A 113,827-nucleotide genomic window follows, 5' to 3' on the forward strand; every position below is an offset into this window, starting at 1 on the left:
GACTACCTGACGATGACGGAGATCGCCGCGGTGCTCTCCCGCGTCCTCGGCACACCCCTGTCCGCGCCCGACATGACGGAGGAGGAGGCCGTCGCCGCCGGGATGCCGCCGATGGGGGCCGCCCTCACGTGGCTGGACGCCGCCGGCCAGCTGGCCCGCCCGCGGTTCGCGACGGACCTCGGCATCCAGGTCACCGGCTTCGAGGCGTGGGCGAGGAGGCACCTGCGCCACGACGCCTGACCGGTGTCAGGGCCGTGTCAGGGGGGTGTCAGCGCGGCCCGCGACCGTAACGGACATGAACAGTTCGGCGATCGCGGTCTCGGGACTGCGAAAGGCATACGGGGACAAGGCCGTGCTCGACGGCGTCGACTTCGACGTCCCCGCGGGAACGGTCTTCTCCCTGCTCGGCCCCAACGGCGCGGGCAAGACGACCACCGTCAACATCCTCACGACTCTGCTGAGGGCCGACGCGGGGACGGCGCACGTCGCCGGGCACGACGTGGTGACGCAGACCCGGCAGGTCCGCGCCGCCATCGGCGTCACCGGCCAGTTCGCGGCGGTGGACGACCTGCTCACCGGCCGCGAGAACCTGCGGATGATGGCGGACCTCAAGCGGGTGCCGTCCGGCGACAAGCTCGTCTCCGGCCTGCTGGAGCGCTTCGAACTCGCCGACTCCGCCGACAAGATGGCCGCCACCTACTCCGGCGGCATGCGCAGGAAGCTCGACCTGGCGATGACGCTGGTCGGCGCCCCGAGCATCATCTTCCTCGACGAGCCGACGACCGGCCTCGACCCGCGCAGCCGCCGCACGATGTGGGGCATCGTCCGCGAACTGCTCGCCGAGGGCACCACCATCTTCCTCACCACGCAGTACCTGGACGAGGCCGACCAGCTCGCCGACCGCATCGCGGTGCTCGACCAGGGCCGCCTCGTCGCCCAGGGCACCGCCGAGGAGCTGAAGCGCCAGGTCCCCGGCACCCACGTCCGGCTCCGCTTCGCCGAACCCGCCCACCTCGACCTCGCCGCCCGCGTCCTCGACGGCGCCACCCGCGACGAGCAGGACCTCACGCTCCGCGTGCCCAGCGACGGCGAGTCCCGCTCGCTGCGCGCCCTGCTCGACCGGCTGGACGAACACCAGCTCAACGCCCAGGAGTTCTCCGTGCACACCCCCGACCTCGACGACGTCTTCCTCGCCCTCACCGGCCGCCCGAGCACCCAGGCGGTGGCGAAGTGAGCACCCTGCGCACGGCGTTCGGCGACTCGGCGATCATGCTGCGCCGCAACTTCCGCCACACGGTCCGCAATCCCGTGACGGTCTTCAACGCCATCCTCTTCCCCGTCGTGATGATGCTGATGTTCGTCTACGTGTTCGGCGGCGCCTTCGCCGTCGAAGGCGACTACGTGGACTACGCGGTGCCGGGGCTGATGGTGATGGCGATCAGCTACGGCCTCGGCGCCACCGCGACCTCCGTCAGCGACGACATGTCGAAGGGCATCATCAACCGCTTCCGCACCATGGACGTCTCCCGCGGCGCCGTCCTCACCGGCCATGTCGTCGCCACGACGGTCCGCTGCCTCGCCGCCGACGCGGTGATCGTCGGCGTCGGCCTCGCGATGGGCTTCCGCCCGGACGCCGGGTTCACCGACTGGCTCGCCGCCGCCGGACTCGTGTTCCTGCTCGCCTTCGGCGCCAGCTGGCTCACGGTGGCCATCGGCCTGGCCGCGAAGACCGTCGAGTCGGCGGGCATGGCCACCGTGCCGCTGATCATGCTGCCCTTCCTGAGCAGCGCGTTCGTCCCCGCCGACACGATGGGCACCGGCGTGCGGCAGTTCGCCGAGTACCAGCCCTTCACCCCCATCATCGAGACGCTCCGCGGCCTGCTCACGGGCGACCCGTCGGGAGGCGACGCGATCGCGGCCGTCGCCTGGTGCGCGGGGCTCGCCGTCCTCGGCTACCTGTGGGCCGTCTCGACGTTCAGGAAGCGAGCGTGACCCCGGCCAGGTGAGACCACCCGGCCTCCGCGCCCTCACGAGCCGCCTCGGCGTACCGCGCGTCGCCGAGGCGGCCGCGCGCCTCCCGCTCGATCCGGTCCGCGTCCACGTGCGAACGGTCCCGCAGCCCCCGTACGGCCGCGCTCGCCCCCAGCAGCCGCGCGGCCTGCTCCGCGTCGCCGCGGCGCAGCGCCAGGTCCGCGATCCCGACCAGCGCCAGCGCGATCAGCGGCGGGTGCCCGGCCTCCGCCGCCGCCTGGAAGGCCGCCGCCCGGTGCGCCCCCGACTCCCCGAGGTCGTCGGCGAGATAGCCGAGCATGTCGTGCGTCACCCCCCGGATGTGCGCCAGTTCCGCGTCGTCGCCCAGCGCGGCCGTCGCCACGGCCAGCTGCCGCCGCGCCTCGGCCGCGTCCCCGCGCCCCCGGGCGAGGCCCGCGCGGGCGAACGCCAGCTCGGCCAGCGCGTCGGGCCAGGTGACGCGCTCGGCGCACCGCCGCGCGTCGTCGAGCGCCGCCGCGCTCGCCGCCGCGTCGCCCAGCAGCCAGTACAACTGCGCCTGGCGCGAACGCATCCTGATCATGTCCTCGGTGGCCCCGACCTCCGTGACGGCCGCGATGGCCTCCTCGTAACGGGCGCACGCGGCGGCGAAATCCCCGCGCTCGGCGAGCCGGTCGGCCAGCTCGGTCAGGGCGAACGACATCCCGAACCGCTCGCCCAGCGCGCGGAACTCCGCGAGCGCCGTCTCCAGTTGCGCGTACGCCTCCGGGCCGCCCCGGCCGAGCATGAACGGCATCTTCCCCGTGTGCAGCCTGGCCAGCGCCCGCACCCACGGGTCCGGGTCGTCCAGCAGGGGCGCGAACGCGGGCAGGTGCGCGTCCGGTTCGCGGAGCAGCCGTTCCAGGACGGCGATGAAGCCGATCGCCGGGTGCGCGCCCTCGGGGGCGCGGCGGCTGAGGCGGTGCGCCTCGTGTATCCAGTCGGCGGCCTGGCGCTCGTCGCCGAGACCCGAGCTGACGAACATCACGATCAGCGCGTACACCGTCGCCCGCGCCCCGTCGTCCGCCTCGCCCGGCGCCCGCGCGGCGGCGGTGAGCAGGTCGAGCCCCTCGGTCCGGTGCCCGCCCAGCCACCAGTACCAGCCCGCGGCCGCCGCCAGCCGTACGGCCGCGCGGGTCTCACCCGCGGCGAGCGCGCCGCGCAGGGCGGCGCCGATGTTGTCGTGCTCGGCGCCGAGCACGGCCAGCCACTCGACCTGGTCGGCGCGGCGCAGGCGCGGTTCGGCGGTCTCGGCCAGCCCGGTGACGTACGCGAGGTGCGCGTGGCGCGCCGACCCGGCCTCCCCGGCCTCCGCGAGGCGGTGCGCGGCGTACTCCCTGACGGTGCCGAGCAGGCGGTAGCGCGGGGCGCCCTCGCCCGCGGCGACGACCAGCGACTTGTCGGCGAGCGCGGTGAGCAGGTCGAGCACCTCGTCCGGCTCCACGCCGCCGCCCGCGCAGACCCGTTCGGCCGCGTCGAGGCCCGCGCCGCCCGCGAACACGGCGAGTCTGCGCAGGACCGCGCGCTCGGCGTCGCCGAGCAGTTCCCAGCTCCAGTCGACCATCGCGCGCAGCGTCCTGTGCCGGGGCAGCGCGGCGCGGCTGCCGCCCGTCAGCAGGCGGAAGCGGTCGTCGAGGCGGTGGGCGAGGTGGTCGATGGACATCGTGCGCAGGCGGGCGGCGGCCAGTTCGATCGCCAGGGGCATGCCGTCCAGCGCGCGGCAGACACGGGCCATCGTCGCCAGCGTCGCGGGGTCGGTCGCCAGGTCGCGGCGTACGGCGTCCGCCCGGTCGCGCAGCAGCCGCACGGCGGGGGAGCGGGCGATCCGGTCGGGGGCCGCGTCGGCGTCCGGCAGGGCCAGCGGCTCGACGGGCCACAGCGCCTCGCCCGTGATGCCGAGCGGTTCGCGGCTCGTCGCGAGGACGCGCAGGCGGCGGCACTCGCCGAGCAGGCGGTGCGCGAGGACGGCGGCGGCCTCGACCACGTGCTCGCAGTTGTCCAGGACCAGCAGCGCCTCGCGGTCGCGGAGTGCGGCGACGAGCCGGTCCGCCGGCTCCGCGTTCTGGACGCCGCCGAGCAGCGTGTCCCGGAGGCCGAGGCCGGCGAGGGCGGCCTGCGCCACGTCGCCTCCGGGGCCGACGGGGGCCAGCTCCACCAGCCAGGCGCCGTCCGGCAGTTCACCGAGCAGCGTGCGCGCCGTCTCCGTGGCGAGCCGGGTCTTGCCCGCGCCGCCTGGGCCGATGACGGTCGTCAGCCGGTGCCCGGCCAGCAGGCCGCGGACGGCGGCGACATCGCCCTCCCGCCCCACGAACGTGGTCAGCTCGGCGCGGAGGTTGGTCCTCGGGCTCTCCTCCCGCGCCTCGTCCCGCGCCTGATCCCGGCCCAACTCGCCGCGCAGCAGCGCGACATGCAGGGCGGCCAGGTCGGGCGACGGGTCGGTGCCCAGGGTCTCGGCCAGGGCTTCGCGCGTGCGCTGGTACACGAGCAGCGCCTCGCTGTCCCGGCCCGCCGCGGCGAGGGCGCGTATCAGGGCGGCGGCGAGGCGTTCGCGTACGGGGTGGGCGGCCGCCAGGTCGGTCAGCTCGGCGAGCATCGCGGCGCCGTTCCCCCGGGCGATCTCGGCCTCGGCGCGTTCCTCGGTGGCGGTGAGGCGGAGCCCTTCGAGGCGGGCGAGGGCGGCGTCGAACGCGGCGCTGTCCTGGAGGCCGACGTCCTGCAGCGCGTCGCCGCGCCACAGCTCCAGCGCCTCGCGCAGCAGCCGTACGCGGTGGGCGCCGTCGTCGTCGGGGCGGGCGCGGCTCGCGGCGAGGAGGCGTTCGAACCGCACGGCGTCCACGGCGTCGGGGTCCACCGCGAGCCGGTAGCCGTCCGGCTGGCCTTCGACCGTCCCCTCCGGCAGCAGTTTCCGCAGGCGGGAGACGAGGCGCTGGAGGGCGTTCGTCGCGTCGGCGGGCGGGCGTTCGCCCCAGATCCAGTCGATCAGGGACGCCTTGGGGACGACGTGGCCCGGCCTGAGCGCGAGGGCGACCAGCAGGCCGCGCAGCCGCGCCCCCGGCACCTCGGCCTCGTCCCCGCCGGTGCGCACGACCAGCGGGCCCAGCATCCCGATCCACACGCGGGCGATTGTGCCACGGGCCTCCGGGCGGGCCTCAGGCCGTCGCGGTCGCCGGTGCGACCAGCGGCGCGTCCCGTGTGAACTTGCGAAAGCCCACGCCGTAGTACAGCGCGCGTGCCTTCGGATGGCCGGGCGCGCCGAGGCAGGCGACTGTCGCGTGCGTGGCCCCTGCCTCCCGGGCGAGGCGCATGCCATGCAGCAGCATCGCCCTGGCCAACCCCCGCTGCCGATAGGCGGGATGGGTCCCCACCGGCTCGAACTCGACGGTGGCGTTGGCGGTGTCCAGCCACAGGATGGCCGAGGCCGCCATCGTCCCGTCCGGGGCCTCCACGAGGACGTGCAGGTCGGGCCGGTAACCCGGCGCACGCCGCACGCCGGTGTAGCTGTCGGCGGTGTACGTCGTGGAGGCCCACGCGTCCACGTGCGCCCGTACCGCCGCCTCGGGACCGGCCTCGTCGGCGGTGCGGAAGCGGAACCCGCTCGGCAGCAGGGGCCGTTCGACGTCGGCGAGGTCCCGTTCGTTGAGCTGCGTCCAGGACCCCGTGTCGCCGAGCGAGGCCGGGTCGGTCACGTAGCCGTGGGCGGCCCAGCGTTCCAGGCCGAACGTGTCGGCGGCGCTCGGGATCACCGTCCGCTCGGCACCGGGCGCGGTGGCGCCGTACCAGCCGATCACCTCGTCCACCAGCCCGGCGTGGGCGGGGTGCACCTGATAGACGAGATACGCGGCGGCGGCCTCACGGCGCGGCAACTGCGCCCAGGCCCACGCCACCAGCTCACCCCCGGAAAACCACAACCGCCGCCGCCAGCTCTCCCCGGCGGCGGCAAGCCCCTTGCCCCAGTTCCACGCCAACTCCCCGTACGACGCGTCACTATTGACAAGATCAGGCCGGACAGCGACGACACGCTGCGCCAACCCCTGCATGAGCCGCAGATCCTCGACGGCGACACCCGCGTTATCCACCATGCCGCGCCACTGTGCCAGCACCCCCGTGGCCACGTCGAAGCGTTTTCCGGCACGCCGCGAAGCTCTGGCACCGCTCGAAAGGCACACAGCGTGCGGTACCGGTGCGCCAGAATGCGCTATTCACCGGCAGCGACGGCTTTTCGCGGAATTCGGTGGCAGAGCCTCCCGGCCGGTGGCGCTGCCGCCTCCGGTAGCCGGCTGCTGACTGTCTGGTGCGCGCAGGGCCGCCCCGCTAGCCTCGGTCCTCGGCGATCCTTCGGTACGGGGAGAGTGCGGCATGCAGGAATGCCCGAAGTGCGGGCGGCTCAAGGACTCCGAACAATGCGGATACTGCTGGGGATTGGCGGCGGGCGCGGCCTTTCACCGGGGAGGCATCGAGGAGGTCGAGAGAATGAGCGGCAGGAACTCGTCCGAGAACACTCCCAAAGGCGCCTGCCTTCTCGTCCTCCTCTCCGGCGCGGCGTTACCGGTCGCGTGGGAAGTGGTGCAGAGACTGGCGTAGGTCTGGCCCGCCGCAGGGAAACGCGGTGGCGGTGGCGTCCGGAAAGCCCGGCTCCGCCCGGCGTGGCTAGGATCGGCGGCATGGCGCTGCGACCTGTGCAGGTGAACATCAAGGCTGTTGCCGCACCGGCGGTCGGCCGGTTCTGGGCGGAGGCGCTGGGCTGGCAGGCGTACGGTTCCGGCGCGACCACGTACGTCGGCCCGCGCGGCGGCCTCGTGTGGCCGGACCCGGCGCTCCTGGGTGTGGGCGTCGTGCCCGTTCCCGACCGCAAGACGGCGACGAAGAACCGCACGCACATCGACCTCGCCACGACTTCCGCCGCCCACCAGCGCGAGCTGGTCGCCCGCCTGCTCGCGCTGGGCGCGACACCCGCCGACGTGGGGCAGGGCGACGTGCCGTGGACGGTCCTCGCCGATCCCGAGGGCAACGAGCTGTGTGTCCTGGAGCCCCGGGACGTCTACCGGGACACCGGCCCGATCGCGGCCGTGGTCGTGGACTGCGCGGACCCCCGGGACATGGCCCGCTTCTGGGGCGAGGCGACGGACTGGACCGTGCACGAGGCGACCGACGACCTGGCGAGGCTGCGTTCCGCCAAGGGGACGGGCCCGTACCTGGAATTCCTCCGCACACCCGGCACGAAGACCACGCCGGACCGCGTGCACCTCGATCTGCTCCCCTGCCCCGGCGACGACCGGACGGCAGAGGTGTCCCGGCTGCGAAGCCTCGGCGCGACCGACCTCGACGTGGGCCAGGGCGACACCCCATGGACCTGCCTGACAGACCCGGACGCCCACGAGTTCTGCGTCCTGTCCCTGCCCTGATGCGACCGCAGGTGACCTGACTGCGAACGGCCTGGGAACCGCGACCGCCGCAGCACTCGCCGTCCGGCCGGATGTCCTCAACGGCCGGGAGCGTTCATCTGATCGGTGTCGTCTGCGCCAGGGAGATGCGCCAGTCGTCGCCCTGGCGGGTCATCACGTAGGTCATGGCGCCGGCCAGAGGCAGCGTGGACGCGTCCCCGGTCTCGGACCGCTCGTCGTGGATGGTCTTGGTGAGGCTGACGATGGCGACATCGGGGGTGGCGAAGCGGATGTCATCGACCTCCAGCGTGGTCCGGACGTCCTTGAGCGGGGAGGAGAGCGCCTCGGCCATGGCCGAGGCGAAGGTCTCGCGCCCGAAGAGGCGCCGCCCGGCGAAGTTGATGAGCACCAGGTCGGAGGCGTGCAGCGCGGGCAGCACCTCCGGGTCGAGCTGGGCCTCCTGGGTCCGTGCGACGAGCGCGCGGATCCGCTGCTTGTCGGCGTCATGGTCGGGATGAGTCGGGTCCTTGGTGTCCATGGCGACAACCTAAAACCTCAACTGAGGTTGAGGTCAACGCCTCCCGTCCACTCAGACGGACTTGACGAAGCCGCCATGCTCGCCCGTTCAGGACTCTGCTGCTCGCGCGGAGATCTCACCCCCGTTCGCCGGAGCACGCCGCACCCTCCAGCGAGGTCCGTCTCCTCAGGTCGGCTCGGGTGGCCGGGCCCTTCTTCCCGTCCGGGCGTGCTCCCTCCGCCCGATCTGCAGACGTCGCGACAAGCTCGCGTCCGTCGGCAAGCGACCGTCCTACTCGCCCTCATGGACTGCCCGGCAGGGAGAAAGTCGGATAGAATTAATAGAGACGCGTCGACCCGCTTGCTGGGTTCGACGCTTTTTTCATGACCGTGAACCCTCCCGTCAGCCTCGCTCACGGATTCCTCTTCCATATGCGGGTCACAGAGCCACGCGGCGACCAGTTGCTGCCGCTGGCGATGCTGCGAGAGCGCTACCCAGACCTTTACGAACGCCACGTCGCCAAGTACGCCGACCGTGAGCACCGCCTACGTGAACGAGTGATCCCGCTCGACTGCGAGTGGTCCGACGTGGTCTTCCTTTCACCGTTCGATTCCACAGTGTTGTTCGACGCGGCGCGGAGCGCAGGCCGACAAGTCCCGCACGGCACTGTCTCGACCCTCGATGCCGCGAAGCTTGACCCAGCACGATGCTGCATACGACTCATGCGCGTCACACCGGGAGCTGGAAGCGCCGATCCAGGTACCGAGGACGACTACCTCCCCCTGACCACCGCCACATTGCGAGCCGTCGGTGAGGTGACCCACCGCGCCCTTGAACGGCTCCGGAACCTCGGCCCTCACGAGCCGCTGCTGCCCTGGGGAGACGTACCGCACGTCCTGCACCGCGGACCAGTGCCGTTTCACCTGTTCCAAGGATTGCCGCCTCGTCTGTCACCTTCCTGACGCGACCGGGCGCCAGGCCACACGCCGCTCCGTTCGGCATCTCGTCCCCGAAACGCACTGGTTGATGGTTTTCCTGGGTGGTTGGCGGCGGTGGAGAGTGTGAGGAGGTGGTTCGGTGTTCCGGAGGTCGGGGAGACGAGGGGCGGCCTCGCCGGAGTCGGTTGCTTGCGGGCAAAACACTGTGACCAGTCGCGGTAAATCGCCGTTCTATGCTGGAAAGTGACTCGCTGACCAGTAGCGGACGGGGACCGTCATGCATGGCGATACCGACAGCCCGCCGGGGAACCGGTTGCGTGGCATCCGGCTCGGTCTCGGCTTCACCCAGCAGCAGCTCGCCGAGCGGGCGGGACTCAGCCTCGGCGTCGTGAAGAAGATCGAACGCGGTGGTACGGCGCGCCTGGAGACGTATCACGCTCTCGCGCGAGCCCTCGGCGTCCGTACCTCCCAGCTCCTTGACACCTCCGCTCCGCACCGCGACCAGCGGGACGACGACGGGGACAACCACGCGCTCCTCGCCCTGCGCCAGGTCATCGCCCCACCCGTGACGGCGACGGGGGCTCTCGACCCGGCGGACACCGTGGAGACCGGCGACCCCGATCTGGGCGCGATGTGGCAGGCCGTGGACCTGCTCGCGGAGACGTACTACCGGGACGACTACGGCACGGTCGCCGAGCGGCTGCCCTCGCTCGTCCGGTCGGCCCACCTTGCCGTCCGCCACTTCGACAGCGGTGAGCAGGAGGCCGACGCGCTGCGGTTGCGGGCGTGCGTGCTCCAGATGGCGGGCCGGTACCTCGTGCAGGTCCGCGCCTACGACCTGGCGCAGATGGCGCTGCGGGACGCCGTGCAGGACGCGGTGCGTGCGGGTGACCAGGGCGGGGTGGCGGCGGCGGTCTACCAGCAGGGGTGGTCGCTGATCCGGCAGGGACGGCTGGACGAGGCCGAGGCCGTGTCGGTCACGACGGCCGACGCCACCGAACCCCGGCTGTCGCGCGCCTCGCGTGCGTCGCTCGGCGCGTGGGGCAAGCTGCTGGTCCACGGTTCGTCGGCGGCGGCCCGCAACAACAGGCCGCAGGAGGCGAGGGAGATGCTGCGGCTGGCCCGTGCGGCGGGGATCGCGCTGGGTGGCAAGCAGGCGGTCAGCCAGGCGGCTTGGGGCCGGTTCGACTGGCGCACGGTCGCGTACCAGGCGATCGAGAACCACATGACAACCGACAACCCAGGGATGGCCCTCGCGCTCGCCGCCAAGATGCCCTCGCCACCCGCGAACGCGCCCTTCGGACGGCGGCACATGCTGACGGTCGCGCAGGCGCACGCGGCCCTGCGGTCCGGCGACAAGGCGCTGACGATCCTGCTCGGGCTGTCGCGCACGTCACCGGAGTGGCTCCGGCACCAGCGGCTCGCAGCCGACGTCTTCCGCGAGGTGCGCGACAAACGCGCACGGGCCATGTCCCATGACCACCGCGAACTGGCCTTGCTACTCGGCGTCTTCTGAAGGGCTACGCAACGTGCCCCCGACGCCGCCACCCCGTCCCGGACGGCCACCCCGCATGCCTGTCACCACTCGACGACCGTAAGTAGCGTCACTGGTCTCCCCTCCACCCAAGGAGCAGACCATGACCTTCACCACGCCAACCCTGCGCTTGCCGCCCCCCGGCCAGGTGCGTATTCGGCCGTTGGGGAAGGTGTTCGATGCGGTGCGGGTGCCGTCTTTTCAGGGGTTGTACGCGTTTCACCGTCTGCGGTTGGCTGGGGTTACGGGGCCGGTGATTGAGGATCCGGCGCATGGGGTCTTGTACTGGCTGGTGCCGCCGGGTTCGGCGAACGGTCGTGGGTGGCCGCCTGGTGCGTTGGCGTTGGGGCGGGGGTATTGCCTCGCTGTTCCGGCCGCCGATCGGGTCGGGGGTCCGTGGGTTGGGGACGGTGAGGTGCGGTGGCTGGTGGTGCCGCCCGCCGGGGACTGCCTGACCGATCCGGAGGTGCTGTATCTGGCGTTGGGGCGGGTGTTCGGGGGGCGTTGTGGATGAGATGCCGCGTCCTCTCCCGCGTTACCTGACGGTGGCGCCGGTGCGGGAGGAGAACCCCAAGATCACCATCATCACCGGCCTGGAAGGGCCCGTTCTGCCGCGCCCGGAACCCGACAGCGACGAGCCGGAGGGTGGTGAGGGGGAGTGAGTCTGTTGCCGCGTTGTATGTACTGCGAAGCGACGGCCGGTGAGTTGGTGGCGGTTGCTCTGGTGGCGGCTGGTTCGGGGCCGGGGTGGACGTATCAGGCGTGTCGCACGTGCCGGGTCTCGGAGCGGCTGGTGCCGTTGGTTGCGCATCCGTCGGACTCGTGGGGTGGGATGCACTACTGGCCCGAGGTCGTGCCTCATGAGTTGGTGGTGCGGTTGGCTGGGTTGGGGAGTGCGTCGGAGTTGCGGCCGGTCGTGGACCGGTTGTTTCCGGCGGTGGCTGCGGTGTTCCGGCGGGAGGTGGCCCAGTCGGCCGTGGAGGATGCCGTCGCCGATCTGTGGGCCGTCGTACCGGTGGAGGAGTCGTGACGGCGTTCGTCTCGCGGCTCTTCACCGGTGGTGAGACCGGCGAGGCCAGGGTGTGGGCCCGCGAAGTTCTGGCCGCCTGGGGGTGGTCGGGTGCGGTGCCGGTGGTGGATGTGTTGATCGCGGTGGCGCGTTCGCGGCGGCCGTGGTGGCTGAGTCTGCGTGATCACGGGGATGCGTTGAACGTTCAGGTGTTGCGGGCGCGGACTGCTCGGACCATCCGGTTGCCGGGGCGGATTGCCGGTGCAGACGGCCTCGTGTGGACGTTCGGGACCGTCCCCACTCCGGACGGCCTCTGCATATGGACCACCATCACCCCCCACCCGAAGCGCCAGCCGCTCAGCCGGTGAGCCCTTCCCCCGGGAGGGACGTACGGCGTCGTCAGGGGCGGTTCGGGTCGGGGTGGACCACGAGGAAGAGCGACCATGCGGGCGCGGTCGGGTCGTCCGGGCGGTCGGCGAACTCTCCCAGCAGATCCTTGAGCCGGGTGCGGAACTCCTCCATCTGCGGCGGCGGCAGGCGCAGCGCCATCCTGGTGCCCTCGGACTCGGTCGCGGGGACGAGGGCGAGTTCCTCCAGGAACGCGTCGAGCATCGACCGTTCCAGCGCGGGGGATTCGAGGTTCCAGCTCTTGTGCGTCGCCAGGTACGGGATCTCCCGTGCGCCGCGCGCGCCGCGCCGTTCTTCCTGCGCCTCCAGGAATCCGGTGCGGACCAGCGTTCTGGTGTGGTGCAGCACGCTGGCCGGGTCCCGGCCGAGGATCGCCGCGATCTCCTTGTTCGTGTGCGGCTTCCGCACACAGATACGCAGGATGCGCAGGCGGAGGGCGGAGGCGAGTGCCCTCGCCTCCGCGTCGGTCGCCGTCCGGCGTTCGGTCATGACCAGCAGCCTACTGAAGGGCGGACGGCCCGGCGACGGGTCCGACAGCAAGTGATTGACAAAACCCAATCACTCGGTCAGGGTGACGCTGTGCCCTTCCCAGCCGCGGGACGACCGCGGCCCGAGCGAACGAGGTCGACCATGCCGAACCGTCCCGGAACGACCGGCGGGACCGCCGCTCCCGAGAGCCCCGCCGAGCGGGCGGCGCACCGGGCCAGTCCTGTCGACGCTCCCCCGGAACCCGGGGAGAAGGCGAACGACTACGACAGCTTCGCCGAGGCGTACGAGGCCGAGAACGAGAGCAGCCTCCTCAACGCCCACTACACGCGCCCCGCGATCGTGGACCTGGCCGGTGACGTGGCGGGCCGCCGCATCCTCGACGCCGGGTGCGGCGCCGGCCCCATAGCCGCGGACCTGCGCGAGCGGGGCGCCGTCGTCGCCGGTTTCGACTCCTCCGCCGGGATGCTGGAACTCGCCAGGCGGCGGCTCGGCGACGACGTGGTGCTGGAGCACGCCGAACTGGGCGGCACGCTGCCGTTCGCCGACGCCGAGTTCGACGACGTTGTCGCCGCCCTGGTGCTGCACTACCTGGAGGACTGGACGACAGCCCTGGCCGAACTGCGCCGCGTGCTGAAGCCCGGCGGCCGTCTCATCGGGGCCGTCCACCACCCCTTCGTCCAGCATCTGACGGCGCCGCCCGGCACCGACTACTTCGCGATCCGCCCCACCTCCCAGTGGTGGGAATTCGGCGACACCAAGAACCTGATGACCTTCTGGGACCGGCCGCTGCACGCGATCACCGACGCGTTCACCGCGGCAGGCTTCCGGATCGACGTCCTCAGCGAACCGGCCCCGGGACCCGGCGCCCGCGAACGCTTCCCCGAGCTCTTCGAGGAGCATCCGTCCGGCAAGTTCGTGTGCTTCCTGTTCTTCGTCCTCACGAAGGCGTGACCTCCGCACCGGGAGCGGCGCCCGGTCAGCTTGTCGGGTGACCCGATAAAGCGCCATGCGATGCGGCGGGTCTGCGGTGCGGAACTGCTTCGCCCTGTGTGATCGATCGGTCACAATGGCCTCCGGAGGCCCGCCCCGAGCGATGGAGGACGCGATGCCCAGGACCGAGAGGGAACGCCGCCGCCGGATCGCCGACGCCGCGACCGACCTGCGCCTGCACCCGGCCGCCGTCCTCTACCTCTGCGCCCCCGAGGTCGCGCCCGAGTCGCTGGTCGAACGGCTGGCCGCGCACGCGGGCGCGCGCCGCCTCCCCGTCGCCGACACCGTCGTGGACCTGATGGACCCCGCCTCGCCGATGGACGACCGGCCGGGGTGGCAGCACGTACGGGAGCTGGTCCTCGCCCGCGAGGTCACCGCCGTCGTCACGGCGGCCGACGACATGTGCGGCGGGACGAGCAAGGAGCGGGAGGCCGTCCGGGCCTGGCTCGCCGACCACGCCTCCGAGCTGACGGCGGCGCCGGTGCCCGTCGCGGGAGTGTGACGCGACGGGCACCGGCGGTCCTGCGGGGGAGGGTCACGGATAGGCCGTCAGGTAGCGCACCTGGTTGGCCTGGTTCACCGGTCCTCCGGTGTTGTTGATGATGTTGGCGATGGTGCCGTAGCCGCCGCCCAGGGAGACGGCCACCATGTTGTCGAACCGCACGCCCGGCGCGTTCGGCACCTGGAAGGCGCGCTCGGCGACGACGCTGCGGTTGACGTTGAAGAAGCAGTAGCTGCCGAGGCCGTACGCCTCGTGACTCGTCACCGAGTTCGCCACCTGGTAGGCGGCGTAGCCCCGTGTCGAACCATTCATCCAGGCGGCCTGGTTGGGCGGGTCGTACGGCATCTCGTTCTGGTAGAAGTACGTGCGCCCGCCGTTGCCGTTCCAGATGGTCTGCGTCTTCTGGTAGTGCTCGACGAACAGGCCGTACATCGTGACGCTGTCGCCGTTCACGACGAGCCCGGTGTCGGCCGTGTTGGTGTTCCAGCCGATGCCCGAGCCGTGGTCGCCGCGCCACAGCCACAGGTGGTCGCCGATGACGTCGTCGCTGTTGATGACCAGGCTGGTCGTGGCCCGCCCGGCGTGCGCGCCGCCGATGCGGAAGAACACGTCGTGCAGCGACGTCGGGTTGGCGCCGTGGTCCGCCGACGAGCCGGCCGGGCCGACCTCCATCAGCAGCGACGAGTTCGTGGTGCCCGCGTCGATCAGCAGGCCCGCGATCTTCACGCCGCCGACATCGGCGACCGTCATGGCCGTGACGCCGTTGTCCGGGATGAACGTGGCCAGGCCGAGGCCGAGGACCACGGTGTCCGGATCGGTCACGCGCAGCGTCTGGTTCAGGTGGTAGATGCCCGGGGTGACGAGCAGGTGCTTGCCCTGGGCCAGCGCCGCGTTCATCCCGGCGGCGGTCTCACCCGGGCGGACGATGTGGAAGTCGTCCGCCAGCGAGAGGGAGGTGCCCGCCTGGGTGGTGTTGTGCCAGCTGGTGCCCAGCGAGTTGGAGCGCAGTGCCGGGACGAAGACGCGGTAGTCGCCCGCGCCGTCGATGTAGAGGAACGGCTTCTCGCGGTTCACCGGCGTGCGGTCCACGACGGTGTACGGCGGGCTGGGGAACGTACCCGCCGGCGGGTTCTGCGCGCCGACGAACACCATGTTCCAGTTCGAGCCGGTCCACTGCGACCACTCCGTGTTCCGCGACAGCCACTGCTGCTGCGAGCCGGAGATGACCCGCCCCGACACGACCGTGTCCGCCATGAAGCCGCCGGAGGACCAACCGCCGTCGTCCAGCTGGATGTTGCCGTTGACGTGCATGCGGCGGTACGGGGCGGCCTGCGAGACGGCCCAGCGTTCCGTTCCCGAGTCGGGCGTCACCGACAGGTTCTCGGCGGCGCGCCAGAAGTTGTGCGTGGCGTTGCCCTGGAACCAGTCGGCCTCGGTGTGCACCGACCCGGCGATGTGCGTGTCGTCGGGGGACAGGCCGAGGCCCGAGACCTGCGTGTAGTAGCCGACGTTGACGTCCACGTCGTACTCGCCCGGCTTGAAGAGGAACGCGGCCCGGCCGTTGCCGAACTGCGCGGTCTCCTGCTGGGTGAAGACGCCGTCGACCGTGGACTGGATGGCGGAGTCCGGCATCGACGGGTCGAAGACGTGGACGTTGGGGCCCAGGTCGGGGGTGCCGGGCGGATTCTGGATGTCGGCGGGGTTCACGTGGAACGATTGTGCCGCCGACCCGTTGCACGCGTACTGCTGGAGCTGCACGCTGTCGGCCGCCGAGGCGGCGGGGACGTCCAGGCACTTGCCGCTGTTGCGGTTCACGAAGCGGTAGGTGCCGTTCGCCTGCTCGACGGGCTGCCACTGCTGGTTGTTGCCGCCGCTGTAGGTCCACAGCTGGACGGTGCCGCCGTCCGCCGTGGACACGTTGGTGACGTCCCAGACCTGCGCCGCCGCGTTGCGGCTGCCGATCTGGTAGTAGCCGCCGCTGGTCGCGGTGAGGCGCCACTGCTGGGCGGTCGAGCCGTTGCACGCGTACTGCTGGACGGCGGTGCCGTTGCCGGTCGCGGCGGCGCGGGCGTCCACGCACTTGCCGCTGCCCGCGTTCACCACCGTCGCCCAGCCGCTCGGCAGGGCGGCCGGGGCCACCGGCGCGGCCTGGGCGGCCGTCGCCGGGACGGCGGTCAGCAGGCCGGTGAGCAGCGCGCCGAGCGCCAGGCCGAGCCGCAGCGGGGCGCGGCGTTGTCGAAGGAGTCTCACGGTTGCTGTGGCCTCTCGGGTCAGCCCGCGTACTGGGCGAAGACGCTGGTGAACTGCCAGTTGGACTGCCCGACGCCCGAGCACGAGTCGGCCGGGCCGCCGGTGCAGGGCCGGTCGCGGTTGACCGACCAGAAGGTGAGGCGGGCGAGCTGGTGCTGCTGCGCGTAGTCCCGCATCGTCTGGAAGTCGGCCACGGTGATGACCTCGCCGACGTCGGTGACGCCGTTCATGGACGAGATGCCCATGCGGCTGTACGCCTGGGCGTCGGTGTAGCCGTACGCGTTGCGCAGGGACGTCTTCAGGCCCTCGGCGGCGCGGACGGAGAGCTGGCCCATGTTCTGGCCGTTGCCGCCGAAGTTGAACGGCATGATGGTCCAGGCGTCGACGGTCAGGCCCGCGGCGGCGGCGCGGTTGATGAGGCTGGTGTCCGGGCCGTTCTGGCCGGTGCCGAAGGTGACGTAGACGCGCAGGCCCGGGTTGTTGGCCTTGACGGTGCGCAGCGCCTCGACGGTCCGCTGCTGGACGGCGGGGGAGTCGTACGCGGCGGCCTCGATGTCGATGTCGATGGCGCGCAGGCCGTACGCGGAGATGACGCGCTGGTACGCGGCGGCCAGCTCGGCGGCCGAACCGCAGGAGCTCTCCAGCTTGTTGCCGCTCCATCCGCCGAACGACGGGACGACGTCGCCGCCCGCGGCGCGGATGGTGTTGATGGTCTGCTGGTCGACGCCGCCGGTGAGCGGGCGGCCGCCGTCCCACTGCGGGTTGCAGTAGCCGTTGCTGAGGACGAAGGCGAGGGTGAACCAGCGCACGCCCGTCGCGTTCATGACGGTCTGCGGGTTCGGCGGGCTGCCCCAGCCGTTGTAGAGGTAGGGCGCGACGGCCATCGCGCCGGGGCCGGGGCCGGGGCCCGGGTCGCCGCCGCCGGTGGGGACGGTCCACTTCTGGTTGGCGGTGCCGGTGCACGTCCACAGCTGGAGGCGCGTGCCGTTGGCGGAGGACTGGCCGGTGGCGTCGACGCACTTGTTGGCCTGGGGGTTCACGATGTCGCGGGCCGCGCTGACGGACCAGCGCTGGTTGGCGGCGCCGGTGCACGTCCAGAGCTGGAGCTGCGCGCCGTTGGCGGTGCTGCTGCCGGTGACGTCGAGACACTTGCCGAGGGCGCGGATGGTGCCGTCGTCGGCGACGGTCCAGCTCTGCGCGGCGGTGCCGTTGCAGTCGTAGAGCTGGACGGCCGTGCCGTTGGCCGTGCTCGCGCCCGCGACGTCGACGCACTTGCCGGCGATGCCGGTGATCTGGCCGGTCGCGGCGGCGGAGGCGGGGGCGGCGCTCACGGCCAGCAGGCCGAAGAGCAGGGAGAGGACGGCGAGCGCGCCGGCCCAGGGGCGGGGGCGCAGGGGGGATCGCATGACGCATCACATCCAGACGGTGGGGGGTGAAATGTGGCGTGGCTATGACAATCGAGCTGTCCCGGCGGGCCCGCCGTGTTCCGTCAGGGCTTGATTTAAGAAGTGGCCACGGGGGGCGTCAAGGCTTTGGACTGGACCAATCCGGTTCCGGTCGTCGGCGGGCACGCGCGGCGGCCCGGTCGCAATCCGCGCGGGTAATGCGCCCCGCCGCCCGGCCTCCCGCACGCAGGTCGCCGGACGGACCGCGCCGTTCCCGCAGTTCAGCGGCGTGCGGCCTGCCGTGCCGGTGGCGCGCGGGCAACTCGCGTGCGGCCGCGGACACGCGTACGGCAGCATGATCCCCATGTCCTCACTGACCCGCGTCGAAGCGGAAGCCCGCGCCCAGCTCCTCGACGTCCACAGCTACGCGATCGATCTCGACTTCACGCGCGGCGACGACACGTTCGCCTCCGACACCGTCATCCGCTTCACCGCGCGCACGGCGGGGGACACCTTCGTCGAGGCCGTCCCGGCGGCCCTGCACGGCGTCACCCTCGACGGCCGCGCGCTGGACCCGGCGGCGCTCGCGGACGGCCGCTACCCGCTGACCGGGCTGGCCGAGGGGGAGCACGAGCTGCGGATCACCGCGGACATGCGCTACTCCACGACCGGCGAGGGCATGCACCGGTTCACCGACCCGGCCGACGGGCTCACGTACCTCTACTCGATGTGCTGCATGACCGAGGGGCCGAAGGTCTTCCCCTCCTTCGACCAGCCCGATCTCAAGGCCGTGTTCGACGTGTCGGTGACCGCTCCCGCCGGGTGGACCGTGCTCGGCAACGGGATCGCCACCCCCGTCGACGGCGAGCCGGGCCGCTGGCGCTGCGCCACCACGCCGCGCATCAGCACGTACCTGATGGCCGTCGCCGCCGGTCCATACCACTCGGTCCGCACCGAGCACGCCGGGCTGCCGTTCGGCATCCACGCGCGCCGCTCGCTGGCGCCCTACCTCGACAAGGACGCCGACGAGATCCTCGACATCACGCGGCGCTGCTTCGACCGGTACCACGAACTCTTCGACGAGCCCTACCCGTTCGACTCCTACGACCAGGCCTTCGTGCCGGAGTTCAACGCGGGCGCGATGGAGAACCCCGGACTCGTCACCTTCCGCGACGAGTACGTCTTCCGCTCCGCCGTCACCGACACCGAGCGTGAGGTGCGCGGCGTCACCATCGCGCACGAGATGGCGCACATGTGGTTCGGCGACATCGTGACGCTCCGCTGGTGGGACGACGTCTGGCTGAACGAGTCCTTCGCCGAGTACATGGGCTACCAGGTCCTCGCCGACGCCACCGCCCACCAGCCGTGGACCGAGTTCGCCGCCTCCCGCAAACCGTGGGGGTACGAGGCCGACCAGCGGCCCTCCACCCACCCCGTCGCGCCCCGCGCCGAGGACGTGCCGGACACCGCGTCCGCGTGGAACAACTTCGACGGCATCTCCTACGCCAAGGGCGCCTCCGCGCTGCGCCAGCTCGTCACCTGGCTCGGCGAGGACCGCTTCCTCGCGGGCGTCAACGCCCACATCACCGGCCACCGCTTCGCCAACGCCACGCTCGCCGACTTCATCGACGCCATGGCCCGCGCCTCCGGCCGTCCCGTCGCCGACTGGGCCGACGCGTGGCTGCGCACCAGCGGCCCCGACACCCTCGCCCCCGAGATCACCGCCGAGCCCGACACCTGGCACATCGACGTCACCCACACCGGCGGACGCCCGCACCGCCTGCGGGTGGGCCTGTACGACGCGGACCCGGGGCAGCCGGACCGCATCCGCGCCCGCGGCTCCGCCGACATCGAGCTGACCGCCGACGACGGCGTCACCCGGCACAGCTTCACCGGCCCGCGCCCCGACCTCGTGGTCCTCAACGAGGGCGACCTCACGTACGCCAAGGTCCGCCTCGACCCGGAGTCGTGGGACACCGCGCAGCGCGCCCTGTCCACCCTCGACGACCCGCTGACCCGCGGCGTCGTGTGGAACGCGGCGCGCGAGATGGTCCGCGACGGGCTCCTGCCGCCGTTCGCCTTCCTCGCCGCCGCGCGCCGCAACCTCCCCGCCGAGCCGTCCAGCACCATGATCGGCAAGGTGCTGCGCTTCGCACACGCGCAACTGGTGGAGCGCTACGTGCCGCTCGCCGACCGGCCCAAGGCCCTCGGCGTCCTCGAAGCCGTCGCCGACGATCTCCTCGACGCCACGGCGGACGGCTCCGACCCGGCCCGCCGCCTCGTCGCCGTCCGCGCCGCCATCGACGCCGCCACCTCCCCGGAACGGCTCCGCGCCTGGTGGGACGCGGGCACCGTGCCGGACGGGCCCGCGCTCGACCCCGAACTGCGCTGGCAGCTGCTGCTCAGGCTCGCCGTGCTCGGCGCCACCGACGCCGCCGAGATCGACGCCGAGGCCGCCCGCGACCCCGGGGCGACCGGGCAGGAGGGCGCCGCGCGCTGCCGCGCCGCCCTGCCCGACGCGGACGCCAAGGCCGCCGCCTGGGACGCCCTGTTCGGCCCCGACGACCGGCTGTCGAACTACCTCTTCAACGCGACCGCCGAGGGCTTCTGGCAGCCGGAGCAGCACGCGCTCCTCGCGCCCTGGGTCGAGCGGTACTTCCCGGCCGCCGTCGCCGTCGCCGGACGGCGCGGCCACTCGCTGGCCACCTCCGCCGCCCGCCTCGCCTTCCCGCGCGGCTTCACCGACGAGCGGACGGTCGGGCTGGCCGAGGCGTGCCTCGCGGGCGAGGACCTGCACCCCGGTTTCCGGCGCGCCCTCGCCGACCAGCTGGACGACACACGGCGGGCGCTGCGGGTCCTCAGCCGGTGACGGCCAGGTGCGTCCGCCGGTGCCGCGGCTCCTCCGCCTCGTCCAGCAGGGCGACGGCGAAGTCCTGGTAGGAGATCCGGTCCGCGGGATCGCCGTGCGCGGCGGTCCCGTACCGGCCGGTGCGCCCACCGGTGTGGTCGAAGTCGCCGGCGGGACTGGCGTACAGCCAGTCCACGCCGGCGCCCTCGCGCCGCAGGACCTCCAGACCGGCCCGGTGCCCGTGCACGAACGGCAGGAACTCCGCGGGCAGCCGCGTCACCTCCAGCAGGGGCGTGCCCGCCGCGTCGGTCAGCAACGTGGCCAGGCCGACGACGAGCAGCCGCCGCACCCCGCCGTCCCGCGCGGCCGCCAGCAGCGCCCGCGACGACCCGGTGAAGAACGCCTCCGGATCGGTCCCCGGACCGTACGCGGCGGCGGCACTGACCACCACGTCCTGCCCGGCGGCCAGTTCGGCCACCCGTGCCGCGTCGGCGGCGTCGCCCGCCACGAGCCGTACGCGCCCGTCCTGCCCGGCGAACGCGTCGGCGTGCGCGGCGGTGTCCCGCACCACCGCCGTCACCTCGTGCCCCCGCGCACACGCCTCCGCCACCAGCCGCCGCCCGGCCCTGCCCCCGGCGCCCAGCACCACGATCCCGCTCATCGATGACCTCCCAAAGTCGTCACTGCCGCCGGACCGTAGCCCGAGCCCCGGTATCCCCCGGGGAACCGGGACCCGAGCTACCGTGGCCGCATGAGCGAACCGCTGCGCCCCGACATGTTCGAGGAGCTGTGCCCGTCAGGACTGCTGCCGCTGCGGTTCGCCGACAAGTGGGCGCCCCTCGTCCTGCGGTGCCTCGCGGACGGCCCGCGCCGCTTCTCCGAGCTGCGCGTGCCGCTGCACCGCACGACGGCGAAAGTCCTCACCCACACCCTGCGCGCCCTCCAGCGCGACGGGCTGATCACCAGGACCGAACACCCCGGCCGCACGCCGCACGTCGAGTACGCGCTCACCGCTCTGGGCCGCGGCCTCCTCGGACCCCTGGAGGCCGTCTGCGCCTGGACCGAGCAGCACTGGGAGGAACTGCTCGCCGCCCGCGAGGCGTACACGGACGCCACGACCCGTCCCGCCGCCTGACACCGGGCACCGACTCCCGAACTCCCCACCTCCTTATCCGTACTTGCGTTCGTCAGTACCTCCTTCGGGGGAACGGCCGCGCAACGGGCGCCGTTCTCCCGCCCGCGCGGATTACGTTGTGCGCGCCCTCAGCCGTTCGGCCCAGGCCCGGTCTGCCCCGCCACACCCCGGAAGGTGCCCCAGCATGTCCGCGCCAGCCCCGCCCGACCCCGCCGCGCTCGCGGGCGGGACCGCCGGGTCCCGTGCCCTCCGCCCGCTCCTGCACACCGTGCTCACCGCCCTCGCCGACGGCGCCGCCACCCGCTGCGGACCCCTCCCGGCAGGCGACCCCCTCACCGTGGCGGACCGTCTCGCCGAACGCTGCGGCCCCTTCCTGCCCGAACACGGCCTCGGCGCGGACGAGGCCCTGCGCACCCTCGTCCTGGCCCTCGCCGAAGGCGCCGCGGACCCGGCCGACCCGCACTGCGCCGCCCACCTCCACTGCCCGCCCCTGGCGGTCGCCACGGCGGCCGACCTGGCGGCCGCCGCGCTCAACCCCTCCCTCGACTCCTGGGACCAGGCCCCCGCGGCCTCCGCACTCGAAACCCAGGTCACCGCCGAACTGGCCCGCCTCGTCCACCCGGCGGGCGAAGCCCCCGACGCCCTCGTCACCACCGGCGGCACCGAATCGAACCTCCTCGCCGTCCTCCTCGCCCGCGAACGCTTCGCCCACCACCCCCCGCTCACCGTCCTGTGCGGCGCCAACGCCCACCACAGCGTCCACCGCGCCACCTGGATCCTCGGCCTCCCCGCCCCGCGCGTCCTGCCGACGCCGCGCGGTGTCCTCGACCCGGTCACCGTCCACCGGGCACTCGACGACCTCGACACCCTGCGCTGCGACCCCGGCCCACCCACCCCGGCACTGGTCGTGGGCACCGCCGGGACCACCGACGCCGGCATCATCGACCCGCTGCCCGCACTCGCCGACACCGTCGCCGCCCACCGCGACCGCCGCCCGGCCCTCCTCCACATCGACGCCGCGTACGGCGGCCCGCTCCTCCTCAGCCCCGCGCACGCCGCCCTCGTCGCCGGGCTCGAACGGGCCGACAGCGTCACCCTCGACCTGCACAAACTCGGCTGGCAACCCGTCGCCGCCGGACTGCTGACCGTCCCCGACACCGCTCTCCTCGCCCCCCTCGGCCACCGCGCCGACTACCTCAACGCGGACGACGACACCGCCGCCGGACTCCCCGACCTCCTCGGCCGCTCCCTGCGCACCACCCGCCGCCCCGACATCCTCAAGATCGCCGTCACCCTCCGGGCCCTCGGCCGCACGGGGATCGCCTGCCTGATCGACGCGGTCTGCGCCGCCGCCCGCGACCTCGCCGCCCTCGTCGACGCCGACCCCGCCCTCGTCCTCCAGGCGGAACCCACCATCAGCACCGTCCTCTTCCGCCCGGCGGGCGCGACCGACGAACAGGTCGCCGCCATCCGCCGCGGCCTCCTGGCCGACGGCCGGGCCGTCCTCGGCCGGGCACAGGCACCCGGCCCGGACGGGCGGCCTGCCCTGTGGCTCAAGGCGACCCTGCTCAACCCCCACGTCCAGGGCGGCGACCTCGCCGCCCTCCTGAAGCTCGTCCTCGACCGGCACGCCGACCTCACCCACCGCCCAGGCACCCACCACCCAGACCCCGCGCCCACCGCCGGGCACCTCCAAGGACCCGTCTCCCGATGACCCCTTCCGGCACCGACCCCACCCGCCCCCTCGACCTCGCCGGCATCGGCATCGGCCCGGCCAACCTCGCCCTCGCCGCACTCGCGCACCCCCTCGCCGGGCTGCGCGCCGCCTGGTACGAGCAGGAGCCCGCCTTCCGCTGGCACCCCGGCCTGCTGATCGAGGACGCCACGCTCCAGGTCCCGTTCCTCGCGGACCTCGTGACGCTCGCCGACCCCACCAGCCGCTGGAGCTTCCTCAACTACCTGCGGCATACCCAGCGCCTCTACCCCTTCTACTTCTCCGAGCGCTTCCACAGCCCGCGCGCCGAGTACGACGCCTACTGCCGCTGGGTCGCGGACGGCGTACCCGGCCTCCGCTTCGGGCACCGTGTGGACAGCGTCCACTGGGACGCCCGGCACGCCGTCTTCGCACTGGCCGTCACCCGCCTCACCGACCGGGGGGAGACCTCCCTCGTCACCCACGCGCGGCACCTCGCCATCGGCATCGGCACCGCCCCCCACATCCCGGGGCCGCTGCGGCATCTCACCGGACCAGGCGACGGCCGCGTCCTCCACTCCGCCGACTACCTGAGCCACCGCGACGCGCTGGTCACCGCCGGGCACGTCACCGTAATCGGCTCCGGACAGTCGGGCGCCGAGATCTTCCTCGACCTGCTGCGCCGCAGGCCCGATGGCAGGGAGGCCCTGCACTGGCTCAGCCGCAGCCGCGCGTTCGCGCCCATGGAGTACAGCAAGCTGGGCCTCGAACACTTCACCCCCGACTACACGCGCTACTTCCACGGGCTGCCCGAGCCCGTCCGCGACCGGCTGGTGGCGGAGCAGTGGCAGCTGCACAAGGCCGTCGACCACGACACCCTGGCCGCCGTCCACGACGAGCTGTACCGCCGCACCCTGGGCGGGGGCTGGCCCGACGCCGTGCTCATCCCGGGCGTCACCGTGACCGGCGGCGCCAGGACGGCGGGACGGCTCCACCTCGACCTCGCCCACCGGGAACAGGACGAACGCTCCCACCTCGCCACCGACGCCGTCGTCCTCGCCACCGGCTATCGCGAACGGCCGCTCGAACCGCTGCTCGGCGACCTGGCGGGCGCCGTCCTGCGCGACTCGGCGGGACGCGCGGCGGTCGACGACCGCTACCGGCTGACACTCGGTACCGCCGCGCCGGGCACGGGCACGGGCACGGGCACGGTCTTCGTGCTCGGCTCCGAGCGGCACACCCACGGCGTCGGCACCCCCGACCTCGGCCTCGTCGCCCACCGCGCCGCCGTGATCCTCAACACACTCACCGGCCACGCGCACTACCCGCTGCCCGAGAGGACCGCTTTCACCGCTTTCGGTCTGCGCGGGACGCACGCCCCCGGCGCGCGGCGGCACGAGGCGGAGTTTGCCGTTCCGGCCGAAGGGCAGGCTCTCCCTCGGTAATCCAGGACCACCGGATTTATCACCCCCGCGGGAAAAGCTCAAAAGAGCGGGGTGCCGCTCATATTGCGAATTTGTCGGCCTCTTGTGAAAAGGGGGCCATCTCGTGGTCACTTCCGGATAGCTCTCTACTGGCAGGTAACTCCTACAGTTGGCCGTATGCGCCGAGCAAAGATCGTCTGTACGCTGGGGCCGGCCACCGACTCGTACGAGCGCATCGCCGCGCTGGTCGAGGCCGGTATGGACGTGGCCCGGCTCAACCTGAGCCATGGTGCCCACCGCGAGCACGAACTGCGGTACCAGCGGGTCCGCCGCGCCGCCGGGGAAAAGGGCCGCAGTGTCGGAATTCTCGCGGACCTCCAGGGACCGAAGATCCGGCTCGGCAGCTTCCGCGAAGGCCCGGTGCTTCTGGAAACCGGCGACGAATTCACCATCACGACGGACGACGTTCCCGGCGACCACACCCGCTGCGGCACCACTTACGCCGGACTGCCGCACGACGTCCTGCCCGGCGAGCGCATTCTCGTGGACGACGGCCGCGTGGCCCTCGAAGTGACGGCGGTCGACGGGGCGGACGTCCGCACCCGCGTGGCCGAGGGCGGCCTGGTGTCCGACCACAAGGGGCTCAACCTGCCGGGGGTCGCCGTCTCGGTGCCCGCCCTGTCCGGGAAGGACATCGACGACCTCCGCTGGGCGCTGCGCACCGGTGTCGACGTCATCGCCCTGTCCTTCGTCCGCAGCGGGGACGACATCAAGGACGTGCACCGCGTCATGGCGGAGGAGGGGCGCTTCCTCCCCGTGATCGCGAAGATCGAGAAGCCCCAGGCCGTCGAGAACCTCGCCGACATCGTCGGCGCCTTCGACGGCATCATGGTCGCGCGGGGCGACCTGGGCGTCGAGGTGCCGCTGGAGCAGGTGCCCCTGGTGCAGAAGCGCGCCGTGGCGCTGGCCCGGCGCAACGCGAAGCCGGTCATCGTCGCCACGCAGATGCTGGAGTCGATGATCGAGTCCTCCCGGCCGACCCGCGCCGAGGCGTCCGACGTCGCCAACGCGGTGATGGACGGCACCGACGCGGTGATGCTCTCCGGCGAGACCAGCGTCGGGCGGCACCCGGTCGAGACGGTCGCCACGATGTCCCGGATCGTCACGGCCGCCGAGGACGTCCTGCTCGCGGGCGGCCTCGCCCCGCTGACCGACGAGAACAAACCGCGCACCCAGGGCGGCGCCGTCGCACGGGCGGCGGCCGAGATCGGCGACTTCCTCGACGCCGCGCTCCTCGTGGCGTTCACGCAGAGCGGCGACACCGCGCGCAGGCTCTCGCGCTACCGTTCCCCGATCCCCGTGGTCGCCTTCACCCCCGATCCGGCCACCCACGCGCAGCTCACGCTGACTTGGGGCGTCGAGACCTACCTCGTCCCCACCGTCACGACGACCGACGAGATGGTGGCGCAGATGGACGAGCAGCTCCTGCGGCTCGGCCGCTGCGCACAGGGGGAGATCGTCGTGATGACCGCCGGGTCGCCGCCCGCGACCCCCGGTACGACCAACCTCGTGCGGGTCCACCACGTCGGCGAGGACGACGCCCCGCGCTGACCCGCCCGGACGCCCCCCGTCGCGCAAAGGGCCCGCCAACTCCCCGGCGCGCACCGGGCGTTCACCTTCCTGTGCCGCGCCGTGCCCACGACGCTTGGCGATCGCGAAGACCCCCTTCGCGCGGGCGGCCCCCGGCGGGGCCGTGGGCGCCCGGCCGCGACGGCGCGGGCGGTCCCGTGCCCCCTCGCGCGGGGGCGGAGGAGAAAACGTCGGTGGAAGGGGGAGGCCGCGCGTCGAGCCCGTCCTCACTGATCCGGGAAGCCTGTCGTCAGCCATGCACTCAACGTAATCGGCGAATACGGAGCGTGACAAGGAGTGGCCGGATATTCACCCGCACGAGTGAGGGGAGAGGCGCTCGACGGTGCCGGGTGCGGGATTCGAACCCGCAAGCCCTCACGGGCAGAGGTGTTTGAGACCTCCGTGTATGCCATTCCACCAACCCGGCCGGACAAGTGGTCCACGGAGTCTATCGGCTCAGCCCGAACGGCGGCGAGTGGGTACTCTCGTGGGTGCCCCATCTGGCAGGAAACGAGGAGCACCGTGAGCACCCCCGACGTCCCCGACGAGCCCACCACCGCCCCCGATGCCGCCGCCCCCGCCGGAGCGGGCGCCCCGGCCGGGCAGGCCGACTCCCCGCACGTCCCGCCGCTGACCACCCGTGTCGTCATCGCCGAGGACGAGGCCCTGATCCGGCTCGACCTGAAGGAGATGCTGGAGGAGGAGGGCTACACCGTCGTCGGCGAGGCGGGAGACGGCGAGCGCGCGGTCGAGCTGGCGCGCGAACTCACCCCCGACCTCGTCATCCTCGACGTGAAGATGCCCGTCATGGACGGCATCTCCGCCGCTGAGAAGATCGCCGGCGAGGGCATCGCCCCCGTCCTGATGCTCACCGCCTTCTCCCAGCGCGACCTGGTGGAACGCGCCCGCGACGCGGGCGCGATGGCCTACCTCGTCAAGCCCTTCAGCAAGAGCGACGTCGTCCCGGCCATCGAGATCGCGGTCTCGCGCTTCACCGAGCTGAAGTCGCTCACCGCCGAGGTCGCCGACCTCGCCCAGCGCCTGGAGACCCGCAAGCTGGTGGACCGCGCCAAGAGCGTGCTCCAGACCCAGTACGGCCTCAGCGAACCGGCGGCGTTCCGCTGGATCCAGAAGACCTCCATGGACCGCAGGCTGTCCATGCGTCAGGTCGCCGAGGCCGTCATCCAGGACGCCGAGGAGAAGCGCCAGAAGCAGCAGAAGTGACCCCGCGGCGGACCGCCGCGGCCGTCGCTCTCCGTCACGATCTCCGGCCGGACGCCCCGTCACGCGCCGGAGCCGTCCGCCCCGTTCCACCGGTCCATTTCTCCCCGGAATGTCGTCCGCTGACCGCCTATGTCATTCCATGTCTCACCACAGCTGTCCTTATCGTTTCTCGAACGGCCGAAACGCGCCCGGGTATCGCGACCCGGGCGCGTTTTCCGTTTGCATACCGTCCCTGGTCCGGGATGAGTCGATCTTGGCCGGAACGTCCGTTGACCGGTCAGTCGTGTTCTGTTTCCGGCGTGTGCCACAGGTCACGAGGCGATCACATCTGTCCCTTCGGAGTGTTCGCGCCGCGTGAAGGGCAATAGATTCCGCTGCACGCCGCACCGGTGTGCCTGCAGGCATGGGAGCTGTGCGGTGACGACACGTCTGGCTCGCTCCAGGGGGTTTTCGAAGTGCTCAACAAAACCATCGTGAGGCTCGCGATACCTGTCGCGGCCGGCGCGCTCGTTCTCACCGGGTGCAGCAGCGACGACGACGGCGGTGGTGGGGGCGGCGGCACGTCGTACAAGATCGCCTATCAGGGGCCGCTCTCCGGGCAAAACGTCGGCCTCGGCGAAAACATGCAGAACGGTATTCAGCTCGCCATCAACGAGGCGAACGAGTCGGGTGATTACGACTTCGAGCTGGAGTACCTCGCCGCCGACGACCAGGGCAGCGAGACGCAGGCCACCGCCGCCGCGCAGAGCGCCATCGACGACTCCGACGTCGTCGCCGTCATCGGCCCCGCGTTCTCCGGCCCCGCCAACGTCTCAGGACCCCTCTACGGGCAGGCCGGCCTCGCCGCGGTCTCCACGTCCGCCACCAACCCGACGCTCACCGAGCAGGGCTTCGGCACCTTCCTGCGCGCCGTCCCCAACGACAACGCCCAGGGCGCCGGGATGGCCGAGTTCCTCGCCGGCCAGGACGGCGTCGAGTCCGTCGTCGTGGTGGACGACGTGACGCCGTACGGCGAGGGCCTGGCCGACGTCGCCGAGGCCGGTCTGTCCGATGCCGGTGTCGAGGTGGAGCGCCAGAGCATCCCCGCCGACACCGTCGACTACAGCAGCGCCGCGCGCAACATCGTGGAGTCCGGCGCCGACGCCCTGATCTACGCGGGTTACTACGAGGCGCTCGCGCCGTTCGCCGTCCGGCTGTCCGAGGCCGGTTTCGACGGCATCGGCATCTCGGGCGACGGCTCGAACGACGACGAGCTGATCAACCTCGCCGGTGACGCGGTGGAGGGCTGGTACCTCACCTGCCCGTGCACCGACGCCACGCAGGAGGAGAGCACCCAGGACTTCGCCGAGCGCTACGAGGCCGAGTTCGGCATCCCCCCGGGCACCTACTCCGCCGAGTCCTACGACGCGGCCAACATGATCATCGAGCAGATCGCCGGCCTGGGCGGCGACGTCGACCGCCAGGGGCTGTACGAGGCCCTCGCCGGTGCCGAGTACCAGGGCCTGACGAAGACCTTCTCCTTCGACGAGAACGGCGAGTTCACGCAGCAGGCGATCTTCATGTACCAGATCGAGGGCGGCGCCATCGGCTACGTGGGCGCCATCGAGGAGCTGGTCGGCGGCTGACGGGCCGTCCAAGGACCCGGCCCGCGGGGCGGCGGCGCGCGACCGCCGCCGCCCCGCCACGGCCCGTCTCCCCGGCAGCCGCTCGTTCCCACAAGGAAGTCAGCCCATGTCCCTTTCCGACATCTGGGACGTCCTCGTCCTCGGGGTGGTGCTCGGCTCGCTCTACGCCGTCATCGCCATCGGTTACACGCTCGTCTACGGCGTTCTCCAGCTCCTGAACTTCGCGCACAGCGAGGTTTTCATGGCCGGTGGATTCGGCGGCGTCATCGCCCTCACGCTCGTCGAACCGGTCGCCGACCCGTCCGGAATGCAATCCGTCCTCTACATTCTGCTCGGCATCTGCGCCGGCGCGGCATTGGGCGGGCTCGTCGCCTTCGGACTGGAAAAGGCCGCGTATCTTCCCCTGCGGCGCCGCAACGCGCCCCGCCTCGTCTTCCTCATCACGGCCATCGGCGCCTCGTTCTTCCTCTACAACCTCGCCGGGAAACTCTTCGGCCGTTATCCGATGCCGATGCCGTCGATGTACGAGAACCGGCGCCTGTTCACCGTCTTCGGCGCACCGGTCAGCGTGACGCAGCTGCTGATCGTGCTCGTCGGCGTCCTGATGCTGGTCACGGTCGACTTCATCGTGAACCGCACCAAGCTCGGCTCCGGCATCCGCGCCGTCGCGCAGGACCCGGAGGTCGCGTCGCTGATGGGCGTGAACATCGACCGCGTCATCTCCAGGACCTTCGTCCTCGGCGGCCTCATGGGCGGCGCGGCCGGATTCCTCTTCGGCACGAACCTCCAGGTCGACTACACGATGGGCTTCCTCCCCGGCATCACCGCCTTCGCCGCCGCCGTCCTCGGCGGCATCGGCAACGTGCGCGGCGCCATGCTGGGCGGGCTCACCCTCGGCGTCGTCGAGTCGTTCACCGTCGAGATCTGGGGCGACGCCTGGCGGTACGTCGGCGGGTTCGCCGCCCTCGTGCTGGTCCTGATGTTCCGCCCCACCGGCATCCTCGGCGAGCGGGTCGGGAGGGCCGCATGACCACCGAAGCACCCGTCCACGCGCCCCTGAGCGCGGCGGCGCGCCTCCGCCGCCGCAAGTGGTACCAGGAACCGCGCTGGAAGCGGCTGTCCGCCCTCCTCGTCCTGGCCGTCGTCATCGCCCAGGCGACGGGCGTCCAGGGCGTCCGCGGCGACCTCTTCTTCGCGCTCCAGGAGAACTTCAAGGGCGCCCGCATCTGGATCTGCGTCGGCATCGCCCTCGCCGTCTGGGCCGTCAGGGAGTTCGGCCGCGACGGCGTCGACCGCTACACCTCCGCCGTCCGCGAGGAGTCCGGCCGCCCCGTCGGACGGCCCGCCGACGTACGCCCCGCCCAGGGCTTCTCCCCCCGCACCGCGCACGTCTGGCTGCCCGCCACCGTCGCCCGTGCCGTACGGCTCGTCACCGGCCTGTTCCGGGATCACGCCGTCTACCGCTGGACCGCCCTCGGCGCGCTGCTGGTCTTCCTCGTCTTCCTGCCGATGATGGTCGCCACCTTCTGGCAGCAGGTCATGGTGGACCAGATCGGCATGTACGTCCTGGTCGCCATCGGCCTGAACGTGGTCATCGGCTGGGCCGGCATGCTCGACCTCGGCTTCATCGCGTTCTTCGCCATCGGCGCCTACAGCTCGGCCTTCTGGACCGGCGGCCTGCCCGTCGAGCCGCCCGTCGAGCTGAACAACTTCCTCGTGATCCCGGTCGCCGTCGTCACCTGCCTCATCGCGGGCCTGCTGCTCGGCGCGCCCACGCTCCGGCTGCGCGGCGACTACCTGGCCATCGTGACGCTCGGCTTCCACGAGATCGTCTACCTGATCGCCAGGAACTGGTCCGACTTCACCGGCGGTACGCGCGGCGCCCCCGGCCTCGACCGCTTCTCCGTGGACCTCGGCTTCTGGTCGTACGAGTGGCAGCTCGACCCGGCGCCGTACTACTGGCTCCAGCTCGCGTTCGTCGTCGCGATCATCGCCCTGTTCCTCCGGCTTGAGCACTCGCGCGTCGGCCGCGCCTGGACGGCGATCCGCGAGGACGAGGTCGCCGCGGCGGCCACCGGCGTCAACACCGTCCGCTTCAAGCTGCTCGCGTTCGCCATCGGCGCGTCCACCTCGGGCGTCGCGGGCGTCGTGTACGCGAGCAAGCAGGGCTTCATCAACCCCGAGCAGTTCGTGGTGCTGATGTCCGTGCTGGCGCTGTCGTACGTCGTGTTCGGCGGCATGGGTTCGATCCCCGGCGTGGTCCTCGGCACCGTGATCCTCGTCTGGCTGCCGGAGTACCTGCGCGACACCGTCGACCCGCAGGACCGCTTCATGTACCTCGGCGGCCTGCTGGTCGTCATGATGATCTACCGCCCGCAGGGCCTGCTGCCCTCCCGCCGCCGCCAGCGTGAGCTGCGGATGGCGGAGGAGGGCCAGGGCGGCGCGGACGCGCTGGGCGCGCAGCCGGGAGGTGCGCAGGGATGACCACCGAGATGAAGGACGCCGCACGGGCGCCCGAACCCGCCGGGGCGGACAACGTCCTCGACGCCAGCGGGGTCACCCTGCGGTTCGGCGGCCTGACCAGCCTCGACGGGGTCGAGCTGCGGATGAGGCGCGGCGAGATCCTCGCCGTCATCGGGCCGAACGGCGCGGGCAAGACGTCGCTGTTCAACTCGCTGACCGGCGCGTACGTGCCGCAGGAAGGCGCGATCACCTACCGGCCCAAGGCGGGCGGCAGCCACGAGCTGCGCGGCCAGAAGCCGCACCGGGTGAGCCGCCTCGGGGTGGCCAGGACGTTCCAGAACATCCGGCTGTTCGGCGCGCTGACCGTGCTGGAGAACGTCAAGATCGCCGTCGAGACGCGGCAGCGCACCGACGCCATCTCCATCATGCTCGGCCTGCCGAACGCCCGCCGCGACGAGCGCGAGAGCGACCGCAAGGCGCACGAGGTCCTCTCGTACGTCGGCCTGGAGAACCGGATCAACGAGCTGGCCTCCTCGCTCAGCTACGGCGAGCAGCGGCGTCTTGAGATCGCCCGCGCCCTCGCCACCGCGCCCGAGGTGCTGCTGCTCGACGAACCGGCGGCGGGCACCAACCCCACCGAGAAGCGTGACCTGGAAGTCCTGATCCGGCGCATCAACACCGACCTGGCCGTCAGCGTCCTGCTGATCGAGCACGACATGCGGCTGGTCATGTCGGTGGCCGACCGCGTCGTGGTGCTCAACTTCGGCAAGAAGATCGCCGAGGGCACCCCGGCCGAGGTCCAGCGGGATCCGGCCGTCGTCGAGGCGTACCTCGGCGCGTCCGCCGAGGAGGACTCCGCCGCGGTCGCCGACATGCTCGCCGCGCAGGCGGCGGCCGACGTCCCCGCGCCGCGCGGACCGGCCGACGACGGCACGGGCGGCGGCACGGACGGTACGGCGGACGGCAGCGAGGAGGACCGGTCATGAGCACCGAGCTGGAGAAGGAGCCCCGGCCGTCGCCCGGCACCGACGCGGGACCGCCCCTGCTCGAACTGCGGGACCTGCACGTCTACTACGGCGCCATCGAGGCGCTGAAGGGCGTCAGCCTCACCGTCGGCCGGGGCGAGGTCGTCGCGCTGCTCGGCGCCAACGGCGCGGGCAAGTCCACCACTCTGAAGACCGCCTCCGGCATGCACGCGCCCCGCACGGGCCAGGTCCTGCTGCACGGCGAACGCGTGGACGGCATCGCCTCGCACGAGCTGGTCCGCTTCGGCATCGGCCATGTCCCGGAGGGCCGCCGCGTCTTCCCGCGCATGACCGTGCTGGAGAACCTGCGGATGGGCGCGTACCGGCTGCGCCGCCCCGACCCGGCCGACCTCGACCGGGTGTTCACGCTCTTCCCGCGCCTCGCCAACCGCCGCAAGCAGGTCGGCGGCACCCTGTCGGGCGGCGAGCAGCAGATGCTGGCCATCGGCCGCGCCCTCATGGGCAAGCCCGAACTGCTGCTGCTCGACGAGCCGTCCATGGGCCTCGCCCCGCTGATCGTCCAGCAGATCTTCGAGATCCTCGGGGAGATCAACGCCCAGGGCACGACCCTGCTCCTCGTGGAGCAGAACGCGTCGCAGGCGCTCCAGCTCGCCGACCGCGGCTACGTGCTGGAGACCGGCAGCGTCGTCATGGCCGACACCGCCGGGGCTCTCCTGTCCGACCCGCGTGTACGCGCCGCCTACCTCGGTGAAGCCATCGAGTGACGCGGCGGCACGTCAGGCGACGGGCGGGGCACCGGTTTCCGGGGCCCCGCCCTCCCGCGTCTGCTGGGTCGCGGGACGCAGCGCGCACGTCAGCCGGGCCGTGCACACGCGCTTGCCCCGCTCGTCGGTGAGGACGATCTCGTACGTCGCCGACGTCCGCCCCGTGTGCGCGGGCGTCGCCACGCCCGTCACGAGGCCGGAGCGCACCGGGCGGTGATGCGTGCAGTTCAGGTCCACGCCCACCGCGATCTTGTTCGGCCCCGCGTGCAGCATCGCGCCCACCGAGCCGAGGGTCTCGGCCAAGACGGCGGACGCCCCGCCGTGCAGCAGCCCGTACGGCTGCGTGTTGCCCTCCACCGGGATCGTGCCGACGACGCGCTCGGGCGACGCCTCCGTCACCCGCACGCCCATGCGCTCGCCGAGCGCCCCCGCCGAGAAGAGTGCGGGCAGGTCGATGCCGAGGACGGCCCACTGGTCGAGGGTCTCCGGGGGGAACTGTGTACCACTGCGCTCAGCCATGCCAGCGTTCTACCAGGTCCCCTCAGCGCTCCGCCGCCCGGGTGAGGCGGATGACGACGGACTTGCTGGCCGGGGTGTTGCTGACGTCCGCCGTGGAGTCGAGCGGCACCAGCACGTTCGTCTCCGGGTAGTACGCGGCGGCGCAGCCCGGCGTCGTCGGGTAGTGGACGACGCGGAAGCCGCGCGCGGTGCGCTCGCTGCCGTCGGTCCACTCGCTGGTCAGATCGGCGTAGTCGCCGTCGGCGAGCCCGCGTTCGGCCGCGTCCCGCGGGTGCACCATGACGACGCGCCGCCCGCCCGTGATGCCGCGGTAGCGGTCGTCCAGGCCGTAGACCGTGGTGTTGTACTGGTCGTGCGACCGCAGGGTCTGGAGCAGCAGGCGCCCCTCGGGAACGCGCGGGTACTCGACGGGGGACGCCGTGAAGTTCGCCTTCCCGGTGGCGGTGGGGAACGTGCGGCTGTCGCGCGGGCCGTGCGGCAGCGTGAACCCGCCGGGCGCCGCGACCCGTTCCTCGAAGTCCTCGAAACCGGGCACCACCCGCGCGATCCGCTCCCGCACGCGCCGGTAGTCCGCCTCGAACTCCTCCCACGGCGTCGCGCTGCCCGCCCCCAGCACCCGCCGCGCCAGCCGGGCGACGATGGCGGGCTCGGACAGCAGCGCGGGGCCCGCGGGCCGCAGCCGCCCCCGCGAGGCGTGCACCTTGCCCATGGAGTCCTCGACCGTCACGAACTGGTCGCCCGACGCCTGCGTGTCCCGCTCGGTGCGGCCCAGCGTGGGCAGGATCAGCGCACGGGTGCCGGTGACGCAGTGGGAACGGTTCAGCTTCGTCGACACGTGCACCGTCAGGCGCGCGCGGCGCATCGCGTCCTCGGTCACGTCCGTGTCCGGGCTGGCCGCGACGAAGTTCCCGCCCATCGCGAAGAACACCTTCACCCGCCCGTCCCGCATCGCGCGGATCGAGTCCACGACGTCGAGCCCGTGCCTCCTCGGGGGCGCGAAGCCGAACTCGCGCCCCAGCGCGTCGAGGAACGCGCCGGCCGGCTTCTCGTAGATTCCCATCGTCCGGTCGCCCTGCACGTTGCTGTGCCCGCGCACCGGGCAGACGCCCGCGCCGGGGCGGCCGATGTTGCCGCGCAGCAGGAGGAAGTTCACGACCTCCTTGATCGTCGGCACCGAGTGCTTGTGCTGCGTCAGGCCCATCGCCCAGCAGACCACCACGCTCCGGGACGCGAGCACCATCTCCAGCGCCCGTTCGATCTCCGCGCGGGACAGCCCCGTCGCGGCCAGCGTCTCGTCCCAGCCGGCCGCCCGCGCCGCCGCCGCGAACTCCTCGAAGCCGTGGCAGTGCTCCGCGACGAACTGCGTGTCCACCGCGCCCTCGCGCTCCAGCAGCAGCCGGTTCAGCAGCCGGAAGAGCGCCTGGTCGCCGCCGATCCTGATCTGGAGGAAGAGGTCCGTCAGCGGCGTGCCGCGCCCGGTGAGGCCGCGCGGGGTCTGCGGGTTCCTGAACCGTTCGAGCCCGGCCTCGGGCAGGGGGTTCACCGAGATGACGCGGGCGCCGTTCTCCTTGGCCTTCTCCAGCGCCGACAGCATGCGCGGGTGGTTCGTGCCCGGGTTCTGGCCCGCGACGATGATGAGATCGGCCCGGTACAGGTCTTCGAGCTGCACGCTGCCCTTGCCGATCCCGATCGTCTCCACCAGCGCGGAGCCCGACGACTCGTGGCACATGTTGGAGCAGTCGGGCAGGTTGTTCGTGCCGAACTCGCGGGCGAACAGCTGGTAGAGGAACGCCGCCTCGTTGCTCGTGCGGCCCGACGTGTAGAAGACCGCCTCGTCCGGCGAGCCGAGGGCCCGCAGCTCCTCGGCGATCAGGCCGAACGCCTCGTCCCACCCCACCGGCTCGTACCGGTCCGCGCCCTCCGGCAGGTACATCGGCGTCGTCAGGCGGCCCTGCTGCCCCAGCCAGTAACCCGAGCGGTCCGCGAGGTCACCCACCGTGTGCTCCGCGAAGAACGCGGGCGTCACCCGCCGCAGCGTCGCCTCCTCTGCGACGGCCTTCGCGCCGTTCTCGCAGAACTCCGCCGCGTGCGGCTTCCCCGGCTCGGGCCAGGCGCAGCCGGGGCAGTCGAACCCGTCCCGCTGGTTCACGCGCAGCAGCGTGAGCGCCGTGCGCCGCACGCCCATCTGCCGCTGCGCCGCCCGCATCGCGTGCCCGACCGCCGGGAGCCCGGCCGCCGAGTGCCGGGGCTCACCGACCTCGGGGGAGTCCTGGACCGGGTCCTGCGCCGGGGGCTTGGCGGGCATCGCTGATCACCTCGCGTGGGGGACGTCGCATGGAGGGAATCCTCCGATCCTCCCACGGCCGGGACGGGAGTGTCAGTGGCGCGTGGGAGGATCGGGAACGTGGCTGAGAACGCATCGCAGACGACCGCCCCGCCCCGCCTGCTCCTGCTCGACGGGCACTCGCTGGCGTACCGCGCCTTCTTCGCGCTGCCCGCCGAGAACTTCACGACCGCGGTGGGCCAGCCGACGAACGCGATCTACGGCTTCGCCTCCATGCTCGCGAACACCCTGCGTGACGAGGCGCCCACGCACCTCGCGGTCGCCTTCGACGTCTCCCGCAAGACCTGGCGCTCGGAGCGCTACACCGAGTACAAGGCCACCAGGTCCGCCACACCCGACGACTTCAAGGGCCAGGTCGAGCTGATCGGCGAGCTGCTCGACGCGATGCGCGTGCCCCGCTTCGCCGTCGACGGGTACGAGGCGGACGACGTCATCGCCACCCTCGCCACGAAGGCCGCCTCCGAGGGCTTCCACGTCTCGATCGTCACCGGCGACCGGGACGCGTTCCAGCTGGTCGGCGACAGCGTCACCGTGCTCTACCCGACCAAGGGCGTCTCCGAGCTGACCCGCTTCACACCCGACAAGGTCCTGGAGAAGTACGGCCTGCCGCCCGCCCGCTACCCGGACTTCGCCGCCCTGCGCGGCGACCCCTCCGACAACCTGCCCGGCATCCCCGGCGTCGGCGAGAAGACCGCAGCCAAGTGGATCAACCAGTTCGGCTCCCTCGACGACCTGCTGGAGCGCGCCGACGAGGTGAAGGGCAAGGCCGGGCAGAACCTGCGCGACCACCTCGACGCCGTCCGCCTCAACCGCGTCCTCACCGAGCTGGTCCGCGACATCGACCTCGGCTGCGGCCCGGCCGACCTGGCGCGCGAGCCGTACGACCGGGACGCCCTCGTCGTCCTGCTCGACGCCCTGGAGTTCCGCAACGCCAGCCTCCGCGACCGCCTCTTCGCCGTCGACCCGGGCGCCGAGGAGGACGAGCCCGAGGTCGGCGAGGGCGTCGAGGTGGAGGGCGCGGTCCTCACGGCGGGCGGCCTCGCCCCCTGGCTCGCCGAGCACGCCGCCGAACCGCTCGGCATGGCCACCACGGACGCCTGGAAGCTCGGCACCGGCAGCGTGCACGCCGTCGCGCTCGCCACCGCCACGGGCCCCGCCGCCTGGTTCGACCCCGCGCAGCTCGACGAGGCGGACGAACGCGCCTTCGCCGCCTGGGCGGCCGACGGCGAGCGCCCCAAGGTCCTGCACAACGCCAAGGCCGTCCAGCGGGTCTTCGCCGAGCACGGCTGGCACGTCGCCGGCATCACCATGGACACCGCGCTCGCCGCCTACCTCGTTCAGCCGGGCCGCCGCGCCTTCGCCCTCGACGCGCTGAGTGTCGAGTTCCTCGGCCGCGAGCTGGCCAGGCCGGCCGACGAGAGCGGCCAGCTCGCCCTCGGCGCCGACGACGCGGCCGAGGCGGACACCCTCATGCGGCACGCCCGTACCGTCCTCGACCTCGGCGAGACGTTCCGCGGCCGGCTGACCGAGGTCGGCGCCGCCGGACTGCTCACCGAGCTGGAACTGCCCACCTCCGACCTCCTCGCCCGCATGGAACGGGCCGGCATCGCCGCCGACCGCGCCTGGCTTGAGCGCCTTGAGCAGCAGTTCGCCACCGCCGTCCAGCAGGCCGTCACCGAGGCGCACGCCTCGGTCGGCCACGAGTTCAACCTCGGCTCGCCCAAGCAGCTGCAGGAGGTCCTCTTCGGCGAACTGGGCCTGCCGAAGACCAAGAAGACGAAGACCGGCTACACGACCGACGCCGACGCCCTCGCCTGGCTCGCCGCCCAGACCGAGCACGAACTGCCGGTCATCATGCTCAGGCACCGCGAGCAGGCCAGGCTGCGCAGCACCGTCGAGGGCCTGATCAAGACGATCGCCTCGGACGGCCGCATCCACACCACGTTCCAGCAGACCGTGGCCGCCACCGGCCGCCTCTCCTCCACGGACCCCAACCTCCAGAACATCCCGGTCCGCACCGACGAGGGCCGCGCCATCCGCCGCGGCTTCACCGTGGGCGAGGGCTACGAGTGCCTGCTCACGGCCGACTACAGCCAGATCGAACTGCGCGTCATGGCCCACCTGTCGGAGGACGCCGGGCTCATCGAGGCGTTCACCTCCGGCGAGGACCTCCACACCACCGTCGGCTCGCAGGTGTTCTCCGTCCCCAAGGACCAGGTGGACGCCGAGATGCGCCGCCGCATCAAGGCGATGAGCTACGGCCTCGCCTACGGCCTGTCCGCCTTCGGCCTGTCGCAGCAGCTGTCGATCTCCCCCGACGAGGCGCGCGGCCTGATGGACACCTACTTCGAACGGTTCGGCGGCGTCCGCGACTACCTCCAGCACGTCGTGGTCGAGGCCACGGCCACCGGCTACACCGAGACCGTCCTCGGCCGCCGCCGCTACCTCCCCGACCTCACCAGCTCCAACCGGCAGCGCCGCGAGATGGCGGAGCGCATGGCGCTCAACGCCCCCATCCAGGGCACCGCGGCCGACATCGTCAAGATCGCCATGCTGCGCGTGGACGGCGCGCTGCGCCGCGAAGGGCTCGCCACCCGGATGCTGCTCCAGGTCCACGACGAGATCGTCCTCGAAGTGGCCCCCGGCGAACGGGAGCAGGTCACGGCGCTGGTGCGGCGCGAGATGGCGGGCGCGGCGCACCTGCGGGCCCCGCTGGACGTCTCGATCGGCGCCGGGGAGACCTGGGAGGCGGCCGCGCACTGACGGCCCCGGTTTCCCCAGCCGCCACTCCGGATACGCCCGGGGGTTCTGGCAGCGGGAGCGCGACCTGTCGTACTGTCATCCGTCAACGGGCAAGAGCCGCACGTGAGTCGCAGACAGCAGCAGACGAAGGGGACGGCGAGTGGGGTTGCGCATCGGCAGGGTCCGCCGGGGGATTTCCGGGTCCGCGGTCGCCGCGGCGGCGATGGCCGCGCTGACCGCCTCACAGGCATCCGACGTACTGAGCACTGATTCCTCGCCACCGCAGGACCCGCCGTCCGGCACGGTCGCCGCCGACGACACACCGGGCGACGCGGACCCCGGCGGCGAGGCCGCCGGAGACCTGCCCTACCACACGGACCTGCCGCCGCTCGACACGGTCGAGCCGGGCACCCCGGACGGCGGCCAGGAGGCGGGCGGGCCGCTCGGCGGCGGGGAGTCCGGCATACCCGCCACGGTCCTGGACGCCTACCGCTCGGCAGCCACGACCGTCGCGGGCACGACCCCCGGGTGCGGACTCACCTGGGAACTGCTCGCCGCCATCGGCAAGGTGGAGTCGGGACACGCGCGCGGCGGCGACGTCACCGCGGACGGCACGACCACCACGCCCATCCTCGGCCCCGTCCTCAACGGGCAGGGCTTCGCGCAGATCAACGACACCGACGACGGCCGCTGGGACAGCGACACCGTCTACGACCGCGCGGTCGGCCCGATGCAGTTCATCCCCTCCACCTGGGCGAGCTGGGGGGCCGACGGCAACGGCGACGGCGTGTCGAACCCCAACAACGTGTACGACGCGGCCCTCGCCGCGGGCGACTACCTCTGCGCCTCCGGCCGCACCCTCGCCCTCTCGGCGAACCTCGACCGCGCCATCCTCAGCTACAACCACTCCTGGGACTACGTCCGCACCGTGCGCTCCTGGCTGGAGTACTACCAGCGCGGGGTCCACGAGGTGCCGGACGGCGAGGGCGGCCTGCCGCACAGCCCCGGCCCCGGCAACCCGGACGCCGGTCGCCGTCCCGCCGGTCCGCAGCGCCCCGCGGGCCCGCCGCCCGCCACCGGCGGGAACGGCGCCGAGCGCCCGGACAGGCCGGGCACCCCCGCCGAGCCGGAAGAACCGGCGGAGCCCGGGGAGCCGCAGGAACCGGGCGGCCCCGGCAAGCCGGAGGACCCGGGCCCCGAGGACCCGGGCCCCGGGAACGAGAACCCGGGACCGGGCGACCCGACCGACCCGACAGATCCCACCGACCCGACGGACCCGACGGACCCGACGGACCCGACCGATCCGACGGACCCCACCGATCCGACGGACCCGGGCGATCCCGAGTGCCCCACCGACCCGGAGGACCCGACCGACCCGGGCGAGCCGACCGATCCGGGCGAGCCGACCGATCCCGGCGAGCCCACCGAGCCAGGTGAACCGACGGACCCGGGCGAGCCCACGGACCCCACCGACCCCACCGACCCGACGGACCCGGGTGACCCCACTGATCCCGGCGACCCGACCGACCCGGGCGAGGACGACGGCTGCGGCGACCCGGAGGACCCGACCGACCCGACCGACCCCGGTGAGGAGACACCCGGCGAGGAGACCCCGGGCGAAGGCGGCGAGGAGGACGAGGACGGCAGCGGCGGCGAAGCCGGGACCGTGACGGCCCTCGGCGTGCTGTCCCGGCGCGCCGTCTGAGGCCGGGCGCCAGACGCCGGACACCGCCCCCGGGACCAGGCGTCCCGGGGGCCCGGGCCCGCCCGCCGACGGCGCCGTCCCGCCGCCCGGGGGACGACACTCGCCGGATTTGGCCCGATAGCGCCCCTCGTGGGGCGAACCGCGCATTGACCCCGCTCCGATGCGCCCGTATGCTATAAGGCGCGCTGCGGGCCTGCGCGCCTCAGACGGAGCAGGACGCGCTCGCAATTGCTGTAGTCCCCTCGGTTGTCGAGGCGCTACCGGCTCCTGGACCCTTCGCGGTCCCGGTACGGAAGCTCCTTCCCCATCCGGTCGGCCTCAGTGCTGCGACATGGGCTTTCGGCGTAGCTGTGCCTACGAAACATGTCCGTACCGGAGCCCTTTACCACATGACGAGCAGCACCGAGACCACCGCGACCACGCCGCAGGTTGCGGTAAACGACATCGGTTCCGAGGAAGCCTTCCTCGCCGCGATCGACGAGACGATCAAGTATTTCAACGACGGCGACATCGTCGACGGCGTCATCGTGAAGGTCGATCGGGACGAGGTCCTGCTCGACATCGGCTACAAGACCGAGGGCGTCATCCCCTCGCGCGAGCTGTCGATCAAGCACGACGTCGACCCCAACGAGGTCGTCGCCGTCGGTGACGAGATCGAGGCCCTCGTCCTCCAGAAGGAGGACAAGGAGGGGCGCCTGATCCTCTCGAAGAAGCGCGCCCAGTACGAGCGTGCCTGGGGCACCATCGAGAAGATCAAGGACGAGGACGGCATCGTCACCGGCACGGTGATCGAGGTCGTCAAGGGCGGCCTGATCCTCGACATCGGCCTGCGCGGCTTCCTGCCCGCCTCGCTGGTCGAGATGCGCCGCGTCCGCGACCTCCAGCCGTACGTCGGCAAGGAGCTCGAGGCCAAGATCATCGAGCTGGACAAGAACCGCAACAACGTGGTCCTCTCCCGCCGCGCCTGGCTGGAGCAGACCCAGAGCGAGGTCCGCCAGACCTTCCTCACCACCCTCCAGAAGGGCCAGGTGCGCTCCGGCGTCGTCTCCTCCATCGTCAACTTCGGTGCCTTCGTGGACCTGGGTGGCGTGGACGGCCTGGTGCACGTGTCCGAGCTGTCCTGGAAGCACATCGACCACCCCTCCGAGGTCGTCGAGGTCGGCCAGGAGGTCACGGTCGAGGTCCTGGACGTGGACATGGACCGCGAGCGCGTGTCGCTGTCCCTCAAGGCCACGCAGGAAGACCCGTGGCAGCAGTTCGCCAGGACGCACCAGATCGGGCAGGTCGTGCCCGGCAAGGTCACCAAGCTGGTGCCCTTCGGCGCGTTCGTCCGGGTGGACGAGGGCATCGAGGGCCTGGTCCACATCTCCGAGCTGGCCGAGCGCCACGTGGAGATCCCGGAGCAGGTCGTCCAGGTCAACGACGAGATCTTCGTCAAGGTCATCGACATCGACCTGGAGCGCCGCCGGATCAGCCTCTCGCTGAAGCAGGCGAACGAGAACTTCGGCCCCGACCCGATGGCCGTCGAGTTCGACCCGACCCTGTACGGCATGGCCGCCTCCTACGACGACCAGGGCAACTACATCTACCCCGAGGGCTTCGACCCGGAGGCGAACGACTGGCTGCCCGGGTACGACAAGCAGCGCGAGGAGTGGGAGCGCCAGTACGCCGAGGCGCAGCAGCGCTTCGAGCAGCACCAGGCTCAGGTCATCAAGTCCCGCGAGGCCGACGCGCAGGCCGAGGCCGAGGCGGCGGGCTCCGGCGGCGGCCAGGCGGCCGGCGGCTCGGGCGGCGGCGGTGGCTCGTACTCCTCGCCGCAGACCGAGGACGCGGGCGCCCTGGCGTCCGACGAGGCGCTTGCGGCCCTCCGCGAGAAGCTCGCGGGCGGCCAGAGCTGACCCGAGGACCGGGCGGTCGCTGACCGCGCCGATCACCGCACGAAGGCCGTGGCCCGTCTCCCTCACCGGAGGCGGGCCACGGCCCTTTGCGTCGGGGGAGCGGGCGCGGGGAGGGAGCAGGCCCGGACGCAACACGGAGGGAATGTGCGGGCGGTACGGTGCGTTGACCGGTCCGTACGCGAGCGACGGGAAGGAAGCGGTGGCGGTGCGTGATCCGCAGGAGTTGTACGCGTGGGAGCCGCGGGGCCTGGCCCTGGCCGACGAGGCGACCGGCGGCCCGGACAGCGCGGGCCCGGTCCTGATCTATCACTTCGAGGGCTTCATGGACGCCGGCGAGACCGGCGCCCAGCTGATCGAGCAGCTGGTCGAGGGGCGGGATTCCGTCACGGTCGCGCGCTTCGACCACGACCGCCTGGTGGACTACCGCGCCCGCCGCCCTCTGATGACCTTCCGGCGCGACCGGTGGACGGCGTACGAGGCGCCCGCCCTGGAGCTGCGGCTCGTGCGGGACGCGACCCACCAGCCGTTCCTGGTCCTGTCGGGCCCCGAGCCCGACGTCGAGTGGGAGAGCTTCGCCGCCGCCGTCCGGCAGATCGTGGAACGCCTCGACGTGCGGCTCTCCGTGACGTCCCACGGCATCCCGATGGGCGTCCCGCACACCCGCCCGGTGGGCCTGACGCCGCACGGCAACAGGTCGGAGCTGGTCCCCGGGCACCACGGCATGTTCGACGAGGCGCAGGTCCCGGGCAGCGCGGCGGCGCTGGTGGAGCTGCGGCTGAGCGAGGCGGGCCACGACGTGCTCGGCGTCGCGGCGCACGTGCCGCACTACATCGCGCGGTCTCGGTACCCGGACGCGACGCTCGTCGTGCTGGAGGCGCTGACGGCGGCGACGGGTCTGGTGCTGCCCGACGAGGCGCACGCCCTGCGCAGCCGCGCGCTGAAGACGCAGGACGAGATCGAGCGCGAGCTGGCCGAGGGCGACTCGGAGCTGGTCGCGGTCGTGCGCGGTCTGGAACAGCAGTACGACGCGATCGCCGGTGTCGCCACGCGCGGCAGCCTGGTGGCCGAGCCGGCGGAGCTGCCGTCGGCGGACGAGCTGGGCGAGGTCTTCGAGCGGTTCCTGGCCGAGCGCGAGGACGGCGACGGGGACAGGTAGCCTGCGGGCATGCTCAGTGTGGGACTGACCGGCGGTATCGGCGCGGGCAAGAGCGAGGCGGTGCGGCTCCTCGCCGAGCGCGGCGCGGTGGTGGTGGACTCCGACCGGATCGCCCGCGAGGTGGTCGAGCCGGGGACGCCAGGACTCGCCGCGGTGGTCGCCGAGTTCGGCTCCGGGGTGCTGGCTCCGAACGGGAGCCTGGACCGGGCGCGCCTGGGCGGGATCGTCTTCGCCGACGAGGAACGGCTCCGCGCGCTCAACGCGCTCGTGCATCCGCTGGTGGCCCGCCGTTCCGCCGAGCTGCAGGCGGCCGCGCCGCCCGGCGCGGTGGTGGTGCACGACGTGCCGCTGCTGACGGAGAACGGGCTGGCCGACCGGTACGACGCCGTCGTCGTGGTGGACGCCTCGGAGCGTACGCGGCGCGAGCGGCTCGTCGGTGCGCGCGGGATGGCCGGGGAGGACGCGGACGCGCGGATGGCCGCCCAGGCGAGCCGCGCGGAACGGCTGGCGATCGCCGATTTCGTGCTCGACAACGACGGGTCTCTTGCCGATCTGGAGCGTCAAGTGAACGCGCTCTGGGGGAAATTGATCGATATGTGCGCGGCTGGGAAAGCTTCCGATCAGGGCTGACGAGTGGCCCGACGCCACGGGCTGGCGTCCCCGCGCGCGGGGGATCTACCGTGACGGTATGGACATCGACGCCGCGCTCACTCTCGTCTCGGCGGCCGCGGGCAGCGCCGCGACGGCCGCGGGGCAGCACGCCTGGGATTCCCTGCTGTCCCTCGTCCGGCGCGTGGCCGGGCGTGGTCCGCAACCGCTGGACGACGGGCCGGTGGACCCCGCCGACGAGACGCGGGTGCGGGTCCTCACCGGCCGGATCGCCGACCTCGCGCGGACGGACGAGGCGTTCGCCGAGGCGTTCCTCGGCTGGGCGGCCGACCACCGGCGGTCGCTGACCGCCGTGACGGGCGACACGCAGAACAGCGTGTCGGGCGGCGCCGTCGTGCACGGCTCGGTCGTCCAGCTGCGGGACGTGCACGGCAATGTCACCTTCGGGCGAGAGCCGTGAGCTTGTGCAGCCTGGGGTGCTTCTCGCGGCTCTCGGCCGCGACCTGGTCGAGCTGCTCGGCGAGGTGCATGGAGCGCTTCTCGATGTCCAGCTCGTTGAGCATCCGGTCCACCTCGGCGAGCAGCGCGCCGTGCAGCTGCCACTGCCGCGGGTGCTGCTGAATCCGCGCCAGCAGCAGCTTGGCCACGTGCTCGCGGCTGACGCGCGCCGCGTCCAGCTCGATGGCGAGGAACGACTCGGCCTCGTCCGCCGCCGTGCTGACCTGGCTGGTGATCAGCGTCGCGTAGCTGTCCACGGCGCCCGCGAGGTTGGTGAGCAGCTCCCGCAGGGCGGGCGCGACGTCCGGGGGGAAGAGCGGCTCGTCCTGGCGCCGGTTCGCCAGGTCGAGGAACGTGCGGGACATCGTGCGCAGGATGACCACGCAGATCTCCAGGGTGTCGAGACCGGTGCGCAGCACGATGCGGGTCAGGACCGGTTCCTTGACGCGCGGGTTGAGGCGGACGCTCTCCTCGGCCTGGGTGATGGACGCGTCCACCTGGGCGACGTCCTGGTCGAGCTGCCGGGCGCGGGCCAGTTCGTCGGCGAGCGCGGGGACGGGGGCGCGTTCCTGGCAGATCTCCTCGCTCAGCCGGACGAGGAGGTCGCGCATGCGGTGGGCCTGCTCCTCGATGTCCTCGCTCGCCGAGCTGACCCACACCGGTGGGGCGATGATCAGGTTGAACAACAGGCCGACCACGGCGCCGATGACCGTCTCCACGACGCGGTCGAGCGCGGTGTCGGTGTGCTGGGTCACGCCGAGCACGAGCATCGCGCTGATCGCCACCTCGGGCACGAACTCGTCCACCCGCGCGAAATGTCCCACCGTCAGCGCCGTGACGAGCAGCAGGCCGAGGCTCCACCAGCTGAGGCCGACGAGGGCGCTGAAGCCCGTGGCCACCAGGACGCCGACCACGACGGCGTTGACGCGGCGCACGCCCGTCGTGAGCGTGGCGAACAGGGTCACCTGGACGACGAGCAGCGCGGTCAGCGGCGCGAGCAGCGGGGCGGGGACGTCGGTCAGCCAGACGGCGGCCAGGTAGGCGAGGGTCGCGGCGGCCGACGAGCGGAGCAGCTGGACGACGAGGGGTTCCGTGCCCCGTTTGGCGAGATCGGCGATTTGCTCCTGTACATCACGCATGCTCAGCCCCATTCACTTCGTATGCTCCCGTCCACGTTGAAAGATGCCATTCCCGTGGCTGATCGCGAACGAAGCTGACCGACCGGCGTCGCGTCGGGGCGCGTCGCCGACCGGTACGGGTCAGAGCGGGCCGGTCTCCCTCTCGCCCGGCAGCGCGGCCGTCAGCGGCGGCGGCGGTCCGGCGCCGGGGCCCGGCGGGCGGGTGAGCCGCATCAGCGCGAGCATCTCGGCCTGTATCTCGGGCGTACGGAGCGCGCCCGCGTCCGGCGGGAGCGCGGGGGAGTGCGGCGCGGCGCGCCAGGCGTGGAACGCGCGCATCAGGGCGATGAACTCGTCCGCGGGCATCCGGGCGCGCAGCGCCTCCACGTAGAGGTCGAGCCGGCACCGCCCGTTCTCGTCGTCCATGGGACCATCGTGCGGGCGCGGGAGCGCCCGCGGAAGAACGCCTCGGCACCCCGTCCGTGCCCCCTTCGCCGCCCTGCGGAACGGGTGGGGAGGATGGTGCGCATGCGACTGGAACCCATCAGCGGGGAGCGGCTCACCGAGGCGCTCGCCGGACATGTCGTCACCCTCCCGGGCGAGGACGGGAGTCCGTGGATGCGCGTGCTGATCGACGGGGCGCCCGCCGCCGGGCCCGGCGCGCTGGCGGAAGGGCTGGCGCACGCCCTGCGGGAGCGCGGGCGGCCCGCGCTCGTGGTCGGGACCGGGGGCTTCCTGCGGGCGGCCTCGGTCCGGCTGGAGTACGGCAGGGAGGACGCCGACGCGTACCTCGACCTGTGGCTCGACACCGGCGCGCTGTGGCGTGAGGTGCTCACGCCGCTCGACGCGGGCGGCAGCGGGCGGGTGCTGCCCGACCTGTGGGACCCGGAGCGCGACCGGGCGACGCGCAGCGCGTACGTCACCCTGCCGCCCGGCGGTGTGCTGCTGCTGCACGGCGCGTTCCTGCTGGGCAAGTGGTTCCCCGCCGACCTGGCCGTGCACCTGAGCCTGTCGCCCGGCGCCCTCGCGCGCAGGACGCCGGAGGCGGAGCGGTGGACGCTGCCCGCCTTCGAACGGTACGCGGCCGAGACCGGACCGCTGGACGCGGCCGACATCGTGGTCCGGCTCGACGACCCGCGGCACCCCGCGTGGAGCGGCCTCCCGGCGCCACCGCGTCAGCCGTGAACCGGCCGTCACCCGTACGGGCGCGGTCGTCCGCGATCCGGCCGCGCGGGGACGGGCCGCTGCGACACTGGGGGCGGCTGCGAGCGGCGAGAGCGAGAGGGAAGGGGGCCGGTCCGTATGGGTGGCGACGGGGTCGGGCCGTACACCGACGACGAGGTGCTGCACGCGGTGGCGCTGATCAAGGCGTACCTGGCCGACGACATGGAGGCCGTGCGGGCGCTGCAGGACGAGTCGGCCGAGAGCGCGCGGCAGTGTGCGCGCGCCATGTTCGCCCTCGCGCACCTGGTGCTCTTCGGGCAGGTCATCCCCGACATGTGGGTGATCAGGGAGAACCTCGAATTCGGTCACACCGCGCGCGTTCCCGAACTGAACCTGGCCATCCATGTGCTTAAACGGATGGAGGAACGCGTCGCCCTCGCGCACGTCCACCCCGTCGTCGGCGCGCTGTCGGCGGGGGACGTGATGGACCTGATCGTCCAGTGCACCGGCACCACGATGGAGGAGGTCCCCGCGTTCCTCGACGTGGTGCGGGAACGGGTGCTGCTGGCGCGGCGCTGATCAGGCGGCGGCGGGCGGCAGGGTGAGCACCGCGGCGCCGTCCACCCGGTCGGCCGCCAGGTCGTCCAGGGCGCGGTCGGCCTCCTCGAACGGATAGGGCGTCACCGTCGTGCGGATGCGGTGGGCCTCCGCCTGCGCCAGGAACTCGCGGCCGTCCTCGCGGGTGTTGGCCGTGACACTGCGGACGGTGCGTTCGCGGAAGAGGTGCCGCTCGTAGTCGAGCGGCGGGATCTCGGACAGGTAGATGCCGGCGATGCTGAGCGTGCCGCCGCTGTCCAGGGCCTCCAGCGCGACGGGCACCAGGCCTCCGGCGGGGGCGAACAGGATGGCGGCGTCCAGGGGTTCGGGCGGGGTCCCGCCGGAGCCCGTGGCGGACGCGGCGCCCAGCTCCCTGGCCAGCTCCTGCGCGGCGGGGGAGCGCGTGACGACGTGGACGGTCGCGCCCTGGCCGGTGGCCACCTGCGCCGTGAGGTGGGCCGAGCCGCCGAAGCCGTAGATGCCGAGGCGCCCGCCCCGCGGCAGGTCGGCGCGGCGCAGCGCGCGGTAGCCGATGATCCCGGCGCAGAGCAGCGGCGCGAGTTCGGTGTCGCTGTAGCCGGAGGGCAGGGAGTACGCGTAGGCGGCGGGGACGGTGACGTACTCGGCGTACCCGCCGTCGGCGTCCCAGCCGGTGTACTGCGAGTGGGGGCACAGGTTCTCCTGGTGCCTGGCGCAGTACCGGCAGGTGCCGCAGGTCCGGCGCAGCCAGGGGACGCCGACGCGCGCCCCGGCCGGGTGGCCCGCCGCCCGGGGGCCGGTGGCGACGACGTCGCCGACCACCTCGTGGCCCGGCACCACCGGCGACTTGTGGGGCGGCAGGTCGCCGTCCCTGACGTGCAGGTCGGTGCGGCAGACGCCGCAGGTGCGGACGCGGACGAGCAGTTCGTCGGGTCCCGGCTCCGGGACGGGCAGTTCGGCCGGCTCCAGGCGGCCGGGCGCACGGACCACCCAGGCGCGCATCGTGTCCGGGATGACCTGCGGAGTCGGTTCTGCGTCCATGGCGGCAACGGTACGTCCGCGTGCTCGTGGAGGGCGGTGTCCCGCGGCTCGGCACCGATCAATAGGATCCGCAGATGATCTTAAGGAAATGGACGGCGGTTGGCCTGTCGGGGCTGCTCGCTGCCCTGGTGGCCGGTCTGGCGGCGACGCAAGCCGCCGCGGACCAGCCGGAACAGGACGCGCCACCGCCGAGAGTGGACATGGTGCTCGACGTCAGCGGTTCCATGGCGGAGCGCGACATGCGGGACGGCCGGTCCCGCATGGCCGCCGCCCAGCAGGCGTTCAACGAGGTGATCGACGCCGTGCCGGAGGAGGTGCACCTGGGGATCAGGACCCTGGGCGCCACCTACCCGGGCGACGACGTCGAGGTCGGCTGCCAGGACAGCGAGCAGCTGTACCCGGTCGGCCCCGTGGACCGCACCGAGGCCAAGACCGCGGTGGCGACGCTGCGGCCGACCGGCTGGACGCCCATCGGCCTCGCCCTGCGCGGCGCCGACGAGGACCTCGGCGACGGGCCCGGCACGCGCAGGATCGTGCTCATCACCGACGGCGAGGACTCCTGCGGGCAGCCCGACCCGTGCGACGTCGCCCGTGAACTCGCGGCCAACGGCACCCACCTGGTGGTGGACACCCTGGGCCTGACGCTGGACGACGCGGTGCGGGAGCAGCTCAGCTGCATCGCCGAGGCGACGGGCGGCACGTACACGGCCGTGCAGGACACCGACGAGCTCTCCGACCGGCTGACCCAGCTGGTGCGGCGCGCCGACCTGCCGGTCGAGAACCCGACCGCGGTGGAGGGCGCGCCCGAGTGCCAGGACGCGCCGCGCCTCGGCGTCGGCGTGTACACGGACCGTCAGGAGTTCACCCAGCACCGCTGGTACCGCGTCCCCGTCGCTCCCGGTCAGGAGCTGCGGGCCTCGGTCAGCGTCGCGGCCGACCGGGCGGTCAACCCCGACTACGGCGTGCTGCTGCGGGCCGTGGACGAGGACGGGCAGGAACTGGTCCGCGGCACCGGCGCGGGCACGGGCCGCACCGACGTCGTCTCGACGGGGCTGCGCCTGCCGGTGGCCGAGGTGGAAGAGGAGGAGCGGGAAGAGGAACAGGAGAACGGCGGGAACGACGGGAACGACGGGAACGGCAACACCGGGGAGGTGCGCGTCATCTGCCTCGACGTCGCCAACTCCTACTCCGCGCCCGACGCCGTGCAGCGGACCCCCGGTCTGCCGATCGAGCTGACGGTGGACGTGGTCGCCGCCCCCGACGCGCCGTCCGACGTCGCCGCGTTCGGTCTGGCGAGGGGCTGGGTCCCCTTGCTGCTGCTGACCGGCGCCGGCCTGGTGGCCGGTCTGCTGTTCGGTCTGGCCGTCCGTCTCGGCATCGTCCTGGGGAGGTCGTGATGAAGCACGGCACCACCGTCCGCCCGTTCACCGCGGTCCTGCTCGCCGCCGGAGCCCTGCTCGCGGGCGCCGCGCCCGCGGTGGCGGACGAGGCGGACGAGGGACCGACCGAGGCGGGCACCACGTTCCGCACCGCCGCGGTGATCGGGCAGGACATGCCCGCCACGGCGACCGCCTCCACCGGTGACTACCTGTACTGGGTGTTCCCGGCGGGGGCGGGGCAGACGGCGACCGCCGAGGCGACCGTCACCCTGCCCGATGCCCGCACCGGCCCGGCGACCTGGCAGCTGGACGTCTACGACGGCCTGCGCCGCCGCCAGCCGTGCACGGAGGGGCCGCAGACGGTCAGGGCCGACGAGGAGACCGCCTCGGTCAGCCTCGCCTGCACCCTCCGCACGGTCCGGCCCTGGGCCGAACCGTGGTCGGACGAGCCGCTGCCGGGGGCGTACTACCTCCGGCTCACCGTGACCGAGCTGCCCGAACGCGACCTCGGGCTGCCGGTCACCGTCGAGGCCCGTGCCACCGCCGAGGACGCGGGCGGCTCGGACGCGCACGGCGGCGAACTGTCCGATCCCCTGCTGCCGGTCGGCGCGGCCGGGGCGCTCGCCGAGGACGGCGGGTCCGCGGTGGACCCGGAGGACGACGGGGACACCGGCGACGAGGACGGCACGGAGGACGGCTCCGGCACCACCGGCCCGTACCTCGCCGCGCTGCCCGAGCCGGACAGCGGCTGGAACGGCGGCTGGTGGAGCGACCGCTGGCTGTGGACCACCGGCGGCGGCGTCCTCGGCGCGCTCGCCGGACTCGGCGGCTACCGCCTCGTGCGCGGCCCGCGCGCCCGGCGCGAGGCCTGAGCGGACGGGGAGGTCCGGCGCCGTCACACCAGGCGCCGGATCTCCCCCCGCACCCGGTAGAAGCCACCCGAGGCCGGATGCACGGCATCGACCACGTACCGCGCCCCGGCCTGGCGTATGTGCCGGGGGAACTGGACGTTCCACCCCTGGTCGTAGCCCTCGGTCAGCACACGCATCCGCATCCGTCCCCCCTCCTGGACACACTCGACAAGCACGCCGCCGCCCGTCACCACCGCGCCGCGCACGGGCGCCGCGACCGTCGCCACCTCCGTCGCCGGGGTGTACGTCGGCAGGGCCGCCGAGAGCTTCACGTCCACCGCCGCGGGCACCGAGCCCGACCGCGCCGCCGCCACCGCGGCGTCACTCGCGTCGATGCACGCGAGCGAACCGTCCGTCGTCACGATGTACAGCTTCTCGTCCAGATACTGCATGGACAGCGCCGATCCGCCCCCCGTGCCCAGCTTCCACAGCCGCGTCCCCTCCTCGTCGAAGCAGTACACCGACGACTGCGCGTCCCCCGCGAACACGTACCGGCCGCCCGGCGCGGTCGCGCACGAGTAGACCGCCGCGTCGCACGTGTACGTCGCCTTGATGCGGCCCGACTTCTTCGACAGCCGCTGCACGACCCGCCGCCCCGTCCCGGCGTACACCGCGTCCCGCTCCTGCCAGCCGAAGAGGACGGCGCCCATCGTCGGCTGGTGCCACAACTCGCCGCTGCCGTCGGGCGCGTACGCCGTCACACCGCCGCCGTGGCCGTGGTAGACGGCCCGGTCGTCGCGCCGCACCATCCACGCGTGGTCCCCGCTGCTCGACCGCGACCACTGGAACTGGTCCTCGTGGTCGATGACCGTCAGCCCGCCGCTGCGGTCCGAGACGTTCAGCACGCCCTCGTGGATGTCCAGCCAGAAGATGTCCACGTCGTCGGATATCTCGTAGGCCGCGAACGGCAGCTTCGCCGACAGGTCGTACACCGTCCCGTCGTCGCAGCCCGCGTAGATCCAGAAGTCGTCCGCCACGAGGCACTTGACGCCGTCCGGCAGCCGGAAGTGCGAGAGCACCTCGCCGCCGTGCGACACCGTGTAGACATCGCCGTTCTGGTTGCCCACCCAGCAGCGGTCCGCGTCGATGTGGATGCCGAACGCGGACGCGCCGGTGCGGAAGCGCCACAGCACGGGCGCGACCGACCGTGCCGTGGACGGCGCCGACGTGACCTGGCGCCGCGTCACCGCCCGCGCCGCACGCCCGCCGCGCACCGCGGGCGCGTACCCCTTGCGCACCTTCTCGGCTATCTTCCGGTCGGCCGCCGCCCGCGCCTTGTCCGCCGTGGCGAACGCCGACGTCTTCACCTGGCCGTCCGTCCCGATCCGGCCGTACCGCACCGTCACGGACGTCCCCGCGACGGTCACTTCGTAGAACTTGTGGGCGCCGCCGCCGTCCTCGGACAGCTCCAGGTACGTCTCGCCTGCGGACACGTCTGACTCCTTCCCCCGGCCCCGCACCCGGGACCCCGGACCGTGTGGAAGATCCACTGGGGAGGACGCTAGACGCCACCACTGACAATCCGTCCGGACACACGGGGATAGCGTGGGCGCATGGACCACACCCAGGACATCGAGATCCAGGACATACCCGGGCGCCTCGGCCCCACGGCGACCACCGAGGCGGACCCCCGGGCCGTCGGACGGGTGAGGACCGAGTACGCCCCGGAGCCCGACGGCGACCCCGACCCCGGCGAGATCGTCTGGACCTGGGTGCCCTACGAGGAGAACGACGGCCGCGGCAAGGACCGGCCCGTCCTCGTCGTCGCCCGCGAACCGGGACGCGGCACCCTCCTGGCCGTCCAGCTCACCAGCCGCGACCGCGACCACGACAGCGAATGGCTGCCGCTCGGCTCCGGCCCGTGGGACAGGTCGGGCCGCGACTCCTGGGTCCACCTGGACCGCGTCCTCCGCGTGCACCCGGAGGGCATGCGGCGCGAGGCGTGCGCCCTGGACCGCGCCCGCTTCAACCGCGTCGTGCACAACCTGCAACTGCGCCACGGCTGGCGCTGACCCGCCCGGCCACCGCCCCCTGGAGGACAGCCGACCATGACGGACACCGACGCGACGGACACCGCCGACCTCACGCCCATGCCCACCGACTGGCAGCGCGCCCTCGCCGTCGTCGCCCACCCGGACGACCTGGAGTACGGCGCCGCCGGGGCCGTCGCCGAATGGACCGCCGCCGGGCGCGAGGTCGTCTACGTCCTCGCCACCCGGGGCGAGGCGGGCATCGACGACCTGCCGCCCGCCGAGTCCGCGCGGATCAGGGAGGCGGAGCAGCGGGCGAGCGCGGCCGTCGTCGGCGTGGAGACGGTGGAGTTCCTCGACCACCAGGACGGGGTGATCGCGGAGGGCCCGGCACTGCGCCGGGACATCGCCGCGGCGATCCGCCGCCACCGGCCCGAGCTGCTGATCACCCTCAACCACCACGACACCTGGGGCGGCCGGGGCTGGAACACCCCCGACCACCGCGTCGTCGGCCGCGCCGTCCTCGACGCGGCCGGCGACGCCGGGAACCGCTGGATCTTCCCCGAGCAGCTCGCCGACGGAGCGCTCACCCCGTGGGGCGGCACCCGCTGGGTCGCCGTGTCGGGTTCCCCGGCCGCGACCCACGCCCAGGAGATCGGCGACGCGTCCCTGGAGCTGGCCATCGCCTCGCTCGCCGAGCACAAGGCGTACATCGCCGCGCTCGACGGCCGCCCGCCCGCCGACTACGCGCGGGAGCTCCACACCGCCTTCGCCGAGGCCGGGGCGGCGCGCTTCGGCGGCCGCAGGTGCGTCACGTTCGAGGTGTTCCCGCGCTGAACGGGCCGCCGGGGCGTGGTCATGGTCACACCCCGCGCGGCGTCTACGAGGCCGCTTAGGAGAGCGGAGCGACCGACGGCCGGGACGGAGGTCCCGGCCACCCCGGGCACTACGCCCGCCGCCGCCGGGACCGTCGCCCGTCCGCACGCACCCGCCGCCCGCCACGGGCCCCGCACGCCCCGGGCGCCGACACCGCGCACGGCTGCGGCGCCGAAACGGTTCCCCGGCCCGTGCGCAAGGGTCCTCCAGCCCTCGCCGCGGCTACTACCCCGCCTCGTACAGGGGCTCCTTGGAGGGCGGCGGACGCCCCGGTTATCCATGGGACAGCACAAGTCCGGATGGTCCGGATTTCCCCGAACGCAGAGGTTGTCCCCCCATGCCGAACAGCACGACCCCCCGCGCCGCCACGCGCCATTCCCTCGCCCGCCGTACGCGCCACCGCGTCACCGCCGCCGTCGCCGGCGGGCTCGCCGCCTCCGTGTGCCTCACCGGCGTCGCCGTGGCGGCGGGCGGCGACACCGACAGCCCCGACGTCTTCGCCGCCGGTACGGCCGGGCAGCTCGCCCGGGCCGCCGCCGACCAGGCGCACGCCCAGGAGGCCGCCGCGGCGAAGGCCGCCGAGCGGGCGGCCGAACTGGCCAGGTCGTGGGTCGAGCCGATCGCCGGCCCGCACACGCTCACCGCGTCCTACGGCAACAGCGGCGACCGCTGGGCCGCCAAGCACAGCGGCCAGGACTACGCCGTCCCGGTCGGCACCGCCGTCCGGGCCGTCCACGGCGGCACCGTCGTCAAGACCGGCGGCAACGGCGCGGGCGACGGCCCGGCGTACGGCAACGCCGTCGTCGTCAAGCACGCGGACGGCGTCTTCACGCAGTACGCGCACCTGTCGCGGATCGACGTCAAGCCCGGCCAGAAGGTCGGCACGGGCCAGGTCATCGCCCAGTCCGGCAACACGGGCAACTCCTCCGGCCCGCACCTGCACTTCGAGGTGCGGAAGACGGCGGACTACGGCTCCGCCGTCGATCCGATGGCCTTCCTGCGCGCGAACGACGCCCTCTGACGCACCCCTGGTGGCGGCGGCGCCCGGCTGGAAGGGTGGCGTACATGACACCCATGTCACGACGCACCGCCGTACGCGGCGCCGCCACCGCCGCCGGAGCCGGCCTGCTCGGCGCCTCCGCCCAGGCCACCGCCACCGCCGCCGACACACCCCCCGCCACGACCGCCGGGATCGCCACCACCGTCGGGAGGGGGGACGGCCGCAACCCCGGCGGCTGGACGGAGGCCGAGCTGCGGGACCGCCGCCGCGTCCTCACCCTCGGCTTCTCCGAGGCCGAGGCCGACTGCTGGCTCCTGGTCGCCCGGGCGGGCGCCGCCTTCTTCGCCCTCCCCGAGACGCACCCGGCGGAAGCCCCCGACGTGGCCGACGCCCTGCACGTCATCCAGCGCATCCTCATGCAGCGGCCCGCCTACCGCCGCTACCGCGAGATGGGCGAGGCCGAGGAGCCCCCGCCCGGCGGCTGACCGGCCGCGCGCCGACGTACGGAGCAGAAGAGGAGGGGGGACGGGCGCGCCCGTCCCCCCTCCCGCACGCTCAGCGGCGCACGGCCGCCGCCACCACGTCCGGCACGTTGCTGATGATCCCGTCCACGCCGAGCCGCGCCAGCTCCACGGCGCGCGCCCCGTCGTCCACCGTCCAGACGTACACCTTGAGCGGACGCCCCTGCGGGCCGCGCAGCGCGTGGACCGCGTCCACGTAGGCGGCCGTGACGGTGGTGTGGCGCGGGTTGATCTGGTCGGCGAACTCGGCGTACGCGGCGAGGTCGCCGACCGCCGGGGTCCCGAGGAAACCGGTCTCCACGCGCGGCGCCAGCTCGTGGACGGTGCGCACGGACGCGGCGTCGAAGCTCTGCAGCACCACCCGGTCGCCCGGCCGCCGCTCGTCGAGCCAGCCCTCGTCGTCCAGCTCGGCGAGGATCTCCGCCTCGATGCCCGGGTACAGCTCGGGCGACTTCAGTTCGAGCAGCAGCTTCTGCCCGTTCCCGGCCAGCTCGCGGACGAACTCCTCCAGCGTGGGCACCGGCTCCCCGGCGAACTCCGCGCCGTACCAGCTGCCCGCGTCCAGCAGGTCGATCTCCTCGGCCGTGAAGTCGGCGACGTTCCACGGCGCCCGGTCGGGGAAGAGCTCCTCGACGTCGGTGGTGCGGGTGAGCGTCGTGTCGTGGAGCAGGACCAGCTCGCCGTCCGCCGTGCGCTGGACGTCCGTCTCGACCCAGACGGTCCCGGTCTCGTCGGCGGCGCGGGCGGCGGCCAGGGTGTTCTCCGGCGCGTAGCCGGACGCGCCCCGGTGGGCGACGACCAGCGGGCCGCGCCGCGCCTGCCCGGCCGCCGCGTCCCCGTCACGGTCGGGGGCGGCGGTGGCGGTGGCCTGCGTGCGCGCGGCGGGCGTGGCGGCGTGCGCGGTGTCGCCGCCCGGCCCCGCGTCGGGCAGCAGCAGGGACGCCGCCCCCACGGCGGCAAGGCCGAGCGCCCAGCAGGCCCGGCGGACGACGGAGTGCTTCGTCATAGAGGCTCCAAGCTCTTCCGGGAGGCGTCCCCCGGGACGGACCGCGATCGCGGCATCACCCCACGAGCCTCCCCGCGGGGAGGAACGGCCCGGCTGGGAAACGGTTACGGACGGCTGAACAGACAGGAGCCGTCCGTCAGCGGGACCGCGTTGTCAGTGGGGGGCCGTACCGTGGAGTGCATGCGGCCCGTCTCTGATATCGAACGCACCACGGCACCCTTCGAGGTCGTCAGCCCGTACCGGCCGAGCGGCGACCAGCCCGCCGCCATCGACGAACTCGAGAAGCGCGTCACGGGCGGGGAGAAGGACGTCGTCCTGCTCGGCGCCACGGGCACCGGCAAGTCGGCCACCACCGCCTGGATGATCGAGCGGCTGCAACGCCCCACCCTCGTCATGGCCCCCAACAAGACACTCGCCGCCCAGCTCGCCAACGAGTTCCGCGAGCTGCTCCCGAACAACGCGGTCGAGTACTTCGTGTCGTACTACGACTACTACCAGCCGGAGGCGTACGTCCCCCAGACGGACACCTACATCGAGAAGGACTCCTCCATCAACGAGGAGGTCGAGCGGCTCCGCCACAGCGCGACGAACTCGCTGCTCACCCGCCGCGACGTCGTCGTGGTCGCGTCCGTCTCGTGCATCTACGGCCTGGGCACCCCGCAGGAGTACGTCGACCGCATGGTCCCGCTGGCGGTCGGCCAGGAGATCGACCGCGACGCCATGCTGCGGCGCTTCGTGGACATCCAGTACGCGCGCAACGACCTCGCGTTCACCCGGGGCACCTTCCGGGTGCGGGGGGACACGATCGAGATCTTCCCCGTCTACGAGGAGCTGGCCGTCCGGATCGAGATGTTCGGCGACGAGATCGAGGCGCTGTCCACGCTCCACCCGCTGACCGGCGAGGTCATCGCCGAGCACGACCACCTCTACGTGTTCCCGGCGTCGCACTACGTGGCGGGCCCCGAGCGCATGGAGCGCGCGATCTCCGGCATCGAGGCGGAGCTGGCCGGGCGCCTGTCCGGTCTCGAACAGCAGGGCAAGCTGCTGGAGGCCCAGCGGCTGCGCATGCGCACCACCTACGACATCGAGATGATGCGGCAGATCGGCACCTGCTCCGGCATCGAGAACTACTCGCGCCACATCGACGGCCGCGAGACCGGCACGGCGCCCCACACCCTGCTGGACTACTTCCCGGACGACTTCCTGCTGGTCATCGACGAGTCGCACAACACCGTGCCGCAGATCGGCGCGATGTACGAGGGCGACGCGTCCCGCAAGCGGACCCTGGTGGACCACGGTTTCCGGCTGCCGTCCGCCATGGACAACCGGCCGCTGAAGTGGGAGGAGTTCCTGGGGCGCATCGGCCAGACCGTCTACCTGTCCGCCACCCCGGGCCCGTACGAGCTGTCGCGCGGGGACGGCGTGGTCGAGCAGATCATCCGCCCGACCGGGCTGGTGGACCCGGAGGTCGTGGTCAAGCCCACCGAGGGCCAGATCGACGACCTGGTGCACGAGATCCGGGTCCGCGCCGAGCGCGACGAGCGCGTCCTCGTCACCACCCTCACCAAGAAGATGGCCGAGGACCTCACGGACTACTTCCTGGAGCTGGGCATCCGCGTCCGCTACCTGCACAGCGACGTGGACACCCTGCGCCGCGTCGAACTGCTCAGGGAGCTGCGGGCGGGCGAGTACGACGTCCTGGTCGGCATCAACCTGCTGCGGGAGGGCCTCGACCTGCCCGAGGTGTCGCTCGTCGCCATCCTCGACGCCGACAAGGAGGGCTTCCTGCGCTCCGGCACCTCGCTGATCCAGACCATCGGCCGCGCGGCGCGCAACGTGTCGGGCCAGGTCCACATGTACGCCGACCGCGTCACCCCGTCGATGGAGCGGGCCATCGACGAGACCAACCGGCGGCGCGAGAAGCAGATCGCCTACAACGAGGCGCACGGCATCGACCCGCAGCCGCTGCGCAAGAAGATCAACGACATCGTCGCCACCATCGCCCGCGAGGAGGTGGACACGCAGGAGCTGCTGGGCACGGGGTACCGGCAGATGGGGGACAAGAAGCAGAAGGCCCCCGTGCCGACCGCGGGCAAGAGCCGCAAGAAGGAGCTGACCGACCGTCCCGCGGCCGAGCTGGCGGAGACGATCGAGCAGCTCACCGAACGGATGCGGGCCGCCGCCGCGGAGCTGCAGTTCGAGATCGCCGCCCGCCTGCGCGACGAGGTGTCCGACCTGAAGAAGGAGCTGCGGCAGATGCGGGAGGTCGGGCTCAGCTGACGGCGCCCCGGCCCGGCGCGCTCGGCGGCGCGCCGGGGCACCGGCAGGACCCCCGCCGGTCAGCGGCTGACGGTGACCACCGCCTCCTGCCGCACCCCGGCGACCGTCACCGCGAGGGTCACCCGCCCCGGCCGCAGCCCCGTCAGCTCGCCGGTCGCCGGGTCGAACGCCGCCACGTCATGGCGCCCCGCCGTCCGCGCCGGACCCAGATGCAGCCCGCGCGACCCGGCCCAGTCCGCGCTGACCGGGAAGGCCACCGGCACCGCCCGCACCCCGCTCGCGTCCCGCTGCTCCACCGTCGCGGCGGCCCGTTCCGTGGCACCCACCGCGAGGACGGCCGGGGCGTCGAGGCCGAGACCGTCCACGTGCGGCATCGTCCTGACGGACAGCCAGTCCGGGAGCCGCGCCTCCGGCGTCCGGCGGGCCTGCGCCTGCTCCGCCCGCGACACGCCGTCCACCCCGACCAGCGCCCAGCCGGTGAAGCCCCCGTCGCCCGGCGCGGCGGCCGGTCGCTTCCCCGCGTCGCCCCCGATGACGTACGGCACCCCGTCGAGGTGGTACGCGTCGAAGACCCCGACATGGGCGCCGAAGAACGCCACGCCCTTGCCCGTCTCCCGGCGGAACTCCGCCAGCCACTCCTCCAGCAGCGCCGCCTCCAGGCGGTCCGTCAGCTGGCTCGCGGGCTGCGCCGTGGTGTCACGCGGCGGCACGTGCGAGAGGACGACCACCGAGCCCACCGCCGGGTCGTCCGCCGCCGCGTCCAGCTCGGCGCGCAGCCGCTCGAACTGCGCGTAGCCCGCGCCCCGCAGCGTCAGTGACGACGTGTCCAGCGTGACGAACCGCGTCCCCCGGTGATCGAACGTGAGCTGGCTCGGACCGAACTCCGCCTCGAACTGATCGATACTGCCGCCCATCACCTCATGGTTGCCCGGCACGTAGTACCACGGCACCGCGTTGCCCAGCTCCTCCTCGATCACCCGCCGCCCGAACGCCAGGTCCGCGGGCGACCCCTCGTCCACCCAGTCCCCGTTCACGACCACGAAGTCCGGGTCGGCCGCCAGCGCCTCCCGCAGCGTCCGCCGCGCGGTCGCGACGATCGGACCGTCCGGGTCCCGCGCCACGAACTGCGCGTCCGACACCACGGCGAACCGCCAGTCACGGCCCGCCGTCCCCGCCGCCGTGCCGATCACCGGGTCCGCCACCGCACCGCCCTCCGGCAGCGCCACGTCCGGCGGGGTCCGCGCCCGCAGGCCGTCGAGCACCACCGAGCCGGTGTACTGCTCCCCGGCCCGCGTCTCCGCCAGGTAGAAGCGGCGCACCGACACCGGGTACGCCACCCCCTCCGGCACGGTGAACTCCACCTCGCGCCAGCCGTCCCAGGTCACATGCTCGCCCCGCAGCACCTGGTCGGTCCCCTGCGCGTCCACGAGGTGCAGCGACGGCCACGCCCCCCGCCCGTCGCCCTCGATCCACAGGGCGAAGCTCTGCGGCTGCCCGGGCACGGGGATGTCGGACGGCGGTGACGCGTACGCGGCACGGGTCGCGGTGCTCAGCCCGAAGTCGTACGTCATCCGCAGCCCGCCGCCCGTCCGCCCCGCCGGTTCCGGGGCGAGCGCCCCGCCCGCCCGCGCGTGGCTGAACCGCCAGGCGCCCGCCTCGCCGGGGTCGTCGAAGCCGGCGAGCACCGTCTCCGTCAGCCCCACGGTCACGCCGAGCACCGCCGTCGCCCCGCCCACGGTGACGGTCACCGTCCCCGAGCCCGACGTGGTGCCGGGCGCGGCGCGCACGGTGAAGCCGCCGCTCCCCACGTCGGGCGCGACGGTGAAGCGGTCCCGGTCGTAGGCCAGGCGCACGTCGTCCGGCTCGATGGGCGCCGACGTGCCCGCCGCGTCGTACCCGAGCACGCCGAACCGGCCCTCGGCGCCGGGGTCGGCGAGCCCCACCCGGGTCGTCGTCGGGCTGATCCGCGCCAGCTCGCCGAGGACCGTCAGGTCGGCCGAGCCGCGCGCCCGGCCCCGTTCCGCCGTCACCGCCGTGGTGCCGGGGGAGCGCGCCGTGAAGACGCCCGTGCCGTCCACCCGGCCCACGCCGGGGCGCTCCGACCGCCACCGGTCGGGGGTCCCCGCGGCGGGACCGTACGTCTCGTCGTGCCCGGTCGCGGTGAGCCGCCGCGTCAGGCCGGGGAAGACGCGGTCCGGGTGCCCGCCGGGGACGGGGTCGGCCGTGGGCGCCGCCGCCGGGTCGGCCGCCGTGGTCACCCGGAAGCCGGTGGTCCGGCCGCTGCCCTGCGGCGCGGTGAGCGCCAGGCCGTTGGAGACCGGGCGCTGCTCGCCGTCGGACGGGCTGTTCACGAGGCGCGGCGCGGCGTCGCCCGGGGCGCGGGCCAGCAGGGTGGTGGACCCGCCGCCGTCCAGGTTGAGCGCGCTCCAGGCGCCAAGATCGGCCATCATGACGGCGAGTTCGGTGAGCGTGGTGCCGCCCGAGTGGGCCTGGCGGCCGTCGACGGACAGCAGGTACATCTCCTGGCCGTCCCGCGAGAAGCCGACCGCCGTACGGGGTGCCGTCGCGTTGTTCGGCAGCCCCTCCCAGTCCAGCGGCTCGCCCTCGGCCACGAGGACACCGCGCCCGCCGACGGCCGTACGGGGCAGCGGCCCGCCGTCGCCGGTGCGCGGCGCGTACTCGGTGGCCAGCGTGTCCCCGGGCGCGAGCCCCGCCAGGGCGGCGGCGCCCGCCTCGCGCCCGAGCAGCACGTACGCGTCCTCCGGCACCGGCTCCCTGCCCGGCGCGCCGGTCACGGCTTTCACCTCGCCGCCGTCCGTCACCGTCACCTCGGTGACGCGCCCGGCCCCCGCCACCGGGAGCGCGCGGTCGGCCGCGCCCCACTGCGCCGTGTAGAGGCCGATGCCGCCCGCCGGGACGTCCGCCGCGTTGTACCCGTCGAGGGGCAGCGTCCCGCCGTCCGGCAGGGTCAGCGTCCCGTCGAAGTACAGGTCGAGCACCCGGCCGGCGCCGCCTGGGCCGATGCCCACCGCCTGCGTCGCCGCGCCGGAGGGCGACTGGACGAGCGCGCCGTCCGCGACGCCCGCGCCCAGCGGCGCGCCGGTGGCGTTGATGTCGAAGAAGTCGCCGTTGACGGCGGCCACCGTCGTGCGGCCCTCGCCCGGGTCGTGCGCCGCGGCCAGGTCGCCGACGGGCGCCGTCGCGGCCACCGGGCCGGGGGAGAGGTAGTCGACGCGCAGGTCGCTCGTCAGATCGACGGTGAGCGCGTGGCCGCTCAGCCACTTGTCGGACTCCAGGCGGCGGAACGACGTCAGCTCCGCGCCGGGCGCGACCGGCTGCTCGGTGCGGACGAGGTCCATCCCGTCGCGGTCGGCGATCCCCGCCGGGAGGGCGGTGTGCACCGCAACGGGGGCCGCCGGCGCGCCGGCGGCCCCCGGCGGGGCGAGTCCGGAGGTGAGGAGCGCCGCGGCCCCCGCCGCGACCAGCGCCCGCCTTCCCGACCAACTGCGCCCCGACCGACTGCGCCCCGACCGTCTGCGTACCGCGCGTGCCCTCACCGGCAGCTCCCTCGAACGCGACCACCGGGCGCGCGGACAGCGCGCCCAGCGGCACAGCGTTCCAAGCGGGCGCCCCGGACGCCAGAGGGCCTTGCCGAAGCCCGGGGGAACAACGCGTGACCCCCGGGCCGCCGGTCACCGGCCGGGCCCGGGGGAGTGACGGACGGTCAGCCGCGCCCGGCGACCGCCGCCTTCTTCTTGGCGCTGCGGGCGGCGCGCGTCCCCCGCGGGGCGCGGGCCGGCGCGTCCGACACCGCGTCACCCAGCACGTCCCGCAGGAACTTGCCGGTGTGGCTCGACGGCTCGGCCGCCACGTCCTCGGGCGTGCCCTCGGCGATGACCACGCCACCGCCGTGTCCGCCCTCGGGACCCATGTCCACGACCCAGTCGGCGGTCTTGATGACATCGAGGTTGTGCTCGATGACGATCACCGTGTTGCCCTTGTCGACCAGGTCGGACAGCACTCCGATCAGCTTCCTGATGTCCTCGAAGTGCAGGCCGGTGGTCGGCTCGTCCAGGACGTAGACCGTGTTGCCGGTGGACCGCCGCTGCAGCTCGGAGGCCAGCTTCACGCGCTGCGCCTCGCCGCCGGACAGGGTCGGCGCGGGCTGCCCGAGGCGGACGTACCCGAGGCCGACGTCGGTCAGCGTGCGCAGGTGCCGCGCGATGGCGGGGACGGCCTCGAAAAAGTCCAGCGCCTCCTCGATGGGCAGGTCGAGGACCTCGGCGATGGACTTGCCCTTGTAGTGGACCTCCAGCGTCTCCCGGTTGTAGCGGGCGCCGTGGCAGACCTCGCAGGGCACGTACACGTCGGGCAGGAAGTTCATCTCGATCTTGATCGTGCCGTCGCCCGAGCAGTTCTCGCAGCGGCCGCCCTTCACGTTGAACGAGAAGCGGCCCGGCTGGTAGCCGCGGACCTTGGCCTCGGCCGTCTCCGCGAACAGGCGCCGCACGTGGTCGAACACGCCGGTGTACGTCGCCGGGTTGGAGCGGGGCGTGCGGCCGATGGGCGACTGGTCGACGTGCACGACCTTGTCGAGGCCCTCGTCCCCGTCGACGCGGGTGTGCCGCCCCGGGACGGCCTTCGCGCCGTTCAGCTCGCGCGCCAGGTGTGTGTAGAGGATGTCGTTGACCAGCGTGGACTTGCCCGAGCCCGAGACGCCTGTCACCGCCGTCAGCACACCGAGCGGGAAGTCCACGTCGATGTTCTTCAGGTTGTGCTCGCGGGCGCCGCGCACCGTCAGCTGCCGCTTCGGGTCCACCGGGCGCCTGACCTCCGGGGTCGGGATGGTCCGCTTTCCGGCGAGGTACTGCCCGGTGAGCGAGGCGTCGTTGGCCAGCAGCTCCGCCAGCGGGCCGCTGTGGACGACCTCGCCGCCGTGCTCACCGGCGCCCGGGCCGATGTCCACGACCCAGTCGGACGTCCTGATGGTGTCCTCGTCGTGCTCGACGACGATCAGCGTGTTGCCGAGGTCGCGCAGCCGCACGAGGGTCTCGATGAGGCGGTGGTTGTCCCGCTGGTGCAGGCCGATCGACGGCTCGTCCAGCACGTACAGCACGCCCACGAGGCCCGAGCCGATCTGCGTCGCGAGCCGGATGCGCTGCGCCTCGCCGCCGGACAGGGTGCCCGCGGCGCGGTCGAGCGAGAGGTAGTCGAGACCGACGTCCACCAGGAAGCGCAGCCGCTCGTTGACCTCCTTGAGGACGCGCTCGGCGATCGCCTTCTCGCGCGCCGACAGCGTCATCGCGCCGAGGAACTCCGCGCACTCGCTGATCGACATGCCCGCGACCTCGGCGATCGACCGGCCCTGCACCGTCACCGCGAGGATCAGCGGCTTCAGCCGCGTCCCGTTGCAGGCCGGGCAGGGCGCCTCGCGCATGTACCCCTCGAAGCGCTCCCGGCTCGAATCGGACTCGGCCTCCGCGTGCCGCCGCTTGACGAAGGGGATGACGCCCTCGAACGCGGTGGTGTACGCGCGCTCCTGGCCGTGCCGGTTCTCGTACCTGACCTCAAGGCGGGCCTTGTGCCCGTGCAGCAGCGCCTTGCGCGCCCGCTGCGGCAGCCCGTTCCACGGCATGTCGGTGCGGAAGCTGAGGGCCTCGCCGAGGGCGCCGATGAGGAGGTTGAAGTAGCCGCGGGTGTGGCCGTGCGACCACGGGTGGATGGCGCCGTCCTCCAGCGTCCTGTCGGGGTCGGGGACGATCAGCTCCGGGTCCACCTCCATCCGCGTGCCGATGCCCGTGCACTCGGGGCAGGCGCCGAACGGCGAGTTGAACGAGAAGGAGCGCGGCTCCAGCTCCTCGAAGGACAGGTCGTCGTACGGGCAGTACAGGTGCTCGGAGAACATCCGCTCGCGCTGCGGGTCGTCCTCGGGGAGGTCCACGAAGTCGAGGATCACCATGCCGCCGGACAGGCCGAGCGCCGTCTCCACCGAGTCGGTGAGGCGCCGCTTGGCGCTCTCCTTCACGGTGAGGCGGTCCACGACCACCTCGACGGTGTGCTTCTCCTGCTTCTTCAGCTTCGGCGGGTCGGTGAGCTGGACGGTCACGCCGTCCACGCGGGCGCGGCTGTAGCCCTTGGTCTGGAGGTCCGCGAAGAGGTCGGCGAACTCGCCCTTGCGCTCGCGCACGAGCGGCGAGAGCACCTGGAAGCGGCTGCCCTCCTCCAGCGCGAGCACCTTGTCCACGATCGCCTGCGGCGACTGCCGGGCGATCGGGCGGCCGCACTCGGGGCAGTGCGGCTTGCCGATGCGGGCGAAGAGTAGCCGCAGGTAGTCGTACACCTCGGTGATGGTGCCGACGGTGGAGCGCGGGTTGCGCGAGGTGGACTTCTGGTCGATGGACACGGCGGGGGACAGGCCCTCGATGAAGTCCACGTCCGGCTTGTCCATCTGCCCGAGGAACTGCCGGGCGTACGCGGACAGCGACTCGACGTAACGCCGCTGGCCCTCGGCGAAGATCGTGTCAAACGCGAGCGAGGACTTGCCCGAGCCCGACAGCCCCGTGAAGACGATGAGCGAGTCGCGGGGCAGGTCGAGCGAGACGTTGCGCAGGTTGTGCTCGCGAGCGCCACGAACGATGAGTCGGTCGGCCACGGCCGGATGGCACCTTTCGTCGGAAACGCGGGCAACCCGCGCGGTGCGGGTGCCCCTCCCCAGAGTAGGACGGGTGTCCGGTGATCGGCGCCGGTCGCCCGGGGGCGGGGAGGTAGGCCACCCTATAGCACGTGCGTTCGATTACCGGAAGTTTCGTGCCTTCTTCACCCGATCGAGCGACGTCGCCGCCGGATTCGCCCCGACGGGCCCGGCTTGCGGCGCACGCACGGGCTCCGCCGCGGGCCGACCGGGCTCGTCCAGCTGTGCCAGGGATCACTCGATCCAGTGATCTCGCGGCGGTGCTGCGCCGCCGCCCCGCCCTGGCTAGGGTGGCGACCGTGACAGGACACCGGCCCGACCCCCACGCCGACCTGACCGCGCTCGCCACGGCGACCGACCGCCTCCTCGCGGACGCCGCCGCCCTCGGCGCGGCCGACATCGCCGCCCCCTCCCGCCTGCCGGGCTGGACGCGCGGCCACCTGCTCGCCCACCTGGCCCGCAACGCCGACGCCCTCGTCAACGTGCTCGCCGGCCGGCCCATGTACCCCGGCGAGGACGCGCGGAACGCCGACATCGAGCGTGACGCCGACCGCCCTCCCGCCGTCCACCTGGACGACCTGCGCACCGCCTCCGACCGGTTCGCCGAGGCCGCGGGCCGCCTCACCGACGCGCAGTGGGACACCGTCGTGGCCTTCCGCAACGGCGTCACAGGACCGGCCCTGGCCGTCCCCCTGCGCCGCTGGATCGAGGTCGAGCTGCACCACGTGGACCTCGACATCGGCCGCACCGTCGCGCAGCTGGACCAGGCGTTCCTCCACCGCGCCCCCGGCTACCTCGCCGACCGCTACCGCGGCCACCCCGCCGTCCCGCCGCTCGACCTGCGCGCCGACGACGGCCGCCAGTGGCTCACCGGCACCCCCGCCCCCAGCGGCGCCGCCGCACCGGCCACCGCGCTCACCGTCTCCGGCACGCCCGCCGCCCTCGTCGGCTGGCTCAGCGGACGCACGGACGGCGGCGACCTCGCCGTCGACAGGGCCACCGGCGCCGCCCTGCCGGCACTGCCGCCGCTGTGACCCCCTCGCGGCCCCCCGCACTGGGAGACTGACCGTCATGCCCTACACCGGAAACGTCACCGTCGGCGGGCCCGCCGACGTCCACGAGCTGACCCACCTGATCATCTCCAAGGCAGCGGTCGGCCCCATGGACAACAACGCGTACCTCCTGCGCTGCCGCGCCACCGGCGCCCAGCTCCTCGTCGACGCGGCGGCCGAGCCCGGCACCCTCACCGAGCTGATCGGCGGCAGCGGCCTCGACGCCGTGGTGACCACACACCGTCACGCCGACCACCGGCAGGCACTCGCCGACGTCGTCCGCGCCACCGGTGCCCGCACGTACGCCGGACGCCTCGACGCGGAGGGCATCCCGGTCCCCACCGACGTCCCGCTGGACGACGGCGACGAGATCCGCGTCGGCTCCTGCCGCCTCACCGTCCGCCACCTCACCGGCCACACGCCCGGTTCCGTCGCCCTCGTCTACGACGACCCCGAAGGCCACCCGCACCTGTTCACCGGCGACTCCCTCTTCCCCGGCGGCGTCGGCAACACCCACGGCGACCCCGCCGCGTTCACCCGGCTCCTCCACGACGTCGAGACCCGGCTCTTCGCCGCGCTGCCGGACGAGACCTGGGTCTACCCCGGCCACGGCGCCGACACCACCCTCGGCGCGGAGCGGCCCCACATCGAGGAGTGGCGCGAACGCGGCTGGTGACGCGGTGAAGTTACTCACTGTCAGTCCCGGGCAGTAGGGTTGCCGCCATGGCCGACCCCTCCAGCTACCGCCCGAAGCCGGGCGAGATCCCCGACTCGCCGGGCGTCTACCGCTTCCGCGACGAGCACCGCCGGGTCATCTACGTCGGGAAGGCCAAGAGCCTGCGCCAGCGGCTCTCGTCCTACTTCCAGGACATCACGAACCTGCACCCCAGGACCGCGACCATGGTCACCACCGCGGCCTCGGTGGAGTGGACCGTCGTCTCCACCGAGGTCGAGGCGCTCCAGCTGGAGTACTCCTGGATCAAGGAGTACGACCCCCGGTTCAACGTCAAGTACCGCGACGACAAGAGCTACCCGTCGCTCGCCGTCACGCTGAACGAGGAGTTCCCCCGCGCCCAGGTCATGCGCGGCCCCAAGCGCAAGGGCGTGCGCTACTTCGGCCCGTACGGCCACGCCTGGGCCATCCGCGAGACCGTGGACCTCCTCCTGCGCGTCTTCCCCATCCGCACCTGCTCGGCCGGGGTGTTCAAGCGGGCGAGCGCCATGGGCCGCCCCTGCCTGCTCGGCTACATCGACAAGTGCTCGGCCCCCTGCACGGGCCGGATCACGCCCGAGGACCATCGCGAGCTGGCCGAGGAGTTCTGCGACTTCATGGCCGGGCGCACCGGGGCCTACCTGCGCCGCCTCGAAGAGCAGATGCACGAGGCCGCCGAGGACCTGGAGTACGAGCGCGCCGGGCGCCTGCGCGACGACATCGAGGCCCTGCGCCGCGCGATGGAGAAGAACGCCGTCGTCCTCGCCGACGCCACCGACGCCGACCTGATCGCCCTCGCCGAGGACGAGCTGGAGGCCGCCGTCCAGATCTTCCACGTCCGCGGCGGCCGGGTGCGCGGCCAGCGCGGCTGGGTCACCGACAAGGTCGAGCAGATCTCCACGCCCGAGCTGGTCGAGAGCGCCCTCCAGCAGCTGTACGGCGAGGAGCGCGGCGAGGGCGTCCCGCGCGAGGTCCTCGTCCCCGCGCTGCCCGAGCCCGCCGAGCCGGTCGCCGACTGGCTGGCGCAGCGGCGCGGCTCCCGCGTCAGCCTCCGCGTCCCGCAGCGCGGCGACAAGCGCGACCTGATGACCACCGTCGAGCGCAACGCGCAGCAGGCCCTCGTCCTCCACAAGACCAAGCGCGCCTCCGACCTCACCACGCGCTCCCGCGCCCTGGAGGAGATCGCCGACGCCCTCGGCCTCGACTCCGCCCCGCTGCGCATCGAGTGCTTCGACATCTCGCACTTCCAGGGCGACGACGTCGTCGCCTCCATGGTCGTCTTCGAGGACGGCCTCGCCCGCAAGAGCGAGTACCGCCGCTTCCAGATCAAGGGCTTCACCGGCCAGGACGACGTCCGCTCGATGCACGAGGTGATCTCCCGCCGCTTCCGCCGCTACCTCAGGGAGCGCGAACGCACCGGCGAGTGGGCGGTCGAGGAGCCGGACGGCCCGACCCCGGCCGAGGACCTGCCCGACGGGGAGATCACGGACGGCGGCTCTCTCCGCGACGACGAGGGCCGCCCCCGCCGCTTCGCCTACCCGCCGCAGCTCGTCGTGGTCGACGGCGGGCAGCCCCAGGTCGCGGCCGCCCGCCGGGCGATGGACGAGCTGGGCATCGACGACGTCGCCGTCTGCGGCCTCGCCAAGCGCCTGGAGGAGGTCTGGCTGCCGGGCGAGGAGGACCCTGTGATCCTGCCCCGCACCAGCGAGGGCCTCTACATGCTCCAGCGCGTACGTGACGAGGCCCACCGCTTCGCGATCCGCTACCAGCGCGGAAAGCGGTCACAATCGATCCGCAGGAGTCCCCTCGACGCCGTCCCAGGGCTCGGGGAGACCCGCAAGAAGGCCCTGCTCAAGCACTTCGGCTCGGTCAAGCGGCTGCGCACCGCCACACCGAAGGAGATCGCCGAGGTGCCCGGCATAGGCCCCAAGACCGCCGAGACGGTCGCCGCCGCCCTCGCCGAGGGCGCGCCGGCCGCTCCTGCGGTCAACACCGCCACCGGAGAGATCATCGAGGACTGAACCGGCTGGCCGACCGTACCCACCCGACGCACACACACGCTGAAGACAGGCGGGGGAACCGCACCATGGACGAACGCAGCAGAGACAGGGAACAGACCGCCGCCCCGCCGGAACAGCCGGGCGGCGCGCCCGCGGCCGGGCTCACCGAGGAACTCGTCACCACACCCGAACTCGTGATCATCTCCGGCATGTCGGGCGCGGGCCGCAGCACCGCCGCCAAGTGCCTGGAGGACCTCGGCTGGTTCGTGGTGGACAACCTGCCGCCCGCCCTCATCCCCACCATGGTGGACCTCGGGGCGCGCTCGCAGGGCAACGTCGCCCGCATCGCCGTCGTCGTCGACGTCAGGGGCCGCAGCTTCTTCGACAGCCTCCGCGAGTCGCTCACCGACCTGGAGGCCAAGGGCGTCACCCGCAGGATCGTCTACCTGGAGGCGTCCGACAACGCGCTGGTCCAGCGCTTCGAGTCCGTCCGCCGCCCGCACCCGCTCCAGGGCGACGGCCGCATCGTCGACGGCATCGCCGCCGAACGCGACCTCCTGCGCGAGCTGCGCGGCGACGCCGACCTCGTCATCGACACCTCGGCGCTCAACGTGCACGAGCTGCGCGCCAAGATGGACGCCCAGTTCGCCGGCGGGGACGAGCCGGAACTGCGGGCGACCGTCATGTCCTTCGGGTACAAGTACGGCCTGCCCGTGGACGCCGACCACGTCGTGGACTGCCGCTTCCTGCCCAACCCCCACTGGGTCCCGGAGCTGCGCCCGTTCACCGGCACCAGCGAGGAGGTCGCCGGCTACGTCTTCAACCAGCCGGGGGCCAAGGAGTTCCTCGACCGCTACGCGGAGCTGCTGAGCCTCATCGCGACCGGCTACCGCCGCGAGGGCAAGCGCTACGTGACGATCGCCGTCGGCTGCACGGGCGGCAAGCACCGCAGCGTCGCCGTCTCCGAGCGGCTGGCCCGCAGGCTCGCCGCCGAGGGCGTCGAGACCGTCGTCGTCCACCGGGACATGGGGCGCGAATAGGAATGCCACGCAAGGGCGTCCGGCAGGCCCGGACAGCGAGGAGCCGTGAGCGCGGCCGGCACGGCGGCCGGCCACGGCTCGGCCGCGGCCGGGGCGCCCAGCCCAAGGTCGTCGCGCTCGGCGGCGGCATGGGCCTGTCCGCGTCGCTCACCGCGCTGCGCCGCATCACCGGCGACCTGACCGCCGTGGTCACCGTCGCCGACGACGGCGGCTCCAGCGGCAGGCTGCGCGACGAACTGGGCGTCCTGCCGCCCGGCGACCTGCGCAAGGCGCTGGCCGCCCTGTGCGGCGACGACGACTGGGGCAGGACCTGGTCGGAGGTCGTGCAGCACCGCTTCAAGAGCGAGGGGGCGCTGCACGACCACGCCGTCGGCAACCTGCTGATCGTCGCGCTGTGGGAGCAGCTCGGCGACCACGTACGGGCCCTCGACCTGGTCGGCAAGCTCCTCGGCGCGCACGGCCGGGTCCTGCCGATGTCCGCCGTGCCCCTCGAACTGGAGGCACTGGTCAGGGGCCACGACCCGCGCAGACCGGACGAGCTGAGCCGCGTCCGCGGCCAGGCCACCGTCGCGCTGACCCCCGGCGAGGTCCGGCAGGTCGACCTCGTCCCGGCCGACCCGCCCGCCGTCCCCGAGGCGGTGGCGGCCGTCCTCGACGCCGACTGGGTGGTGCTCGGCCCCGGCTCCTGGTTCTCCTCCGTCATCCCGCACCTGCTCGTCCCCGAACTGCTCGACGCCCTCACCCGCACCAAGGCCCGCCGGGTCCTCTCGCTCAACCTCGCACCGCAGCCCGGCGAAACTGATGGCTTCTCCCCGCAGCGTCATGTGGAGGTTTTGGTACAACACGCCCCTAAACTCGCCTTTGACGTGGTGCTGGCCGACCAGGCAGCCGTGCCGGACCAGGAGAGTCTGCGCGAGGCGGCCGAACGGCTGGGAGCCGGGGTGCAGCTGGCACCTGTGGCCGCGCCCGACGGGACGCCCCGGCACGATCCGGAGCTGCTGGCCGCCGCGTACGACCGTATTTTTCGGATGCATGGAAGGATCGGCCCATGGCGATGACGGCTGCGGTGAAGGACGAGATCTCCCGCCTTCCCGTCACCCGCACCTGCTGCCGCAAGTCGGAGGTGTCGTCGATCCTGCGTTTCGCGGGCGGTCTGCACCTGGTCAGCGGGCGGATCGTGATCGAGGCGGAGCTGGACACCGGGATCGCCGCACGGCGGTTGCGCCGGGACATCCTGGAGATCTTCGGCCACTCCTCCGACCTGGTGGTCATGGCGCCCGGCGGGCTGCGGCGCGGCAGCCGCTACGTGGTGCGGGTCGTCGCGGGCGGCGACCAGCTGGCCCGCCAGACGGGCCTGGTGGACGGCCGCGGCCGCCCGATCAGAGGGCTGCCGCCGCAGGTCGTCTCCGGGGCGACCTGCGACGCCGAGGCCGCCTGGCGCGGTGCCTTCCTGGCGCACGGCTCGCTGACCGAGCCGGGCCGCTCGTCCTCGCTGGAGGTCACCTGCCCCGGGCCCGAGGCCGCGCTCGCCCTGGTCGGCGCCGCGCGCCGGCTGCAGATCGCCGCCAAGGCGCGCGAGGTCCGCAGCGTGGACCGCGTCGTCGTCCGTGACGGTGACGCCATCGGCGCGCTGCTGACCCGCCTCGGCGCCCACGAGTCGGTGCTCGCCTGGGAGGAGCGCCGCATGCGCCGCGAGGTGCGCGCCACCGCCAACCGGCTGGCCAACTTCGACGACGCGAACCTGCGCCGCTCGGCCCGCGCCGCCGTCGCGGCGGGCGCCCGCGTGCAGCGCGCCCTGGAGATCCTCGGCGACGAGGTCCCCGACCACCTCGCCGCCGCCGGGCGGCTGCGCATGGAGCACAAGCAGGCGTCCCTGGAGGAGCTGGGCGCCCTGGCCGAGCCGCCGCTCACCAAGGACGCCGTCGCGGGCCGCATCCGCCGCCTCCTCGCCATGGCCGACAAGCGCGCGCAGGACCTCGGCGTCCCGGGCACCGAGTCGAACCTCACGGAGGAGATGGTCGGCTGACCGGCCGTCCGCACGGGACGCCCGCGCCTCCCGCGCGGGTGTCCCGCGGCACCCCGCGCCCCCCACCGGGACGGCCGTCCCGCCCCGGGTTTCCGGGGCCGGACACGGCTGGCCGGTGTCACTTCGCGGAGCGGGGCGCGGTAGGGTCGTCCGTGGTCGGGGACATCCCATACAGCATCGTCGGCAGCAGTCCCGCCGGCGTACCAACGAGGAGATCGGTTCGTGACGATCCGCGTAGGAATCAACGGCTTTGGCCGTATCGGTCGCAACTACTTCCGCGCGCTCCTTGAACAGGGGGCGGATGTCCAGATCGTCGGTGTCAACGACCTGACCGACAACGACACCCTGGTCCACCTGCTGAAGTACGACAGCATCCTCGGCCGCCTCAAGGAAGAGGTCAGCCACACCGACGACACGATCACGGTCGGCGGCAACACGTTCCGCACCTTCGCCGAGCGCGACCCCGCGGCCCTTCCCTGGGGCGAGGTCGGCGCCGACATCGTCATCGAGTCCACCGGCATCTTCACCAAGCGCGCCGACGCCGCGAAGCACCTCGCCGCGGGCGCCAAGAAGGTCCTGATCTCCGCGCCCGCCAAGGACGAGGACATCACGATCGTCGTGGGCGTGAACCAGGACCAGTACGACCCGGCCAAGCACGACGTCATCTCCAACGCCTCGTGCACCACGAACTGTGTGGCCCCGATGGCCAAGGTCCTCGACGAGAGCTTCGGCATCGTCAAGGGCCTGATGACGACCGTCCACGCGTACACGAACGACCAGCGCATCCTGGACTTCCCGCACAAGGACCTGCGCCGCGCCCGCGCCGCCGCGATCAACATCATCCCGACCACGACCGGTGCCGCCAAGGCCACCGCCCTGGTCCTGCCCCAGCTCAAGGGCAAGCTCGACGGCATCGCGCTGCGCGTCCCGGTCCCCACCGGCTCCGTCACCGACCTGGTGGTCGAGCTGGACCGCGAGGTCACCAAGGACGAGGTCAACGCCGCGTTCAAGTCGGCGGCCGACAGCCAGCTCAAGGGCATCCTGGAGTACACCGAGGACGCGATCGTCTCCTCGGACATCGTCAACTGGCCCGCGTCCTGCACCTTCGACTCCTCGCTCACCATGGCGCAGGGCAAGCAGGTGAAGATCGTCGGCTGGTACGACAACGAGTGGGGCTACTCCAACCGCCTCGCCGACCTGACCGTCTACGTCGGCGAACGGCTCTGACCGGTCCCCTCAAGCAGGGCTCGCAGCACACGCTGCGGGCCTTGCGCCACTTCAGGAGTCAACGAAACCATGAAGACGATCGATGACCTCCAGGTCGCGGGCCGCCGGGTCCTCGTCCGCGCCGACCTCAACGTCCCCCTGTCGGAGGGGACCATCACCGACGACGGCCGCATCCGGGCCGCCGTGCCGACCATCTCCGCGCTCGCCGACGCGGGCGCGCGGGTGATCGTCGCCTCGCACCTCGGCCGCCCCAAGGGCGCGCCCGACCCGCAGTACTCCCTCGCCCCCGTGGCCCAGCGGCTCGGCGAACTCCTCGGCAAGCCCGTCGCGTTCGCCTCCGACACGGTGGGCGACAGCGCGCGCGCCACCGTCGAGGGGCTCGCCGACGGCGAGGTCGCCCTGCTGGAGAACCTCCGCTTCAACGCGGGCGAGACCAGCAAGGACGACGCGGAGCGCGGCGCGTTCGCCGACAGCCTCGCCGCCCTCGCCGACGTCTATGTGGGCGACGGCTTCGGCGCCGTCCACCGCAGGCACGCCTCCGTGTACGACCTCCCGGCCCGGCTGCCGCACGCGGCCGGCGGGCTGATCGCCACCGAGGTCGGCGTCCTGCGTAAGCTCACCGACGATGTGGCGCGCCCGTACGCCGTCGTCCTCGGCGGCGCGAAGGTGTCCGACAAGCTCGGCGTGATCGGCCACCTCCTCCAGCGCGCCGACCGCATCCTCATCGGCGGCGGCATGGTGTACACCTTCCTCGCGGCCCAGGGCCACGAGGTCGGGGACTCGCTGCTCCAGGAGGACCAGATCCCGGCCGTGCAGGGCTACCTGCGCGAGGCGGCGGAGCGCGGCGTCGAGTTCGTGCTCCCGGTGGACGTCGTCGTGGCGAAGGCGTTCCCCGACCTGAAGACCAAGGCGCCCGCCGACCCGCAGGTCGTCGCCGCCGACGCGCTGACCCCCGGCGTCCAGGGCCTCGACATCGGCCCGGAGACCAGGAAGCTGTACGCCGCGAAGCTCGCCGACGCGGCCACCGTGTTCTGGAACGGCCCGATGGGCGTCTTCGAGCACCCCGACTTCGCCGAGGGCACCAGGGCGGTCGCCCAGGCGCTGCTCGACAGCCCGGCCTTCACGGTCGTCGGCGGCGGCGACTCGGCGGCGGCGGTGCGCATCCTGGGCTTCGACGAGTCGGCGTTCGGCCACATCTCGACCGGCGGCGGCGCGAGCCTGGAGTACCTGGAGGGCAAGGAGCTGCCCGGCCTGGCCGCCCTGCAGGACGGCGGGGACAGCGAGTGAACGGGCTGGTACGCGGCGTACGGCCGCGCAGCGGAGCGACGAGAGAAGGCGCAGCGTGACCGAGGGACGCACCCCGCTGATGGCGGGCAACTGGAAGATGAACCTCAACCATCTTGAGGCCATCGCCCATGTCCAGAAGCTCGCCTTCGGCCTGTCCGACAAGGACTTCGACGCCGTCGAGGTCGCCGTCCTGCCGCCCTTCACCGACCTGCGGTCCGTGCAGACGCTGGTGGACGGCGACAAGCTGCGGATCAGGTACGGCGCGCAGGACATCTCCGCGCACGACTCCGGGGCCTACACCGGCGAGGTCTCCGGCGTGATGCTGGCGAAGCTGAACTGCACCTACGCCGTCGTCGGCCACTCGGAGCGCCGCCAGTACCACGGCGAGGACGAGGCCGTCTGCAACGCCAAGGTGAAGGCGGCCTACCGGCACGGGATCACCCCGATCCTGTGCGTCGGCGAGCCGCTGGAGATCCGCAAGGCGGGCACGCACGTCGCGCACACGCTGGCCCAGCTCGACGGCGGTCTGAAGGACGTCCCGGCCGAGCAGGCCGCGTCCGTCGTGATCGCCTACGAGCCGGTCTGGGCGATCGGCACCGGCGAGGTCGCCACGCCGGACGACGCGCAGGAGGTGTGCGGCGCGATCCGGGCGCGGCTCGCCGAGCTGTACGGCCGCCCGCTGGCGGACGGCGTGCGCATCCAGTACGGCGGCTCGGTCAAGGCGGCGAACGTCGCGGCGATCATGGCCCAGCCCGATGTGGACGGCGCGCTGGTCGGCGGGGCGGCGCTGGACGCGGACGAGTTCGTCAAGATCGTCCGGTTCCGCGACCAGTAGGGCCCCTGTACGCTGTCCGGGACCGGGGGGAGCGGGTACGTCCGCGCCCTCCGGCCCCGTGGTGCCGGTCACCCCGGCAGCCCGATCGAATGTCCGTCCGTTGGTGAGAGAGTTGGTTCAGTCGTGGAAACGGCGTTCCAGATCGCGCTGATCGTCTTCAGCTTCCTGTTGGCCCTCCTCGTGCTGATGCACAAGGGGAAGGGCGGCGGCCTCTCCGACATGTTCGGCGGAGGCATGCAGTCCTCGGTCGGCGGTTCGTCCGTCGCCGAGCGGAACCTCGACCGGATCACCGTGGTCGTCGGCCTCGCCTGGGCGGGGATCATCGTGGTGCTCGGTCTGCTCATGCGGTCCTAGCTTGCGGCCCGGAGGCGGTGCTTCCGCCTCCGGTGCCCGGCGGTCGCCGGGCCCGCAAGTCAGTAACTCCCAGCACTGGACGTGCGTTGAGCCTTGCATAGACTGAGGACTTCGCAGGATGGCAGGCAGGGAGTTACGACCGTGGCAGGTGGCAACGCGATCCGGGGCAGCCGGGTCGGGGCGGGGCCCATGGGTGAGGCCGAGCGCGGCGAGTCCGCGCCCCGGCTGAGGGTCTCCTTCTGGTGCGCGAACGGGCACGAGACACAGCCCAGCTTCGCCAGCGACGCACAGATTCCGGATACCTGGGACTGTCCGCGCTGCGGCTTCCCGGCGGGAACGGAACGCGACGCGCCCCCGGCGCCGCCGCGTACCGAGCCCTACAAGACGCATCTGGCGTACGTCCGCGAGCGCCGCAGCGACGCCGACGGCGAGGCGATCCTCGCCGAGGCGCTGGCGAAGCTGCGGGGCGAGATCTAGTGCCACGGCACTAGAGACGTCCGTCCCCGGAGGACCCGGGTGCCGGCCCTTGTGGCCGGTGCCCGGGTCCTCCGCGCTCTCCGGGGCAGGGGAGCCGGTGTGGGGGGCGGGACCGGTGATCGGCTAGCGTGCGGCGGGAGTTTCCTGCGTGCGAGAACAAAGGGCGGATCATGAGGCTCGATCAGACGGCGGAGTGGCGTGCGCTCGCCGGACACCGGAGCGCGCTGGGCGAGGTGGGGCTGCGGGCGGAGTTCGACGCCGACCCCGGCCGCGCCGGGCGGTACACGGTCCGGGCCGGGGACCTGTACATCGACTACTCGAAGCAGCTCGTCACCGACGAGACGCTGCGGCTGCTCGTCGCGCTCGCCGGGGCCACCGGCGTCGCCGCCCTGCGGGACGCGATGTTCCGGGGCGAGAGGATCAACGTCACGGAGGGGCGCGCGGTGCTGCACACCGCGCTGCGCGCGCCGCGTGACGCGGTGGTGGAGGTGGACGGGGAGAACGTCGTCCCGCGCGTCCACGAGGTACTGGACCGGATGGCTGATTTCTCGCGCCGCGTCCGGTCGGGGGAGTGGACCGGCCACACGGGCAGCCGCATCAGGGCCGTGGTCAACATCGGCATCGGCGGCTCCGACCTGGGCCCGGCCATGGCGTACGAGGTGCTGCGCCCGTACACCGACCGCGCGCTGACGCACCGCTTCGTGTCCAACGTGGACGGCGCGGACCTGCACGAGGCGCTGCGCGACCTCGATCCGGCGGAGACGCTGTTCATCGTCGCCTCGAAGACGTTCACGACGATCGAGACGATCACCAACGCGACCTCGGCCAGGCAGTGGCTGCTCGACGGCCTCGGCGCGGGGCAGGAGGCCGTGGCGCGGCACTTCGTCGCCGTCTCGACCAACGCGGACGAGGTCGCGCGGTTCGGTATCGACACGGCCAACATGTTCGAGTTCTGGGACTGGGTCGGCGGGCGGTACTCGTACGACTCGGCGATCGGCCTGTCGCTGATGATCGCGATCGGTCCCGATCACTTCCGGGAGATGCTCGACGGTTTCCACACCATCGACGAGCATTTCCGCACGGCGCCCTTCGAGGCCAACGCGCCCGTGCTGCTCGGTCTGCTGGGTGTCTGGTACGGGGCGTTCTTCGGGGCGCAGTCGCACGCGGTGCTGCCGTACAGCCATTACCTGTCGCGGTTCACGGCGTACCTGCAGCAGCTGGACATGGAGTCGAACGGCAAGTCCGTCACCCGTGAGGGTGAACCGGTGGACTGGCAGACCGGGCCCGTGGTCTGGGGCACGCCGGGGACGAACGGGCAGCACGCGTACTACCAGCTGCTGCACCAGGGCACCAAGGTCATCCCCGCCGACCTGATCGGCTTCGCCCGGCCGGTCGGCGAGCTGTCCCCGGCGCTCGCCGCGCAGCACGACCTGCTGATGGCGAACCTCTTCGCGCAGGGCCAGGCCCTCGCCTTCGGCAAGACCGCCGACGAGGTGCGCGCCGAGGGAGTGGCCGAGGACCTGGTGCCGCACCGCACGTTCCCCGGCAACAGGCCGACGACCACCGTCCTCGCCGGCGAGCTGAGCCCCTCGGTCCTCGGGCAGCTGATCGCGCTGTACGAGCACAAGGTGTTCGTGCAGGGCGCGGTGTGGGACATCGACTCGTTCGACCAGTGGGGCGTGGAGCTGGGCAAGGTCCTCGCCAAGCGCGTGGAGCCCGCGCTGACCGAGGGCGCCGACGTCCCCGGGCTCGACCCGTCCACCACCGCCCTCGTCGCCGCCTACCGGAAGCTCCGCGGCCGCTGACACGGGAACGCCCCCGGCCCCCCGTCACGGTGCGGGGGCCGGGGGCGTCCGTCAGCCTCAGGGGCGCAGCCCGGCCGCCGCCGGTACGTCCACCAGCCACAGCGTCCGCGACAGGCCGAACGCCCCCGCCGCCGGGGCACGCAGTTCCCCCGGCTCCGAGAACGCCGTCGCCACCGCGTCCGCCTTGTCCTCGCCCGCCGCCAGCAGCCACACCTCGTGCGCCGTGCGGATGGTGGGCAGGGTCAGCGAGACACGGGTCGGCGGCGGCTTGGGCGCGTCGTGCACGGCGACGACCGTGCGCTCCGTCTCCCGTACGCCCGGCAGCCCCGGGAACAGCGAGGCGACGTGCGTGTCAGGGCCGACGCCGAGCAGCAGCACGTCGAACGGGTCGGGCGCGGCGGCCAGCTCCGCCGCGTACGCCTCCGCCGCCGCCTCGGCGTCGGCGCCCCACGGCCCGTCCGAGGCGGGCATCGGGTGCACGCGGTCCGGGTCGAGCGGCACGGCGTCGAGCAGCGCGGCGCGTGCCTGCCCGTGGTTGCGGTCCGGGTCGTCCTGGGGGACGAAGCGCTCGTCGCCCCACCACAGGTCGAGGCGGCCCCAGTCCACGGCGTCCCTGGCGGGCGAGGCGGCGACGGCGGCCAGTACCCCGTTGCCGTTCCTGCCGCCGGTGAGGACGACGGACGCGGAGCCCCGCGCGGCCTGGGCGTCCACGATCCTGGTGATCAGCCGGGCCGCCACCGCCTGGGCCATGAGGTCCTTGTCGCGGTGGACGACCAGCTCACGTGCCACGGTCATGCCGGCGGCTCCCCGTTCTTCCCGCCCGCGGCCCGGGACCGCGGCGCCTTCTTCTGCGCCGCCTTGCCCGCGGCCTTGCCCGGCGCCTTCACGGACGCCTTGCGCGGTGTCCTGGCCGGGGCCTTCGCGGCGGGCCTGGCCACGGCGGTGCCGTGCGCGCCGTCCGCCGGGGCGGCGTCCACCGACTCCGCCGCGCCCGCGGGGGGCGCCGCGGCCTCGGCCGCCGAGGTGCCCGGCGGGGTGTTCAGCCGGCCGAGGCCGTGCCGCACCGTGCCCGCGTACGCCTCGTCCGGGTCCAGCCGCCGCAGCTCCTCCGCGATCAGCTCCGCCGTCGAACGCCGGTGCAGCGCCACGTGCCGGTCCGGCTGGCCCGGCACGGCGAGGGTGGCCAGCGCGCCGTCCGGCCGGTCCAGGCAGATCACGCCGTCCGCCGTCGTGAGGCGCACCGCCGTGATGCCAGGACCGTCGGAGACGACCCGGCCCACCGACACGTCGAGCCGTTCGGCCAGCCACAGGGCCAGCAGCTCCGTGCTCGGGTTGTACTCCTCGCCCTCGACCTCGGCCCCCGTCACCTTCGCGTGCTTCTGGTCGAGCGCCGCCGCCAGCACGCTGCGCCACGGCGTGACGCGCGTCCACGCCAGGTCGGTGTCGCCCGGCGCGTACACCTCCGCCCGGGACACCAGGGCCGCCACCGGGTCCTCCGTCGCCGCCGCGTCGGTGATCCGGCGCTGCGCCAGCGTGCCGAGCAGGTCGTCCGCCGGGTGCGCGGGCGCCTCGTCCGGCCACCAGACGACGACGGGCGCGTCCGGCAGCAGCAGCGGCAGGACGACGCTGTAGGCGTGCGCCGACAGCTCGCCGTGCAGCCGCAGCAGGACGGTCTCGCCGTTGCCCGCCTCGCCGCCGACCCTGACCTCCGCGTCGAGGCGCGCCCCGGCGCGCTCCCGCGGGGAGCGGCCGGGCCGCTTGATGACGACCAGGATGCGCGACGGGTGCTCCTTCGACGCCTCGCTGGCCGCCTTCAGGGCGTCGTAGTGGTTGCCCTCGTCCGTGACGATGACGAGGGTCAGCACCATCCCGACCGCCGCGCCCACGGTGCGGCGGCCCTCGACGAGCGCGGTGTTGATGCGGGCGGACGTCGTGTCCGTGAGGTCGATGTTCATGGGCGGCGCCAGCTCCGTCCGTCTCGTGCGAGCATCTCGTCGGCCTCCGCCGGGCCCCACGAACCGGCCGGGTACGGCGCGGGCCGCCCGTGCCTGGCCCAGAACTCCTCGACCGGGTCGAGGATCTCCCAGGAGCGCTCGACCTCCTGGTGGCGGGGGAAGAGGTTGGCGTCGCCGAGGAGGACGTCGAGGAGCAGACGCTCGTACGCCTCCGGGCTGGACTCGGTGAAGGACTCGCCGTACGCGAAGTCCATCGTGACGTCCCGGATCTCCATCTGCGTCCCGGGCACCTTCGAGCCGAAGCGCACGGTGACGCCCTCGTCCGGCTGGACGCGGATCACCAGCGCGTTGTGCCCCAGCTCCTGCGTCTCCGTCGCGTCGAACGGCGAGTACGGCGCCCGCTGGAAGACGACGGCGATCTCGGTGACGCGCCGCCCCAGCCGTTTGCCCGTGCGCAGGTAGAACGGCACCCCGGCCCAGCGCCGGTTGTCGATCTCCAGCTTCACCGCCGCGTAGGTGTCGGTCACCGACTGGGGGTCGATGCCCTCCTCCTCCAGGTAGCCGGGCACCTTCTCGCCGCCCTGCCACCCGGCCGTGTACTGGCCGCGCACCGTGTGCCGCGCCAGGTCGGCGGGCAGCTGCACGGCCGAGAGGACCTTCAGCTTCTCCCTGACCAGCGCGTCCGCGTCGAAGGACGCGGGCTCCTCCATCGCCGTGAGGGCGAGGAGCTGGAGGAGGTGGTTCTGGATGACGTCGCGGGCCGAGCCGATGCCGTCGTAGTAGCCCGCGCGACCGCCGATGCCGATGTCCTCGGCCATCGTGATCTGCACATGGTCCACGTAGCCGCGGTTCCAGATCGGCTCGAACATCGTGTTCGCGAAGCGGAGCGCCAGGATGTTCTGGACGGTCTCCTTGCCGAGGTAGTGGTCGATGCGGAAGACCTCGGCGGGCGGGAACACCTCGTGCACGATCTGGTTCAGCTCCTGCGCCGACTTCAGATCGCGGCCGAACGGCTTCTCGATCACCGCGCGCCGCCACGACCCCGCGGGCGGGTCGGACAGGCCGTGCCGCTTCAGCTGCTGCACCACCGTGGGGAAGAACTTCGGCGGCACCGACAGGTAGAACGCGAAGTTCCCGCCCGTGCCGTGCTCCTTGTCCAGCTCCTCGATGGTGTCCCGCAGCTGGCCGAACGCCTCGTCGTCGTCGAAGTCGCCGGAGACGAAGCGCATCCCCTCGGCCAGCTGCCGCCACACCTCCTCGCGGAACGGCGTGCGCGAGTACCGCTGCACCGAGTCGTGCACGACCTGCGCGAAGTCCTCGTCCTCCCAGTCGCGGCGGGCGAAGCCCACCAGGGAGAACCCCGGCGGCAGCAGCCCCCGGTTCGACAGGTCGTACACGGCGGGCATCAGCTTCTTGCGCGACAGGTCGCCGGTGACGCCGAAGATCACCAGGCCGGAGGGCCCGGCGATCCTCGGCAGCCGGCGGTCCTGCGCGCTGCGCAGCGGGTTCGTGAACCCGTCCCGCGTCCGCGCGCGGGGCTTCGAGCCGTCGCTCACCGGTGCGTCAGCCCTTCCCGGACCCGGCGAGGCGCTCCAGCTCGGCCTTGGTGGAGTCCAGCAGGCCGTTCCACGCGGTCTCGAACTTGTCCACGCCCTCGTCCTCCAGGACCTGCACGACGTCGTCGTACGAGACGCCGACCCCGGCCAGGGCGTCGAGGTCCGCGCGCGCCTGGTCGTAGGTGCCGCGGACCGTGTCGCCGGTGATCTCGCCGTGGTCCTCGGTGGCGCGCAGCGTGGGCTCCGGCATGGTGTTGACGGTGCCGGGCGCGACGAGGTCGGCCACGTACAGCGTGTCCTTGTACGCCGGGTCCTTCACGCCGGTCGAGGCCCACAGGGGCCGCTGGACGTTGGCCCCGGCGCGGGACAGCGCCTGCCAGCGGTCGGCGGCGACGACCTCCTCGTACGCCTGGTACGCGAGGCGCGCGTTCGCGAGCGCGGCCTTGCCCTTCAGCTCCAGGGCCTCGGGGGTGCCGATGTCCGCGAGCCGCTTGTCGATCTCGGTGTCCACGCGGGACACGAAGAACGACGCGACCGAGTAGATCTCCTTCAGGTCGAGCCCGCGGGACTTCGCCTGCTCAAGACCGGCCTGGTAAGCGTCCATCACCTCGCGGTAGCGCTCCAGCGAGAAGATCAGCGTGACGTTGACGCTGATGCCGCGGCCGATCGTCTCCGTGATGGCGGGCAGGCCCGCGCGGGTCGCCGGGATCTTGATGAACGTGTTGGGCCGGTCCACCAGCCAGGCCAGCTGCTTGGCCTCGGCGACGGTCGCGTGCGTGTCGTGCGCCAGCCGCGGGTCCACCTCGATGGAGACCCGGCCGTCGAGACCGCCGGTCGCCTCGTACACCGGGCGCAGCACGTCGGCGGCGTCCCGTACGTCGGCGGTGGTGATCATCCGCACGGCCTCCTCGACCGTCACCCGGCGGGCGGCCAGGTCGGCGAGCTGCTCCTCGTAGCCCGCGCCCTCGGAGATCGCCTTCTGGAAGATGGACGGGTTGGTGGTCACCCCCACCACGTGCTGCTGGTCGAGGAGTTCGCCGAGGTTGCCCGAGGAGATCCGGCCGCGTGACAGGTCGTCGAGCCAGATCGCCACACCCTCGTCGGAGAGGCGCTTGAGTGCGTCGGTCATGAGAATCGCATCTCCTGCTTGTCGTGTATCTGTGTCAGCGCTCGGCGGCAGCGAGGGATTCCCGTGCGGCCTGCGCGACCGCTTCGGGGGTGATGCCGAACTCGCGGTACAGCGTCTTGTAGTCGGCCGAGGCGCCGAAGTGTTCGAGCGACACCACGCGCCCCGCCCCGCCCACGTAACGGTGCCAGGTCAGCCCGATGCCCGCCTCGACCGCCACGCGGGCACCCACGGACGGGGGCAGCACGCTGTCCCGGTACGCCTCGTCCTGCTCCTCGAACCACTCGGCGCACGGCATCGACACGACGCGCGTGGGCACGCCCTCGGCCTGCAGCGCCTCGCGCGCGGCCACGGCGAGGTGCAGCTCGGAGCCGGTGCCGATCAGGATGACGCGGGGCGTGCCGCCCTCGGCCTCGGTGTGGACGTAACCGCCCTTGGCCGTCGCGTCGTTCGGCGCGTACGTCGGGACGTTCTGCCGGGTCAGGGCCAGGCCGTGCGGCGCCGGGGCGCTCGCGTGCCGCTTCAGGATCTCGCGCCAGGCGAGGGCCGTCTCGTTGGCGTCCGCCGGGCGGACGACGTTCAGCCCCGGGATGGCGCGCAGCGCGGCCAGGTGCTCGACGGGCTGGTGCGTCGGGCCGTCCTCGCCCAGGCCGATCGAGTCGTGCGTCCAGACGTACGTCACCGGCAGCTTCATCAGCGCGGCGAGGCGGACGGCCGGGCGCATGTAGTCGGAGAACACGAGGAATGTGCCGCCGTAGATCCGCGTGTTGCCGTGCAGGGCGATGCCGTTCATCGCCGAGCCCATGGCGTGCTCGCGGATGCCGAAGTGGACGGTGCGGCCGTACGGGTCCGCCTCGGGCAGCGGGTTGCCCGCCGGGAGGAACGAGGAGGACGCGTCGATCGTCGTGTTGTTGGAGCCCGCGAGGTCGGCCGAGCCGCCCCACAGCTCGGGCAGCACGTCGCCGAGCTTCTTCAGGACCTCGCCGGACGCCTTGCGGGTCGCGACGTCGGTGCCCGCGTCGAAGACCGGCAGGGCCTTCTCCCAGCCCTCGGGCAGCTCGCCGGCCCGCACGCGGTCGAACTCGGCGGCACGGTCGGGGTTCGCCTTGCGCCAGGCGGCGAACCGCTCGTCCCAGGCGGCGTGCTCCTCGCGGCCGCGGTCCACGGCCTGGCGGACGTGCGCGAGGACGGCGTCCTCGACGGCGAAGTCCGCCTCCGGGTCGAAGCCGAGGACGCGCTTGGTGGCGGCCACCTCGTCGGCGCCCAGGGCCGAGCCGTGCGCGGCCTCGGTGTTCTGCGCGCCGGGCGCGGGCCAGGCGATGATCGACCGGGCGGCGATGATCGAGGGACGGCCGGTCTCCGCGCGGGCGGCGGTGAACGCCTCGTACAGCGCGGCCGGGTCCAGGTCGCCGCTGTCCTGCGGCGCGACGCGCTGGACGTGCCAGCCGTACGCCTCGAAGCGGGCGAGCACGTCCTCGGAGAACGCGGTGGCGGTGTCGCCCTCGATGGAGATGTGGTTGTCGTCGTAGAGCAGGACGAGGTTGCCCAGCTTCTGGTGCCCGGCCAGGGAGGCGGCCTCGGCGGCGACGCCCTCCTGGAGGCAGCCGTCGCCCGCGACGACCCAGACGGTGTGGTCGAAGGGGGAGGTGCCCGGCTCCGCGTCCGGGTCGAAGAGGCCGCGCTCGTAGCGGGCGGCCATGGCCATGCCGACGGCGTTGCCGACACCCTGGCCGAGGGGCCCCGTGGTGGTCTCGACGCCGACGGTGTGCCCGTGCTCGGGGTGCCCGGGCGTCCTGCTGCCCCAGGTGCGGAAGGACTTGAGGTCGTCCAGCGTCAGGCCGTATCCGGCCAGGTAGAGCTGGATGTAGAGCGTGAGGCTCGTGTGCCCCACGGACAGGACGAAACGGTCGCGGCCCGTCCAGTCGGGGTCGGACGGGTCGTGGCGCATGAGCTTCTGGAACACCAGGTAGGCCGCCGGTGCGAGGCTCATCGCCGTGCCGGGGTGACCGTTACCGACCTTCTGGACGGCATCCGCGGCCAGGACACGGGCGGTGTCCACGGCTCGCCGGTCCAGGTCGGTCCATTCGAGATCTGAGGTGGTCGCCTTGCTGCTCACCCTGCGTCAGGGCTCCTCTCCGCGTCTGTCAGGCCGGTGACGGGACCGTGGCCGCCTGGCGGCGGAGTGACGGCTCACCGGGCCGGTCCGAGCCTACCTCCGGCCCCTCCGCCGTCCGGCGGCGAGAGGGCACTCGGCGACCCTTCCAGGGTGCCCCGGATCATCCCGCCGGGCACGCCGGGCGGGCCGCCGCCGGGACCGGCCGCCGCGGAGCCGGATGGGGGGCCCGGCGACAAGCCGCGTAATCCGGGCGTCTAGAGTGACGGGGTGTACGCGAAGTCCCACCCGACGGTCCACCGGACCGGTTTCGCGTCCGGGCAGCCGCCCGCAGCGCACCATTCCGCTGAATCCGCTGATGTCGCACAACCAGGGGTGTCCGTGACGGCCGTCGATTCCCGTCCCGTGGCAGAGCACCGACAGGTCGCCGGCCGCGTGACCGCGGGAGCCCGGGTCAAGGCGTTCGTCTCGCTGACGAAGCCTCGCATTATCGAGCTGCTCCTCACCACGACCGTCCCCGTGATGTTCCTGGCCGAGGGCGGCGTCCCCGACCTGTGGCTGGTGCTCGCCACCTGCATCGGCGGCTACCTGTCCGCGGGCGGCGCGAACGCGCTCAACATGTACATCGACCGCGACATCGACGCGCTGATGGATCGCACGCGCAACCGCCCGCTCGTCACCGGTGTGCTGCGTCCCGCCGAGGCGCTGGTCTTCGGGCTCGCGCTCGCCGTCGTCTCGACGCTGTGGTTCGGGCTGCTGGTCAACTGGATCTCGGCCTGGCTGGCGCTGGGCGCGCTCCTCTTCTACGTCGTCGGCTACACGATGATCCTCAAGCGCCGCACGGCGCAGAACATCGTGTGGGGCGGCATCGCGGGCTGCCTGCCGGTCTTCATCGGCTGGTCGTCGGTCACCGGCACGGTCTCCTGGGGCGCGGTCGTCCTCTTCCTGGTGATGTTCTTCTGGACGCCGCCGCACTACTGGCCGCTGTCCATGAAGGTGAAGGACGACTACGAGCGGGTCGGCGTCCCGATGCTGCCGGTCATCGCCGCGAACACCGTGGTCGCCCGCCAGATCGTCGTCTACAGCTGGGTCATGGTCGCCGTCTCGCTGCTGTTGTGGCCGCTGGGCTACGCGGGCTGGTTCTACACGGTCGTCGCGGCCGTGGCGGGCGGCTGGTGGCTGTGGGAGGCGCACGCGCTCCAGGCCCGCGCCCGCGCCGGGGCGAAGGGCGCGAAGCTCAAGGAGATGCGGCTGTTCCACTGGTCCATCACCTACGTCTCGATCGTCTTCCTGGCCGTCGCCCTCGACCCGTTCATCAGCTGACCCCGCGCCGCGCGGGCTACCGGGCAGTAGCATGAGCCGTATGGCTGACACCGGTGAGAACACCCCGTCCCCGGACCCCGTGACCCCCGACGCGGCTCCCGCCGACGCCCCCGCCGGCACGCCCGCCGCCGAGGGGGAGGACGGCGTCCTCGGCCGCCGGGTCGCGCGGCTCGCGAAGCGCGTGCGGTCGTTCGCCGCCGCACACGGCGGCGCGGCCGGCACCGAGGGGCAGATCGCGTACCTGGGCGCCCGCGGCCACCGCCTCGTGCTCGTCGGCGCGGACGGCGCCTGGGGCGACGTGGTGGCGCCCGACCGGGGCGAACTCACCGCCGCCGCGGCGGCCGCCGGGGTGACGCTGCGCGAGAAGCTGGACGGCGAGACGGCCGCGCGGCTGCGCACCGGCCCGTACGAGTGGTCCCGCATGGCGGGCATCCAGATCGGCGGCGGGCGGCACACCGCCTGATCCCCGGCACCCGGGAGGGGTCCGTTCCGTTGTCCCGTACGTCATGACAGACATGAGCGCCGCACCCCTCGTGGACCAGTACGGCCACGGCGTCCTCCACGGCGAGGCGGCGCCCGGCGTCTTCGAACGGCGCCTCGCGGGGGCGGGCGGCGCGACCTGGCGGGCCGTGCTCCGCTGGTGCCCGCCGCTGCTCGGGCTCGACGCGGACGTCCCCGCCACCCGCTACCTGGCGCGGCGGCGCGAGCTGGGCGCGTACACCGCCACCCGCCTGCTGCTGCGCGGCAGCGGCATCCGTGTCTTCCTGCTGGCCGACGCCGCGGAGGCGGGGGAGACGGACGACGGCGAACTGACCGGCCCCGCCGCGACGGCCTCGGCGGCCGGGGGCACCGCACGCCCGCTGGCCGGGCTGACCGCGCTCGCCGCACGGGCGGCCGGCACCGCCGGGACCGCCCGCGCCTTCCTCGACCACGCGGCGGAGTCCCTCGTCACGGCGGCCCGCGACACCGCCGCGTTCGTGTGCGCCGCCGACGGCCTCGGCGGGGGAGGGCTGCCCGAGCCCACCGCCGTACGGCGCGCGGCGGACCGCTGGCTCGCCGACCCGCGCGGGCCACGGCACCCGGGACCTGTCCTCACCCTCCACCTGCTGTGGGGCGCGCTGGCCACCGGCCGCCCCGTCCAGCTGCACTGCGGCGACCCGATGCCTCTCGTACCGCTGCTGCACGCGACGGCGGGCGCGGGGACGCTCGTCCTCCTGCCGTCCCGCGCGCACCACCGGGCGGCGGCGCGGCTGGCGTCCGCCTTCCCGCACGTGTACGCCGACGCCGGTCCCGAGCCCGCGGCGGCGCTCGCGGAGGCGCCGCCGGGCAAGCTGCTCTTCTCCACCAGGGCGGGGACGCTGCCGGAGCTGCACGTCGCGCGCGCCGGGCTGTTCCGGCAGGCGCTGGACGCGGCCCTGCGCGCGCGTCCGCACGCCGAGGCCGCCAGGACCGCCCGCCAGATCGGCGGCGGCACCGCGCGCCAGGTCTACCGCCTGGGGGACGCCGTCTAGGGTGCCCCGGCCGGTCCGTCAGAGGTACGGGACCCAGGGCTCGTCCGGCAGGTGCGCGAAGCGGCCGAAGCGGCCGGGGTCCAGGTCGCCGTACGTCTTGACCAGGCCGCGGATCGTCTCGGCGTCCACGTTGTGCAGGTCGCCTCCCGCGGCCGTGTCCACGTAGGAGAGGTAGGCGTACGCGGCGTCGGCGTGGGCGCGGCCCGCCGGGCTGCCGGGGGCGACGCCCTCGGGCAGGGTCGTCGCGCGTTCCACGAACCGCTGCACGTTCGGCTCCACACCGCCCGTCCAGGTGTCGAACGGGTAGACGTCGCCCAGCAGACTGCCGGTGAAGTCGGGGTCGGCCATCATCTCCGCCGCGCGTTCCGGGTCCCTGGAGGTCACGGCCAGGAGCTTGCGGGCGTCCGTGTCGAGGGGGTTCCCGGCGGCGTCGGTCCTGCCGCGCCCGTGGGCGAGGGTGTCGATCACCGACTCGGTCAGGTCGCGGCCGAACTCCCGGCCGAGGGGGACGGTCGAGTGGCTCATCACGTTGCCGAAGCCGCTCAGCTCGGCGATCCCCTCGTCGTCGGCGTAGCCGCCCTCCGGCAGGCGGCGGGTGAGGCCGGCCAGCGCGGGAGGGGGGATCGCGTCCCATTCCCGGCGCAGGCTCACGCCGCCCAGCTCCGGGTCCAGCAGGACGGTGACGCCGTCGCCCGCGACGCGCATGAGGTGGTCGCCCAGCTCCCGGAGGCGGTCAGTGCCCGCCGTCCAGTGGTGCCCGCCCAGCGCGCCCAGGCTGCTCTCGTCGAACACCCAGTAGAAGTCGTCGAGGTAGGCCCGTTCGTCCGCGGTGAGGCGGCGGGACGCCTCGCCGGGGGAGGCCGAGCCGTAGTCGTCGAAGAGGCCGTTGAGGATGCCCTCGACGCCGGCCAGGGCCTGGAGCATCTCCTCCGCGGCCGTCCCGTGGTCGCTCTCCAGCAGGTCGTTCAGCCGGCCCGCCGCCCACCTCGCCATGGCGGGGTTGATCCACAGGCTCTTCAGCGGCCCCTCGGACAGGTCGTAGTCGTGCTTGGTGAGTTCGCCCGCCAGCTCGGTCATCTGGCGCTGGTAGGTCTCGATGACGGCGTCGAGCTCCTCGCTCGCCTTCCTCGCGTCGTCGGCCGCGTCCTGGAGGTGGCGCGCGCGGATCTCCACGGCCCAGTCGTCGAGGGAGACGTGGAACATCCCGTCGGATCCCATGGCCGGGTGGATCGTACGCGTCCCGTACCCGGGGAGCGTGACGGGGACGTTGCGCGGGGGGAGGCCGTCCGCGCTCGGCGGCAGCGCCGCCATCACGCGGTTCACGGCCTCCACCCAGCCGTTGTACTCGTTGACCGAGGCGCTGAGATGGTGGGTGAAGCCGACGTCGAGGCCGCCGTCGCCGAGGATCAGGCGGACCGCCTCGTTCTCGGCGTCGATCGCGAGGTTCATCGCGCGGACCAGGAGGCTCGGGACGTCCTTCAGCTCGTCGGGGCGCAGCCGGCGGTCCGTCTCCTTGACGCGGCCCTCGGCGTCGATGAGGGACGAACCGTCCAGCTCGCCCGCCTCCGCGGCGATCGCGGTGGCCCGTTCGGCGATGTCCGCCGCGTCGGTGCCCTCGGCGGCGGCGCGGGCGTAGACGGCCGCCTTCTCCGCCATGTCCTCCGAGTCCACCTCGTCGCAGAACGTCTTCTGCGCCACCCACGGCCAGCAGCCGGCCTTCTCCTGAACGTTGTCCCTGGTGAAGTGGAGATCGGGCATACCGGGCGCGCCTCTTTGCCTGGGGGAATCGTGGGGTCGGACCAACCAGACCCTCACGCAGGCGGCTTGACGCGCGGTCACATCATCGCGTCGCTCCGGTGAACGGAAGCCGTCCAGCGCCCCCACCGGTGTCGCGGGGGCGCCGGCCGGGCGTCAGCAGCGCGTCCCGTCGTCGGGGACGGCCCCCTCCAGCAGATGCGCGTTCACCGTCGAGACGACGCAGTCGTCCCCCGAGCTGTACGCGCTGTGGCCCTCGCCGTCGAAGCTGAGCAGCGGCGCCACCTCCGGGCCGCCGATGGCCTCCTGCATCCGCGCCGCCCCGGCGTACGGGGTGGCGGGGTCGCCCGTGGTGGCGACCAGCAGCAGCGGCGACGCGGCGTCCGGCGCGTCGTACCGGGGCCGTTCCGTCTCGGACGCGGGCACCGGCCAGCCGTCGCAGCCGGTCAGGCCCCACATCATGTCCGCGCCGAAGACCGGGGAGAGCGCGACGAGCTCGTCCTCGTGGGAGCGTGCCTCCTCGACGGACATGCCGGACGGGTCGTCGGCGCACTGGATCGCGGTGAAGGCGTCGTTCTGGTTGCTGTAGCGGCCCTGTGCGTCACGGCCGTTGTAGAAGTCGGCGAGGAACAGGAGCGTGTCGCCGGTGCCCATGGTGAGGGCCTCTTCGAGCGCCATCGTCAGGTACTCCCAGGACTCCTCGGAGTAGAGCGTCGCGATGATGCCGGTCATCGCGAGGTCCGCCGTCAGCTCCCGGCCGTCCGGGTCCGAGGTGGGGAGGGGGTCGTCCTCCAGGCCGTCGAGGAACGCGGCGATCTCCTGCTGGCCACCGGCGGGGTCGGTGCCGGTCGGGCAGGGCCCGTCCTCCTCGGTGGCGCAGTCCTCCAGATAGTGCTCCAGCGCGAGCTGGAAGCCCTCGGTCTGGAGCCTGACCTGCTCCAGGACGTCGGGGGAGGGGTCCACGACCGCGTCGAGCACGGTGCGGCCGACCGAGCCGGGGAAGAGGTGCGCGTAGACGGCGCCGAGCTGCGTGCCGTAGGAGATGCCGAAGTAGTTGAGCCGCTCGTCGCCCAGGACGTGGCGCAGGACGTCCATGTCGCGGGCGGCGTCAGTGGTGGAGACGTGCGGGAGGACGTCGCCCGAGTTCTCCTGGCAGGCGGCGACGTACTCCGCGTCCCGCTCCTCGGCCTCGGCCAGCTCCGCCTCCGTGTCGGGGTCGCCGGAGTCCTCCTGCGCCCACGCGTCGACGGTCTCCCCGTCCAGGCAGACCACGCCCGCGCTCTCGCCGACGCCGCGCGGGTCGAAGCTCACCAGGTCGTACCCGCCGTCGCGCAGCTCGCGGTACTCCTCCGCGAACTGCGGCAGGGTGTACACGCCGGAGCCGCCCGGTCCGCCGAAGTTGAAGACGAGGGAGCCGAGCCGTTCGCCGGCCGGGGCTGTCGTCGCCGCCCGTATCAGGGCTATGCCTATCGTCTCGCCGTCCGGGTCGTCGTAGTCCAGCGGCACGGTGAGGGTCGCGCACTCCCAGTCCTCGCCGGGCGCCGTACCGGTGCCCTGGACCGGCGTCGGCGCCTCGCAGGTCTCCCAGGACAGCCCCTGCCGCCCGATGGTGTCGGGCAGCCCGTCGTAGCTGCCGGCCGGGCCCGCGGCCGAGCCGGACGGCGGGGTGTCCTGGGGCATGGCCAGGTCGCTCGTGCAGGCCGTGGTGGCGAGCAGGGCGACGGCGGCCACGGGGGCGAGAGCGCCCAGCGCGCGGCGTCGGCGGTTCCTGTGGCGGAACGGCGGAGGTGTCTTCGCGTTTTTCATGGCACGCAGACCGTATCGCCACGCACCGACAGCGGACGCGCTGGGTGAGCCCCCCGGCTCAGGCGGTCGCGGGGACCCGGGGCTCGGCGGCGGTGTCGCCGTTCCCGTCCGCGGGTGCCTGCGCGGCGGGGGCGCCCCGGTCGCGGACCGACAGCAGCAGCCGCAGCGCTGCGATCCACACGAGCGACGCGCCCAGTATGTGCAGGCCGACGAGGATCTCCGGCTCGTCCAGGAAGTACTGCGTGTAGCCGATCACGCCCTGCCCGAGCAGCACGACCAGCAGGTCGCGGGCGCGTGCCCGGGTGACGCTCGACGCGTCCATCAGCCGCAGCCCGACGACCAGGGCCACCGTGCCGAGCACCACCACCCAGGCGAGGCCCGAGTGCACGCGGGTCACGGTGTCCCAGTCGAACGGCATCCGCTCGATGTCGCTGTCGTCGCCCGCGTGCTTGCCGCTGCCCGTCACCGCCGTGCCCGCGACCACGAGGGCCGCGCTCGCGGCGGTCAGCGCCACGATCGCGCGCCGTACCGGCACCCCGACGAGCGGCCGGGGCGCCGCGTCGCCCTCGCGGGTCCTGATCCAGGTCAGGGTGGTCACGGTGAGCAGCGCCATGGCGGCCAGGAAGTGCGCCGCGACGATGAACGGGTTCAGCTCGGTGAGGACCGTGATCCCGCCGACGACGCCGTTGCTCATGATCACCCAGAACTGCGCCCACCCGAGCCGGGTCAGCTCCCGTCGGCGCGGCTTCGCGGCGCGCGCGGCGACGATGAACCAGCCCGTGGCGGCGGAGACCACGTACGCCATCATCCGGTTGCCGAACTCGATGGCGCCGTGCAGGCCCATCTCGCGCGTCGCGACGAGGCTCTCGTCGCTGCACCGGGGCCAGGTGTCGCAGCCGAGGCCGGAGCCGGTCAGCCGGACCGCGCCGCCGGTCACGATGATGAGCACGCTCATCATGAGCGCGGCGGTGGCCGCGCGCCGGACGGTCCTCGGGTGGGGGGTCCAGCGCCCGGCGATGTACGCGAGGGGGTTTCGCACCGCTTTCAGCACCCCGTCATCGTAGCCCCGCGCTTGTGCGCCGATTCACGAGCCCCCCGGCCCCGCTCACTCCCAGCGGCCCCTCTTACTCCCAGCGGCCCCTCTCACTCCCAACGGAAGAAGCGCGCCGCGGCGGCCGGTGCGAGGACGGCCCAGACCGCGAGGACCCCCGTGTCCGCCCACGGCATGGCCGCCCCTTCCCGCAGCACGGACCGCAGGCCGTCCGCCAGCGCGCCCACCGGCAGCAGCTCCAGGACGGTCCGCACGCCGTCGGGGAAGTCGTCCAGCGGGATGATCACACCGCCGAAGAAGACCAGCAGGACGAAGACCAGGTTGGCCGCGGCCAGCGTCGCCTCCGCCCGCAGCGTCCCGGCCATCAGCAGCCCCAGCCCCGAGCAGGCCGCGGCCCCCAGCAGCATCAGGACGGCGACGGCGAGCGCGTTCCCGTGCGGCGACCACCCCAGGGCCAGCGCGACGACGCACAGCAGCGCCGTCTGGAGCGCCAGCGTGACGAGCACCGCGCAGGTCTTCCCGCACATCAGCGCCCAGCGCGGCAGCGGAGAGGCGGCGAGCCGCTTCAGCACCCCGTAGCGCCGCTCGTACCCGGTCGCGATGGCCTGGCTGGTGAACGCGGTGGACAGCACGGCGAGCGCCAGGATGCCGGGCGCCAGGTAGTCGACGCGGCCGGTGCCGCCGCCGTCCGGGAGGTCCACGATGTCCACCGCGCTGAACAGGACGAGCAGCAGCGTCGGGATCACCGCCGTGAGGAGCAGCTGCTCCCCGTTGCGCAGCAGCATCCGCGTCTCCAGCGCCGCCTGCGCCGTGATCATCCGGGACACCGGCGCCGCGCCGGGACGGGGTGCGTGACCGCTCATGACCGCAGCTCCTTGCCGGTCAGCTCCAGGAAGACGTCCTCCAGGGAGTGCCGCCGCGTGGTGATCCGGTCGGGCATCACGCCGTGCTGCGCGCACCAGGCCGTGACGGTGGCGAGCATGCGCGGGCCGACGTCTCCCGCGATGCGGTAGCTGCCCGGGCTCGGCTCGGACACCTCGCTCCCGGCGGGCAGCGCGGCGCGCAGCGAGTCGAGGTCGAGTCCCGGCCGCCCGGCGAAGCGCAGGACGTCGGCCGCGCCGCCCTTCCCCAGCTCGTCGGGGCTGCCCTGGGCGACGACCCGGCCGCCGTCGATGATCGCCACGTCGTCGGCCAGCTCCTCGGCCTCGTCCATGAAATGCGTGGTCAGCACGGTGGTGACGCCGTCCGTGCGCAGCGCGCGGATCAGGTCCCAGGTCGCGTGGCGCGCCTGCGGGTCCAGGCCCGCGGTCGGCTCGTCGAGGAAGACCAGCTCGGGGCGGCCGACCACGGCGAGCGCCAGCGCGAGCCGCTGCTTCTGGCCGCCGGACAGGCGGCGGTACGGGGTGCGGGCGGCGGGGCCGAGACCGAGGCGCTCGGTCAGCTCGGCGATGTCGAGGGGGTGCGCGTGCAGCCCGGCCATGTGGCGCAGGATCTCCCCGGCGCGCACGCCCGGGTACACGCCGCCCTCCTGGAGCATCACGCCCACGCGGGGCCGCAGCGTCTGCGCGTCGGCGACGGGGTCGAGGCCCAGGACGCGGACGCGGCCCGCGTCGGGGACGCGGTAGCCCTCGCAGCACTCGACGGTGGTGGTCTTGCCCGCGCCGTTCGGGCCGAGCACGGCCGTCACGGTCCCGGCGCCGACGGTCAGGTCCAGGCCGTCCACGGCGGTGGTGGCGCCGTACCGCTTGACCAGGCCGCTGACCACGACGGCCGGTGCGGCGGCTCCTGTGGACTGCATGGGGGCGAGTCTAGGTCGGGGCCCGTACCCGCCGGGCCCGGGGTGCCGGGGCGGGGCCCGGGGCCGCCCGGAGCTTAGGTATGCCTTACGTGACGCACTCCATCCGGGCTGGTCAGGACGCGGCTTGCCCGTCTCCCGAGAATTACGCAACAATGGCGTTGTGAAAAACCGGAACGAGCAGCGCGACGCGCCCGCGGCCCCCCGGGCCGCCGGTGAGGCGGGCCTCTCCCCGGTGACCGACGAGCAGTCCGGCACACGGCAGCGCGTGGTCCGTTCGATCCGCGACCACGGCCCCTCCACGGCGGCCGAGCTGGCCGACCGGCTCGGACTGACCCAGGCCGCCGTCCGCCGCCACCTCGACGCGCTCGCCGCCGACGGGCTGGTGGAGCCGGGGGAGAAGCGGGTCCGCGGCTCACGGGGCCGCGGCCGCCCGGCCAAGGCGTTCGCCCTCACCGACTGCGGCCGTGACGCGTTCGACCAGGCGTACGACGAGCTGGCCGTCGAGGCGCTCCGCTGGATCGAGCGGGCCGCCGGGGGCGGCGAGCCCGGCGCGGCCGCCGTGCTGGCGTTCGCGCGGGCGCGTGCGGCCGGGCAGGCGGAGCAGTACCGTGCCCTGCTGGAGGGCGCGGAGCCCGGGGAACGGGTCGCCGCGCTCGCCGAGGCGCTCTCCACCCAGGGGTTCGCCGCCGCCGCGCAGGCGGTCAAGGCCCCGGCCGGTGAGCAGCTGTGCCAGCATCACTGTCCGGTGGCGCACGCCGCCGCCCGCTACCCGCAGCTGTGCGACGCGGAGACCGAGGTGTTCTCGGCCCTGCTCGGCAGCCATGTGCAGCGTCTGGCCACCATCGCCCACGGTGCCGACGTGTGCACGACGTTCGTGCCCAGGGCCGCGCCCGGCGGCACGGACGGCGGCACCGCTCCCCGGAGCACCGCAGCACAGACCGGCACCGGCACCGCCGGCGCACCGAAGACCACCGCAACAGCACGCATCGCCGGGAGGAACCCCGCATGACGCTCCCCACGGAGACCGCCCACCCCGAGCTCGACGGCCTGGGCAAGTACGAATACGGCTGGGCCGACTCCGACACGGCCGGCGCCGCCGCGCGGCGCGGCCTGTCCGAGGACGTCGTCCGGGACATCTCGGGGAAGAAGTCCGAGCCCGACTGGATGCTCAACCTGCGGCTGAAGGGCCTGAAGCTCTTCGGCAAGAAGCCCATGCCGAACTGGGGCTCCGACCTCAGCGGCATCGACTTCGACAACATCAAGTACTTCGTCCGCTCCACGGAGAAGCAGGCCCAGAGCTGGGAGGACCTGCCCGAGGACATCAAGAACACCTACGACAAGCTGGGCATCCCCGAGGCGGAGAAGCAGCGGCTGGTCGCCGGTGTCGCGGCGCAGTACGAGTCGGAGGTCGTCTACCACCAGATCCGCGAGGACCTGGAGCGGCAGGGCGTCATCTTCCTCGACACCGACACGGCGCTGAAGGAGCACCCGGAGCTGTTCCAGGAGCACTTCGGCACGGTCATCCCGACGGGTGACAACAAGTTCGCCGCGCTGAACACGGCCGTCTGGTCCGGCGGCTCCTTCATCTACGTGCCGCCGGGCGTGCACGTGGACATCCCGCTCCAGGCCTACTTCCGGATCAACACCGAGAACATGGGCCAGTTCGAGCGGACGCTGATCATCGTCGACGAGAACGCGTACGTCCACTACGTCGAGGGCTGCACCGCGCCGATCTACAACTCGGACTCCCTGCACTCCGCCGTGGTCGAGATCATCGTGAAGAAGGGCGGCCGCTGCCGCTACACGACGATCCAGAACTGGTCGAACAACGTCTACAACCTGGTGACCAAGCGCGCCGTCGCCTACGAGGGCGCCACCATGGAGTGGGTCGACGGCAACATCGGATCCAAGGTCACCATGAAGTACCCGGCCGTCTACCTGATGGGCGAGCACGCCAAGGGCGAGACGCTGTCCATCGCGTTCGCCGGTGAGGGCCAGCACCAGGACGCCGGGGCCAAGATGGTCCACATGGCGCCGCGCACCTCCTCGAACATCGTCTCCAAGTCGGTCGCGCGCGGCGGCGGGCGCACCTCCTACCGCGGCCTGATCGAGATCAGCGAGGGCGCCGAGGGCTCGAAGTCCAACGTGCTGTGCGACGCGCTGCTCGTCGACACGATCTCCCGCTCCGACACGTACCCGTACGTCGACGTCCGCGAGGACGACGTGACGATGGGGCACGAGGCGACCGTCTCCAAGGTCAGCGACGACCAGCTCTTCTACCTGATGAGCCGCGGGCTGTCCGAGGACGAGGCGATGGCGATGATCGTGCGCGGCTTCGTCGAGCCCATCGCGAAGGAGCTGCCCATGGAGTACGCCCTGGAGCTGAACCGGCTGATCGAGCTGCAGATGGAGGGCGCGGTCGGCTGACGCCGCTCCCGCATCCCCGTCCAGCCCCTTCCCGTACCCACGTTTCCCGACAGGTTCCCCGGACGGGCCCCGCGGACCGGTTCCGCGGGGCCGATCACGGCCGATCAAGAGAGTGAGCACGACGAGACCCATGGCCGATGCCCAGAGTATTCCGGCAGGCGCCAGCGCGGGCGGGTCGGTCGCGGTGGCCGCCGAGTCCACCGTCGCGACCCGGATGAGCGCCCCGCCGTCCTTCGACGTCGCGGACTTCCCCGTGCCGCACGGGCGCGAGGAGGAGTGGCGGTTCACGCCGCTCGAACGGCTGCGCGGCCTGCACGACGGCACCGCGGTCGCCGACGGGTCCCTCAAGGCGGACCTCACGCTGCCCGAGGGCGTCACGGCCACCACGGTCGGCCGGGACGACCCCAGGGTCGGCCGCGCGGGCACGCCGGTGGACCGCGTCGCGGCGCAGGCGTTCAGCTCCTTCGAGAAGGCCACGGTCGTCTCCGTCCCGGCCGAGAGCGTGCACACCGAGCCGGTGCGGCTCGTCCTGCACGGCGAGGGCGGCGCCACCTACGGCCACACGATCTTCGAGGTCGGCAGGTTCGCCGAGGTCGTGATCGTCGTGGACCACACCGGTGACGCCGTGCGGGCCGCCAACGTCGAGTTCCAGATCGGCGACGGCGCGAAGGTCACGTTCGTCAGCGTCCAGGACTGGGCCGACACGGCGGTGCACTGCTCGCAGCACAGCGTCTCGGTCGGCCGCGACGCGACGTTCAAGTCCGTCGTCGTCACCTTCGGCGGCGACCTCGTCCGGCTGCACCCGCACATCGAGTTCGCCGGCCCCGGCGGCGAGGCGGAGCTCTACGGGCTCTACTTCACCGACAACGGCCAGCACCACGAGCACCGGCTCTTCGTGGACCACAACGCCCCCAACTGCCGCAGCAACGTCGCGTACAAGGGCGCCCTCCAGGGCACCGACGCGCACGCGGTGTGGGTCGGCGACGTCCTCATCCGCGCCGCCGCCACCGGCACGGACACGTACGAGCTGAACCGCAACCTCGTCCTCACCGACGGCGCCCGCGTCGACTCCGTGCCCAACCTGGAGATCGAGACCGGCGAGATCGTCGGCGCCGGGCACGCCTCGGCGACCGGGCGCTTCGAGGACGAGCAGCTGTTCTACCTGATGGCGCGCGGCATCCCCGCCGAGGAGGCCAGGCGCCTGGTGGTGCGCGGCTTCTTCGCCGAGCTGGTCCAGCAGATCGGCGTCCCCGACGTCGAGGAGCGGCTCGTCGCCAAGCTCCAGGCCGAACTGGAGGCGTCCATCGCATGACCGCCACCGAAGGCAGCGGCACCACGGAAGGCTATGTGCGCGCCTGCGCGCTGGCCGACCTGGAGCCGGACGTCCCGCTCCGGGTCGAGCTCGGCGGCGTCCCGGTGTCCGTCGTCCGCACCGAGGGCGACGTCTTCGCGGTGAACGACATCTGTTCCCACGCGAACGTCTCCCTCTCCGAGGGCGAGGTGGAGGACTGCCAGATCGAGTGCTGGCTGCACGGCTCCAGCTTCGACCTGCGCACGGGCAAGCCCTCCGGGCCGCCCGCCACCCGGCCCATTCCCGTTTACCCCGTCAAGATCGAGGGAGACGGCCCCGACGCGGCCGTGCTCGTCTCCGTCACCCAGGAGTCCTGAAGGCACCATGGCAACGCTTGAGATCCACGACCTGCACGTCTCCGTCGACGCCGAGGGCGGACCCACCGAGATCCTGCGCGGGGTCGATCTGACCGTGAAGCAGGGCGAGACGCACGCCATCATGGGCCCCAACGGTTCCGGCAAGTCCACCCTGGCCTACTCGCTGGCCGGCCACCCCAAGTACACCGTCACGGGCGGCACCGTCACCCTGGACGGCGAGGACGTCCTCGCCATGTCCGTGGACGAGCGGGCCCGCGCCGGCGTCTTCCTCGCCATGCAGTACCCGGTCGAGGTCCCCGGCGTCTCGGTCTCCAACTTCCTGCGCACCTCCGCCACCGCCGTACGCGGCGAGGCCCCCAAGCTCCGCACCTGGGTCAAGGAGGTCAAGGAGGCCATGGCCCGGCTGGAGATGGACCCGGCCTTCGCCGAGCGCAACGTCAACGAGGGCTTCTCCGGCGGCGAGAAGAAGCGCCACGAGATCCTCCAGCTGGAGCTGCTGCGCCCGAAGATCGCGATCCTCGACGAGACCGACTCCGGCCTCGACATCGACGCGCTGCGCATCGTGTCCGAGGGCGTCAACCGCGTCCGCGAGACCGGCGAGGTCGGCACCCTGCTGATCACGCACTACACGCGCATCCTCCGGTACATCAAGCCCGACCACGTCCACGTCTTCGCGGCGGGCCGCGTCGTCGAGTCCGGCGGCGCCGAACTGGCCGACAAGCTGGAGGCCGAGGGCTACGAGCAGTACACCAAGGGAGGCGGCACCGCATGAGCCACGACCTGCCGGGTCTCCTGGACACCGAGGCGATCCGGAAGGACTTCCCGATCCTCGACCGCACGGTCCACGAGGGCAAGAAGCTCGTCTACCTGGACAACGCGGCCAGCTCCCAGAAGCCGCGCCAGGTCCTCGACGCGCTGAGCGAGTACTACGAGCGGCACCACGCGAACGTCCACCGCGGCGTCCACGTGCTCGCCGAGGAGGCCACGGCGCTGTACGAGGGCGCGCGCGACAAGATCGCCGCGTTCGTCAACGCGCCCAGCCGCGACGAGGTGATCTTCACCAAGAACGCCTCCGAGTCCCTCAACCTGGTCGCCAACATGCTCGGCTGGGCCGACGACCCCTACCGCGTCGACTCCTCCACCGAGATCGTCATCACGGAGATGGAGCACCACTCCAACATCGTCCCGTGGCAGCTGCTCGCGCAGCGCACGGGCGCGAAGCTGAAGTGGTTCGGCCTCACCGACGACGGCAGGCTCGACCTGTCGAACATCGACGAGATCATCACCGAGCGCACCAAGGTCGTCTCGTTCGTCCTGGTCTCCAACGTCCTCGGCACCCACAACCCGGTCGAGGCCATCGTCCGCCGCGCCCAGCAGGTCGGCGCGCTGGTGGTCGTCGACGCCTCGCAGGCGGCGCCGCACATGGCGCTCGACGTGCAGGCGCTCGGCGCCGACTTCGTGGCCTTCACCGGCCACAAGATGCTCGGCCCGACCGGCATCGGCGTGCTGTGGGGACGGCAGGAGCTGCTGGAGGACCTGCCGCCCTTCCTCGGCGGCGGCGAGATGATCGAGACCGTCTCCATGGAGCACTCGACGTACGCCCCCGCGCCGCACAAGTTCGAGGCGGGCACGCCGCCGATCGCGCAGGCGGTCGGCCTCGGCGCGGCCGTGGACTACCTCACCGGCATCGGCATGGACCGGATCGAGGCGCACGAACGGGCGATCACCGGCTACGCGCTCGCGCGGTTCGCCGAGGTCCCGGGGCTGCGGATCGTCGGCCCCACGTCGCCGGAGGGCCGGGGCGCCACCATCTCGTTCACCCTGGGCGACATCCACCCGCACGACGTCGGGCAGGTGCTGGACGAGCAGGGCATCGCCGTGCGCGTCGGGCACCACTGCGCCAGGCCCGTCTGCCTGCGGTACGGAATTCCGGCGACCACGCGGGCGTCGTTCTACCTGTACTCCACCCCGGCCGAGGTCGACGCCCTGGTCGAGGGCCTGGAGTACGTGCGTGGCTTCTTCGGATGACAAGGGCGGAACACGAGGGCGGATGACGTGCAGCTGCAATCGATGTACCAGGACGTGATCCTGGACCACTACAAGCACCCGCACGGGCGCGGCCTGCGCCAGGGCGACGCCGAGGTGCACCACGTCAACCCGACGTGCGGTGACGAGATCACCCTGCGCGTCCGGTACGACGGGGAGACCGTCGCCGACGTCTCCTACGAGGGACAGGGCTGCTCCATCAGCCAGGCCAGCGCGTCCGTGCTGAACGAGCTGCTGGTCGGCAAGGAGCTGTCCGAGGCGATGGCCATCCAGGCGACGTTCCTCGACCTCATGCAGTCGAAGGGGCAGATCGAGCCGGACGACGCGATGGAGGAGGTGCTGGAGGACGCGGTCGCGTTCGCCGGCGTCTCCAAGTACCCGGCGCGGGTGAAGTGCGCCCTGCTCAGCTGGATGGCGTGGAAGGACGCGACGGCGCAGGCACTGGAGAGGGAGAAGCTGTGAGCGACACCGGGACGACCGCGACGGCACCGGCGAGCGAGGAGGAGATCCGCGAGGCGATGATGGACGTCGTCGACCCCGAGCTGGGGATCGACGTCGTGAACCTCGGCCTCATCTACGGCGTGCACGTCGACGACGCCAATGTGGCGACGATCGACATGACCCTCACCTCCGCCGCCTGCCCGCTGACCGACGTCATCGAGGACCAGGCCAGGTCGGCCACCGACGGGCTGGTCAGCGAGCTGAAGATCAACTGGGTCTGGATGCCGCCGTGGGGACCCGACAAGATCACGGACGACGGGCGGGAGCAGCTGCGCGCGCTCGGCTTCAACGTCTGACGGGCCGGGGGAGCGGCGTGACCGCTTCCCCGGGACCGCGAGGGGCGTGGGGGTGACCGGACGACCGGCCACCCCCACGCCCCTCGTCCGTCTGCCGGTACGGCGGTCTCTCAGGCGTGGTCCACCAGCGTCGCGTGCCCCTGGACACGGGCGCAGTGGGCGCAGCAGTAGAAGCGCCCCTCCTCGGTCTCCAGGCCGTGCCCCATGATGCGGCACCCGCAGTTCTCGCAGATCGGCGCCATGCGCTGCACCGCGCACTCGAAGCTGTCGAAGACGTGGACCTCACCGGCCGCGCGCACCTCGAACGCCATCCGGTAGTCGTTGCCGCAGGTCTCGCACTCGGCCATCGGTCTCGGTTCCCTCCTGTGACGGCCCCCGGGGACGAGGATCGCGCCGGGCCCGCGGACGCCGGGCGGCGGCGCGCGCGGCAGTCACTCCAGCGGCGGGGCGTTCTCTATGTACGCTCGTACACATGACGTATGTGCTGCTCGCCTGCGCGATCCTGGCCGAGATCGCCGGGACCACCCTGATGAAGCTCAGCGACGGATTCAGCAGGCTCTGGCCCAGCCTCGGCACCGCCGTCTGCTACGTGGCGGCCTTCGTCCTGCTCGCCCGCACGCTGCGCCATCTCGAAGTGGGCGTCGCCTACGCCATCTGGTCAGGCGCGGGCACGGCGCTGATCGCCGCGATCGGCGTCCTCTTCCTCGGCGAGGGCGCCTCCCCGGCGAAGCTCGCCGGCATCGCGCTGGTGATCGCCGGGGTCGTCGTGCTGAACACCGGCGGGGCCCACTGATGGCCCGCCGCGTCCGCCGCCACGACCCCGACCGCCGCCACCGGATCGTGGACGCCGCCGTCCGCGTGGTCGAGCGGGACGGCATCGCGGGCCTGAGCCACCGCGCCGTGGCGGCCGAGGCCGACGTGCCGCTCGGCTCGACCACGTACCACTTCACCGACCGGGACGACCTGCTGACGGCCGCGCTGCAGCGGGTCAACGACGCCTGGCTCGGCTGGTTCGAGGCCTGGGTCGGCGACGTCCCGCCGGACGAACCGCCCGCCGAGGCCGCGGTCCGCCTCCTCGACGACTGCCTCGGGCCCCGCAGGGCGCAGACACGGCTGGAGTACGAGCTGTACTTCGCCGGGCTCACGCGCCCCGCCGTCCGGCCGCTCGCCGCGCGCTGCCTGGACGACATGGCCGCGCTGCTGCGGCCGCTCGTGCCCGACGAGCACACCGCGCGCGCCGTGATCGCCCTGCTCGACGGCCTGCTCATCGAACTGCTGCTCACCGGCAGGCCGCACGACCGCGACCGGACCCGGGAGGCCTTCGCGCGGCTCGTGCCCGGGACCCGGACCGGTTCGCCCCGCGCCGCGTCCACCGGCTAGCGTCTGGGACATGACCGAAGCAACCACCTCCTCCGCTTCCGCCACCGGCGCCGTCGCCGCCGGCCTCGCCACCCTCGCCCCCGACGGGACCGTCCTCGACACCTGGTTCCCCGCGCCGGAACTCACCGCCGAGCCCGGCGTCCCCGGCACCGAGCGCCTGACGCCCGAGCGCGCCGCGGAACTGCTCGGCGCGTCGGCGCCCGCCGCCCTCGGCCAGGACCCGCGCCGCGGCGTCGAGGTGGTCGCGGTCCGCACGGTCATCGGGTCCCTGGACAGCAAGCCCGTCGACGCCCACGACGTCTACCTCAGGCTCCACCTGCTCAGCCACCGCCTGGTGCGGCCCCACGGGCTCAGCCTCGACGGCGTCTTCGCGCTGTTGGCCAACGTCGCGTGGACCAACCTGGGCCCCGTCCCGGCGGACGGCGTCGAACGCGCCCGGCTCGCCGCGCTGGCCGAGGGCGTGCGCCTGACCGTGACGAGCGTCGACAAGTTCCCGCGGATGACGGACTACGTGGTGCCCGCGGGCGTGCGTATCGGCGACGCCGACCGCGTCCGCCTCGGTGCCCACCTCGCAGCAGGCACCACCGTCATGCACGAGGGCTTCTGCAACTACAACGCGGGCACGCTCGGCACGTCCATGGTCGAGGGCCGCATCAGCGCCGGGGTCGTCGTCGGGGACGGCTCCGACATCGGCGGCGGCGCGTCCATCATGGGCACCCTCTCCGGCGGCGGGAAGCAGACCGTCTCCCTCGGCGAGCGCTGCCTGCTCGGCGCCCAGGCGGGCATCGGCATCTCCCTCGGCGACGACTGCGTCGTGGAGGCGGGCCTCTACGTCACGGCCGGGACCCGTGTCACGCTGCCCGACGGCGCCGTCGTCAAGGCCCTGGAACTGTCCGGCGCCGACAACCTCCTCTTCCGCCGCAACTCCACCTCGGGCGCCGTCGAGGCCCTGCCGAGGACCGGCACCTGGGGCGGCCTGAACGCGGCGCTCCACAGCAACAATTGACCCGAACGGCGGTCGCGGCCCCGGGGCGTTAGCCTGACAGGCGTGTTGGGATTCCTCACCGGCCTGCGCTTCCTGCTCCAGGGGCAGCGCTGGGTGCTGCGCCACCCCCGCCGGCTCGCCTTCGGTCTGCTGCCCGCGCTGATCACCCTGGTCGTCTACGCGGCGGCGCTCGTGGCCCTCGCCCTCTGGGCGGGGGACATCGCCGTCTGGGCCACGCCCTTCGCGGACGACTGGGGCAGCCCCTGGCAGTCACTGCTCCGCACCTCCTTCGCGCTGCTGCTCGTCGGCGCCGCCCTGCTGCTGGCGGTGATCACGTTCACCGCCGTCGCGCTGCTGGTCGGCGACCCGTTCTACGAGTCGCTCTCCGAGCAGATCGAGGACTCCGAGGGCGGCGCGCCCCCCGGCCCGGACCGGCCGCTGTGGCAGGACCTGGCCGTCTCGGTCCGCGACAGCCTGCAAGTGCTGTGGCGGGTCCTGCTGTTCACCGTCCCCCTCTTCTTCCTCGGCTTCGTGCCGGTGATCGGGCAGACGGTGATCCCGCTGCTCGGCCTCGCCGTCTCCGGCTTCTTCCTGACGCTGGAGCTGACCTCCGTCGCCATGGACCGGCGCGGCATCCCGGTCCCCGGCAGGCTGCGGCTCCTGCGCGGACAGCTCGGCGTCGCCGTCGGATTCGGGCTGCCGCTGGTCGTCGCGTTCCTCGTGCCGCTGGTCGCCGTCCTGCTGATGCCAGGCGCCGTCGCGGGAGCGACCCTCCTGGTCCGCGACCTCACCGCCGAACCCCCCGTCGCCGACCCCGTGGCGCTCGGCAAGGCCTGACTCCCGGCCCTTCCCCCTTCCCCCTCGCCCGCCCTCCCCGCCCGCCTCCGCCTTCTCCCGTCCCGCCCGCCCCGTCGTCGGTCAGGCCGGGCCGCCCCGCCCCGCTCCCGTACCGGCTGCCTGGTCCGGCAGGGAGGGGCGGGGCCCGGGTATGGCCTCCCCGCGCCGGTCGCGGCGCAGCATCCGCGGACCGAGCGCGGCGGCGAAGACGGCGGCCCCCAGCAGGAACCACGAGTCCACCACCGTCCCCGACCAGGTGGCCCAGCCGGTCGTCACCTCACCGCGGTCCCCGTCGAACATCCCGTACGGCATCACGCCCGTGTGGATCAGCACCTGGTCCACCGCCCCCGCCACCCCGCGCACCACCAGCAGCGGCACCCCGACCCACAGACCGCAGGCCGCCAGCGGCGCGGGGAGACGGGGCGAGCGCACCAGCAGCAGGACCGCGGCCGTGCACAGAACCACCACCACGGCGTTGGGCAGCACATTGCCCCAACCCGTCGCCCCCGTACCGGGATCGGTGCCGACGGGATGACGTCCGTCGTCGAAGACGGCCCACACATGCCCGGCGGCGAACAGCACGGTCCACACGAGCGCCGCCGGTACGGCCCAGCGGTCAACGGAAAGCGTCGTCATGTCACTCAACGTAACCGTCTGGCGTGTGCCGCGTCATCACCCCGAAGGGTGAAACAGTGCCCCACTCAAGGCGGACAGGCCCATTCCGCCCTCGCATGAACAGAACCGCCGGTCACGATCGGTGACCGGCGTGTCCGCCCCTCGCCGGGCCGCTCACTCCGCCGAGAGCAGCGCCCGCAACGCCTCGGTCAGCCGCTCCGTCAGCTCAGGCCCCGCCGCCAGCAGCGGCGACCGCACCGGCCCGCCCGGCAGCCCCGCCGCCGCGAACAGCGCCTTCACCGACACGTTCCCCGGCCCCTCGGCGTACAGCACCGACACCAGCGGCAGCAGCGCCCGGTGGATCCGCGCCGCCTCCGCAAAATCCCCCTTCACCGCGGCATCCACCAACGCCCTGACCCGCGGCCCCGCGACATTGGCCGCCGTGCTCACCACTCCGCTCGCGCCGATCGCCAGCAGTGGCAGGTTCAGCTCGTCGTTCCCCGAGTAGTACGCCAGGTCCGTGTCCCCCAGCACCAAGCCCGACTTCAGCAGGTCGGCGGCGCAGTCCTTCACCGCCACGATCCGCGGGTGCTCCGCGAGCCCCCGCAGCGAGCCGGCCGTCAGCGCCGTGCCCTCGCCCGTCCGCGCCGGGATGTCGTAGAGCATCACCGGCACCTCCGACGCGTCCGCGACCGTCCGCAGGTGGTGGACGATCCCGGCCTGCGTCGGCCGCGAGTAGTACGGCGTCACCACCAGCACGCCGTCCGCCCCCGCCGCGCCCGCCGCCCGCGCCAGCCCCACCGTGTGCCGCGTGTCCGCCGTCCCGACACCCGCCACGACCGAGGCCCGGTCGCCGACCTCCTCCACCACGGCCCGCACCAGGGCGGCCTTCTCCGCGTCGGAGGTGGTCGGCGACTCCCCGACCGTCCCGTTCACCACAAGGCCCTCGCAGCCGCCCCGGTCCACGAGATGGGCGGCCAGGCGCCGGGCGCCGGGCAGGTCGAGCGATCCGTCGGAGGCGAACGGGGTGATCATCGCGGCCAGGCAGCGGCCGAAGGGTGCGTCACGCATGCGACGAGTCTGCGGCCCGCGCCCCGCCCCGTCCACCGAGAACCCCCGTCCACCGAGAACCCCCCGCCCGCCGGGAGGCCTCACGGCCGGAAGCGCAGCACCTGCGGGTCGTGGTCGCTCGCCTGGTCGGCGAACTCCGCGTTGATGTGCACGATGTCGTAGTCGAACCGCCGGATCGCGGGCGACACCAGCGTCTGGTCCAGCACCTGCGAGTTGCCCTGGAAGACATACGTGTAACGCTCGTCACGCGGCAGGCTCGCCACCGCAGTCCGCAGCGCCCCGTGCCGCGTCAGCGCCCGCGTCACCGGCGAGAACTCGAAGTCGTTCAGATCCCCGAGCACCACCACCCGCGCCCGCCGGTCCACCGCCGTGATGTCCCGCACGAAGCCGTTCACCGCCTCCGCCTGCCGCAGCCGCTGCTCCTCCGACACCCGCGCGGGCGGCTGGAAGCGCCCGGCCAGCGGCTGGTCCCCGCCCTTGGACGCGAAGTGGTTCGCGATCACGAACACCGTCTCGCCACGGAACACGAACTCGCCCGCCAGCGGCTTGCGGCTGTCCGCCCACGCCCCGTCCAGCGGCGCGACACGCCCGGGGGAGTACGTCAGGGCCGCCGTCCCGCCCCGGCGCACGACCTCCGTCGCCGTCGTCGCGTCCCCACCGGGCCGGTCCACGAACGACACGCGCGCCGGATCGAACAGGAACGCCGTGCGGATGTTACCGCCCGGCTGCCCGCCGTCCGCGCCGTCCTCCGGGTCCACGAGCCGCCACTCGTACCGCGGCCCGCCCGCCGCGGCGATCGCGTCCGTGAAGCGCCGCAACGTCCCCTCGGCGCCCACCGTCCCGTCGTCCGCCGGGCCGCTGTCGTCCTGGATCTCCTCCAGCGCCAGGATGTCGGGCGACGCCAGGTTGTCCGCCACCGCGGCGGCCAGCCGCTCGTACTTGGCGGCGGAATCACCCGGGTTGAGGTTCTCCACGTTGTACGTCGCGACGGCCAGCTCGTCCGGCCGCTGCGCACGGGTACGCTCCGGCGCACGCCCCCCGTCCGCCACCGCGCCCATCTCCCGCGCGGCCAGCGTCCAGCCGCCGAACTCGTCGTAGTCCAGCGGCCCGATCGTCGTCCCCGCCAGCCGGTCCCCGACATCGGCGCTGGGGAACGGCTCCTGCGCCACCGGCACCAGCGACTCCACCTTCAGCCGCCCGCCGTTCTGCGCGTCGTACGAGCCGTACCGCGTCCCGCCGCCCGCCGTACGGTTCTCGCGCGGCTCCACCGTGACCCACAGCTCGTAGTACGGCGTGCTCGGGCCGACCACCGGCACATCCGCCACCGCGACCGCCATGCCCTCCAGCGACTCGTAGAGGTCGAGCGCGTACCGCTCCGGCCGCAGCGCGAGCCCCTCGATGCTCCCGCCCGCCGCCGGATCGCCCTGCGGCGCGTACCTGTCGGGCACCGCGCGGGCGTCGAGCCGTACGGGCGCGGGCAGCGCGTTCCCCGACGACACGACCGCCACCGCCGGTCGCGACACCTGCGTGACGGACTGCCCGCCCGCCGCCTCGCCGCCGTAGTAGTACTCGCCGACATCCCCCGACACCAGCACCGCGTCGCCCACCGCCACACGCGGCGCCGAGCTGGTGAAGACGAAGACGCCCTCGCTCGTCGCCCGGTCGCGGTCGGGCGACGGGTCCTGCATCCAGAAACCGCGCGAGCCGTACGTCCGCACCCCCGTCACGATCCCGGGCACGTCGGCGACCCGCTGCCCCGCGTACGGCGACAGGCGCGAGCCACCCTGGATGTCGTGGATGCGCACCGGGTCCGCCGCGGCCTGCGCGGCCTGCGCGGGCTGGGCGAGCAGGCCGGCGCACAGACCTGCGGCGAGCACCGGCCCCAGGGCGGCGGCGGTCGCACGGAACGGGGGCCGGGAACGGCGTGCTGCGGTCAAGGGTTCCTCCGGGAACGCGACGACGCTACGCGCGTCAAACTCCCGCAGCGGGGGCGCCCGTGTCAACGCCCCCCGGGTGAACGCCCGACGCACTCCGGGCCCGTGCGCCCCCCGCTCCCGCGCACCCCTTAGGGTGAAGGGCATCCCGGCTGACATCCCGTCAATGAGTGCCCGCGCACTCCTCTAGGCTGGTGCACTGCCCCCAGTGGTCCCGATGAGGAGCGATCGTGAACTCCGGTGACGCGCGTCCCGTCATGCCGCCCGTGCGGCTGCCCTCCGACGCCGACCTGGCCCGTGAGGCGCTCGCCGCCCCCCTGCTGGCGCGCGCCGTCACCCTCGCCCGGTGGGCGGAGAAGGGCGTGCCCGTCGGCGCGGGCGGCGAACTCCTGTCCGGCGACCTCGCCTCCGCCGCCACGGCGCTCGGCTTCGAGCCCGACGACGAGGGCACGGGCCTGGCCGCCGACGCCTGGAACTTCGCCGTGGACACCGGCCTCGTCCGCGTCACCGAGACGGACGACGGCGAGGACGACGGGGGCGACGGAGACGGCGACACGCCCGCCGGGACCGCGACCGCGGGCGACGAGCTGGAGCAGCTCACCTCCGGCAGCCCCGCCGACGTCCTCGACATCTGGTCCGACGGCGTCGAGGCCGTCCTCAGCGACGCGGCCACCCCGACCTTCGAGGAACTCCTCGGCAGCCTCCCCGGCTTCGGCGACGCGCTCAGCGGCGACGGCGAGATCGACCCCGACTCCATCGACCTCGACGCCCTGGACTGGGACCCCGACGAGGAGGCCGAGTTCCTCGACTCGGCCCTGGCGAGCCTCTACCTCTTCGCCGTCACCGACGAGGCCGGGCAGGGCGTCTCCCTCGTCCCGCTGCCGATGGTCGCGGCGGCCTCCGTGCTCCCCGACGACGTGGAGGAGCTGTCCGAGGCCGACCTGGACGAGCTGTCCGCCGCCGTCCTCAAGCTCGACGACCGCTTCACGACCCTCGCCGGAACCGGGCTGCTCGACTACCGGCCGGTGGACGAGTCGGTGCTCGCCGAGGCGGGCGACGGCACGGACGCCGCGGACGTCACCGGCGCGGGCGGCGACGCCGAGGACGACGACGACGACATGACCCGCTACGGCCTCGCCCGCCTCACCCCCCTCGGCCTCTACGGCATCCGCCGCCGCATGCTCGACGCCGGGGTGGACGCCCCCGCCCTCGGCGAACTGGCCGAGGCCGACGCGGGCGCCCTCCTGTCGGCCCTGCCCTACCGGCCCGAGGCCATGGCCAGGGAGGAGGCCGAACTGTGGCTCGACGGCCGCGACCCGCTGCCCGCCGCCCGCGGCCTGCTGGACGCCGCACGCGGTGACGACCCCGCCGCCCCCGGCCGCCGCCTCGGCTGCCAGCTGGTGCTCTCCCTGCTCGGCGCCCCCGCCGAACCCGCCGTCCGCGCCGTCCTCGACGACCAGCAGCTCGGCGGCCTGGCCCGCGTCTGGCTCGCCGAACGCGGCGCCCCCGACGTGCCGCAGCCGGACGAGGACATGGTCTTCTGGCTCACCATCGACACGCTCGCCGCGCAGCTCGCCGCCTTCGGCAGCGAGGAGGAGGCCGTCGAGCTGCGCGAACTGGTCTCGGGCCTCGCCGGACAGCACAGCGACTTCTTCGAACGCGCCTGGCGCACCGAGCACCCCGCGACCGCCGACGTCCTGGAGGCCGTCGGCCGCCTCCACCCGGACAAGCAGCTCGCCAAGCAGGCGCGGAAGGCCGCGCACCGCTCGCGCTCCCGCGAGCAGTGACGCCGCCGCCGGGAAACGGACGACGGACCCACGCACCGCCCGGACGGCCCCCGCGGGCCGCCGGGCGGTTCCGCCTGCCCTGAACGCGACAGGTCAGCAACTACCATCTCAGCGCACGGTTCTTGCGGTGTTCTGTTGTCTTCTTGCGCGGACTCTGGACGGGGTGCGGCACCGCTCATACTCTCTGGGCGCTCGGGCGAGAGATCCACCTCCCTTTCACGACGCCTCAAGGACGTGACTCGTGACACCGAACCCGCCCCGTCCCCCCGCACCCACCCCGGCCGCCGCCTCCGCCCTCGCCGCCGAACTGGGCCGCCGCCGCCTCCTCGCGCTCGGCGCGGGCGCCGCCGCCGCAGGCCTCGGCTGGCAGGCCCTCGGCCCCGGGATCTCCCCCGCCCACGCGGCCGCCGCCGCCCCCGCCGACTGGCCGGCGCCCTCCTACGACGTGCACCTCTTCTACTACCCCTGGTACGGCAGCCCGTCCCGGCACGGCAGCTGGCTCCACTGGCAGCAGGGCGGACACCAGCCCCCGCAGGACATCGGCGCCGACCTCTACCCCACGCTCGGCCCGTACGACTCGGGGGACGCCGCCGTCGTCGCGCAGCACATGGCCTGGATACGCCAGGCGGGCGTCGGCGTCGTCGCGACGACCTGGTGGGGCCAGGGCGGATACGAGGACCAGCGCGTACCGCTGCTGCTCGACGTCGCCGCCCAGTACGGCGTCAAGGTCGCATGGCACCTGGAGCCCTACGGCGGCCGCACTGCCCAGTCCACGGTGGACGACATCCGCTACATCAACGCGCGCTACGGCTCCCACCCCGCGTTCTACCGTGACGCCAAGCACGGCAACCGGCCCGCGTTCTACGTCTTCTACAGCCTCGCCACCACCGACTGGTCGCCGCTCGCGCAGGTCAACGCGGCGAACATCGTGCTGACCCAGACCACCGACGTGTCCAAGGCCGGCTACTTCGGCGGCCTCTACAACTACTCGGTGCCCACCGACTTCAACGGCTGGAAGGGCATCGCCGACTGGTGCCGCGCCAACGGCCGCATCTGGGCCCCCTCCATCGGCCCCGGCTACATCGACGACCGCGCCGTCCCCGGCAACACCACGATCACCATCCCCCGCGAGAACGGCGCCACGTACGACCGGCTCTGGGCGGGCGCCCTCTCCCCGGACAACGGCGGCTCACCGCACTGGGTGTCCATCACCTCGTTCAACGAGTGGCACGAGGGCTCCACGATCGAACCCGCCTCCTCCACCCCGCCGCCGGGACACGGCTACCAGACATACGCGGGCGCCTGGGGCACGACCGGCGCCGCCGCCGAGGTCGCCTACCTGGAACGCACCCGCTACTGGGTCGAACGCTTCACCGGCGGCGGCCCGACCACCCCGCCCCCCAACCCCGACCTGGCGCTGCGCCGGCCCGTCACGGCGAGCGGCTGGACCCAGGGCTTCGCCGCCGTCAACGCCGTGGACGGCGACCCGGTGTCCTACTGGGAGAGCACCAACCACGCGTTCCCCCAGTGGCTCCAGGTGGATCTCGGCAGCGTCCGGGACGTCTCCCGCGTCGTCGTCGGCCTCCCGCCGCAGACCGCATGGGGCCCGCGCACCCAGACCATCGCCGTACAGACCGAGGAACTGGGCATCTGGCGCACCGCAGCCCCCGCCGCCCCGCGTGCCTTCGACCCGGCCACGGGCAACGCCGTCACCGTCACGTTCCCGCAGCTCCGCACCCGCTACGTCCGCCTGACCTTCACGGGCAACACCGCCTGGCCCGCCGGGCAGGCGTCCCGCGTCGAGATCTACGCCACCTGAACGCCCCGCCCGCCGGTCCGGCCGCCGCTCAGTGCGGCCAGACCGGCGGGTCGGTGACGAAGTGCCCGCCCAGGCGCGACTGGTCGGGCCGCGTCGTGTCCAGCTCGCCCTCCCGCGCGATCAGCGCCTCCGCGAACACCTCCGAGTCGTCCCGCGGCTCGTACCCCAGCGCCTTCGACGCCGACAGGTCCCACACCGCCCGCGTGTTGGCCGACGACCCGTAGACCACCGTGTGGCCCACGTCCCGCGCGTCCAGCGCCGCGTGGAAGAGCCGTGCCCCGTCCGCCGGGCTCAGCCAGACCGACAGCATCCGCACCGACGTGACCTCGCGGAAGCACGAACCGATCCGCACCGACACCGTCTCGATGCCGAACTTGTCCCAGTAGAACTGCGCGAGGTCCTCGCCGAAGCACTTCGACAGCCCGTAGAACGTGTCCGGCCGGTGCGGCGTGCCCACCGGGACGCGGGGCTCGTCAGGACCCGGCCACGGCGTGTACCCCACCGCGTGGTTGCTCGACGCGAACACCACCCGGCGCACGCCCTCCGCGCGCGCCGCCTCGTACAGGCGGTAGGTGCCCTCGATGTTCGCGCGCAGGACCTTCTCGAACGTCGACTCCAGCGATATCCCGGCGAGGTGCAGGATCGCGTCGCACCCGCGCACGGCACCGGCCAGGGCCTCCGCGTCGTTGAGGTCGGCCGTCACCGCGTCCGGTTCGCCCGGCACCGGCAGCGCGTCGAACAGCCGCAGCCGGTAGCCGTACGCCGGGAGCAGCTCCCGCATCAGGGTGCCGACGCCGCCCGCGGCGCCGGTGAGCAGGACGGTGCGTCCGGCGGGCTGAGCTGCGGTCATCGGGGCTCCGTCCCTCGCTGTGGGCAGTTTCTGTCCGGATAGGGGAGTGTTCATATATGGGGACAGGCTAGGGAGAGACTCCCCGCACGTCAACGGCAACTTGACCGCTCATTCGGCCCTGAACTAGCGTGTCCGTTCAGGAATATGGACACCGATCACCATCTTGTTCGGCCAGGGAGATGTGCATGACCGAAGCCGCGCTCGCCGGACGCCTCGGGGGACTGCTGTTCTTCCCGGTGACCCCCTACGGTCCCGACGGCTCACTGAACCTCGACGCCTACCGCGCCCACGTCCGCGCCGGGATCGACGCCGGGGCGGGCGCCGTCTTCGCCGCCTGCGGCACCGGCGAGTTCCACGCCCTGACACCCGACGAGTTCGGCGCCGTCGTCGCCACCGCCGCCGAGGTCGCGGACGGCGCCGTGCCGGTGGTCGCCGGCACCGGCTACGGCACGGCCATGGCCGTCGACCTCGCCCGCCGCGCCGAGGCCGCGGGCGCGGACGGCCTCCTCGCGCTGCCGCCCTACCTCGTCGTGGCACCGCAGGAGGGACTCGTCCGCCACTACACGGAGATCGCCGCCGCCACCTCGCTCGACGTCATCGTCTACCAGCGGGACAACGTGACGTTCACCCCCGAGACCGTCGTCCGCCTCGCCCGCACCCCCGGCATCGCCGGACTCAAGGACGGCCTCGGCGACCTCGAACTCCTCCAGCGCGCCATCTCCGCCGTCCGCGCCGAACTGCCCGGCAGCACCTTCCGCTGGTTCAACGGCCTGCCCACCGCCGAACTCACCGGCCCCGCCTACCGGGGCCTCGGCGTGCACCTCTACTCGTCCGCCGTCTTCTGCTTCGCCCCCGAGATCGCGCTCGCCTTCCACGCCGCCCTCGCCACCGGCGACCTGGAGACGACCGCGACCCTCATCGACGGCTTCTACCGCCCCCTCGTCGAACTCCGCAACCAGGGCCGCGGCTACGCCGTCTCGCTCGTCAAGGCGGGCGTACGGCTGCGCGGCCTGGACGTCGGCCCGGTACGCCCCCCGTTCACCGAACCGGCGCCCGAGCACCTCGACCGCCTCGCCGAACTCGTCGACCACGGCCTCGGACTGGTGAAGCGGTGAACGCCCTGCCGCGCGCCGGGGCCTTCGTCTACCCCTGGGACATCGCCGGGGACCCCGCCGCCGCCGACCGCCTCGCCCGCCTCGGCGTCGCCCAGGCCACCCTCGCCGCCGCCTACCACTCCACCCGCGCCCTCACCCCGCGCCACCCCGCCCACCGCGTCGTGACGGCGCGGCACTCCGCCGTCTACTACCCGCCCGGCAGCCGCTGGTCGCGCCGCGCCCTGCGCCCGCACCCCCAGCGCTGGCTGCCGGGCGACGACCCGTACGGCGAGGCCGCCGACGCGCTCGCCGCCGCCGGGCTCGACGTCCACACCTGGGTGATCCTCGCCCACAACACCCGCCTCGGCGAGGAGCACCCCGCGAGCACCGTCGTCAACGCGTACGGCGACCGCTACCCCTGGGCCCCCTGCATCGCGCGCCCCGAGGTCCGCGACTACGCCGTCACCCTCGCCGCCGAGGCC

At 73.1% G+C, this 113,827-nt stretch carries 100 protein-coding genes and 1 tRNA gene (2 of these 101 cut by a window edge); 69 read left to right on the forward strand and 32 right to left on the reverse strand.

Annotated elements, in window-relative coordinates; translation table 11 throughout:
* The 3 genes in view from ACIBPC_RS06070 to ACIBPC_RS06080 are tightly spaced (at most 55 nt apart) and all read left to right on the forward strand, a layout consistent with a single transcriptional unit that may run on beyond the window.
* Positions 1-240, forward strand: partial view of an NmrA family NAD(P)-binding protein gene (locus ACIBPC_RS06070; protein WP_398841579.1) — the final stretch only. It extends 693 nt beyond the left edge of the window; 240 of the gene's 933 nt are visible here — the last part of the coding sequence; its start codon lies beyond the left edge, outside the window; the stop codon is at positions 238-240.
* Between the two features lie 55 nt (positions 241-295).
* A complete protein-coding gene (locus ACIBPC_RS06075) occupies positions 296-1,234 on the forward strand; it encodes an ATP-binding cassette domain-containing protein (protein ID WP_398841581.1) in 939 nt (312 codons plus the stop codon).
* Complete coding sequence (locus tag ACIBPC_RS06080; protein WP_362963104.1) at positions 1,231-1,992, forward strand: ABC transporter permease; 762 nt, start codon at positions 1,231-1,233, stop codon at positions 1,990-1,992. Before ACIBPC_RS06075 ends, ACIBPC_RS06080 begins: the two co-directional genes overlap by 4 nt.
* On the opposite strand, the gene ACIBPC_RS06085 is transcribed toward ACIBPC_RS06080, so the two are convergent.
* Both ACIBPC_RS06085 and ACIBPC_RS06090 read right to left on the reverse strand, forming a co-directional pair.
* Positions 1,976-5,143 (reverse strand): BTAD domain-containing putative transcriptional regulator, encoded by a 3,168-nt coding sequence (locus ACIBPC_RS06085; protein ID WP_398841583.1) that lies wholly within the window; start codon positions 5,141-5,143, stop codon positions 1,976-1,978. The genes ACIBPC_RS06080 and ACIBPC_RS06085 overlap by 17 nt on opposite strands.
* A gap of 34 nt (positions 5,144-5,177) precedes the next feature.
* On the reverse strand, positions 5,178-6,107 hold the full coding sequence (locus ACIBPC_RS06090) for a GNAT family N-acetyltransferase (RefSeq protein ID WP_398841584.1): 930 nt from the start codon (positions 6,105-6,107) through the stop codon (positions 5,178-5,180).
* Positions 6,108-6,689: 582 nt separating this feature from the next.
* On the opposite strand from ACIBPC_RS06090, the gene ACIBPC_RS06095 reads away from it, so the two are divergent.
* Positions 6,690-7,430, forward strand: a complete 741-nt coding sequence (locus ACIBPC_RS06095) for a VOC family protein (protein ID WP_398841586.1) — start codon at positions 6,690-6,692, stop codon at positions 7,428-7,430.
* Positions 7,431-7,524: 94 nt separating this feature from the next.
* On the opposite strand, the gene ACIBPC_RS06100 is transcribed toward ACIBPC_RS06095, so the two are convergent.
* Positions 7,525-7,947 (reverse strand): SgcJ/EcaC family oxidoreductase, encoded by a 423-nt coding sequence (locus ACIBPC_RS06100; RefSeq protein WP_398841587.1) that lies wholly within the window; start codon positions 7,945-7,947, stop codon positions 7,525-7,527.
* A 362-nt stretch (positions 7,948-8,309) separates the two neighbouring features.
* On the opposite strand from ACIBPC_RS06100, the gene ACIBPC_RS06105 reads away from it, so the two are divergent.
* The 6 genes from ACIBPC_RS06105 to ACIBPC_RS06130 all read left to right on the forward strand — a co-directional run bounded on the left by ACIBPC_RS06105 (position 8,310) and on the right by ACIBPC_RS06130 (position 11,775).
* Positions 8,310-8,888, forward strand: coding sequence for a hypothetical protein (locus ACIBPC_RS06105; RefSeq protein ID WP_398841589.1), 579 nt, complete (start codon positions 8,310-8,312; stop codon positions 8,886-8,888).
* 253 nt (positions 8,889-9,141) lie between these two features.
* On the forward strand, positions 9,142-10,380 hold the full coding sequence (locus ACIBPC_RS06110; RefSeq protein WP_398841591.1) for a helix-turn-helix domain-containing protein: 1,239 nt from the start codon (positions 9,142-9,144) through the stop codon (positions 10,378-10,380).
* A 121-nt stretch (positions 10,381-10,501) separates the two neighbouring features.
* On the forward strand, positions 10,502-10,912 hold the full coding sequence (locus ACIBPC_RS06115) for a hypothetical protein (protein ID WP_398841593.1): 411 nt from the start codon (positions 10,502-10,504) through the stop codon (positions 10,910-10,912).
* A 1-nt stretch (position 10,913) separates the two neighbouring features.
* Positions 10,914-11,060 (forward strand): hypothetical protein, encoded by a 147-nt coding sequence (locus ACIBPC_RS06120; protein ID WP_398841595.1) that lies wholly within the window; start codon positions 10,914-10,916, stop codon positions 11,058-11,060.
* A gap of 170 nt (positions 11,061-11,230) precedes the next feature.
* The gene (locus tag ACIBPC_RS06125; protein ID WP_398841597.1) at positions 11,231-11,428 is read left to right on the forward strand and encodes a hypothetical protein; all 198 of its coding nucleotides are present in this window, start codon (positions 11,231-11,233) and stop codon (positions 11,426-11,428) included.
* A complete protein-coding gene (locus ACIBPC_RS06130) occupies positions 11,425-11,775 on the forward strand; it encodes a hypothetical protein (RefSeq protein WP_398841599.1) in 351 nt (116 codons plus the stop codon). Before ACIBPC_RS06125 ends, ACIBPC_RS06130 begins: the two co-directional genes overlap by 4 nt.
* Positions 11,776-11,806: 31 nt before the next feature.
* Here the strand turns inward: ACIBPC_RS06130 and ACIBPC_RS06135 are convergent, their stop codons facing one another.
* On the reverse strand, positions 11,807-12,304 hold the full coding sequence (locus tag ACIBPC_RS06135) for an ArsR/SmtB family transcription factor (RefSeq protein WP_398841600.1): 498 nt from the start codon (positions 12,302-12,304) through the stop codon (positions 11,807-11,809).
* A 141-nt stretch (positions 12,305-12,445) separates the two neighbouring features.
* On the opposite strand from ACIBPC_RS06135, the gene ACIBPC_RS06140 reads away from it, so the two are divergent.
* Positions 12,446-13,255: a methyltransferase domain-containing protein gene (locus ACIBPC_RS06140; protein WP_398841602.1), complete on the forward strand. Its 810-nt coding sequence runs from the start codon at positions 12,446-12,448 to the stop codon at positions 13,253-13,255.
* A 154-nt stretch (positions 13,256-13,409) separates the two neighbouring features.
* Positions 13,410-13,796, forward strand: a complete 387-nt coding sequence (locus tag ACIBPC_RS06145) for a hypothetical protein (protein ID WP_362967623.1) — start codon at positions 13,410-13,412, stop codon at positions 13,794-13,796.
* A gap of 33 nt (positions 13,797-13,829) precedes the next feature.
* On the opposite strand, the gene ACIBPC_RS06150 is transcribed toward ACIBPC_RS06145, so the two are convergent.
* Both ACIBPC_RS06150 and ACIBPC_RS06155 read right to left on the reverse strand, forming a co-directional pair.
* The gene (locus ACIBPC_RS06150; protein ID WP_398841603.1) at positions 13,830-16,046 is read right to left on the reverse strand and encodes an RICIN domain-containing protein; all 2,217 of its coding nucleotides are present in this window, start codon (positions 16,044-16,046) and stop codon (positions 13,830-13,832) included.
* Positions 16,047-16,066: 20 nt separating this feature from the next.
* Complete coding sequence (locus tag ACIBPC_RS06155) at positions 16,067-17,452, reverse strand: ricin-type beta-trefoil lectin domain protein (RefSeq protein WP_398841604.1); 1,386 nt, start codon at positions 17,450-17,452, stop codon at positions 16,067-16,069.
* Between the two features lie 343 nt (positions 17,453-17,795).
* Between ACIBPC_RS06155 and pepN the strand changes: the two genes are divergently transcribed.
* A complete protein-coding gene (gene pepN, locus ACIBPC_RS06160; RefSeq protein ID WP_398841605.1) occupies positions 17,796-20,300 on the forward strand; it encodes an aminopeptidase N in 2,505 nt (834 codons plus the stop codon).
* Here the strand turns inward: pepN and ACIBPC_RS06165 are convergent.
* Positions 20,290-20,940: an NAD(P)-dependent oxidoreductase gene (locus ACIBPC_RS06165; RefSeq protein ID WP_398841607.1), complete on the reverse strand. Its 651-nt coding sequence runs from the start codon at positions 20,938-20,940 to the stop codon at positions 20,290-20,292. The genes pepN and ACIBPC_RS06165 overlap by 11 nt on opposite strands.
* A 90-nt stretch (positions 20,941-21,030) precedes the next feature.
* On the opposite strand from ACIBPC_RS06165, the gene ACIBPC_RS06170 reads away from it, so the two are divergent.
* The 4 genes from ACIBPC_RS06170 to pyk all read left to right on the forward strand — a co-directional run bounded on the left by ACIBPC_RS06170 (position 21,031) and on the right by pyk (position 26,142).
* Positions 21,031-21,414 (forward strand): winged helix-turn-helix transcriptional regulator, encoded by a 384-nt coding sequence (locus tag ACIBPC_RS06170; protein WP_398841609.1) that lies wholly within the window; start codon positions 21,031-21,033, stop codon positions 21,412-21,414.
* Between the two features lie 184 nt (positions 21,415-21,598).
* Complete coding sequence (locus ACIBPC_RS06175; RefSeq protein ID WP_398841611.1) at positions 21,599-23,128, forward strand: pyridoxal phosphate-dependent decarboxylase family protein; 1,530 nt, start codon at positions 21,599-21,601, stop codon at positions 23,126-23,128.
* Complete coding sequence (locus tag ACIBPC_RS06180; protein WP_398841612.1) at positions 23,125-24,552, forward strand: lysine N(6)-hydroxylase/L-ornithine N(5)-oxygenase family protein; 1,428 nt, start codon at positions 23,125-23,127, stop codon at positions 24,550-24,552. The genes ACIBPC_RS06175 and ACIBPC_RS06180 overlap by 4 nt, the downstream gene beginning before the upstream one ends.
* A 156-nt stretch (positions 24,553-24,708) precedes the next feature.
* Positions 24,709-26,142 (forward strand): pyruvate kinase, encoded by a 1,434-nt coding sequence (pyk, locus tag ACIBPC_RS06185; protein ID WP_398841614.1) that lies wholly within the window; start codon positions 24,709-24,711, stop codon positions 26,140-26,142.
* Between the two features lie 362 nt (positions 26,143-26,504).
* Here pyk and ACIBPC_RS06190 read toward each other — a convergent pair.
* A tRNA-Leu gene (locus ACIBPC_RS06190) sits at positions 26,505-26,587 on the reverse strand.
* A 203-nt stretch (positions 26,588-26,790) separates the two neighbouring features.
* Between ACIBPC_RS06190 and ACIBPC_RS06195 the strand changes: the two genes are divergently transcribed.
* The 6 genes from ACIBPC_RS06195 (at position 26,791) to ACIBPC_RS06220 (ending at position 33,222) form a co-directional block, all read left to right on the forward strand.
* Positions 26,791-27,384 carry a response regulator gene (locus tag ACIBPC_RS06195; protein WP_362967670.1) on the forward strand — a complete coding sequence of 198 codons (594 nt, stop codon included), beginning with the start codon at positions 26,791-26,793 and terminating at the stop codon, positions 27,382-27,384.
* Between the two features lie 473 nt (positions 27,385-27,857).
* A complete protein-coding gene (locus ACIBPC_RS06200; RefSeq protein WP_362967631.1) occupies positions 27,858-29,009 on the forward strand; it encodes a branched-chain amino acid ABC transporter substrate-binding protein in 1,152 nt (383 codons plus the stop codon).
* Positions 29,010-29,115: 106 nt separating this feature from the next.
* A complete protein-coding gene (locus tag ACIBPC_RS06205) occupies positions 29,116-30,039 on the forward strand; it encodes a branched-chain amino acid ABC transporter permease (RefSeq protein WP_362967632.1) in 924 nt (307 codons plus the stop codon).
* The gene (locus ACIBPC_RS06210) at positions 30,036-31,493 is read left to right on the forward strand and encodes a branched-chain amino acid ABC transporter permease (RefSeq protein WP_362967633.1); all 1,458 of its coding nucleotides are present in this window, start codon (positions 30,036-30,038) and stop codon (positions 31,491-31,493) included. Before ACIBPC_RS06205 ends, ACIBPC_RS06210 begins: the two co-directional genes overlap by 4 nt.
* Complete coding sequence (locus tag ACIBPC_RS06215; protein WP_362967634.1) at positions 31,490-32,458, forward strand: ABC transporter ATP-binding protein; 969 nt, start codon at positions 31,490-31,492, stop codon at positions 32,456-32,458. Before ACIBPC_RS06210 ends, ACIBPC_RS06215 begins: the two co-directional genes overlap by 4 nt.
* Positions 32,455-33,222, forward strand: coding sequence for an ABC transporter ATP-binding protein (locus tag ACIBPC_RS06220; RefSeq protein WP_398841616.1), 768 nt, complete (start codon positions 32,455-32,457; stop codon positions 33,220-33,222). The genes ACIBPC_RS06215 and ACIBPC_RS06220 overlap by 4 nt, the downstream gene beginning before the upstream one ends.
* A 12-nt stretch (positions 33,223-33,234) precedes the next feature.
* Here the strand turns inward: ACIBPC_RS06220 and ACIBPC_RS06225 are convergent, their stop codons facing one another.
* The gene (locus ACIBPC_RS06225) at positions 33,235-33,741 is read right to left on the reverse strand and encodes a PaaI family thioesterase (protein ID WP_398841617.1); all 507 of its coding nucleotides are present in this window, start codon (positions 33,739-33,741) and stop codon (positions 33,235-33,237) included.
* A gap of 22 nt (positions 33,742-33,763) precedes the next feature.
* Positions 33,764-36,046, reverse strand: coding sequence for an FdhF/YdeP family oxidoreductase (locus tag ACIBPC_RS06230; protein ID WP_398841619.1), 2,283 nt, complete (start codon positions 36,044-36,046; stop codon positions 33,764-33,766).
* A 99-nt stretch (positions 36,047-36,145) separates the two neighbouring features.
* Between ACIBPC_RS06230 and polA the strand changes: the two genes are divergently transcribed.
* The 6 genes from polA to ACIBPC_RS06260 all read left to right on the forward strand — a co-directional run bounded on the left by polA (position 36,146) and on the right by ACIBPC_RS06260 (position 44,655).
* Positions 36,146-38,848 (forward strand): DNA polymerase I, encoded by a 2,703-nt coding sequence (polA, locus tag ACIBPC_RS06235; protein ID WP_398841620.1) that lies wholly within the window; start codon positions 36,146-36,148, stop codon positions 38,846-38,848.
* A 139-nt stretch (positions 38,849-38,987) separates the two neighbouring features.
* The gene (locus tag ACIBPC_RS06240; RefSeq protein ID WP_398841621.1) at positions 38,988-40,532 is read left to right on the forward strand and encodes a hypothetical protein; all 1,545 of its coding nucleotides are present in this window, start codon (positions 38,988-38,990) and stop codon (positions 40,530-40,532) included.
* Positions 40,533-40,921: 389 nt separating this feature from the next.
* A complete protein-coding gene (rpsA, locus tag ACIBPC_RS06245; RefSeq protein ID WP_362967640.1) occupies positions 40,922-42,430 on the forward strand; it encodes a 30S ribosomal protein S1 in 1,509 nt (502 codons plus the stop codon).
* Between the two features lie 205 nt (positions 42,431-42,635).
* Complete coding sequence (locus tag ACIBPC_RS06250) at positions 42,636-43,586, forward strand: proteasome assembly chaperone family protein (protein WP_398841623.1); 951 nt, start codon at positions 42,636-42,638, stop codon at positions 43,584-43,586.
* Between the two features lie 9 nt (positions 43,587-43,595).
* Positions 43,596-44,216 (forward strand): dephospho-CoA kinase, encoded by a 621-nt coding sequence (gene coaE / locus ACIBPC_RS06255; protein ID WP_398841625.1) that lies wholly within the window; start codon positions 43,596-43,598, stop codon positions 44,214-44,216.
* A 58-nt stretch (positions 44,217-44,274) separates the two neighbouring features.
* Positions 44,275-44,655, forward strand: coding sequence for a hypothetical protein (locus ACIBPC_RS06260; RefSeq protein WP_398841627.1), 381 nt, complete (start codon positions 44,275-44,277; stop codon positions 44,653-44,655).
* Here the strand turns inward: ACIBPC_RS06260 and ACIBPC_RS06265 are convergent.
* Both ACIBPC_RS06265 and ACIBPC_RS06270 read right to left on the reverse strand, forming a co-directional pair.
* The gene (locus ACIBPC_RS06265; RefSeq protein WP_362967644.1) at positions 44,633-45,832 is read right to left on the reverse strand and encodes an aromatic acid exporter family protein; all 1,200 of its coding nucleotides are present in this window, start codon (positions 45,830-45,832) and stop codon (positions 44,633-44,635) included. The genes ACIBPC_RS06260 and ACIBPC_RS06265 overlap by 23 nt on opposite strands.
* A 120-nt stretch (positions 45,833-45,952) precedes the next feature.
* Positions 45,953-46,237 (reverse strand): hypothetical protein, encoded by a 285-nt coding sequence (locus ACIBPC_RS06270; protein ID WP_398841629.1) that lies wholly within the window; start codon positions 46,235-46,237, stop codon positions 45,953-45,955.
* Between the two features lie 102 nt (positions 46,238-46,339).
* Here ACIBPC_RS06270 and ACIBPC_RS06275 point away from each other — a divergent pair, with 102 nt between their 5' ends.
* Both ACIBPC_RS06275 and ACIBPC_RS06280 read left to right on the forward strand, forming a co-directional pair.
* The gene (locus ACIBPC_RS06275) at positions 46,340-46,996 is read left to right on the forward strand and encodes a uridine kinase (RefSeq protein WP_398841631.1); all 657 of its coding nucleotides are present in this window, start codon (positions 46,340-46,342) and stop codon (positions 46,994-46,996) included.
* 117 nt (positions 46,997-47,113) lie between these two features.
* Complete coding sequence (locus tag ACIBPC_RS06280) at positions 47,114-47,554, forward strand: DUF6224 family protein (protein ID WP_362967647.1); 441 nt, start codon at positions 47,114-47,116, stop codon at positions 47,552-47,554.
* Here the strand turns inward: ACIBPC_RS06280 and ACIBPC_RS06285 are convergent, their stop codons facing one another.
* The gene (locus ACIBPC_RS06285) at positions 47,555-48,553 is read right to left on the reverse strand and encodes a zinc-dependent alcohol dehydrogenase family protein (RefSeq protein WP_398841785.1); all 999 of its coding nucleotides are present in this window, start codon (positions 48,551-48,553) and stop codon (positions 47,555-47,557) included. It lies immediately after the preceding gene.
* 113 nt (positions 48,554-48,666) lie between these two features.
* Here ACIBPC_RS06285 and ACIBPC_RS06290 point away from each other — a divergent pair, with 113 nt between their 5' ends.
* Complete coding sequence (locus ACIBPC_RS06290; protein WP_398841632.1) at positions 48,667-49,989, forward strand: VWA domain-containing protein; 1,323 nt, start codon at positions 48,667-48,669, stop codon at positions 49,987-49,989.
* Complete coding sequence (locus ACIBPC_RS06295; protein WP_398841634.1) at positions 49,989-50,843, forward strand: hypothetical protein; 855 nt, start codon at positions 49,989-49,991, stop codon at positions 50,841-50,843. Before ACIBPC_RS06290 ends, ACIBPC_RS06295 begins: the two co-directional genes overlap by 1 nt.
* Before the next feature lie 23 nt (positions 50,844-50,866).
* Here ACIBPC_RS06295 and ACIBPC_RS06300 read toward each other — a convergent pair whose 3' ends face one another.
* On the reverse strand, positions 50,867-52,315 hold the full coding sequence (locus ACIBPC_RS06300; RefSeq protein ID WP_362967650.1) for a WGR domain-containing protein: 1,449 nt from the start codon (positions 52,313-52,315) through the stop codon (positions 50,867-50,869).
* A gap of 120 nt (positions 52,316-52,435) precedes the next feature.
* Here ACIBPC_RS06300 and ACIBPC_RS06305 point away from each other — a divergent pair, with 120 nt between their 5' ends.
* From ACIBPC_RS06305 to ACIBPC_RS06320, 4 genes are all read left to right on the forward strand, one after another.
* A complete protein-coding gene (locus tag ACIBPC_RS06305) occupies positions 52,436-52,894 on the forward strand; it encodes a type II toxin-antitoxin system PemK/MazF family toxin (RefSeq protein WP_398841635.1) in 459 nt (152 codons plus the stop codon).
* A 36-nt stretch (positions 52,895-52,930) separates the two neighbouring features.
* Positions 52,931-53,689 carry a PIG-L deacetylase family protein gene (locus ACIBPC_RS06310; protein ID WP_398841637.1) on the forward strand — a complete coding sequence of 253 codons (759 nt, stop codon included), beginning with the start codon at positions 52,931-52,933 and terminating at the stop codon, positions 53,687-53,689.
* 376 nt (positions 53,690-54,065) lie between these two features.
* Positions 54,066-54,749, forward strand: a complete 684-nt coding sequence (locus tag ACIBPC_RS06315; RefSeq protein WP_398841639.1) for a M23 family metallopeptidase — start codon at positions 54,066-54,068, stop codon at positions 54,747-54,749.
* A gap of 53 nt (positions 54,750-54,802) precedes the next feature.
* Positions 54,803-55,213 (forward strand): hypothetical protein, encoded by a 411-nt coding sequence (locus tag ACIBPC_RS06320; RefSeq protein ID WP_398841640.1) that lies wholly within the window; start codon positions 54,803-54,805, stop codon positions 55,211-55,213.
* Between the two features lie 70 nt (positions 55,214-55,283).
* Here ACIBPC_RS06320 and ACIBPC_RS06325 read toward each other — a convergent pair whose 3' ends face one another.
* Entirely contained in the window at positions 55,284-56,255 is a 972-nt protein-coding gene (locus tag ACIBPC_RS06325) for a glycerophosphodiester phosphodiesterase (RefSeq protein WP_398841642.1), read from the reverse strand.
* A gap of 180 nt (positions 56,256-56,435) precedes the next feature.
* Between ACIBPC_RS06325 and uvrB the strand changes: the two genes are divergently transcribed.
* Complete coding sequence (gene uvrB / locus ACIBPC_RS06330) at positions 56,436-58,535, forward strand: excinuclease ABC subunit UvrB (RefSeq protein WP_362967655.1); 2,100 nt, start codon at positions 56,436-56,438, stop codon at positions 58,533-58,535.
* Positions 58,536-58,594: 59 nt separating this feature from the next.
* Here the strand turns inward: uvrB and ACIBPC_RS06335 are convergent, their stop codons facing one another.
* Positions 58,595-61,894 (reverse strand): phosphodiester glycosidase family protein, encoded by a 3,300-nt coding sequence (locus ACIBPC_RS06335; protein WP_398841787.1) that lies wholly within the window; start codon positions 61,892-61,894, stop codon positions 58,595-58,597.
* Positions 61,895-62,259: 365 nt separating this feature from the next.
* Positions 62,260-65,187 carry an excinuclease ABC subunit UvrA gene (gene uvrA / locus ACIBPC_RS06340; protein ID WP_362967656.1) on the reverse strand — a complete coding sequence of 976 codons (2,928 nt, stop codon included), beginning with the start codon at positions 65,185-65,187 and terminating at the stop codon, positions 62,260-62,262.
* A gap of 338 nt (positions 65,188-65,525) precedes the next feature.
* On the opposite strand from uvrA, the gene ACIBPC_RS06345 reads away from it, so the two are divergent.
* From ACIBPC_RS06345 to pgi, 12 genes are all read left to right on the forward strand, one after another.
* Positions 65,526-66,260, forward strand: a complete 735-nt coding sequence (locus ACIBPC_RS06345) for a maleylpyruvate isomerase family mycothiol-dependent enzyme (RefSeq protein WP_398841644.1) — start codon at positions 65,526-65,528, stop codon at positions 66,258-66,260.
* 37 nt (positions 66,261-66,297) lie between these two features.
* Entirely contained in the window at positions 66,298-66,954 is a 657-nt protein-coding gene (locus ACIBPC_RS06350; protein WP_398841646.1) for an MBL fold metallo-hydrolase, read from the forward strand.
* Positions 66,955-67,001: 47 nt separating this feature from the next.
* Positions 67,002-69,011: an excinuclease ABC subunit UvrC gene (uvrC, locus tag ACIBPC_RS06355; RefSeq protein WP_362967659.1), complete on the forward strand. Its 2,010-nt coding sequence runs from the start codon at positions 67,002-67,004 to the stop codon at positions 69,009-69,011.
* A 65-nt stretch (positions 69,012-69,076) separates the two neighbouring features.
* The gene (gene rapZ / locus ACIBPC_RS06360; protein ID WP_362967661.1) at positions 69,077-70,030 is read left to right on the forward strand and encodes an RNase adapter RapZ; all 954 of its coding nucleotides are present in this window, start codon (positions 69,077-69,079) and stop codon (positions 70,028-70,030) included.
* A 2-nt stretch (positions 70,031-70,032) separates the two neighbouring features.
* Positions 70,033-71,088, forward strand: coding sequence for a uridine diphosphate-N-acetylglucosamine-binding protein YvcK (yvcK, locus tag ACIBPC_RS06365; protein WP_362967662.1), 1,056 nt, complete (start codon positions 70,033-70,035; stop codon positions 71,086-71,088).
* Positions 71,079-72,056 carry a DNA-binding protein WhiA gene (gene whiA, locus ACIBPC_RS06370; RefSeq protein ID WP_362967663.1) on the forward strand — a complete coding sequence of 326 codons (978 nt, stop codon included), beginning with the start codon at positions 71,079-71,081 and terminating at the stop codon, positions 72,054-72,056. The genes yvcK and whiA overlap by 10 nt, the downstream gene beginning before the upstream one ends.
* 222 nt (positions 72,057-72,278) lie before the next feature.
* A complete protein-coding gene (gap, locus tag ACIBPC_RS06375) occupies positions 72,279-73,283 on the forward strand; it encodes a type I glyceraldehyde-3-phosphate dehydrogenase (RefSeq protein WP_362967664.1) in 1,005 nt (334 codons plus the stop codon).
* A 69-nt stretch (positions 73,284-73,352) separates the two neighbouring features.
* Complete coding sequence (locus tag ACIBPC_RS06380) at positions 73,353-74,570, forward strand: phosphoglycerate kinase (protein ID WP_398841649.1); 1,218 nt, start codon at positions 73,353-73,355, stop codon at positions 74,568-74,570.
* A gap of 79 nt (positions 74,571-74,649) precedes the next feature.
* On the forward strand, positions 74,650-75,405 hold the full coding sequence (tpiA, locus tag ACIBPC_RS06385; RefSeq protein ID WP_362967673.1) for a triose-phosphate isomerase: 756 nt from the start codon (positions 74,650-74,652) through the stop codon (positions 75,403-75,405).
* A 123-nt stretch (positions 75,406-75,528) separates the two neighbouring features.
* On the forward strand, positions 75,529-75,759 hold the full coding sequence (gene secG / locus ACIBPC_RS06390) for a preprotein translocase subunit SecG (RefSeq protein ID WP_362967666.1): 231 nt from the start codon (positions 75,529-75,531) through the stop codon (positions 75,757-75,759).
* A 141-nt stretch (positions 75,760-75,900) separates the two neighbouring features.
* Positions 75,901-76,236: an RNA polymerase-binding protein RbpA gene (locus ACIBPC_RS06395; RefSeq protein ID WP_079032138.1), complete on the forward strand. Its 336-nt coding sequence runs from the start codon at positions 75,901-75,903 to the stop codon at positions 76,234-76,236.
* A 170-nt stretch (positions 76,237-76,406) separates the two neighbouring features.
* The gene (gene pgi / locus ACIBPC_RS06400; RefSeq protein WP_398841651.1) at positions 76,407-78,041 is read left to right on the forward strand and encodes a glucose-6-phosphate isomerase; all 1,635 of its coding nucleotides are present in this window, start codon (positions 76,407-76,409) and stop codon (positions 78,039-78,041) included.
* Between the two features lie 57 nt (positions 78,042-78,098).
* Here pgi and pgl read toward each other — a convergent pair whose 3' ends face one another.
* From pgl to tkt, 5 genes are read right to left on the reverse strand one after another with little or no spacing between them, the layout of a single operon-like run.
* Positions 78,099-78,836, reverse strand: a complete 738-nt coding sequence (gene pgl, locus ACIBPC_RS06405; RefSeq protein WP_362966703.1) for a 6-phosphogluconolactonase — start codon at positions 78,834-78,836, stop codon at positions 78,099-78,101.
* Entirely contained in the window at positions 78,833-79,996 is a 1,164-nt protein-coding gene (opcA, locus tag ACIBPC_RS06410; RefSeq protein ID WP_398841653.1) for a glucose-6-phosphate dehydrogenase assembly protein OpcA, read from the reverse strand. Before opcA ends, pgl begins: the two co-directional genes overlap by 4 nt.
* Positions 79,993-81,552 carry a glucose-6-phosphate dehydrogenase gene (gene zwf, locus ACIBPC_RS06415; RefSeq protein ID WP_362966698.1) on the reverse strand — a complete coding sequence of 520 codons (1,560 nt, stop codon included), beginning with the start codon at positions 81,550-81,552 and terminating at the stop codon, positions 79,993-79,995. The genes opcA and zwf overlap by 4 nt, the downstream gene beginning before the upstream one ends.
* Before the next feature lie 7 nt (positions 81,553-81,559).
* Positions 81,560-82,681 (reverse strand): transaldolase, encoded by a 1,122-nt coding sequence (tal, locus tag ACIBPC_RS06420; protein ID WP_398841655.1) that lies wholly within the window; start codon positions 82,679-82,681, stop codon positions 81,560-81,562.
* A 34-nt stretch (positions 82,682-82,715) separates the two neighbouring features.
* Positions 82,716-84,794: a transketolase gene (tkt, locus tag ACIBPC_RS06425; protein WP_362966694.1), complete on the reverse strand. Its 2,079-nt coding sequence runs from the start codon at positions 84,792-84,794 to the stop codon at positions 82,716-82,718.
* Between the two features lie 378 nt (positions 84,795-85,172).
* On the opposite strand from tkt, the gene ACIBPC_RS06430 reads away from it, so the two are divergent.
* Genes ACIBPC_RS06430 through ACIBPC_RS06440 form a run of 3 tightly spaced genes read left to right on the forward strand, consistent with a single transcriptional unit; the run spans position 85,173 to position 87,625 of the window.
* Complete coding sequence (locus tag ACIBPC_RS06430) at positions 85,173-86,114, forward strand: heme o synthase (protein WP_398841657.1); 942 nt, start codon at positions 85,173-85,175, stop codon at positions 86,112-86,114.
* Between the two features lie 40 nt (positions 86,115-86,154).
* Complete coding sequence (locus ACIBPC_RS06435) at positions 86,155-86,577, forward strand: hypothetical protein (RefSeq protein WP_398841659.1); 423 nt, start codon at positions 86,155-86,157, stop codon at positions 86,575-86,577.
* A gap of 52 nt (positions 86,578-86,629) precedes the next feature.
* On the forward strand, positions 86,630-87,625 hold the full coding sequence (locus ACIBPC_RS06440) for an amidohydrolase (RefSeq protein WP_398841660.1): 996 nt from the start codon (positions 86,630-86,632) through the stop codon (positions 87,623-87,625).
* 18 nt (positions 87,626-87,643) lie between these two features.
* On the opposite strand, the gene ACIBPC_RS06445 is transcribed toward ACIBPC_RS06440, so the two are convergent.
* The 5 genes from ACIBPC_RS06445 to ACIBPC_RS06465 all read right to left on the reverse strand — a co-directional run bounded on the left by ACIBPC_RS06445 (position 87,644) and on the right by ACIBPC_RS06465 (position 94,035).
* Entirely contained in the window at positions 87,644-89,383 is a 1,740-nt protein-coding gene (locus ACIBPC_RS06445; RefSeq protein ID WP_398841662.1) for a hypothetical protein, read from the reverse strand.
* A gap of 153 nt (positions 89,384-89,536) precedes the next feature.
* A complete protein-coding gene (locus tag ACIBPC_RS06450) occupies positions 89,537-91,111 on the reverse strand; it encodes an alpha/beta hydrolase (RefSeq protein WP_398841664.1) in 1,575 nt (524 codons plus the stop codon).
* 133 nt (positions 91,112-91,244) lie between these two features.
* Positions 91,245-92,237: a heme A synthase gene (locus ACIBPC_RS06455; RefSeq protein ID WP_398841666.1), complete on the reverse strand. Its 993-nt coding sequence runs from the start codon at positions 92,235-92,237 to the stop codon at positions 91,245-91,247.
* A 92-nt stretch (positions 92,238-92,329) separates the two neighbouring features.
* On the reverse strand, positions 92,330-93,100 hold the full coding sequence (locus ACIBPC_RS06460) for an ABC transporter permease (protein WP_398841668.1): 771 nt from the start codon (positions 93,098-93,100) through the stop codon (positions 92,330-92,332).
* Positions 93,097-94,035 (reverse strand): ABC transporter ATP-binding protein, encoded by a 939-nt coding sequence (locus tag ACIBPC_RS06465; protein WP_398841670.1) that lies wholly within the window; start codon positions 94,033-94,035, stop codon positions 93,097-93,099. Before ACIBPC_RS06465 ends, ACIBPC_RS06460 begins: the two co-directional genes overlap by 4 nt.
* A gap of 160 nt (positions 94,036-94,195) precedes the next feature.
* On the opposite strand from ACIBPC_RS06465, the gene ACIBPC_RS06470 reads away from it, so the two are divergent.
* The 8 genes from ACIBPC_RS06470 to ACIBPC_RS06505 all read left to right on the forward strand — a co-directional run bounded on the left by ACIBPC_RS06470 (position 94,196) and on the right by ACIBPC_RS06505 (position 100,973).
* Positions 94,196-95,044, forward strand: coding sequence for a helix-turn-helix transcriptional regulator (locus tag ACIBPC_RS06470; RefSeq protein ID WP_398841672.1), 849 nt, complete (start codon positions 94,196-94,198; stop codon positions 95,042-95,044).
* Entirely contained in the window at positions 95,041-96,462 is a 1,422-nt protein-coding gene (gene sufB, locus ACIBPC_RS06475; RefSeq protein ID WP_398841673.1) for a Fe-S cluster assembly protein SufB, read from the forward strand. Before ACIBPC_RS06470 ends, sufB begins: the two co-directional genes overlap by 4 nt.
* A 130-nt stretch (positions 96,463-96,592) precedes the next feature.
* The gene (sufD, locus tag ACIBPC_RS06480; RefSeq protein WP_362966676.1) at positions 96,593-97,774 is read left to right on the forward strand and encodes a Fe-S cluster assembly protein SufD; all 1,182 of its coding nucleotides are present in this window, start codon (positions 96,593-96,595) and stop codon (positions 97,772-97,774) included.
* Positions 97,771-98,130, forward strand: a complete 360-nt coding sequence (locus ACIBPC_RS06485) for a non-heme iron oxygenase ferredoxin subunit (RefSeq protein ID WP_398841674.1) — start codon at positions 97,771-97,773, stop codon at positions 98,128-98,130. Before sufD ends, ACIBPC_RS06485 begins: the two co-directional genes overlap by 4 nt.
* 7 nt (positions 98,131-98,137) lie before the next feature.
* A complete protein-coding gene (gene sufC / locus ACIBPC_RS06490) occupies positions 98,138-98,902 on the forward strand; it encodes a Fe-S cluster assembly ATPase SufC (protein ID WP_362966672.1) in 765 nt (254 codons plus the stop codon).
* On the forward strand, positions 98,899-100,158 hold the full coding sequence (locus tag ACIBPC_RS06495) for a cysteine desulfurase (RefSeq protein ID WP_398841676.1): 1,260 nt from the start codon (positions 98,899-98,901) through the stop codon (positions 100,156-100,158). The genes sufC and ACIBPC_RS06495 overlap by 4 nt, the downstream gene beginning before the upstream one ends.
* A 27-nt stretch (positions 100,159-100,185) precedes the next feature.
* Positions 100,186-100,638, forward strand: coding sequence for a Fe-S cluster assembly sulfur transfer protein SufU (gene sufU / locus ACIBPC_RS06500; RefSeq protein WP_362966668.1), 453 nt, complete (start codon positions 100,186-100,188; stop codon positions 100,636-100,638).
* Positions 100,635-100,973, forward strand: coding sequence for a metal-sulfur cluster assembly factor (locus ACIBPC_RS06505; protein ID WP_362966666.1), 339 nt, complete (start codon positions 100,635-100,637; stop codon positions 100,971-100,973). Before sufU ends, ACIBPC_RS06505 begins: the two co-directional genes overlap by 4 nt.
* Before the next feature lie 110 nt (positions 100,974-101,083).
* Here ACIBPC_RS06505 and ACIBPC_RS06510 read toward each other — a convergent pair whose 3' ends face one another.
* Entirely contained in the window at positions 101,084-101,320 is a 237-nt protein-coding gene (locus tag ACIBPC_RS06510) for a hypothetical protein (protein WP_362966664.1), read from the reverse strand.
* A 125-nt stretch (positions 101,321-101,445) separates the two neighbouring features.
* On the opposite strand from ACIBPC_RS06510, the gene ACIBPC_RS06515 reads away from it, so the two are divergent.
* The 4 genes from ACIBPC_RS06515 to ACIBPC_RS06530 all read left to right on the forward strand — a co-directional run bounded on the left by ACIBPC_RS06515 (position 101,446) and on the right by ACIBPC_RS06530 (position 104,175).
* Positions 101,446-101,766: a multidrug efflux SMR transporter gene (locus ACIBPC_RS06515; protein WP_362966662.1), complete on the forward strand. Its 321-nt coding sequence runs from the start codon at positions 101,446-101,448 to the stop codon at positions 101,764-101,766.
* Positions 101,766-102,353: a TetR/AcrR family transcriptional regulator gene (locus ACIBPC_RS06520; protein ID WP_398841678.1), complete on the forward strand. Its 588-nt coding sequence runs from the start codon at positions 101,766-101,768 to the stop codon at positions 102,351-102,353. The genes ACIBPC_RS06515 and ACIBPC_RS06520 overlap by 1 nt, the downstream gene beginning before the upstream one ends.
* Before the next feature lie 10 nt (positions 102,354-102,363).
* Positions 102,364-103,359, forward strand: coding sequence for a 2,3,4,5-tetrahydropyridine-2,6-dicarboxylate N-succinyltransferase (dapD, locus tag ACIBPC_RS06525; protein WP_398841679.1), 996 nt, complete (start codon positions 102,364-102,366; stop codon positions 103,357-103,359).
* Positions 103,360-103,452: 93 nt separating this feature from the next.
* Positions 103,453-104,175 carry an EI24 domain-containing protein gene (locus ACIBPC_RS06530; RefSeq protein WP_398841789.1) on the forward strand — a complete coding sequence of 241 codons (723 nt, stop codon included), beginning with the start codon at positions 103,453-103,455 and terminating at the stop codon, positions 104,173-104,175.
* Positions 104,176-104,256: 81 nt separating this feature from the next.
* On the opposite strand, the gene ACIBPC_RS06535 is transcribed toward ACIBPC_RS06530, so the two are convergent.
* The 3 genes from ACIBPC_RS06535 to ACIBPC_RS06545 all read right to left on the reverse strand — a co-directional run bounded on the left by ACIBPC_RS06535 (position 104,257) and on the right by ACIBPC_RS06545 (position 107,798).
* The gene (locus tag ACIBPC_RS06535; protein ID WP_398841680.1) at positions 104,257-104,811 is read right to left on the reverse strand and encodes a hypothetical protein; all 555 of its coding nucleotides are present in this window, start codon (positions 104,809-104,811) and stop codon (positions 104,257-104,259) included.
* Between the two features lie 153 nt (positions 104,812-104,964).
* A complete protein-coding gene (gene dapA, locus ACIBPC_RS06540) occupies positions 104,965-105,861 on the reverse strand; it encodes a 4-hydroxy-tetrahydrodipicolinate synthase (RefSeq protein WP_398841681.1) in 897 nt (298 codons plus the stop codon).
* An 80-nt stretch (positions 105,862-105,941) separates the two neighbouring features.
* Positions 105,942-107,798, reverse strand: coding sequence for an endonuclease/exonuclease/phosphatase family protein (locus tag ACIBPC_RS06545; RefSeq protein ID WP_398841682.1), 1,857 nt, complete (start codon positions 107,796-107,798; stop codon positions 105,942-105,944).
* A gap of 254 nt (positions 107,799-108,052) precedes the next feature.
* Between ACIBPC_RS06545 and ACIBPC_RS06550 the strand changes: the two genes are divergently transcribed.
* Together ACIBPC_RS06550 and ACIBPC_RS06555 are read left to right on the forward strand one after the other, a co-directional pair.
* Positions 108,053-109,582 carry a hypothetical protein gene (locus ACIBPC_RS06550; protein WP_398841791.1) on the forward strand — a complete coding sequence of 510 codons (1,530 nt, stop codon included), beginning with the start codon at positions 108,053-108,055 and terminating at the stop codon, positions 109,580-109,582.
* A 241-nt stretch (positions 109,583-109,823) separates the two neighbouring features.
* Positions 109,824-111,401 (forward strand): discoidin domain-containing protein, encoded by a 1,578-nt coding sequence (locus tag ACIBPC_RS06555; protein WP_398841683.1) that lies wholly within the window; start codon positions 109,824-109,826, stop codon positions 111,399-111,401.
* A gap of 28 nt (positions 111,402-111,429) precedes the next feature.
* Here the strand turns inward: ACIBPC_RS06555 and ACIBPC_RS06560 are convergent, their stop codons facing one another.
* Complete coding sequence (locus ACIBPC_RS06560) at positions 111,430-112,251, reverse strand: NAD(P)-dependent oxidoreductase (protein WP_362966648.1); 822 nt, start codon at positions 112,249-112,251, stop codon at positions 111,430-111,432.
* Positions 112,252-112,436: 185 nt separating this feature from the next.
* Here ACIBPC_RS06560 and ACIBPC_RS06565 point away from each other — a divergent pair, with 185 nt between their 5' ends.
* Positions 112,437-113,366: a 5-dehydro-4-deoxyglucarate dehydratase gene (locus tag ACIBPC_RS06565; protein ID WP_362966646.1), complete on the forward strand. Its 930-nt coding sequence runs from the start codon at positions 112,437-112,439 to the stop codon at positions 113,364-113,366.
* Positions 113,367-113,371: 5 nt separating this feature from the next.
* Positions 113,372-113,827, forward strand: partial view of a hypothetical protein gene (locus tag ACIBPC_RS06570; RefSeq protein WP_398841792.1) — the beginning only. It continues 753 nt past the right edge of the window; the window shows 456 of its 1,209 coding nt (coding positions 1-456); it begins with the start codon at positions 113,372-113,374; its stop codon lies beyond the right edge, outside the window.

Origin of the sequence: Streptomyces sp. NPDC049879 (assembly GCF_044461265.1) — a bacterium.
GTDB lineage: Bacteria > Actinomycetota > Actinomycetes > Streptomycetales > Streptomycetaceae > Streptomyces.

Bases quoted from the DNA above. Each gene is read 5' to 3' on its own strand.
- ACIBPC_RS06075 (WP_398841581.1), top strand. From the start codon at position 296: ATGAACAGTTCGGCGATCGCGGTCTCGGGACTGCGAAAGGCATACGGG.
- ACIBPC_RS06090 (WP_398841584.1), bottom strand. From the start codon at position 6,107: ATGGTGGATAACGCGGGTGTCGCCGTCGAGGATCTGCGGCTCATGCAG.
- ACIBPC_RS06095 (WP_398841586.1), top strand. From the start codon at position 6,690: ATGGCGCTGCGACCTGTGCAGGTGAACATCAAGGCTGTTGCCGCACCG.
- ACIBPC_RS06100 (WP_398841587.1), bottom strand. From the start codon at position 7,947: ATGGACACCAAGGACCCGACTCATCCCGACCATGACGCCGACAAGCAG.
- ACIBPC_RS06105 (WP_398841589.1), top strand. From the start codon at position 8,310: ATGACCGTGAACCCTCCCGTCAGCCTCGCTCACGGATTCCTCTTCCAT.
- ACIBPC_RS06110 (WP_398841591.1), top strand. From the start codon at position 9,142: ATGCATGGCGATACCGACAGCCCGCCGGGGAACCGGTTGCGTGGCATC.
- ACIBPC_RS06115 (WP_398841593.1), top strand. From the start codon at position 10,502: ATGACCTTCACCACGCCAACCCTGCGCTTGCCGCCCCCCGGCCAGGTG.
- ACIBPC_RS06120 (WP_398841595.1), top strand. From the start codon at position 10,914: ATGCCGCGTCCTCTCCCGCGTTACCTGACGGTGGCGCCGGTGCGGGAG.
- ACIBPC_RS06125 (WP_398841597.1), top strand. From the start codon at position 11,231: ATGCACTACTGGCCCGAGGTCGTGCCTCATGAGTTGGTGGTGCGGTTG.
- ACIBPC_RS06135 (WP_398841600.1), bottom strand. From the start codon at position 12,304: ATGACCGAACGCCGGACGGCGACCGACGCGGAGGCGAGGGCACTCGCC.
- ACIBPC_RS06140 (WP_398841602.1), top strand. From the start codon at position 12,446: ATGCCGAACCGTCCCGGAACGACCGGCGGGACCGCCGCTCCCGAGAGC.
- ACIBPC_RS06145 (WP_362967623.1), top strand. From the start codon at position 13,410: ATGCCCAGGACCGAGAGGGAACGCCGCCGCCGGATCGCCGACGCCGCG.
- ACIBPC_RS06155 (WP_398841604.1), bottom strand. From the start codon at position 17,452: ATGCGATCCCCCCTGCGCCCCCGCCCCTGGGCCGGCGCGCTCGCCGTC.
- pepN (WP_398841605.1), top strand. From the start codon at position 17,796: ATGTCCTCACTGACCCGCGTCGAAGCGGAAGCCCGCGCCCAGCTCCTC.
- ACIBPC_RS06165 (WP_398841607.1), bottom strand. From the start codon at position 20,940: ATGAGCGGGATCGTGGTGCTGGGCGCCGGGGGCAGGGCCGGGCGGCGG.
- ACIBPC_RS06170 (WP_398841609.1), top strand. From the start codon at position 21,031: ATGAGCGAACCGCTGCGCCCCGACATGTTCGAGGAGCTGTGCCCGTCA.
- ACIBPC_RS06175 (WP_398841611.1), top strand. From the start codon at position 21,599: ATGTCCGCGCCAGCCCCGCCCGACCCCGCCGCGCTCGCGGGCGGGACC.
- ACIBPC_RS06180 (WP_398841612.1), top strand. From the start codon at position 23,125: ATGACCCCTTCCGGCACCGACCCCACCCGCCCCCTCGACCTCGCCGGC.
- pyk (WP_398841614.1), top strand. From the start codon at position 24,709: ATGCGCCGAGCAAAGATCGTCTGTACGCTGGGGCCGGCCACCGACTCG.
- ACIBPC_RS06205 (WP_362967632.1), top strand. From the start codon at position 29,116: ATGTCCCTTTCCGACATCTGGGACGTCCTCGTCCTCGGGGTGGTGCTC.
- ACIBPC_RS06210 (WP_362967633.1), top strand. From the start codon at position 30,036: ATGACCACCGAAGCACCCGTCCACGCGCCCCTGAGCGCGGCGGCGCGC.
- ACIBPC_RS06215 (WP_362967634.1), top strand. From the start codon at position 31,490: ATGACCACCGAGATGAAGGACGCCGCACGGGCGCCCGAACCCGCCGGG.
- ACIBPC_RS06220 (WP_398841616.1), top strand. From the start codon at position 32,455: ATGAGCACCGAGCTGGAGAAGGAGCCCCGGCCGTCGCCCGGCACCGAC.
- ACIBPC_RS06225 (WP_398841617.1), bottom strand. From the start codon at position 33,741: ATGGCTGAGCGCAGTGGTACACAGTTCCCCCCGGAGACCCTCGACCAG.
- ACIBPC_RS06230 (WP_398841619.1), bottom strand. From the start codon at position 36,046: ATGCCCGCCAAGCCCCCGGCGCAGGACCCGGTCCAGGACTCCCCCGAG.
- rpsA (WP_362967640.1), top strand. From the start codon at position 40,922: ATGACGAGCAGCACCGAGACCACCGCGACCACGCCGCAGGTTGCGGTA.
- coaE (WP_398841625.1), top strand. From the start codon at position 43,596: ATGCTCAGTGTGGGACTGACCGGCGGTATCGGCGCGGGCAAGAGCGAG.
- ACIBPC_RS06260 (WP_398841627.1), top strand. From the start codon at position 44,275: ATGGACATCGACGCCGCGCTCACTCTCGTCTCGGCGGCCGCGGGCAGC.
- ACIBPC_RS06265 (WP_362967644.1), bottom strand. From the start codon at position 45,832: ATGCGTGATGTACAGGAGCAAATCGCCGATCTCGCCAAACGGGGCACG.
- ACIBPC_RS06270 (WP_398841629.1), bottom strand. From the start codon at position 46,237: ATGGACGACGAGAACGGGCGGTGCCGGCTCGACCTCTACGTGGAGGCG.
- ACIBPC_RS06275 (WP_398841631.1), top strand. From the start codon at position 46,340: ATGCGACTGGAACCCATCAGCGGGGAGCGGCTCACCGAGGCGCTCGCC.
- ACIBPC_RS06280 (WP_362967647.1), top strand. From the start codon at position 47,114: ATGGGTGGCGACGGGGTCGGGCCGTACACCGACGACGAGGTGCTGCAC.
- ACIBPC_RS06285 (WP_398841785.1), bottom strand. From the start codon at position 48,553: ATGCGCGCCTGGGTGGTCCGTGCGCCCGGCCGCCTGGAGCCGGCCGAA.
- ACIBPC_RS06290 (WP_398841632.1), top strand. From the start codon at position 48,667: ATGATCTTAAGGAAATGGACGGCGGTTGGCCTGTCGGGGCTGCTCGCT.
- ACIBPC_RS06295 (WP_398841634.1), top strand. From the start codon at position 49,989: ATGAAGCACGGCACCACCGTCCGCCCGTTCACCGCGGTCCTGCTCGCC.
- ACIBPC_RS06305 (WP_398841635.1), top strand. From the start codon at position 52,436: ATGGACCACACCCAGGACATCGAGATCCAGGACATACCCGGGCGCCTC.
- ACIBPC_RS06310 (WP_398841637.1), top strand. From the start codon at position 52,931: ATGACGGACACCGACGCGACGGACACCGCCGACCTCACGCCCATGCCC.
- ACIBPC_RS06315 (WP_398841639.1), top strand. From the start codon at position 54,066: ATGCCGAACAGCACGACCCCCCGCGCCGCCACGCGCCATTCCCTCGCC.
- ACIBPC_RS06320 (WP_398841640.1), top strand. From the start codon at position 54,803: ATGTCACGACGCACCGCCGTACGCGGCGCCGCCACCGCCGCCGGAGCC.
- ACIBPC_RS06325 (WP_398841642.1), bottom strand. From the start codon at position 56,255: ATGACGAAGCACTCCGTCGTCCGCCGGGCCTGCTGGGCGCTCGGCCTT.
- uvrB (WP_362967655.1), top strand. From the start codon at position 56,436: ATGCGGCCCGTCTCTGATATCGAACGCACCACGGCACCCTTCGAGGTC.
- ACIBPC_RS06335 (WP_398841787.1), bottom strand. From the start codon at position 61,894: ATGGACCTCGTCCGCACCGAGCAGCCGGTCGCGCCCGGCGCGGAGCTG.
- ACIBPC_RS06350 (WP_398841646.1), top strand. From the start codon at position 66,298: ATGCCCTACACCGGAAACGTCACCGTCGGCGGGCCCGCCGACGTCCAC.
- uvrC (WP_362967659.1), top strand. From the start codon at position 67,002: ATGGCCGACCCCTCCAGCTACCGCCCGAAGCCGGGCGAGATCCCCGAC.
- rapZ (WP_362967661.1), top strand. From the start codon at position 69,077: ATGGACGAACGCAGCAGAGACAGGGAACAGACCGCCGCCCCGCCGGAA.
- yvcK (WP_362967662.1), top strand. From the start codon at position 70,033: ATGCCACGCAAGGGCGTCCGGCAGGCCCGGACAGCGAGGAGCCGTGAG.
- whiA (WP_362967663.1), top strand. From the start codon at position 71,079: ATGGCGATGACGGCTGCGGTGAAGGACGAGATCTCCCGCCTTCCCGTC.
- ACIBPC_RS06380 (WP_398841649.1), top strand. From the start codon at position 73,353: ATGAAGACGATCGATGACCTCCAGGTCGCGGGCCGCCGGGTCCTCGTC.
- tpiA (WP_362967673.1), top strand. From the start codon at position 74,650: ATGGCGGGCAACTGGAAGATGAACCTCAACCATCTTGAGGCCATCGCC.
- pgi (WP_398841651.1), top strand. From the start codon at position 76,407: ATGAGGCTCGATCAGACGGCGGAGTGGCGTGCGCTCGCCGGACACCGG.
- pgl (WP_362966703.1), bottom strand. From the start codon at position 78,836: ATGACCGTGGCACGTGAGCTGGTCGTCCACCGCGACAAGGACCTCATG.
- opcA (WP_398841653.1), bottom strand. From the start codon at position 79,996: ATGAACATCGACCTCACGGACACGACGTCCGCCCGCATCAACACCGCG.
- tal (WP_398841655.1), bottom strand. From the start codon at position 82,681: ATGACCGACGCACTCAAGCGCCTCTCCGACGAGGGTGTGGCGATCTGG.
- ACIBPC_RS06435 (WP_398841659.1), top strand. From the start codon at position 86,155: ATGGCTGACACCGGTGAGAACACCCCGTCCCCGGACCCCGTGACCCCC.
- ACIBPC_RS06440 (WP_398841660.1), top strand. From the start codon at position 86,630: ATGAGCGCCGCACCCCTCGTGGACCAGTACGGCCACGGCGTCCTCCAC.
- ACIBPC_RS06445 (WP_398841662.1), bottom strand. From the start codon at position 89,383: ATGCCCGATCTCCACTTCACCAGGGACAACGTTCAGGAGAAGGCCGGC.
- ACIBPC_RS06460 (WP_398841668.1), bottom strand. From the start codon at position 93,100: ATGAGCGGTCACGCACCCCGTCCCGGCGCGGCGCCGGTGTCCCGGATG.
- ACIBPC_RS06465 (WP_398841670.1), bottom strand. From the start codon at position 94,035: ATGCAGTCCACAGGAGCCGCCGCACCGGCCGTCGTGGTCAGCGGCCTG.
- sufB (WP_398841673.1), top strand. From the start codon at position 95,041: ATGACGCTCCCCACGGAGACCGCCCACCCCGAGCTCGACGGCCTGGGC.
- sufD (WP_362966676.1), top strand. From the start codon at position 96,593: ATGGCCGATGCCCAGAGTATTCCGGCAGGCGCCAGCGCGGGCGGGTCG.
- ACIBPC_RS06485 (WP_398841674.1), top strand. From the start codon at position 97,771: ATGACCGCCACCGAAGGCAGCGGCACCACGGAAGGCTATGTGCGCGCC.
- sufC (WP_362966672.1), top strand. From the start codon at position 98,138: ATGGCAACGCTTGAGATCCACGACCTGCACGTCTCCGTCGACGCCGAG.
- ACIBPC_RS06495 (WP_398841676.1), top strand. From the start codon at position 98,899: ATGAGCCACGACCTGCCGGGTCTCCTGGACACCGAGGCGATCCGGAAG.
- ACIBPC_RS06510 (WP_362966664.1), bottom strand. From the start codon at position 101,320: ATGGCCGAGTGCGAGACCTGCGGCAACGACTACCGGATGGCGTTCGAG.
- ACIBPC_RS06515 (WP_362966662.1), top strand. From the start codon at position 101,446: ATGACGTATGTGCTGCTCGCCTGCGCGATCCTGGCCGAGATCGCCGGG.
- ACIBPC_RS06520 (WP_398841678.1), top strand. From the start codon at position 101,766: ATGGCCCGCCGCGTCCGCCGCCACGACCCCGACCGCCGCCACCGGATC.
- dapD (WP_398841679.1), top strand. From the start codon at position 102,364: ATGACCGAAGCAACCACCTCCTCCGCTTCCGCCACCGGCGCCGTCGCC.
- ACIBPC_RS06535 (WP_398841680.1), bottom strand. From the start codon at position 104,811: ATGACGACGCTTTCCGTTGACCGCTGGGCCGTACCGGCGGCGCTCGTG.
- dapA (WP_398841681.1), bottom strand. From the start codon at position 105,861: ATGCGTGACGCACCCTTCGGCCGCTGCCTGGCCGCGATGATCACCCCG.
- ACIBPC_RS06550 (WP_398841791.1), top strand. From the start codon at position 108,053: ATGCCGCCCGTGCGGCTGCCCTCCGACGCCGACCTGGCCCGTGAGGCG.
- ACIBPC_RS06560 (WP_362966648.1), bottom strand. From the start codon at position 112,251: ATGACCGCAGCTCAGCCCGCCGGACGCACCGTCCTGCTCACCGGCGCC.
- ACIBPC_RS06565 (WP_362966646.1), top strand. From the start codon at position 112,437: ATGACCGAAGCCGCGCTCGCCGGACGCCTCGGGGGACTGCTGTTCTTC.